Origin of the sequence: Mesorhizobium sp. AR07, assembly GCF_024746815.1 — a bacterium.
Lineage (GTDB): Bacteria > Pseudomonadota > Alphaproteobacteria > Rhizobiales > Rhizobiaceae > Mesorhizobium.
Window position 1 is genome coordinate 4402829 of sequence record NZ_CP080525.1, and the last position, 110801, is coordinate 4513629.

The 110801-nt window shown below is 64.0% G+C and carries 112 protein-coding genes, 1 tRNA gene and 4 pseudogenes (2 of these 117 running past the window's edge); 64 read left to right on the forward strand and 53 right to left on the reverse strand.

Translation table 11 applies throughout. The annotated features are described in order from the left end of the window. A protein-coding gene (locus BPNPMPFG_RS22325; protein WP_258590819.1) for a hypothetical protein crosses the window boundary here: on the reverse strand, positions 1-163 show its start. Its footprint begins 452 nt before the window's first position; 163 of the gene's 615 nt are visible here — the first part of the coding sequence; it begins with the start codon at positions 161-163; its stop codon lies beyond the left edge, outside the window. A 175-nt stretch (positions 164-338) separates the two neighbouring features. Here BPNPMPFG_RS22325 and BPNPMPFG_RS22330 point away from each other — a divergent pair, with 175 nt between their 5' ends. Both BPNPMPFG_RS22330 and BPNPMPFG_RS22335 read left to right on the forward strand, forming a co-directional pair. Next, positions 339-1487: an amidohydrolase gene (locus BPNPMPFG_RS22330; RefSeq protein ID WP_258590820.1), complete on the forward strand. Its 1149-nt coding sequence runs from the start codon at positions 339-341 to the stop codon at positions 1485-1487. 140 nt (positions 1488-1627) lie between these two features. Continuing rightward, complete coding sequence (locus BPNPMPFG_RS22335) at positions 1628-1993, forward strand: hypothetical protein (RefSeq protein WP_258590821.1); 366 nt, start codon at positions 1628-1630, stop codon at positions 1991-1993. A 57-nt stretch (positions 1994-2050) separates the two neighbouring features. Here BPNPMPFG_RS22335 and BPNPMPFG_RS22340 read toward each other — a convergent pair whose 3' ends face one another. The 7 genes from BPNPMPFG_RS22340 to BPNPMPFG_RS22370 all read right to left on the reverse strand — a co-directional run bounded on the left by BPNPMPFG_RS22340 (position 2051) and on the right by BPNPMPFG_RS22370 (position 5973). Beyond that, positions 2051-2977: a DMT family transporter gene (locus BPNPMPFG_RS22340; RefSeq protein ID WP_258590822.1), complete on the reverse strand. Its 927-nt coding sequence runs from the start codon at positions 2975-2977 to the stop codon at positions 2051-2053. 402 nt (positions 2978-3379) lie between these two features. Beyond that, positions 3380-4027 carry a DNA-3-methyladenine glycosylase gene (locus BPNPMPFG_RS22345; RefSeq protein ID WP_258590823.1) on the reverse strand — a complete coding sequence of 216 codons (648 nt, stop codon included), beginning with the start codon at positions 4025-4027 and terminating at the stop codon, positions 3380-3382. After that, a complete protein-coding gene (locus BPNPMPFG_RS22350; protein WP_258590824.1) occupies positions 4006-4386 on the reverse strand; it encodes a nuclear transport factor 2 family protein in 381 nt (126 codons plus the stop codon). The genes BPNPMPFG_RS22345 and BPNPMPFG_RS22350 overlap by 22 nt, the downstream gene beginning before the upstream one ends. A 113-nt stretch (positions 4387-4499) precedes the next feature. Continuing rightward, complete coding sequence (locus BPNPMPFG_RS22355; protein WP_258590825.1) at positions 4500-4958, reverse strand: hypothetical protein; 459 nt, start codon at positions 4956-4958, stop codon at positions 4500-4502. 1 nt (position 4959) lies between these two features. After that, positions 4960-5475: a hypothetical protein gene (locus tag BPNPMPFG_RS22360; RefSeq protein ID WP_258590826.1), complete on the reverse strand. Its 516-nt coding sequence runs from the start codon at positions 5473-5475 to the stop codon at positions 4960-4962. Beyond that, a complete protein-coding gene (locus BPNPMPFG_RS22365; protein ID WP_258590827.1) occupies positions 5385-5819 on the reverse strand; it encodes a hypothetical protein in 435 nt (144 codons plus the stop codon). The genes BPNPMPFG_RS22360 and BPNPMPFG_RS22365 overlap by 91 nt, the downstream gene beginning before the upstream one ends. A gap of 7 nt (positions 5820-5826) precedes the next feature. Beyond that, positions 5827-5973 (reverse strand): hypothetical protein, encoded by a 147-nt coding sequence (locus tag BPNPMPFG_RS22370; protein ID WP_258590828.1) that lies wholly within the window; start codon positions 5971-5973, stop codon positions 5827-5829. 147 nt (positions 5974-6120) lie between these two features. On the opposite strand from BPNPMPFG_RS22370, the gene BPNPMPFG_RS22375 reads away from it, so the two are divergent. After that, positions 6121-7122, forward strand: coding sequence for an AraC family transcriptional regulator (locus BPNPMPFG_RS22375; protein ID WP_258590829.1), 1002 nt, complete (start codon positions 6121-6123; stop codon positions 7120-7122). A gap of 28 nt (positions 7123-7150) precedes the next feature. Here the strand turns inward: BPNPMPFG_RS22375 and BPNPMPFG_RS22380 are convergent, their stop codons facing one another. From BPNPMPFG_RS22380 to BPNPMPFG_RS22390, 3 genes are all read right to left on the reverse strand, one after another. Continuing rightward, positions 7151-7957, reverse strand: coding sequence for a C40 family peptidase (locus tag BPNPMPFG_RS22380; protein WP_258590830.1), 807 nt, complete (start codon positions 7955-7957; stop codon positions 7151-7153). Positions 7958-8340: 383 nt separating this feature from the next. Then, a complete protein-coding gene (locus tag BPNPMPFG_RS22385) occupies positions 8341-9258 on the reverse strand; it encodes a CHAD domain-containing protein (protein WP_258590831.1) in 918 nt (305 codons plus the stop codon). Further along, positions 9255-9728, reverse strand: coding sequence for a CYTH domain-containing protein (locus BPNPMPFG_RS22390; protein ID WP_258590832.1), 474 nt, complete (start codon positions 9726-9728; stop codon positions 9255-9257). Before BPNPMPFG_RS22390 ends, BPNPMPFG_RS22385 begins: the two co-directional genes overlap by 4 nt. A gap of 90 nt (positions 9729-9818) precedes the next feature. On the opposite strand from BPNPMPFG_RS22390, the gene BPNPMPFG_RS22395 reads away from it, so the two are divergent. Genes BPNPMPFG_RS22395 through BPNPMPFG_RS22410 form a run of 4 tightly spaced genes read left to right on the forward strand, consistent with a single transcriptional unit; the run spans position 9819 to position 13514 of the window. Next, on the forward strand, positions 9819-10514 hold the full coding sequence (locus BPNPMPFG_RS22395; protein WP_258590833.1) for a CerR family C-terminal domain-containing protein: 696 nt from the start codon (positions 9819-9821) through the stop codon (positions 10512-10514). Next, positions 10511-11464: an HlyD family secretion protein gene (locus tag BPNPMPFG_RS22400; RefSeq protein WP_258590834.1), complete on the forward strand. Its 954-nt coding sequence runs from the start codon at positions 10511-10513 to the stop codon at positions 11462-11464. The genes BPNPMPFG_RS22395 and BPNPMPFG_RS22400 overlap by 4 nt, the downstream gene beginning before the upstream one ends. Further along, on the forward strand, positions 11461-12381 hold the full coding sequence (locus BPNPMPFG_RS22405; protein ID WP_258590835.1) for an ABC transporter ATP-binding protein: 921 nt from the start codon (positions 11461-11463) through the stop codon (positions 12379-12381). The genes BPNPMPFG_RS22400 and BPNPMPFG_RS22405 overlap by 4 nt, the downstream gene beginning before the upstream one ends. Continuing rightward, positions 12378-13514, forward strand: coding sequence for an ABC transporter permease (locus BPNPMPFG_RS22410; RefSeq protein WP_258590836.1), 1137 nt, complete (start codon positions 12378-12380; stop codon positions 13512-13514). Before BPNPMPFG_RS22405 ends, BPNPMPFG_RS22410 begins: the two co-directional genes overlap by 4 nt. 229 nt (positions 13515-13743) lie before the next feature. Here the strand turns inward: BPNPMPFG_RS22410 and BPNPMPFG_RS22415 are convergent, their stop codons facing one another. Beyond that, the gene (locus tag BPNPMPFG_RS22415) at positions 13744-14721 is read right to left on the reverse strand and encodes a threonine/serine dehydratase family protein (RefSeq protein ID WP_258596864.1); all 978 of its coding nucleotides are present in this window, start codon (positions 14719-14721) and stop codon (positions 13744-13746) included. A 341-nt stretch (positions 14722-15062) separates the two neighbouring features. Beyond that, the gene (locus BPNPMPFG_RS22420; RefSeq protein WP_258590837.1) at positions 15063-15386 is read right to left on the reverse strand and encodes a hypothetical protein; all 324 of its coding nucleotides are present in this window, start codon (positions 15384-15386) and stop codon (positions 15063-15065) included. A 175-nt stretch (positions 15387-15561) separates the two neighbouring features. Here BPNPMPFG_RS22420 and mbfA point away from each other — a divergent pair, with 175 nt between their 5' ends. After that, the gene (gene mbfA, locus BPNPMPFG_RS22425; RefSeq protein ID WP_258590838.1) at positions 15562-16545 is read left to right on the forward strand and encodes an iron exporter MbfA; all 984 of its coding nucleotides are present in this window, start codon (positions 15562-15564) and stop codon (positions 16543-16545) included. Between the two features lie 170 nt (positions 16546-16715). Here the strand turns inward: mbfA and BPNPMPFG_RS22430 are convergent, their stop codons facing one another. The 3 genes from BPNPMPFG_RS22430 to BPNPMPFG_RS22440 form a co-directional block, all read right to left on the reverse strand. Continuing rightward, positions 16716-17060, reverse strand: coding sequence for an antibiotic biosynthesis monooxygenase family protein (locus BPNPMPFG_RS22430; RefSeq protein ID WP_258590839.1), 345 nt, complete (start codon positions 17058-17060; stop codon positions 16716-16718). Beyond that, positions 17057-17389 carry an NIPSNAP family protein gene (locus BPNPMPFG_RS22435; RefSeq protein ID WP_258590840.1) on the reverse strand — a complete coding sequence of 111 codons (333 nt, stop codon included), beginning with the start codon at positions 17387-17389 and terminating at the stop codon, positions 17057-17059. Before BPNPMPFG_RS22435 ends, BPNPMPFG_RS22430 begins: the two co-directional genes overlap by 4 nt. 96 nt (positions 17390-17485) lie before the next feature. Further along, positions 17486-17695 (reverse strand): DUF1127 domain-containing protein, encoded by a 210-nt coding sequence (locus BPNPMPFG_RS22440; RefSeq protein ID WP_258590841.1) that lies wholly within the window; start codon positions 17693-17695, stop codon positions 17486-17488. Between the two features lie 67 nt (positions 17696-17762). Between BPNPMPFG_RS22440 and BPNPMPFG_RS22445 the strand changes: the two genes are divergently transcribed. After that, positions 17763-18437, forward strand: a complete 675-nt coding sequence (locus BPNPMPFG_RS22445; protein WP_258590842.1) for an ArsR/SmtB family transcription factor — start codon at positions 17763-17765, stop codon at positions 18435-18437. A 207-nt stretch (positions 18438-18644) separates the two neighbouring features. On the opposite strand, the gene ligD is transcribed toward BPNPMPFG_RS22445, so the two are convergent. After that, positions 18645-21197 carry a DNA ligase D gene (gene ligD, locus BPNPMPFG_RS22450; RefSeq protein WP_258590843.1) on the reverse strand — a complete coding sequence of 851 codons (2553 nt, stop codon included), beginning with the start codon at positions 21195-21197 and terminating at the stop codon, positions 18645-18647. Positions 21198-21209: 12 nt separating this feature from the next. Next, a complete protein-coding gene (ku, locus tag BPNPMPFG_RS22455) occupies positions 21210-22076 on the reverse strand; it encodes a non-homologous end joining protein Ku (protein WP_258590844.1) in 867 nt (288 codons plus the stop codon). Positions 22077-22453: 377 nt separating this feature from the next. On the opposite strand from ku, the gene BPNPMPFG_RS22460 reads away from it, so the two are divergent. Next, positions 22454-22600, forward strand: coding sequence for a hypothetical protein (locus BPNPMPFG_RS22460; RefSeq protein ID WP_111545360.1), 147 nt, complete (start codon positions 22454-22456; stop codon positions 22598-22600). A gap of 179 nt (positions 22601-22779) precedes the next feature. Beyond that, positions 22780-23253, forward strand: coding sequence for a thiol-disulfide oxidoreductase DCC family protein (locus tag BPNPMPFG_RS22465; protein ID WP_413776799.1), 474 nt, complete (start codon positions 22780-22782; stop codon positions 23251-23253). Between the two features lie 280 nt (positions 23254-23533). Here the strand turns inward: BPNPMPFG_RS22465 and BPNPMPFG_RS22470 are convergent. After that, a pseudogene (locus tag BPNPMPFG_RS22470) lies at positions 23534-23647 on the reverse strand (TAXI family TRAP transporter solute-binding subunit); the annotation flags it as partial. A 320-nt stretch (positions 23648-23967) separates the two neighbouring features. Between BPNPMPFG_RS22470 and BPNPMPFG_RS22475 the strand changes: the two are divergent. Next, positions 23968-24342, forward strand: a complete 375-nt coding sequence (locus tag BPNPMPFG_RS22475; protein WP_258590845.1) for a YciI family protein — start codon at positions 23968-23970, stop codon at positions 24340-24342. Continuing rightward, positions 24339-25586 carry an RNA polymerase sigma factor gene (locus BPNPMPFG_RS22480; protein WP_258590846.1) on the forward strand — a complete coding sequence of 416 codons (1248 nt, stop codon included), beginning with the start codon at positions 24339-24341 and terminating at the stop codon, positions 25584-25586. Before BPNPMPFG_RS22475 ends, BPNPMPFG_RS22480 begins: the two co-directional genes overlap by 4 nt. Positions 25587-25604: 18 nt before the next feature. On the opposite strand, the gene BPNPMPFG_RS22485 is transcribed toward BPNPMPFG_RS22480, so the two are convergent. From BPNPMPFG_RS22485 to hrcA, 6 genes are all read right to left on the reverse strand, one after another. Further along, complete coding sequence (locus BPNPMPFG_RS22485) at positions 25605-26231, reverse strand: glutathione S-transferase family protein (protein WP_258590847.1); 627 nt, start codon at positions 26229-26231, stop codon at positions 25605-25607. Positions 26232-26431: 200 nt separating this feature from the next. Further along, positions 26432-27412, reverse strand: coding sequence for a cysteine synthase A (gene cysK / locus BPNPMPFG_RS22490; RefSeq protein ID WP_258590848.1), 981 nt, complete (start codon positions 27410-27412; stop codon positions 26432-26434). A 197-nt stretch (positions 27413-27609) separates the two neighbouring features. Further along, positions 27610-28227 (reverse strand): LysE family translocator, encoded by a 618-nt coding sequence (locus BPNPMPFG_RS22495; RefSeq protein ID WP_258590849.1) that lies wholly within the window; start codon positions 28225-28227, stop codon positions 27610-27612. Between the two features lie 282 nt (positions 28228-28509). Further along, positions 28510-29874 carry a PQQ-dependent sugar dehydrogenase gene (locus BPNPMPFG_RS22500; protein ID WP_258590850.1) on the reverse strand — a complete coding sequence of 455 codons (1365 nt, stop codon included), beginning with the start codon at positions 29872-29874 and terminating at the stop codon, positions 28510-28512. 232 nt (positions 29875-30106) lie between these two features. Further along, a complete protein-coding gene (locus BPNPMPFG_RS22505) occupies positions 30107-30304 on the reverse strand; it encodes a hypothetical protein (RefSeq protein ID WP_013528634.1) in 198 nt (65 codons plus the stop codon). A gap of 74 nt (positions 30305-30378) precedes the next feature. After that, positions 30379-31464, reverse strand: coding sequence for a heat-inducible transcriptional repressor HrcA (gene hrcA / locus BPNPMPFG_RS22510; protein WP_258590851.1), 1086 nt, complete (start codon positions 31462-31464; stop codon positions 30379-30381). Between the two features lie 175 nt (positions 31465-31639). Here hrcA and rph point away from each other — a divergent pair, with 175 nt between their 5' ends. The 6 genes and pseudogenes from rph to BPNPMPFG_RS22540 all read left to right on the forward strand — a co-directional run. Beyond that, positions 31640-32356 (forward strand): ribonuclease PH, encoded by a 717-nt coding sequence (rph, locus tag BPNPMPFG_RS22515; RefSeq protein ID WP_258590852.1) that lies wholly within the window; start codon positions 31640-31642, stop codon positions 32354-32356. A 183-nt stretch (positions 32357-32539) separates the two neighbouring features. Beyond that, positions 32540-32950 carry a VOC family protein gene (locus BPNPMPFG_RS22520; RefSeq protein ID WP_258590853.1) on the forward strand — a complete coding sequence of 137 codons (411 nt, stop codon included), beginning with the start codon at positions 32540-32542 and terminating at the stop codon, positions 32948-32950. Further along, positions 32950-33627 (forward strand): RdgB/HAM1 family non-canonical purine NTP pyrophosphatase, encoded by a 678-nt coding sequence (rdgB, locus tag BPNPMPFG_RS22525; RefSeq protein ID WP_258590854.1) that lies wholly within the window; start codon positions 32950-32952, stop codon positions 33625-33627. Before BPNPMPFG_RS22520 ends, rdgB begins: the two co-directional genes overlap by 1 nt. Beyond that, positions 33624-34787 (forward strand): radical SAM family heme chaperone HemW, encoded by a 1164-nt coding sequence (gene hemW / locus BPNPMPFG_RS22530; protein ID WP_258590855.1) that lies wholly within the window; start codon positions 33624-33626, stop codon positions 34785-34787. Before rdgB ends, hemW begins: the two co-directional genes overlap by 4 nt. 80 nt (positions 34788-34867) lie before the next feature. After that, complete coding sequence (locus tag BPNPMPFG_RS22535; protein WP_258590856.1) at positions 34868-35191, forward strand: low molecular weight protein tyrosine phosphatase family protein; 324 nt, start codon at positions 34868-34870, stop codon at positions 35189-35191. Between the two features lie 214 nt (positions 35192-35405). Next, a pseudogene (locus tag BPNPMPFG_RS22540) lies at positions 35406-35525 on the forward strand (EamA family transporter); the annotation flags it as partial. 82 nt (positions 35526-35607) lie between these two features. Here BPNPMPFG_RS22540 and BPNPMPFG_RS22545 read toward each other — a convergent pair. Then, positions 35608-35787, reverse strand: coding sequence for a hypothetical protein (locus BPNPMPFG_RS22545; protein WP_258590857.1), 180 nt, complete (start codon positions 35785-35787; stop codon positions 35608-35610). A 149-nt stretch (positions 35788-35936) separates the two neighbouring features. Between BPNPMPFG_RS22545 and rsmI the strand changes: the two genes are divergently transcribed. Together rsmI and BPNPMPFG_RS22555 are read left to right on the forward strand one after the other, a co-directional pair. Continuing rightward, positions 35937-36863 (forward strand): 16S rRNA (cytidine(1402)-2'-O)-methyltransferase, encoded by a 927-nt coding sequence (gene rsmI / locus BPNPMPFG_RS22550; protein ID WP_258590858.1) that lies wholly within the window; start codon positions 35937-35939, stop codon positions 36861-36863. Next, a pseudogene (locus BPNPMPFG_RS22555) lies at positions 36856-37232 on the forward strand (YraN family protein). The gene rsmI and the pseudogene BPNPMPFG_RS22555 overlap by 8 nt, the downstream one beginning before the upstream one ends. A gap of 230 nt (positions 37233-37462) precedes the next feature. On the opposite strand, the gene BPNPMPFG_RS22560 reads toward BPNPMPFG_RS22555, so the two are convergent. Next, the gene (locus BPNPMPFG_RS22560; RefSeq protein WP_258590859.1) at positions 37463-38269 is read right to left on the reverse strand and encodes an undecaprenyl-diphosphate phosphatase; all 807 of its coding nucleotides are present in this window, start codon (positions 38267-38269) and stop codon (positions 37463-37465) included. Between the two features lie 160 nt (positions 38270-38429). Between BPNPMPFG_RS22560 and BPNPMPFG_RS22565 the strand changes: the two genes are divergently transcribed. From BPNPMPFG_RS22565 to BPNPMPFG_RS22605, 9 genes are all read left to right on the forward strand, one after another. Further along, entirely contained in the window at positions 38430-39122 is a 693-nt protein-coding gene (locus BPNPMPFG_RS22565) for a glutathione S-transferase family protein (protein WP_258590860.1), read from the forward strand. Next, positions 39103-40257, forward strand: coding sequence for a tRNA epoxyqueuosine(34) reductase QueG (gene queG / locus BPNPMPFG_RS22570; RefSeq protein ID WP_258590861.1), 1155 nt, complete (start codon positions 39103-39105; stop codon positions 40255-40257). The genes BPNPMPFG_RS22565 and queG overlap by 20 nt, the downstream gene beginning before the upstream one ends. After that, the gene (locus tag BPNPMPFG_RS22575; RefSeq protein WP_258590862.1) at positions 40254-41156 is read left to right on the forward strand and encodes an SDR family NAD(P)-dependent oxidoreductase; all 903 of its coding nucleotides are present in this window, start codon (positions 40254-40256) and stop codon (positions 41154-41156) included. The genes queG and BPNPMPFG_RS22575 overlap by 4 nt, the downstream gene beginning before the upstream one ends. Before the next feature lie 61 nt (positions 41157-41217). Next, the gene (gene mepA / locus BPNPMPFG_RS22580) at positions 41218-42309 is read left to right on the forward strand and encodes a penicillin-insensitive murein endopeptidase (RefSeq protein WP_258590863.1); all 1092 of its coding nucleotides are present in this window, start codon (positions 41218-41220) and stop codon (positions 42307-42309) included. A 186-nt stretch (positions 42310-42495) separates the two neighbouring features. Then, positions 42496-43542, forward strand: coding sequence for a glucokinase (locus tag BPNPMPFG_RS22585; protein ID WP_258596868.1), 1047 nt, complete (start codon positions 42496-42498; stop codon positions 43540-43542). A gap of 82 nt (positions 43543-43624) precedes the next feature. Next, on the forward strand, positions 43625-45496 hold the full coding sequence (locus BPNPMPFG_RS22590) for an ABC transporter ATP-binding protein (protein WP_258590864.1): 1872 nt from the start codon (positions 43625-43627) through the stop codon (positions 45494-45496). Beyond that, positions 45493-46335 carry a 4-hydroxy-tetrahydrodipicolinate reductase gene (gene dapB, locus BPNPMPFG_RS22595; RefSeq protein WP_258590865.1) on the forward strand — a complete coding sequence of 281 codons (843 nt, stop codon included), beginning with the start codon at positions 45493-45495 and terminating at the stop codon, positions 46333-46335. Before BPNPMPFG_RS22590 ends, dapB begins: the two co-directional genes overlap by 4 nt. A gap of 86 nt (positions 46336-46421) precedes the next feature. Further along, on the forward strand, positions 46422-47042 hold the full coding sequence (locus BPNPMPFG_RS22600) for a 2,3-bisphosphoglycerate-dependent phosphoglycerate mutase (RefSeq protein WP_258590866.1): 621 nt from the start codon (positions 46422-46424) through the stop codon (positions 47040-47042). A gap of 84 nt (positions 47043-47126) precedes the next feature. After that, a tRNA-Leu gene (locus BPNPMPFG_RS22605) sits at positions 47127-47211 on the forward strand. 85 nt (positions 47212-47296) lie between these two features. On the opposite strand, the pseudogene BPNPMPFG_RS22610 reads toward BPNPMPFG_RS22605, so the two are convergent. Further along, positions 47297-47833: pseudogene (locus tag BPNPMPFG_RS22610) on the reverse strand (DUF6428 family protein); the annotation flags it as partial. A gap of 42 nt (positions 47834-47875) precedes the next feature. On the opposite strand from BPNPMPFG_RS22610, the gene BPNPMPFG_RS22615 reads away from it, so the two are divergent. From BPNPMPFG_RS22615 to arsC, 3 genes are read left to right on the forward strand one after another with little or no spacing between them, the layout of a single operon-like run. Next, positions 47876-48232: an ArsR/SmtB family transcription factor gene (locus BPNPMPFG_RS22615; RefSeq protein WP_258590867.1), complete on the forward strand. Its 357-nt coding sequence runs from the start codon at positions 47876-47878 to the stop codon at positions 48230-48232. Then, positions 48225-48920, forward strand: a complete 696-nt coding sequence (locus BPNPMPFG_RS22620) for an aquaporin (protein WP_258590868.1) — start codon at positions 48225-48227, stop codon at positions 48918-48920. Before BPNPMPFG_RS22615 ends, BPNPMPFG_RS22620 begins: the two co-directional genes overlap by 8 nt. Continuing rightward, entirely contained in the window at positions 48917-49327 is a 411-nt protein-coding gene (gene arsC, locus BPNPMPFG_RS22625; RefSeq protein ID WP_258590869.1) for an arsenate reductase (glutaredoxin), read from the forward strand. Before BPNPMPFG_RS22620 ends, arsC begins: the two co-directional genes overlap by 4 nt. Here the strand turns inward: arsC and BPNPMPFG_RS22630 are convergent. Then, positions 49324-49842 carry a GNAT family N-acetyltransferase gene (locus tag BPNPMPFG_RS22630; RefSeq protein ID WP_258590870.1) on the reverse strand — a complete coding sequence of 173 codons (519 nt, stop codon included), beginning with the start codon at positions 49840-49842 and terminating at the stop codon, positions 49324-49326. The genes arsC and BPNPMPFG_RS22630 overlap by 4 nt on opposite strands. A 168-nt stretch (positions 49843-50010) precedes the next feature. On the opposite strand from BPNPMPFG_RS22630, the gene BPNPMPFG_RS22635 reads away from it, so the two are divergent. The 7 genes from BPNPMPFG_RS22635 to BPNPMPFG_RS22665 all read left to right on the forward strand — a co-directional run bounded on the left by BPNPMPFG_RS22635 (position 50011) and on the right by BPNPMPFG_RS22665 (position 56671). Further along, positions 50011-51159 (forward strand): MFS transporter, encoded by a 1149-nt coding sequence (locus BPNPMPFG_RS22635; RefSeq protein WP_258596870.1) that lies wholly within the window; start codon positions 50011-50013, stop codon positions 51157-51159. 112 nt (positions 51160-51271) lie between these two features. Next, positions 51272-52978, forward strand: a complete 1707-nt coding sequence (locus tag BPNPMPFG_RS22640) for an FAD-dependent oxidoreductase (RefSeq protein ID WP_258590871.1) — start codon at positions 51272-51274, stop codon at positions 52976-52978. Further along, a complete protein-coding gene (locus BPNPMPFG_RS22645) occupies positions 52978-53286 on the forward strand; it encodes a UBP-type zinc finger domain-containing protein (protein WP_258590872.1) in 309 nt (102 codons plus the stop codon). Before BPNPMPFG_RS22640 ends, BPNPMPFG_RS22645 begins: the two co-directional genes overlap by 1 nt. Before the next feature lie 403 nt (positions 53287-53689). Continuing rightward, positions 53690-54232, forward strand: a complete 543-nt coding sequence (locus BPNPMPFG_RS22650; RefSeq protein WP_258590873.1) for a cytochrome b — start codon at positions 53690-53692, stop codon at positions 54230-54232. 104 nt (positions 54233-54336) lie between these two features. Beyond that, complete coding sequence (locus BPNPMPFG_RS22655; RefSeq protein ID WP_258590874.1) at positions 54337-54663, forward strand: PepSY domain-containing protein; 327 nt, start codon at positions 54337-54339, stop codon at positions 54661-54663. Then, positions 54663-55328, forward strand: a complete 666-nt coding sequence (locus tag BPNPMPFG_RS22660; RefSeq protein ID WP_258590875.1) for a response regulator transcription factor — start codon at positions 54663-54665, stop codon at positions 55326-55328. The genes BPNPMPFG_RS22655 and BPNPMPFG_RS22660 overlap by 1 nt, the downstream gene beginning before the upstream one ends. Next, positions 55328-56671: a sensor histidine kinase gene (locus tag BPNPMPFG_RS22665; protein ID WP_258590876.1), complete on the forward strand. Its 1344-nt coding sequence runs from the start codon at positions 55328-55330 to the stop codon at positions 56669-56671. Before BPNPMPFG_RS22660 ends, BPNPMPFG_RS22665 begins: the two co-directional genes overlap by 1 nt. Positions 56672-56678: 7 nt before the next feature. Here the strand turns inward: BPNPMPFG_RS22665 and BPNPMPFG_RS22670 are convergent, their stop codons facing one another. The 9 genes from BPNPMPFG_RS22670 to BPNPMPFG_RS22710 form a co-directional block, all read right to left on the reverse strand. After that, complete coding sequence (locus BPNPMPFG_RS22670; RefSeq protein WP_258590877.1) at positions 56679-58190, reverse strand: RnfABCDGE type electron transport complex subunit D; 1512 nt, start codon at positions 58188-58190, stop codon at positions 56679-56681. Continuing rightward, positions 58187-58903, reverse strand: coding sequence for an FAD:protein FMN transferase (locus BPNPMPFG_RS22675; RefSeq protein ID WP_258590878.1), 717 nt, complete (start codon positions 58901-58903; stop codon positions 58187-58189). The genes BPNPMPFG_RS22670 and BPNPMPFG_RS22675 overlap by 4 nt, the downstream gene beginning before the upstream one ends. A gap of 31 nt (positions 58904-58934) precedes the next feature. Beyond that, positions 58935-59795 carry an FMN-binding protein gene (locus tag BPNPMPFG_RS22680; protein WP_258590879.1) on the reverse strand — a complete coding sequence of 287 codons (861 nt, stop codon included), beginning with the start codon at positions 59793-59795 and terminating at the stop codon, positions 58935-58937. Between the two features lie 258 nt (positions 59796-60053). After that, complete coding sequence (locus BPNPMPFG_RS22685; RefSeq protein WP_258590880.1) at positions 60054-60227, reverse strand: hypothetical protein; 174 nt, start codon at positions 60225-60227, stop codon at positions 60054-60056. 214 nt (positions 60228-60441) lie between these two features. Continuing rightward, positions 60442-60822: a YkvA family protein gene (locus tag BPNPMPFG_RS22690; RefSeq protein WP_258590881.1), complete on the reverse strand. Its 381-nt coding sequence runs from the start codon at positions 60820-60822 to the stop codon at positions 60442-60444. Positions 60823-60950: 128 nt separating this feature from the next. After that, positions 60951-61133, reverse strand: coding sequence for a hypothetical protein (locus BPNPMPFG_RS22695; RefSeq protein WP_258590882.1), 183 nt, complete (start codon positions 61131-61133; stop codon positions 60951-60953). A gap of 87 nt (positions 61134-61220) precedes the next feature. Next, the gene (gene mprF, locus BPNPMPFG_RS22700; protein ID WP_258590883.1) at positions 61221-63842 is read right to left on the reverse strand and encodes a bifunctional lysylphosphatidylglycerol flippase/synthetase MprF; all 2622 of its coding nucleotides are present in this window, start codon (positions 63840-63842) and stop codon (positions 61221-61223) included. Positions 63843-63917: 75 nt separating this feature from the next. After that, on the reverse strand, positions 63918-65294 hold the full coding sequence (locus tag BPNPMPFG_RS22705; protein ID WP_258590884.1) for an AcvB/VirJ family lysyl-phosphatidylglycerol hydrolase: 1377 nt from the start codon (positions 65292-65294) through the stop codon (positions 63918-63920). A 239-nt stretch (positions 65295-65533) separates the two neighbouring features. Then, a complete protein-coding gene (locus tag BPNPMPFG_RS22710; RefSeq protein ID WP_258596872.1) occupies positions 65534-67522 on the reverse strand; it encodes a transcriptional regulator in 1989 nt (662 codons plus the stop codon). Positions 67523-67771: 249 nt separating this feature from the next. Here BPNPMPFG_RS22710 and BPNPMPFG_RS22715 point away from each other — a divergent pair, with 249 nt between their 5' ends. From BPNPMPFG_RS22715 to BPNPMPFG_RS22750, 8 genes are all read left to right on the forward strand, one after another. Then, on the forward strand, positions 67772-68857 hold the full coding sequence (locus BPNPMPFG_RS22715; RefSeq protein ID WP_258590885.1) for a PLP-dependent cysteine synthase family protein: 1086 nt from the start codon (positions 67772-67774) through the stop codon (positions 68855-68857). Between the two features lie 13 nt (positions 68858-68870). Then, positions 68871-70376: a pyridoxal phosphate-dependent decarboxylase family protein gene (locus tag BPNPMPFG_RS22720; protein ID WP_258590886.1), complete on the forward strand. Its 1506-nt coding sequence runs from the start codon at positions 68871-68873 to the stop codon at positions 70374-70376. 48 nt (positions 70377-70424) lie between these two features. Beyond that, on the forward strand, positions 70425-70781 hold the full coding sequence (locus tag BPNPMPFG_RS22725; RefSeq protein WP_258590887.1) for a hypothetical protein: 357 nt from the start codon (positions 70425-70427) through the stop codon (positions 70779-70781). Positions 70782-70901: 120 nt separating this feature from the next. Next, a complete protein-coding gene (locus tag BPNPMPFG_RS22730) occupies positions 70902-71273 on the forward strand; it encodes a hypothetical protein (protein ID WP_258590888.1) in 372 nt (123 codons plus the stop codon). A 114-nt stretch (positions 71274-71387) separates the two neighbouring features. Next, positions 71388-72014 (forward strand): CDGSH iron-sulfur domain-containing protein, encoded by a 627-nt coding sequence (locus BPNPMPFG_RS22735; protein WP_258590889.1) that lies wholly within the window; start codon positions 71388-71390, stop codon positions 72012-72014. Positions 72015-72314: 300 nt separating this feature from the next. Continuing rightward, positions 72315-74357, forward strand: coding sequence for a hydantoinase/oxoprolinase family protein (locus BPNPMPFG_RS22740; RefSeq protein ID WP_258590890.1), 2043 nt, complete (start codon positions 72315-72317; stop codon positions 74355-74357). A 269-nt stretch (positions 74358-74626) separates the two neighbouring features. Then, positions 74627-76798, forward strand: a complete 2172-nt coding sequence (locus BPNPMPFG_RS22745; protein WP_258590891.1) for a malate synthase G — start codon at positions 74627-74629, stop codon at positions 76796-76798. Positions 76799-76846: 48 nt separating this feature from the next. Continuing rightward, the gene (locus tag BPNPMPFG_RS22750; protein ID WP_319945949.1) at positions 76847-77236 is read left to right on the forward strand and encodes a hypothetical protein; all 390 of its coding nucleotides are present in this window, start codon (positions 76847-76849) and stop codon (positions 77234-77236) included. A gap of 23 nt (positions 77237-77259) precedes the next feature. On the opposite strand, the gene BPNPMPFG_RS22755 is transcribed toward BPNPMPFG_RS22750, so the two are convergent. After that, a complete protein-coding gene (locus BPNPMPFG_RS22755) occupies positions 77260-78792 on the reverse strand; it encodes a YifB family Mg chelatase-like AAA ATPase (RefSeq protein ID WP_258590892.1) in 1533 nt (510 codons plus the stop codon). A gap of 146 nt (positions 78793-78938) precedes the next feature. Here BPNPMPFG_RS22755 and BPNPMPFG_RS22760 point away from each other — a divergent pair, with 146 nt between their 5' ends. Continuing rightward, a complete protein-coding gene (locus BPNPMPFG_RS22760) occupies positions 78939-79868 on the forward strand; it encodes a hypothetical protein (protein ID WP_258590893.1) in 930 nt (309 codons plus the stop codon). On the opposite strand, the gene BPNPMPFG_RS22765 is transcribed toward BPNPMPFG_RS22760, so the two are convergent. Further along, on the reverse strand, positions 79865-80059 hold the full coding sequence (locus tag BPNPMPFG_RS22765; RefSeq protein WP_258590894.1) for a hypothetical protein: 195 nt from the start codon (positions 80057-80059) through the stop codon (positions 79865-79867). The two genes, BPNPMPFG_RS22760 and BPNPMPFG_RS22765, sit on opposite strands and share 4 nt — an antisense overlap. 11 nt (positions 80060-80070) lie before the next feature. On the opposite strand from BPNPMPFG_RS22765, the gene BPNPMPFG_RS22770 reads away from it, so the two are divergent. Then, positions 80071-80727 (forward strand): DUF3800 domain-containing protein, encoded by a 657-nt coding sequence (locus BPNPMPFG_RS22770; RefSeq protein ID WP_258590895.1) that lies wholly within the window; start codon positions 80071-80073, stop codon positions 80725-80727. 292 nt (positions 80728-81019) lie between these two features. Here the strand turns inward: BPNPMPFG_RS22770 and BPNPMPFG_RS22775 are convergent, their stop codons facing one another. Then, positions 81020-81958: an IS1595 family transposase gene (locus BPNPMPFG_RS22775; RefSeq protein ID WP_258590896.1), complete on the reverse strand. Its 939-nt coding sequence runs from the start codon at positions 81956-81958 to the stop codon at positions 81020-81022. Positions 81959-82351: 393 nt separating this feature from the next. Between BPNPMPFG_RS22775 and BPNPMPFG_RS43210 the strand changes: the two genes are divergently transcribed. Beyond that, entirely contained in the window at positions 82352-82582 is a 231-nt protein-coding gene (locus BPNPMPFG_RS43210; RefSeq protein WP_413776883.1) for a DUF1496 domain-containing protein, read from the forward strand. Between the two features lie 287 nt (positions 82583-82869). On the opposite strand, the gene BPNPMPFG_RS22780 is transcribed toward BPNPMPFG_RS43210, so the two are convergent. The 3 genes from BPNPMPFG_RS22780 to gshB all read right to left on the reverse strand — a co-directional run bounded on the left by BPNPMPFG_RS22780 (position 82870) and on the right by gshB (position 84925). Beyond that, complete coding sequence (locus BPNPMPFG_RS22780) at positions 82870-83058, reverse strand: hypothetical protein (RefSeq protein ID WP_258590897.1); 189 nt, start codon at positions 83056-83058, stop codon at positions 82870-82872. 534 nt (positions 83059-83592) lie between these two features. Continuing rightward, a complete protein-coding gene (locus BPNPMPFG_RS22785; protein ID WP_258590898.1) occupies positions 83593-83796 on the reverse strand; it encodes a hypothetical protein in 204 nt (67 codons plus the stop codon). Positions 83797-83980: 184 nt separating this feature from the next. Then, complete coding sequence (gene gshB / locus BPNPMPFG_RS22790; protein WP_258590899.1) at positions 83981-84925, reverse strand: glutathione synthase; 945 nt, start codon at positions 84923-84925, stop codon at positions 83981-83983. Between the two features lie 250 nt (positions 84926-85175). On the opposite strand from gshB, the gene BPNPMPFG_RS22795 reads away from it, so the two are divergent. The 11 genes from BPNPMPFG_RS22795 to BPNPMPFG_RS22845 all read left to right on the forward strand — a co-directional run bounded on the left by BPNPMPFG_RS22795 (position 85176) and on the right by BPNPMPFG_RS22845 (position 97644). Then, the gene (locus BPNPMPFG_RS22795; protein WP_258590900.1) at positions 85176-86462 is read left to right on the forward strand and encodes a glycosyltransferase family 2 protein; all 1287 of its coding nucleotides are present in this window, start codon (positions 85176-85178) and stop codon (positions 86460-86462) included. Next, positions 86459-86857: a GtrA family protein gene (locus BPNPMPFG_RS22800; protein ID WP_258590901.1), complete on the forward strand. Its 399-nt coding sequence runs from the start codon at positions 86459-86461 to the stop codon at positions 86855-86857. Before BPNPMPFG_RS22795 ends, BPNPMPFG_RS22800 begins: the two co-directional genes overlap by 4 nt. Positions 86858-86998: 141 nt before the next feature. Continuing rightward, positions 86999-88828: a GtrA family protein gene (locus BPNPMPFG_RS22805; RefSeq protein ID WP_258590902.1), complete on the forward strand. Its 1830-nt coding sequence runs from the start codon at positions 86999-87001 to the stop codon at positions 88826-88828. Positions 88829-88981: 153 nt separating this feature from the next. Then, positions 88982-90331 carry a putative bifunctional diguanylate cyclase/phosphodiesterase gene (locus BPNPMPFG_RS22810; protein ID WP_258590903.1) on the forward strand — a complete coding sequence of 450 codons (1350 nt, stop codon included), beginning with the start codon at positions 88982-88984 and terminating at the stop codon, positions 90329-90331. A 165-nt stretch (positions 90332-90496) separates the two neighbouring features. Next, positions 90497-91264: an SDR family NAD(P)-dependent oxidoreductase gene (locus tag BPNPMPFG_RS22815; RefSeq protein WP_258590904.1), complete on the forward strand. Its 768-nt coding sequence runs from the start codon at positions 90497-90499 to the stop codon at positions 91262-91264. Then, positions 91261-92220, forward strand: a complete 960-nt coding sequence (locus tag BPNPMPFG_RS22820) for a 2-dehydro-3-deoxygalactonokinase (protein WP_258590905.1) — start codon at positions 91261-91263, stop codon at positions 92218-92220. Before BPNPMPFG_RS22815 ends, BPNPMPFG_RS22820 begins: the two co-directional genes overlap by 4 nt. Further along, a complete protein-coding gene (locus BPNPMPFG_RS22825; RefSeq protein ID WP_258590906.1) occupies positions 92217-92855 on the forward strand; it encodes a 2-dehydro-3-deoxy-6-phosphogalactonate aldolase in 639 nt (212 codons plus the stop codon). The genes BPNPMPFG_RS22820 and BPNPMPFG_RS22825 overlap by 4 nt, the downstream gene beginning before the upstream one ends. Further along, positions 92855-93736: an SMP-30/gluconolactonase/LRE family protein gene (locus BPNPMPFG_RS22830; protein WP_258590907.1), complete on the forward strand. Its 882-nt coding sequence runs from the start codon at positions 92855-92857 to the stop codon at positions 93734-93736. The genes BPNPMPFG_RS22825 and BPNPMPFG_RS22830 overlap by 1 nt, the downstream gene beginning before the upstream one ends. 115 nt (positions 93737-93851) lie before the next feature. Beyond that, the gene (locus tag BPNPMPFG_RS22835) at positions 93852-94925 is read left to right on the forward strand and encodes a D-alanine--D-alanine ligase family protein (protein ID WP_258590908.1); all 1074 of its coding nucleotides are present in this window, start codon (positions 93852-93854) and stop codon (positions 94923-94925) included. 250 nt (positions 94926-95175) lie between these two features. Then, a complete protein-coding gene (locus tag BPNPMPFG_RS22840) occupies positions 95176-96120 on the forward strand; it encodes an IS110 family RNA-guided transposase (RefSeq protein ID WP_258590634.1) in 945 nt (314 codons plus the stop codon). A gap of 255 nt (positions 96121-96375) precedes the next feature. Continuing rightward, positions 96376-97644 (forward strand): low temperature requirement protein A, encoded by a 1269-nt coding sequence (locus BPNPMPFG_RS22845; RefSeq protein WP_258590909.1) that lies wholly within the window; start codon positions 96376-96378, stop codon positions 97642-97644. Positions 97645-97670: 26 nt separating this feature from the next. Here the strand turns inward: BPNPMPFG_RS22845 and BPNPMPFG_RS22850 are convergent, their stop codons facing one another. From BPNPMPFG_RS22850 to dnaK, 9 genes are all read right to left on the reverse strand, one after another. Then, positions 97671-98087, reverse strand: a complete 417-nt coding sequence (locus BPNPMPFG_RS22850) for a GFA family protein (RefSeq protein WP_258590910.1) — start codon at positions 98085-98087, stop codon at positions 97671-97673. A gap of 43 nt (positions 98088-98130) precedes the next feature. Continuing rightward, positions 98131-98595, reverse strand: a complete 465-nt coding sequence (locus tag BPNPMPFG_RS22855; RefSeq protein WP_258590911.1) for an SRPBCC family protein — start codon at positions 98593-98595, stop codon at positions 98131-98133. Beyond that, entirely contained in the window at positions 98592-98912 is a 321-nt protein-coding gene (locus tag BPNPMPFG_RS22860; protein WP_258590912.1) for an ArsR/SmtB family transcription factor, read from the reverse strand. Before BPNPMPFG_RS22860 ends, BPNPMPFG_RS22855 begins: the two co-directional genes overlap by 4 nt. 238 nt (positions 98913-99150) lie before the next feature. Then, entirely contained in the window at positions 99151-99438 is a 288-nt protein-coding gene (locus BPNPMPFG_RS22865) for a DUF1330 domain-containing protein (protein ID WP_258590913.1), read from the reverse strand. A gap of 31 nt (positions 99439-99469) precedes the next feature. Continuing rightward, the gene (pyrF, locus tag BPNPMPFG_RS22870) at positions 99470-100186 is read right to left on the reverse strand and encodes an orotidine-5'-phosphate decarboxylase (protein ID WP_258596873.1); all 717 of its coding nucleotides are present in this window, start codon (positions 100184-100186) and stop codon (positions 99470-99472) included. Positions 100187-100197: 11 nt separating this feature from the next. After that, positions 100198-100794: an NADPH-dependent FMN reductase gene (locus BPNPMPFG_RS22875; protein ID WP_258590914.1), complete on the reverse strand. Its 597-nt coding sequence runs from the start codon at positions 100792-100794 to the stop codon at positions 100198-100200. 444 nt (positions 100795-101238) lie between these two features. Then, positions 101239-101844, reverse strand: a complete 606-nt coding sequence (gene pmtA / locus BPNPMPFG_RS22880; protein ID WP_258590915.1) for a phospholipid N-methyltransferase PmtA — start codon at positions 101842-101844, stop codon at positions 101239-101241. Between the two features lie 219 nt (positions 101845-102063). Continuing rightward, positions 102064-103194, reverse strand: a complete 1131-nt coding sequence (gene dnaJ, locus BPNPMPFG_RS22885) for a molecular chaperone DnaJ (RefSeq protein ID WP_258590916.1) — start codon at positions 103192-103194, stop codon at positions 102064-102066. A 212-nt stretch (positions 103195-103406) separates the two neighbouring features. After that, positions 103407-105323: a molecular chaperone DnaK gene (gene dnaK / locus BPNPMPFG_RS22890; RefSeq protein WP_258590917.1), complete on the reverse strand. Its 1917-nt coding sequence runs from the start codon at positions 105321-105323 to the stop codon at positions 103407-103409. Between the two features lie 487 nt (positions 105324-105810). On the opposite strand from dnaK, the gene BPNPMPFG_RS22895 reads away from it, so the two are divergent. Together BPNPMPFG_RS22895 and BPNPMPFG_RS22900 are read left to right on the forward strand one after the other, a co-directional pair. Beyond that, positions 105811-107775, forward strand: coding sequence for a hypothetical protein (locus tag BPNPMPFG_RS22895; protein WP_258590918.1), 1965 nt, complete (start codon positions 105811-105813; stop codon positions 107773-107775). Positions 107776-107785: 10 nt separating this feature from the next. Next, a protein-coding gene (locus BPNPMPFG_RS22900) for a DUF11 domain-containing protein (protein ID WP_258590919.1) crosses the window boundary here: on the forward strand, positions 107786-110801 show its 5' portion. Its footprint extends 860 nt past the window's final position; 3016 of the gene's 3876 nt are visible here — the first part of the coding sequence; its start codon is at positions 107786-107788; the stop codon falls past the right edge of the window.

Consider the following 110801-nt stretch of genomic DNA (forward strand, 5'->3'; position numbering starts at 1 on the left):
TACGCAATGCAATGTGCCCAGCCTCCGCCTTGACGCATTTGCTAGCAGCCCATGGCAGGCGCGCCCGTATTTCGCGTTCGATGCCCTTCGCACGCACCGACGAGCCAAGCGTCGCCGATGGCGGCAGCGGCCATTCGGCAATCAACAGCGGCGGTTTACTCATGCTTTGCCCGGACGTTACCCATCCAACCTACGATTCCGGATGCGGAATTCAACTCGGCCTAGGCTTTCCGGTTCCTCGATGTCGACTTCCGTTTCGAAAATGCGGCGCGTGTCGTCGAACTTTTGACGACGCTGGGAGAACTGATATGGAGAATTGAGCCTGAGCGGAGGAAAAATTGACCCTGACCAATCGAGATCTTGTCGAGCTTACGGCATGGCGGCGCAAGCTGCACCAGCATCCGGAAATCTCGAATGAAGAGGAGGAGACCGCGAGCGAGGTCGTCGACTTTCTCGCCGACACGGGGCCGGACGCGGTGCTGACCGGATTGGGCGGGCACGGCGTGGCGGCGATCTACGAAAGCGGCAAGGCGGGACCAACGGTGTTGGTCCGCTCGGAACTCGATGCGCTGCCGATCCACGAACTTTCGGGCGCGCCGCATTCGTCGCTGGTGCCAGGCAAGTCGCATATGTGCGGCCATGACGGACACACCGCGATCCTCGCGGCACTTGGCCGCCAACTTGGGCGCGAGAGGCCCGCTCGAGGACGCGTCGTGCTGATGTTCCAGCCGGCCGAAGAAACCGGCAACGGCGCGGCCGGTGTCGTCGCCGATCCGCGCTTCGGCGCGATCGCGCCGGATTTCGCGTTCTCCTTGCACAACCTGCCGGGCGTGCCCTTCGGCGAGGTTCGGCTCAAGACCGGCGTGGTGAACTGTGCCTCACGCGGCATGCGCATCGTGCTGGAAGGCAAGACCGCGCATTCGTCCATGCCCGAGACCGGCATTTCGCCGATGATGGCAATCAGCCAATTGATGCCGGCGCTGCCTGCGCTCGGACGCGGTACTTTTGCCGACGACGAATTCAGCATGCTGACCGTCACCCATGCCGAGATGGGCGAAGCCGTGTTCGGCATCGCGCCCGGCCGGGCGGAAGTCTGGGCGACGCTGCGCACCCGGCGCGACGACCGCATGGCCAGCCTGTGCGCCGCCGCTGAAGCTCTGGTCACAAAGATCGCTGCCGAGCATCGCCTTGCGGCTCGGTGGGACTATCACGAGATATTCGTTGCCAGCGTCAACGCATCGGAGGCGGTGGAGCATCTGCGGCGCGCTCTCGATGAAGAGGGCGTCCTGCACGACGAAGAAAACCTGCCGATGCGCGCCTCGGAAGATTTTGGCGTGTTCGGCCACGCAGCTTCATCGGCGATGTTCTTCCTGGGTGCGGGCGAGCGGCACCCGGCGCTGCACAATCCGGACTATGACTTTCCCGACGACCTGATCCCGATCGGCTCGAAGGTATTCATGCGCACGGTGCGCAACCTTCTGGGCTGATTTCTGCCAATGCAGGAAATGCCCGTCAGAGCTGGACAACGGCAATGAAAACCGGGTTTCCAGCGGCCTCATCGGAGCTCTCTTCTTGCTGGAAGACGAGTTCTGTGCACTCTCCACAATGCTTTGGGAAAGGCTTCGGGATGAGAATTGCAATGTTGGTCGCGTTGGCCGCGACTTTGACTGGATGCGTGACCTCTCCGGTCGATTATGGGGCGTCGCTTTCTAATCAAGACCCGAAATGGGTGTCGCCGGAATGCCAGCAAGCCCGCATGGCGGCTTCGGCCTACGACGCTCGCGAAAAAGAGCACCCGGGTTGGGGCTTCGGCGTCCTGCTTGGCCCGTACTCATTGGGGCTCGTGGCAGCCGTCAAGGAGCACGAGCAGAAGCAACGAAAATTGTTCGCCCGGGAGGTCCATTTGCGGTGCTCGAGTCTTCCATTGCCAAAAGAGTTGCAGATCGACCCAAGCCTGCAGGGCGCAGGTGCAAATCAGACGAAATATCCGTAGATGTGACGCCCCACACGTCCTGCAGTTCCAACCTTTCAGGCAGGAAGACAAGCTTCCTCAGACCGCCGCCTCGATTGGCTCGGCCAGCTTCGGGTTTGCGCGCGCCGCGATCAGGCAGCCGGCGACGATCAGGCATGCTCCTGTCAGCGTCGTCCAGGTGGCCGCCTCGCCGAAGAAGAACCAGCCGAGCGCGACCGCCCAGATGAAGGCCGAGTATTCCGTCGGGATCAGATATTGCGCTTCGGCGCGGGCATAGGACCAGCTCATCAGGAATTGCCCGGCTAGCGACAGCACCGTCACCCCGGCCAGGGGAAGCCAGAGATTGCTCGGCAGTGCGACGGCGAGCCACGGCGCGGCGAGACCCAGGATGATGGCAACGCAAAGGTTCTGGAAGAACATGATCTCGATCGGCTTGGCCAACTGCGCCTGTTGCCGGGCGAGGATCAGATTGTAGCCGTAGAACACCGTCGACAAGAGCACCGCCGCCGTGCCCAGCGTGGTATCTTGCGAGGTGCTTGCCTGGCCGAACTGGCCGGCCATTATGATCGCGACACCCGCGATGCCGGCCAGCGACGCCCAGATTGCCTGCCGGCGGATTCGTTCGCCCAGCAAGAGTGCTGCGAGGAAGAGGGCGAACAAGGGCGCGATGAAGCTGAGCCCGATCGCCTCCGCCAGCGGCAGCCTGGCGAGACCCCAAAAGAACAATATCAGAACGATGCCGACGACAGCGGCACGCAGCGCATGCAGCCGCAGCACCGCAAGGGTTGGCTTTGAGCGCGACCCTGCCGACCAGGCAGCACCCGCGACGACAGTCGCGACCATGCTGCGCCACAGCACCGTGTTGTAGACGCCCACGGCAATGACCAGGGTCTTCATCGCCGCATCCATCCCCGACAGCAGGAAGATCCCGAGCGCGCAGACGAGCACGGGGATCATCGGGGAAACGGCGCTGTTCAGGCTGGATGTCTTCACGGCTTCATTCATGTGCAGCCGGATATCCCGGAGCGAACGGCAGGACCAGATGGCAGCCCCGTCCATGTGGCGGTCCAATCCCGATTGGATGCAGCGCGCGATTTTGCGGGCCGGTGCGTTCGGGCAACAGCGCAAACGGAGCTTCAGTGCCGTTCAAGGGAAGACTATCGCATATGGAAATGTGAGATGTTTGCCCGGCACGTACCCCACCCCTAACCCCTCCCCACAAGGGGGAGGGAAACTTTGCGGCAGCGCCACCTGGCGCGAACTTCAACAATTTTGGTCGAAACAGTGGTGTCAACGTCTCCCTCCCCCTTGTGGGGAGGGGTTAGGGGTGGGGGTACTTCATAAAGCGAAAGCTTCAGGCGCCCGTATGCGATGCACTTTCTTTCAAGGAAGGAGGAGGGCGGCTACTTATTCGTTGAGTGATCTTGGACCGCTGACGAACGGGCTGCCCCGGACATAAAACCGCAGCGGGCGGTCCGCGTCCTTTGAAATGCCGATCCTGGTGCTCTGCCCGATTTCGCCAGGCCCGTGGTCATCGCAAGCGAGCCCGTGGTCGTCGCTCGTCAGCCATAGCGGGCCTTCCCGGCAAAGGTCGAGCCCATCGAGCGAACGATCAATCCGCAATGCCTGGGCCAGCCTTCCCGGTCCTCGTGCCAAATCGCGCAAGCGCTCGATGCCGCGATTGACCCGCATGATAGGGATGCCTTCGAGCGGCTCGAGCGCCCGGATCAGGACGCCGGTTCCGATCCCTTGCATCTCGCTCGAGACATTCAGCATGGTCGAGACACCGTAGGCGAGATAGACATAGGCGTGCCCGCGCTCGAGAAACAGCGAACGATTGCGCGGGGTCATCCCCCGGTAGCCATGTCCAGCAGCGTCGCCGACGACATAGGCCTCGGTCTCGACGATGCGGCCGCTGGCGACGCCTTCCGGCAACTTCCGCACCACGATCTTGCCGACGAGATAGCGGGCGAGAGCTGCCGTGTCCGCCGGCAGCTCCGCGCGGGCGAGCGGCGGATGATCATCCCTGCGGTTCACGGCATCCGCTCGACCCATTGCGCGCGCGAAGGTCCCGGCTCGAACGGATCGCCGAAATACTGGGTCTCGCGGGCCACCTTGCCATCGAGGAACTCCATGATGCTCACCGTGTAAGACGGCCGCCCGTCATAGGCCAGGACATATTCGGTGATCCAGAGGTCGCCGGCGCCGATGATCCGCCGCACCGTGAAGCGCTTCCGGTTCGGTTGCGCGGCGCGCGATGACTGAATGCTTCGCCGCCCGCGGATCCGCTCACCCGATTGCGGATAGTCGAGCACCGCGTCCTCTCGGTAAATCTCGTGCTCGCCCTCGAAATCGTTCGCATCGGAGGCAGCCCAGTGGCGATCCAGAGCCGCTCTTGTCTCCCGGTCTTCCATATCGACCTCCTTCACCGCCTGGGCCAGCCTACCATACGCCGGCCTGGAGCGGGCCTTCCAGGTGGCCGATCATAGCCGTCAGTCGCCGTGACCGGGCATCATGGCAATCGTTTTCAGCACGGTTGTATCTGGCTGACCCTGCCGCGTACGACACCGGCGGTGCCAACCGCCACGGCCTTCGCCGCTGCCTTGCCGCCGGAACCGGCCAGCCCGCCGGCGACGCTGACAGCCGTGCTGACGGCCCCCATCGCCTTCATCTGCCCGACGATCTCGTTGTTCCTGGCCTGGCATTCCTGCATCTGCCTGGCTGCCTCGACAGCGGCCAGGGCCTCGCCCAGGCCTTCCGGCGCATTTGGTCCCGCCGCCAGCGCGGCGAGCTTGGCATGCTGTTCTGCGGCAATCGGCGGGTTGACGGTCATCTGGCTGCAGCCGGATGCCAGGAGGCAGCCAAGCATCACGGCCGCCATGCCCGGTCCGATACGCCGCGTGGATGGAAACGCACGGCGTTCGTCCGTCTCGGGGCGATTGCGCCCAAAAGCCTTGCCCGCTGGCCAGGTTCGGTTGTGCGACATTCTATTGCCGCATCGCCGGGCCGAGGATGAGGCTGCGGATCTTTGGCGTCAGCGGCCTCACGGCGTCGGCGAAGGGGCCGCCTTCGGCCCGCAAAGCCATCAACCCTTTGACCTGTTCGTCGATGGCGTCGATGGTCTCGGTCTTCTGCGCCTCGGTCAGCTCCGCCATGCCCGATATGGCATCCCTCAGCTTGGCGAAGATGGCATCGAGTTCCGCGACCGGCATGGTCGCCAGGAACCCGCGCATCGTCTCGCCAAGCGCAACCTTCCAGCTGTCGGCGGTGAAGCCGGCGGTGCCGATCAGGCCCTTGTCGGCGGCATCGCGCTCATACCAGTCGGCGGCGATCTCATCGTCATAGGCGAACTGACCGAATTCGGGCTGCAAGGTCTCGATCAGGCCGACCACCGTCGACGCATCATGCGCCGTCAGCGCCAAGGCCTGCGAGCCGTCGAGGATGGCAACGGCAAGCGCGAGCGCGCCTGCCCTGCGGCGCATGGTTGCCAGGAGATCAGCCATAACAGGTCTCCGCGATGCCGGCAAGGGCGCTGCTGGTGGCCTGGGATTGCAGCACCGAGCCACCGATCGAGGCGGCCTGGCCGGCAATGACCCCACCATTGCCAGCCAGACCGCCAAGACCCCCCCGCCATCGACAGGACACCGCCGAGCAGAGCCGCGTTGGTCTGCGCCTGCGCCGCCTTTTGGGCAGCCTCGGCGCAGGCCGTTTCCGGCTTCGTCAGTTTGTTCTGGGTCTTCTTGCCACCGGCCGCACTGGCGACCGGTGACGAGCTGCCGTCGACCTGGCCGGTCTGGCAGCCAGGCAGGACGATGGCCAGCGTCAGCAGAAAAAGTCTCCTTTTCATGGTGTCCTCATCCACGGCCAGCGCGCGGTGGCTGCTTGGCTTCGCGGTGATCGGTCACCGCGTTGCCCAATGCGATCGACAGCAGGTAGACGCGCGGATTGAAGCCCGCCGAGGCGAGTGCCGACAGCGTCTTGGACAGTTGCAGATGAAACATCGAAGCCCCCTTAAATCTTTGCCTGTGCGGTTCCGGTTTCGGAATCGCGCCGCAAACTAGGTCGATCGAAAGGGGTCAGCTTGGACAGAAAGGCACTGAAAGCGGCCAGAACGGCCCTGTATTGACGTTTTGCAGGCTGCGGCGCATATGACCGCCCTCCTGGGCATGGGGGTGCCGATGACTGCGACGATGGGGCCGTCAGCCTCGTTTCGATTGACGACGGAGATGTTTCCCGAGCGTGATCGCGTCGAGATCACGCGCGAGGTCTATGGCCGCACGGTTCTCAAGGTCGACCTTGATCCGCTGGCGCCGGCGCAGATCGACATGCGGGTGCGCGCGCTGCCCGGCCTCGGTATCGCTACCGGCAGCAGTTCGGAGTTCCGGGTGCATCATACGGCGTCGCTGATCGACAGCGACGATCTCGTTCTCCTGGCGGCGCTCGACGGAACCAGCGTGATGAAGCATCGCGGCCGCGAGGAGGCGGTCGGCAACGGTCAGGCGCTGATCATGAGCGGCGAAGAGGTCGGTCTCAACCTGATTGGCCCCGGCGGGTTTCGCTTCGTCAACATGAGCTTTTCGCGCAACCAGCTTTCACCGCTGATCGGCGATCCGGCCACGGTTCTGATGCGGCCATTGCCGACCCAAAGCGGAGCGATGCGACTGCTGCTCGACTATGTCCAGTCGGTCCAGGAGGTCGGAGACGAGCTGACGGCCGAGGCATGGCACCTTGCCGCGACACATATCTTCGACCTTGCGGCACTCGCCATGGGCGCGACCAGGGATGCGGCCGAGATCGCGCGCGGCCGCGGCGTCGGCGTGGCCCGCTTGCGCGCCATCAAGGCGGATATCGTCGCCCATGGCGGCCATATCGATTTGTCGGCGCGGGACGTCGCCGCCCGCCATGGGCTGTCGGCCCGCTACGTGCGCAAGCTGTTCGAACGCGAAGGCACATCGCTGATTGATTTCATGATCGACCAGCGGCTGGTTCGCGCGCATCGCATGCTCAGCGATCCGCGTCATGCCGGGCGCAGCATTACAGAGATCGCCTACGAGGCCGGTTTCAACGATCTTTCCTATTTCAACCGGGCGTTCCGCCGCCGTTATGATGCGACACCCTCGGACGTGCGCGCTGCGGCTTCCAGGCACTGACGCCCAGGTCGGGCTTCTCCGATCGTGGTTACTCGGCGGCTCTCGCCCCACGATCGGCAACCTTGTCGTCCCAGGTCACCGAACGGTAGTCGAAACCATATTCCAGCGTCGGCTTGACGATGCGGAAAAAGGGCGACAGGTCGAAATCGCGCGGCGTGTATAGCGAGTGGTGGCGGATGTGCAGGATTTCCTTGCGCGAATAGTTCGACTGCGCCGATGCGCGGCCGGGCGCGCGGGTGATCTCGGGCAGGATCGGATAGCGGATCTGGCCATAGGCCTCGGCGATCAGCGACGAACAGATGGCGCGTGTCGGGTCGCCGGACCCGAACGCCAGCATGCGGCGCCGCCAGCGCACCGGCACCGGCGGCGTCGGCAGAAAATAGCGCAGCATGTCGAAAATGTTCTTGAGATCGTATTTCAGGCCGAGCTTGCCGATCATGAAGGCGACGACCCTGTCGCGGTCTTCCGGCGCCAGCCCGCTCGCCCGGCAGATGCGGGTGTTGTAGGTGCGATAGCGAGACAGCGGCACGGCGATGCAGCCCTCGCCCATCGTCACCTCGATCAGCCGCGGCCGCTCCGTTCCGTCCTGCGGCTCGGGCAACGCATCGCCGATGTAGAAAGCCGCATGCGACCAGGTCGACTGGGTCAGGTACTTGATCGCCGCCGAGATCTTCTGGTTGCCCTCGACCAGCAGGACGTCGCCGGGCTCGAGCGTGCGGCGCAGCGTCTCGGCATCGGAGGGCGTGTAGGGTTCGTAGCCGGAGGATTCTTCCTGCAGCCGGCCGGCGAGCCAGCGGCCAAGTCGATCCAGAAGCGTGTCGCCGGGCTCGGTCATGCCATATGGCGATTAGCATAGGCGAGTGATGTGGGCCAGCGCGGGAGAGGGTTGCGCCGACGTTGGCTTCCCCTTCTCCCCTTGTCGGCAGGGCAATCGCATATGGGTTCTTGCGAAGACGGACCCCCACCCTAACCAACCGGGGCGAGCCACGGGTCTCGCCCGTCCTTCGGACCCCCACAAGGGGGAGGGAATGCTGCCGCGCGCCCTATTCATCATACTCGGAGCCGAACTTGGCCAGTTTGCCGAGATCAGCGCCTACGAGAGTCTCCCTCCCCCTTGTGGGGAGGGGTTAGGGGTGGGGGTATTCGTAGGGCGAAAGCCTCGGCTTCCCATATGCGATTGCCCTGCCCTTGTGGGAGAAGGGAGAGCACGGTGCTCCGTCAACTGGCGGTTGCGGCCAGATCGTCGCGCGCCTTGCGGGCCAGTTTGCGTGTCGAGCGTTTGGGGCTGTCGCCGAACAACTCAGCCGCCTCGGCGAGACAGCTTTTCTTCAGCTGCTTCTCCGACCGCTTCAAAAGCTTGCCCAGAAGCTTGGTGTCCTCGGGCGGTCCGAGCGGCCGGTCGTCGGCCTCGAGCAGGTCGCGCATGACGAACACATCATGCAGGTCGCCCAGCCGCTCACCCAGTTCGTCGACCGCCTTGCGACGGGCCTTGATCGGCGTCGGCCACAGCCTGCCGAGCAGCGACAAATGCATGCCGTGCGTCTTGGCGGCCTTGCGCAGGTCGTGGAAATCATTGGCCGCGCCGCGCGATCCGGCCTTGTCCAGCGCCTTCCTGGCACGGCGCAAGGTGATGCGGGCACCTTCGGCAAGCACGTCGGCGGCTTGTTCCGGCTGGTCGGGCAAGGCAAGACTCTCGATCCGGTGCAGGCCTTCCTCGCAAGCGGCGGTCGCAGCGGCAATCGCCGCTTCGAGCCCGGTGCCTTCATGCAATTCATGCTGGCGGGCGATCAGCCTGTCGCGCGCCGGGCCTAGCCCGTCATCGGCACTCTCCTTGGGAAAGCTTGCCGCCAGCCGGTCGATGGTCTCGATCAGCGCCGTCGCCTCGCGTGGGCCGGCAAGCAGGCCCGCCACGTTGCGATAGCACTGGTTCTCCGTCTCGCAGAATGTTTCGTCACCGGAACGAACAAGGCGCAGCAACGCACGCGCGCTCTTCAGCCGCTTGCGGCATTTGTGCAGCGCCTGTTCCGGCCGGCTGCGCGCGGTGTCGAGATGGGCCAATGCCTTGCCGATTTCCTCGGCAAGGATACGCCTGACCTCGCCGGTCAGCGGCAGGCGCGGATCGATGCGAAAGCTCATGCGGCGATCTCCGGAATCCCCCCGAGGGCGAGCGACGCGTTGTAGAATTTCTGTTCGCCAGTGACTTCGCGACCGAGCCAGTCAGGCAGCATTTCGTCCGGCACGTCTTCCGGCGTCTCGAGTTCGGCGACCACAAGTCCCGCAAGCGGCCCGCCAAAGACATCGACCTCATAGAGATAGCCACGATGCCTAACATGGTGGCGTGTCTTCTCTATGACACGCCCAAGCGCGAAGGCCAGCATCTCCTTGGCCTCCGCCAGCGGGATCGGATACTCGAATTCATCGCGCTCGCGCGCCCTGTTGCCGAATTTGAGCGTCAGTCTGGCGGAGGCGTCATCGCTGATGCGGATGCGCAGGGTTCGACCCGGTGCCGCGGCGAGATAGAACTGGCGAATGCGGATATCCGCCTCGACCAGATCCCGCCATGCGGAGCTGGAGACCAGGAATTTCCGTTCGACTTCCTTGCCCATGGCCGCGCACTAAAGCGCTTACCGCCAGCGATGGCAAGACAGCCGCGCACACAGATTGACTTTAATCAATCGATTGATTAAATATCACTCATGGTCAAGTCGCCGGACACCAGGAGCCCCCGCCGCGAGACATCTGCCGCCGAGATGACGCGCGCGGCGCTTGTCCAGGCGGCGCTGAAACTGTTCGGCCGGCAGGGTTTCGATGGCACCTCGACGCGTCAGATCGCAGCGGAGGCGCAAGCCAATATCGGCTCGATCGCCTATCATTTCGGCGGCAAGGAGGGCCTTCGCACCGCCGCCGCCGACTTTATCGTCGAGACCATCCAGACGGTTGCCGGCCAGGCTTTCGGCAATGTGCGGGTACCCGCGCCGGGACCGGCCAATCCGGAGGCGGCGCAAGCGCTGCTCTTCGCGGCGCTGGAGCGGATGGTCGGCTTCGTCGTGGCAAGTCCGCAGGCCGGCGAGATCGTGCAGTTCGTGTTGCGCGAGCTTTCGCATCCGACGGCAGCCCTCGACCGCATCTATGACGGCGTCTTCGAGCCGACGCACCGCCGGCTGTGCCAGCTCTGGGAACAGGCGACGGGCGAGCCGGCCGAAAGCGAGGCCACAAGGCTCACCGTGTTCACGCTGATCGGCCAGGTCGTCTATTTCCGGATCGGCCGCGAGGCGGTGATGCGCCGCATGGGCTGGAAGGACATTGGCGCCGCTCAAGCCGCCAAGGTGGTGGCGGCCACTTCGAGCAATCTCAGCGCCATATTGGCCGCCCGGAAGGGATCAAAACGATGAGCTTCCTTTGCTCCTTGCCGCTCGCCGCGCAGCTTTTCAGCGCCTGCGCCCCGGCGGCACCTTTGGCCGTCGGCTATGTCGAGGGCGACTATGTGCTGCTGGCGCCGATCGAGGTGGCGCAGGTCGAGACGGTTACGGTCAAGCGTGGCGATCGCGTCACGCCCGGCACGACCGTGGTGACGCTGGAAAGCGCCGATGCCAAGATCGCGGTTGCCCAGGCCGAAGCCGGCCTTGCCCAGGCCCAGGCGCAGTTGGCCGACCTGCAGATCGGCAAGCGCCCGGAAGAGATCGCGGTGCTCAAGGCCGAGGTCGACATGGCCAGCGCGCAGGCCGCCGACGCCAAGCGCAAATACGACCGCGCCGCCGATCTGTTCAAGCGCGGCGCCGGCACGCAGGCCGATTTCGACACCGCATCGGCGACGCTGGAGACCGCCAACGCGCAGGTCGGCCAGGCCGACGCCAATCTCGCCGTCGGCGGCCTGCCGGCGCGCCCCGAGGCGATCAAGGCGGCAGACAATCAGGTCAAGCAGGCGCAGGCGATGCTGGAACAAGCGCGGTGGCGGCTGTCGAAACGGGTGCTGGCAGCACCCTCGCCCGGCCGCGTCAACGACGTCATCCGCAATCCGGGCGACACCGCGGGCCCGACCGCGCCGGTCATTTCGATCCTGCCCGACGGCGCGGTGAAGCTCAGCGTCTACATCCCGGAATCCGCCTTCTCCTCGGTCAAGGTCGGCACCTTGCTCGGCGTCCACTGCGACGGCTGCGGCCCGGACGTGAAGGCGCGAGTAAGCTACGTCTCGCCGGATCCCGAATTCACCCCGCCGGTTATCTACTCCCTGGAGAACCGGCAGAAGCTGGTCTATCTGGTCGAGGCACGGCCGGAGGGCAACGCCGGCCCGCTGCAGCCCGGCCAGATCGTCGACGTCGATTTGGCGGACGGCGCGAAATGAACGCCATCGACGTCCATGGCCTGGTCAAGCGCTTTGGCGACAAGACCGTTGTCGACCATGTGACGATGACGGTCGCCGAAGGCGAGATCGTCGGCTTCCTCGGGCCGAACGGCTCGGGCAAGACCACCACCATCCGCATCATGTGCGGCCTGCTGACGCCCGACGAGGGCGAAGGCACGGTGCTCGGCTTCAACATCCGCACCGACAGTCTGCGCATCAAGCGCGAAGTCGGCTACATGACGCAGAGATTCTCGTTCTACGAGGATCTGACGATCGGCGAGAATCTCGAATTCGTCGCACGGCTCTACCGGCTGAAGCCGCTCAACGAGTATGTTGCCAGAACGCTCGAGGAACTCGGCCTGACCTCGCGCCGCAACCAGCTGGCCGGCACCTTGTCCGGCGGCTGGAAGCAGCGGTTGGCGCTGGCCGCCTGCATCATGCACAAGCCGAAGCTGCTGTTGCTCGACGAGCCGACGGCGGGTGTCGATCCAAAGGCGCGGCGCGAGTTCTGGGACGAGATCCATCGCCTCGCCAGCGGCGGACTGACCGTGCTGGTCTCCACCCACTATATGGACGAGGCCGAGCGCTGCCACCGCATCAGCTACATCTCCTACGGCAAGATGCTGGCCACCGGCACTGTTGCCGAGGTGGTGAAGAATGCCGGGCTGACCACTTTTGTCGTGCAGGGTCCGCGTCTCGACCAGGTGGCTGAGGCGCTTCAAGGCCGCCCCGGCGTCGATCAGGTGGCGCCGTTCGGCGCCACGCTGCATGTCGTCGGCTCCAACGGCAAGATGCTGAAGGCAGCGCTCGCCGATGTCGAGAAAGAGCACAAGGGCGTGACGGTATCGCCTGGGAAAACCAGCCTCGAGGACGTCTTCATCCAGTTCATGTCCGGCTCGAAGGACAACATGGCATGAACAGCGTCTTTTCCTTCGCCCGGCTTGGCGCGCTGCTGATCAAGGAGTTCATCCAGATGCGGCGCGACCGCATCACCTTCGCCATGATGCTGGGCGTGCCGCTGATGCAGCTGGTGCTGTTCGGCTACGCCATCAACAACAACCCGAAAAGCCTGCCGGCGGCACTCGTGGCGACGAGCAGCGATCCCTACACCCGTGCCGTTGTCTCGGCGCTGCAGACCACCGGCTACTATCGTTTCGACCATGTCTCGCAAAGTGCGGCCGACGCGGAGTTCCTGATGTCGCGGGGCGATGTCGCCTTCGTCGTCACCATCCCCGCCGATTTCGCCCGCCGGGTCGAACGCGGCGACAGTCCACAGATCCTGATCGAGGCCGACGCCACCGACCCGGCCGTCGCCAGTGGTGCCATATCGACGCTCGGCACCGTCGCTAGCCAGGCGCTGCTCAGGGCGCAAGGCATGCAGGAGGCCGCGGCCGAGACCGCCAAGGGACAACTCGATGTGGTGGTGCACCAGCGCTACAATCCCGAAGGCATTTCGCAATACAACATCGTGCCCGGCCTGCTCGGCGTCATCCTGCAGATGACGATGGTGATGATGACCTCGATCGCGCTGACGCGCGAGACCGAGCGCGGCACCATGGAAAATCTCCTGGCGATGCCGTCCAGCCCGCTCGAGATCATGCTGGGCAAGGTGCTGCCCTATCTGGCGGTCGGCGGCGTGCAGGTGGTGGTGGTGCTGGTGGCGGCCAAGCTTTTGTTCGCAATCCCCTTCACCGGGTCGATGTCGCTGCTGCTCACCGCCGTGCTCATCTTCGTGCTGGCGCTGGTGCTGCTCGGCTACACGATTTCGACCATTGCCCGCACGCAGATGCAGGCGCTGCAGCTCACCTTCTTCTTCTTCCTGCCGTCGATCATGCTGTCCGGCTTCATGTTCCCCTATCGCGGCATGCCCGGCTGGGCACAGGCCTTCGGCGAGATCCTGCCGCTGACGCATTTCCTGCGCATCATCCGCGCGGTGATGCTGAAGGGCGCCGAACTGCCGGCGGTGGCAACGGAGATCGGCTGGCTGGTGGTGTTCGTGGCGCTGTTTGCCGGCGTGGCGCTGGTGCGGTTCAGGCGGACGCTGGACTAGGCGCCATGGCTATGGCGAGGCCGGCGGGACAGCGCCCCCCTCTGGCCTGACGGCCATCTCCCCCACTTGGGGGGAGATTGGCAGCTTTGGCGCCGGCCACCCCTTAGCAGCGTCGGAGATTGGCGACGACAGTGGTGACGGCCAATCTCCCCACCTGTGGGGGAGATGTCCGGCAGGACAGAGGGGGCGCGAAGGATCGCCACGGAACGACTTATTCTGCGCCGTGTTGTTAAGCCGCCGCCATGATCTCCGCGTAAGTTCCGAAATCGACATTGCCGCCGGACAGCACCACGGCGACGCATTTGCCTGACAGCTCGATCTCGCCCGACGACAGGGCCGCCAGCGCCACGCAGCCGCCGGGCTCGACCACCAGCTTGAGATAGGCCATGGCGTCCCGCATAGCCTGCGCCGTCGCCTTGTCGGAGACGGCGATGGCACCAGTGAGGTTCCTACGGTTGATCTCGAAGGTGATCACGCCGGGCTCGGCGGTCAGGATCGCGTCGCAGATCGAGGCATGGCCCGGCTCGTTCGAAACCCTGGCGCCGGCGGCCAGCGAACGGCGGGTGTCGTCGAAATGCTCGGGCTCCACCGCCCAGACCGCGGTGTCCGGTGAGGCATCCTTGACGGCAACGGAAATGCCGCTCGACAGGCCACCGCCACCGCAGGGAATGACCACCGCGTCGAGGCTGACGCCAAGCGCCTTTGCCTGGCGCATCAATTCGAGGCCGATCGTGCCCTGGCCGGCGATGATGGCCGGGTCGTCGAAGGGCGGCACCAGCACCATGCCTTTCTCTATGTAGGGGCGCACCACGCTCATGCGGTCGTCGCGGAAGCGGTCGAAGGGAACCACCTCCGCTCCCATCTTGCGGACATTGCCGATCTTCATCGCCGGCGCGTCAGCCGGCATGGCGATGACCGCCTTGACGCCGAACATCGCGGCCGACGCCGCGACCCCTTGCGCATGGTTGCCCGACGAGAAGGCGACGACGCCACGGCTACGCTCTTCTTCGCTGAGCGACGACAGCTTGTTGTAGGCGCCGCGGAACTTGAACGAGCCGGTGCGCTGCAGTGTCTCCGGCTTGAACAGGATGCGGGCGCCGAAACGCTTGTTCAGCTCCTGCGATTCGATCAAGGGGGTTTCGACGATCAGCCCGGCAAGCCTGGCTGCGGCGCGGTGGATGTCGGCAATGCCGGGAGGGATCGACAGCAATCATATGAGGTCCAGTGGAAGGCAAGGTGTCTTCCTATGATGCCCGCAAACAACTGTGGTGCGCCAACGAAAAAATGTGACCGCTACAAAATTACAAAATTTGGCGAGCAACAACTGGCGCTTGCGCTGCCCCTCACCTGCCTGCCGGCATCCTCTCCCCGTATAGTGACGGGGAGAGGGGGCTGGCCGTAAGGTCGGCGCTTTTCTTGCAACGCTGGTGATTGGCGAAATCCTCGGCGACAGCTTCTTTCTCCCCGTCACTATACGGGGAGAAATGCCCGGCAGGGCAATGAGGGGCGGCGCCGAGATCGGCAACTGGCCCTGCGGCCAATCACCGCCTATCCAAGCAAAGCCCTCTGCCTCTTGGTCCCACCCAGCTTGCGCCAGTTGTTGAAGCGGTGCGTGGCGGCGGCAAACGAGATCTTCATCTGCTGGGCGACCGAATAACGCGATTTGCCCTCGTCGAACATGCGGTAGCAGCACTCGACGCCCTCTTCGGTCAATTTGCCGTCCGGGGCCTTGTTGTGCGGGTTGGCGGGATCGAATTTCTCGACCTGCTGTTCGACGAGGCCTTTCAGGCGCTGCAAATCGGCCTCGATGCTGGCGATGAGGTCGAGAACGGGCTTCGGGTCATAGCTGTGCGGGGGATGTTTTGCCGTCATCTGCGGATTCCCTTTTTCTTGGCTCTGGTTCCATCATATAGGTGAACATTCGCTGATAATGAAGGGATGTTTCCGGGGTGGCTTCAACAATTCTTGACCGCGACCCAAGCGCGCAATTGACCTGGGGCACGTCAAACCCTAGTTTAGAACCATTCTAAACTAGGGTGAATTCCTCATGCTTTCCCGTGTTTTCGGCTTCGGCCGCCGCCCCTTCGAATCGCTCTCCGAACAAGAGATCCTGGCATTGGCCATTTCGTCCGAGGAAGATGACGGGCGCATCTACCGGTCCTACGCCGACGGGCTGGCGGAAAACTTTCCGCAATCGGCAAAGGTGTTCGAGGAGATGGCCGAGGAAGAGGACGGCCATCGCGACGCGCTGATCGAGCTTTTCCGCAAGCGTTTCGGCGAGCACATCCCGCTGATCCGGCGCGAGCATGTGAAGGGCTACTTCGAGCGCAAGCCCGACTGGCTGGTGAGACCGCTCGGCATCGAGCATGTGCGCAACCAGGCCGAGGCGATGGAACGGCGCGCCTATTTGTTCTACGTCGAGGCGGCCAAGCGCACCAGCGACGCCTCGACCCGCAAACTGCTCGACGATTTGGCTATTGCCGAGCAGGGCCATGAGACGCTGGCGCAGCGGCTGGAACAGAAACATGTGCCGGGCGCCGTCAAGGAAGAAGAAGCGAGCGCCGAGCAGCGCCAGTTCATCCTCACCTATGTGCAGCCGGGGCTTGCCGGGTTGATGGATGGATCGGTGTCGACGCTGGCGCCGATCTTCGCTGCCGCCTTTGCCACGCATGACACCTGGCAGACGCTTCTGGTCGGGCTTGCCGCCTCGATCGGCGCCGGCATTTCGATGGGTTTCACCGAAGTCGCGTCCGACGATGGCAAATTGTCGGGCCGCGGCTCGCCGATCAAGCGCGGGCTGACCGTCGGCATCATGACGACGCTCGGCGGCCTCGGCCACGCGCTGCCCTATCTCATCCCGCATTTCTGGACGGCGACGGCGGTTGCCGCGGTGGTGGTGTTCTTCGAATTGTGGGCCATCGCCTTCGTCCAGAACCGCTATATGCAGACACCCTTCCTGCGCGCGGCCTTCCAGGTGGTGCTGGGCGGCGCGCTGGTGTTCGCGGCGGGCGTGCTGATCGGGAATGCGTGAGCGCTCCTCTTCCTTCTCCCCTAGCGGGAGAAGGTGGATTGGCGCGCGGCGCCAAGACGGATGAGGGGTGTTGGACGGAGTGAGGCGTTAGTGCTTTCTGGAACATCTCATTCGTCGCCTTCGGCGACACCTTCTCCCACAAGGAGAGAAGGGAGAACCGCGCTAATTATTCACCCATTCACCATCAGGCTGTCCGCAGGCGCCTCGGTCCTCTCCGTCAGCCCATAATCGCGCACGACATGCGCGATGCGCAGTCGGTAGCCGGCAAAGATACCGCCACGGCCCGCCTTCTGCGCCTGCCGGTGCTCTTCGGTGTTGCGCCAGGCCTTGACCGCCTCTTCGTCGCGCCAGAACGACAGCGACAGGATGCGGTTCGGGTCGCCAAGACTCTGGAAGCGCTCGATCGAGACAAACCCATCGATGCCGTCGAGCAGCGGGCGCAAATCGGCGGCGATGCCGAGATAGGCATCGCGTCTGCCGGCCGCCGGCTCGACCTCGAAGATGACGGCGATCACGGCAACACCAGTTTCGCATGCGGTCCAGAGACGTGCTTCAGGAAGATGCGGTCCTCCTTGAGGATGAATCTTTCACGCTTGGCGAATTCATAGTTTGCCTTGCCGGCGGGATCGGCGGCAAGGCGCGCACGGTAGGCCTCGTAGGCCGCCAGACTGTCGATGTTGTAGGCGGCATAGGCCGTCGTGGCCGAGCCCTCATGCGGCGCGAAATAGCCGATCAGGTCGGCGCCGCAGCGCGGAATGGCCTGGCCCCAGTTGCGGGCATATTCCTCGAACGCCGCCTTGCCGAACGGGTCGATCTCATAGCGGATGAAGCAGGTGATTGTCATGGTCGTCTCCTTGGCGGGTTGATTTATCTTGCGTCGATAGTTCGAGCGGCGTCGAAGCATCCCCAGGATCGATGTGCTAGGCAATTCCCTCGGCGGTCATGCCTGCCAGAAGGACTTCGCGCATTCGCGGCGCACGTCTTCCCGGGTCAGGCCGAGGTCGCGCAGCAAATGATCGTCAATCTCGGCAAGGTCGAGACGCTGCAAATGGCGGTCATGCCACCGGGCCCTTGGCCGCGAGCGGAACCAGGCGACGAACGGGAACGATCGGCGGCTGGGGAACGGTGCGGAAGTGGTTGCGGTTGTCATCGTCGTCTCCTTGATCTGGTCGGAGAATAGTGCTTATCGACAAGAATGCTTCGATGAGAAACGAACTATGCGTGAAGGACCTGACATTGCCCGCATTGCCAGCCTGGTCGGGGACCCGGCGCGGGCAAACATGCTCAACGCGCTGATGGGCGGCACGGCATTGACGGCGAGCGAACTGGCGCTCGAGGCCGGCGTATCGCTGCCAACGGCCAGTTCGCATCTGGGCAAGCTGATGGAAGGTGGGTTGCTGACGCTGGCGAGCCAGGGCCGGCATCGCTACTACGGCCTTGCCGGCCCGCAGGTGGCGGGCATGATCGAAGCCATCACGGGTGTCGCGGAAGCCGTTGGCCCGAAACGCGTGCGGCCGGGCCCGCGCGACGGTGCCATGCGCGTGGCGCGCGTCTGCTACGACCACCTGGCCGGCGAGCAGGCCGTGGCGATGCTCGATCGTCTCGTCGAGAAGGAAATTCTGCTGCGCGACGACAAGGAGATCAGGCTCGGGCCATCGGCGGCATCGCATTTCGCGGCAATAGGCATCGATATCGATGCCAAGCCGCGCCGCCCGGTGTGCCGCGCCTGCCTCGACTGGAGCGTGCGGCGCTCGCATCTGGCCGGCACGCTGGGCGCAGCCATCCTCGACAAGATCCTTTTGGAAAAATGGGCGCGCCGTGAAAAGGACAGCCGCGCGGTGATTTTCTCGCCGCCGGGCAAGCAGGCGTTCGAGAGGGTGTTTCTGGGCTGAGATGGCGGCGGGACAGCGCCCCCCTCTGCCCTACCAGGCATCTCCCCCTCAAGGGGGGAGATTGGCGGCTTCGCTGTCCCGCTCACCTTGCAGCGTTGATGGTTGGCGAAAGCGGCCGAATGCATGATCTCCCCCCTTGAGGGGGAGATGGCCGGCAGGCCAGAGGGGGGCGCGAAGGATCACTACGCTTGCTAATGTGCGGATAAACTACCCCCGCTTCAGCACCTTCCCCTCCTTGAAAAAATCCACCCACGGATCGGCTTCCGCCTGCCGCTTCAAGGTCGTCTTGTCGCCGATCGGGAAAGCGTTCGGCGCTAGCCCGGCCTCGATCTCGGCCCATGTCACCGGCATCGATACGGTGGCGCCCTTCTTGGCACGCGACGAATAGGGCGCGACCGTGGTCGAGCCCCGGCCATTGCGTAGATAGTCGACGAAGATCTTTCCGGTGCGCGCCTTCTTCGACAGTGTCGCGGTGTAACGGCTGGGGGAGCCCTGCTCCAGCGCCTTGGCGAAATCATGGGCGAAGGTCTTCACCGCTTCCCAATCCGCCGATGGTTTCAACGGTACTAGGACATGGTAGCCTTTGCCGCCGGATGTCTTGACGAAGTTCGGCAGCGACAGCTCGTCGAGCTTGCCTCTGATATCGAGTGCCGCCTCGCGCACCGCCTTCACGTCGACGCCTTCATCGGGGTCGAGATCGAAGATGATCTGGTCCGGCTGTTCCAGCCGGTCGATCATGCAGCCCCAGATGTGGATCTCGACCACGCCATACTGGACAAGTGCGGCAACGCCGTCGAAATCGCGGATGAACAGGATCTCCTCGCCGTCCGTCGGGTCCTTCATCCGGGCGATCTTGTCGCTCATGCCGGCCGAGGCATGTTTCTGGAAGAAGCGCGGCCCGCCGACCCCATCCGGCGCCCGCACCAGGCTGAGCGGCCGGTTGACAATGAACTGTTCCATGCGCGGCCACACCGACGCGTAGTGGTCGAGCAGGCCTTGCTTGGATATTTTTTCGTCGGGCCACAGCAGCTTGTCGGGGTGAGAGAGTTTTACGCTGGTCGTCATCGCCCCGGCAGGGCTGGTGGCGCCGCTTGTTGCCGGCTTGGCCTTGGCCGGGCTCTTGCCTGGCGATGCCTTGCCCGTCGATGTCTTGCCTGTCGATGTCTTGCCTGTCGATGTCTGGGGCTTTTCCTGCACGACTTCCTCCGCCGGCTTGTCCTCGCGCAATCCCTGGAACGAGGCGTGGCGTATTATACGGTCTGAGGTCCAGCTGCGGAACTCCACTTCGCCGACAAGCTCCGGCTTCACCCAGACCAGGCCCTTGCCCTTCGGCACGGCCTTGTCGAAGGGCGAATCCTTCGCCTTCAGCGCATCGAGTTTTGTCTTCAAGTCGGTGGCGCCCTTGGCGGAGAAGCCGGTGCCGACGCGGCCGGCATAATGCAGTTTGCCGCCGTCAAAATAGCCGACCAGCAGTGAGCGCAGCCCGCGCCCGGTCTTTTCCGACGGCAGATAGCCGCCGATGACGAATTCCTGTCGCGCCGTGCATTTAGACTTCACCCAGGACGGGCCGCGCCCGCTGCGATAGGGCGCATCGGCGCGCTTTGAGACGACGCCTTCCAGTCCCATGCGGCAGGCATGCTCCAGCATGATCTTGCCGGGCTCGGCGAAATGGTCGCTGAAACGGACTGCCGAATTCTCGGGCCGCTTGCCCAGCAGGTCCTGCAAGGCCTGCTTGCGCTCGACCAGCGGCTCGCCGCGCAAATCCTCGCCGTCAAGCCGCATCAGGTCGAAGACATAGTAGATGAAGCGATCTGTCCGCTTCGCCGACAGATCCGCCTGCAGCAGCGCGAAGGACGAAACACCGCTGCCGGCCAGCACAACGATCTCGCCGTCGATGATGGCGTCGCTGCATTTCAAGCCGGCGAGTTCCGTGGCGATCGCATCGCCGAACTTTTCCGTCCAGTCGAGACCGGTGCGGGTGAGCAGCCGCACTTCGGTGCCGGCGATTTGCGCTTGCATCCGATAGCCGTCGAACTTCACCTCGTGCAGCCAGTCCTTGCCGGCGGGCGCATCCCGCTCCAGCGTGGCGAGCTGCGGCTCGACAAAGTCGAGGCGCTTGCCGGCCTTTGCCTTGCCGGCGGCCGGCTTGTTGGAATGCCAGACTTTCGGCCTCTCGCCCTTGGCAGCCTTGCCCTCGCCGACCTCCTCGATCGTCAGGCCGGACTTCACCGATTCCGGTGCCTCCTTCAGAATATCCTCGCCGGGTCGCGCAGCGGCGTCGTCCGACTTGATCAGCAGCCAGTTGTCCCGCTTTTCGCCCGCGCGCGGCTTCAGCCGCACGAGATGCCAAAGCCCATGCAATTTGTGGCCGTTGAGTTCGAAGCTGATATGGCCTTTTTTCATCGCCTTGGCCGGGTCGATCTCGGGAACCCAGGTGCCCTCGTCCCAGACGATGACCGAGCCGCCGCCATATTCGCCCTTGGGAATGGTGCCCTCGAACGGCGCGTAGTCGATCGGATGATCCTCGACATGCACGGCCAGCCGCTTCTCATGCGGGTCGAGGCTCGGGCCGCGTGTGACGGCCCAGCTCCACAGCACGCCGTCATGCTCCAGCCGAAGGTCGTAATGCAGCCTTGTCGCGGCGTGCTTGTGGGTGACGAAGATGCCGCCCGCCTCGCTCTTTCTGCGCGCGACCTTGCCGGCCGGCTCGGCGGTCTTCTTGAAATCGCGCTTGGAGTGGTACTGTTCGAGGCTGGCCATGGCTTGATATCCTCAGGCCGATTTGCGCTTGGGCGCGCCCGGCTTGATGCGTTTGGCCGCCGGTTGGGCTTTCGCCGACGTGGAACCCTTCGATGAACCGCCATCCGACGACAGGCTCTTCTTCAGCGCGTCGAACAGGTTGACGACATTGGAGGGCTTGGGAGCGGCCTTCGCCTTCGGCGCCTTCTTGCCGGCTTTCTTGGCGCGGATCAGCTCGAGCAGTGCGTCCTCGTATTTGTCGTCGAATTTCGAGGGATCGAACTTGGCTTTCTTCTTGTCGATGATCAGCTCGGCCAACTCGGTCATTTCCTGGTCGGTCTTGACCGACTGGATGTCACCGAAGACGGTGTCCGGCTGCCGCACCGTGTTGTCGTAGCGCAGCGTCGTCAGCACCATGCCCTTGCCCAGCGGTTCGATCACCACCGGGCGCTCGCGCTGATAGAGCACGATGCGCGCCAGCCCGGCCATCTTCTTGCCCGCCATGGCGTCACGGATGACTGCGAATGCCTCCTCCGACACCTTGTCGGCCGGCGCGACATAATAGGGCGTGTCGAGATAGATCTGCTCGATCGAGGATTTGTCGACGAAGCCATCGAGCGCCATCGTGTGCGAGGACTCGATCTGCACCCCCTCGATCTCGTCTTCCTCGATGTGGACGAAATCACCGTCGTCGACTTCGTAGCCCTTGATCTCGTCGCCGTCGCCAAGCGGCTTGTCGGTTTCGGCATCGACATAGATGCGCTTCACCGTGTTGCCGGTCTTGCGGTTCAGCACCCGGAACGAGACTTTCTCGGTGTGGGTGACGACATTGGTCAGCTCGACGGCACAGGTGACCAGCGACAGCTTCAGATAGCCCTTCCAGGCTGGACGCGGCGCCATGATATCTTCCCTTCAACAACCAGATGAAGGTGAGAACGGACAGACCCCGCTCCAGTTCCGCCAAGCCCGACGATCTGGATGCCAAGGTGCGCCTGAGGCGCCGTGGCGGCCAGCATGGAAATTTCGCAAACGCGGCAAAAATTGAAACAGAACCGCGCGCGGGCGACATTCAAACGAAACATATGTGATGCAAAAGTCACATTGGCCGGAATGCCGACGAACCACACGGAAAGACCCCGAATCAGCCGCATTCCGGCCACGAACCAAGGCCTTTTCGACCAGATATTAACATCGTGTTCACCGACTATTCACGCCTCGACGCTATGATGCCCGCAAATCGGAAGGGACATCCGAAAATCGGGACAGGGACAGGTACAATGAACTTCCTCACGCACCTCATCGGCTATGCCGCCGCCATTCGCGAATTCGTCGCGCCGACCTATCGGCCCGAGCGCTACTACATGCGCGGCCCCGGCCCGGCCTGTGCGCGTCGCGGCAACTCGCTCGGCGTCAGCGCGCACTGATCATGACCTTCGAGAGCCGCCACGACAGCCGGATCTGCAGGCCGGCCGCCTCTACCCGCGCCACCACCTATCGTGCCGAGCGTCCCGCTCTCTCCGACAGGCGGCGTGCGACATCGCCACGGCTTTGATGCCGCCCGCGGCTGGCTTAGTGTCGTCGGACACAAGCAGCCGAGGCCCGCGTGACCGATTTTCCCCATTCAGGTCGGCCCCATTCAAGTCGACCCAAGTCAGGCCGTCCCTCTGAACCCTTCGTTGCAAGCCATCCGCTGATCGTCTTCGACGGCGTCTGCGTGCTGTGCTCCAGCTTCGTGCGCATGGTGGTCAGGCTCGACCGTCAAAGCCGCTTCCGCTTCGCCACCGCGCAGTCACCCTTCGGCGAAGCGCTGTTCAAAAAGCACGGGCTGCGCACGGACTCCTACGAAACCAATCTCGTCTTGGTCGGCGGCCTCGCCTTCACGCAGCTCGACAGCTTGGTCGCCGTCATGGCGGAGCTTGGCTGGCCATGGCGGGCAGCCAAGCTGCTGTTGCTGCTGCCGCGCCCGCTGCGCAATTGGCTTTACGACCGCATCGCCAAGAATCGCTACGCCCTGTTCGGCAGGAAGGACAGTTGCGACATTCCGTCGGCAGAGCTGCGGGAGCGGTTCCTGGACTAGAAAGAGTGGCTCTGGGGGAGCGCTGGATGAAACTTCTCATTGTCGGCGGCTACGGCACTTTTGGCGGCCGCATCATCCAATTTCACATCCGCTCACCGGATTGATCGTGCGCTATCGCGGCTGGCTCGAGCCATCTCTTTCTGTTTGGCCATGATCTTTGCCGAAAACCGGATTCCACTTTTCGGGATCATGGTCTGGCGTACACGGCTCCAGCACAATCGTGCCGCCAGCCGCCTTGCCGAGTCCCGGCAACGCTGAACCGTGCACAGCGTCCAGCTGTGAGGTTTTCGACCGAAGCCTTGGTCGCCTGCACCTGGGTGCGGGCGCCCTCGATGCCCTTGCCGTAGATTTCCGACAGCGCGACGCCGAGCGGATAGTAGACGCCGGAGTCGCCGCACCCGCCCCCCAATGCATGTCGAGCAAAAGTGGCTCCGGTTTTGCGAGAACGACATGCATGGAGCTAAAGCGCGTCGCCTGAATCCGCTCAAATGCGACGCGCTTTGGATGCGAACCGGGGCGAGTTTAGACAGTGATCCGCAACCCGCGATTGTGCTGGTTAGACGAACGGTTGAGGGACCAGGAAAACAGATGGCGGCTTGCACAAAAAGCGATCGGAGCCGAAAGTTTTTTATGCAGCCTGTCGAAATCGGGCACTGCCGCGCGACATACGTCCGGCTCGCAACGACGCGGCCATGAATAACACGGGAGATGACCATGCAGTATCTGCTTCTTATCTATTCCAGCGAAGCCGGAATGGCAGCCGCGCCCAAGGAGGCGCTCACCCAGATGAGCGTCGCCTATGGCGCTTATACCGAAGCGATGAAGAAGGCCGGTGTGTTCTTGGCCGGTGAGCGATTGAAACCGACGAAGATAGCAACCACCGTACGGGTGGCCGGCGGCAAGACCAATGTGATTGACGGCCCCTATGCCGATACCAAGGAGCAACTCGGCGGCTACTATTTGATCGAGGCGCCCGACATGGACGCGGCGATTTCGTGGGCGGCGCGCTGTCCCGGTGCCAGCGCCGGCACCATGGAAGTGCGGCCGATCTGGCCGATGGCAGAATACATGAAAGATTACGCGGCGTGACAGCCGTCGGGCCAGACACTGCGCGGGCGGCAGCAGAGGCCGCCGCCCGGCAGAGCTACGGCAAGCTGATCGCCTATCTCTCCGCCCGGTCCCGCGACGTGGCCGGCGCCGAAGACGCGCTGGCCGATGCCTTTGCCGCGGCGCTCGAACACTGGCCGCGAACCGGCGTGCCCGACAAGCCGGAAGCCTGGTTGCTGGCGGTGGCGCGGCGCCGGCGCGTCGATGCGGTTAGGCGGCGGCTGACCAGCGAGGCCGGCCGCGATCACCTCAAGCTGATCGCGCAGGAGATGGAGGCGCGCATGACCGACGAAGACCTGCCCGACGAACGGTTGCGGCTGATGTTTGCCTGCGCTCATCCGGCCATCGAAGCCGGCGTGCGCTCGCCGCTGATCCTGCAGACCGTCCTGGGGTTCGACGCGGCCACGATCGCTTCTGCCTTCCTTGTCTCGCCGGCAACCATGGGCCAGCGCCTGGTGCGCGCCAAGACCCGCATCCGGGAAACCGGTATTCCGTTCCGCATACCGGAGCGGGCCGAACTCGGCGAACGGCTGGACGCGGTGCTGGAAGCCATCTACGCCGCCTTCGCGGAAGGCTGGTCCGACCCGGCCGGCACCGAGACGCGAGGGCGCAACCTGGCGACCGAAGGCATCTGGCTCGGCCGGCTGGTCGCGTCGCTGATGCCGGAGGAGCCTGAGGCGCTTGGCCTGCTGTCGCTGATGCTGTTTGCCGAGGCGCGCCGCCCGGCACGGCGTGATGCGGCTGGAGATTATGTGCCGCTCGCCGAGCAGAAATGCGCGAAATGGGACGCCGCCTTGATCGACGAGGCGGAATCCCTGCTCCGCCGCGCCGCCACCATGGGTGTCATCGGCCGTTATCAGCTCGAAGCCGCCGTGCAGTCCGCACATGCGGCGCGACGGCTGACGGGCCGCACCGACTGGGTGGCAATCCGCGAGCTCTATGACGCGCTGCTTTCGATCGTTGGATCGCCGGTGGTGGCGATCAACCGCGCGGTGGCGATCGCCGAGGTTGAAGGCGCCGTGGCGGGGCTGGCGGCCCTTTACGTGCTGGGTGACGACGAGCGGCTTGCCGACTATCAACCCTATTGGGCGGCGCGTGCCGGTCTTTTGGCTCGGCTCGGGCAGGTACCGCAGGCTTCCGAGGCCTATGATCGCGCGATCGGCCTCGAACGCGACGCGGCGGTGCGCCGCTTCCTGCAAGGAAAACGGGCAGCGCTCAGAAATTAAGCTTCGTCGGTAATCCGGTCACGCGGGCCACATCTCATGCGACATGTTGAGCGTTTTCATCAGCGGATGCGCCCGCAACGCGGACCATAGCCGTTCAATGTTCGGCCAGGCCGTTCGCGCTCTGTCGACGTCGGGATACCAGGCCACCAGCATGACGAGGTAGATGTCGGCCAGCGACATCAGGTCGCCGACCAGCCAGTCGCGGTCCTCGAGAGCGGCATCGACAACGGCGAAGCCGCGGTCCATCTCGGCGACGGCCGCCTGCTTGACCGCCTTCGTGCCGTCGGCATCGGTCGTGTAGCGGTAGGCGTAGTAGAAACGCAGCACCGCCGGATAGAGCACCGACGACATGAAGGCCATCCAGCGCAGGAAGTCGGCGCGCGCCGGCGCCTCGGCCGCCGGCGCCAGGCCGGCGTCGGGATGACGCTCGGCAAGCAGGATGCAGATCGCCGCCGATTCAGTGATCGAGCGACCATCCGGCAAGGTCAGCACCGGCACCTGGTTCAACGGACTGATGCCGAGGAACGCCGGGTCGGCCCGGTCCGTCTTCGGCACGTCTATGTGCTCGAACGGCGCGTTCGCCAGCGCCAGCGCTGCCTCGACGACGAAGCCGCCGCTGCCCGGACGTGTGTAGAGCTTGTACATGAAATCCTCCCCCGGCCCGCGCAGGGCGAGCCTGGGGCGATATGAACCGGAAGCAGGGTTCCGCTCAAGCAGGCAGTGACCGCCACGGGTGGATTTTCAGCGGGCCAGATTGCAGCGTTGGCGGGACAGCGCCCCCTCTGTCCTGCCGGGCAGAGGGGGGCGCGAAGGATCGCGGCGTTTCCCTGTGTGCGTGTCGAGACCTACGCCCCCAACCCCTCAAACAGAATCGTCGACAGATAGCGCTCGGCGAAGGACGGGATGATCACCACCAGGTTCTTGCCCTTGTTCTCCGGCCGCGAGCCGACGACGATTGCCGCCTGCAGGGCGGCGCCCGACGAGATGCCGACCGGCACGCCTTCGAGGCGGGCGACGAGGCGGGCATTGGCGACCGAATCCTCGTTCGAGACCTTGACGATCTCGTCATAGATCGTGGTGTCGAGGATTTTTGGCGCAAAGCCGGCGCCGATGCCCTGGATCTTGTGCGGGCCGGGCTGGCCACCCGACAGCACCGGCGAGGATTCCGGCTCGACGGCGACGACATGCACCGAGGGCTTGCGCTTCTTCAGCACCTGGCCGACGCCGGTGATGGTGCCGCCGGTGCCGATGCCGGCGACGAAGATATCGACCTCGCCATGCGTATCGTTCCAGATCTCCTCGGCCGTGGTCGTGCGGTGGATTTCCGGATTGGCGGGGTTTTCGAACTGCTGCGGGATGACCGCGTTGGGGATCGTCGCCGCCAGTTCGTCGGCCTTGGCGATGGCGCCCTTCATGCCTTTCGGGCCTTCGGTCAGCACCAGTTCGGCGCCGAGCAGCGCCAGCATCTTTCGGCGCTCGATCGACATCGTTTCCGGCATCGTCAGGATCAGCTTGTAGCCCTTGGCTGCAGCGGCGAAGGCGAGCGCGATGCCGGTGTTGCCGGATGTCGGTTCGACCAGCGTCGTCTTGCCGGGGGAAATCTTGCCGGCCGCCTCCAGCGCTTCGATCATTGCCACGCCGATGCGGTCCTTGACCGAGGCGATCGGATTGAAGAATTCGAGCTTGGCAATGAGATTGGCGACGATGCCCTTTTCCTTGGCGAACTTGTCGAGCCGCACCAGCGGCGTGTCGCCGATCGTGTCGGTGATGGAATCGTAGACGCGGCCGCGGCCGGGCACACGGGCTGATGTGACGGGCTTGTTCATTGGTTTCGCTCCCAGAATTTCAGGCAAGTGAGAATTTCAGGCAAATGGCATTCCAGCCGCCAAGATAAGGCTTTCAGCGGCGCAACATAGACTGTCGGCCGAAAATATCCGAGTGGGCCCCGTGTCTAAAACAGCTCTGCCCCGGAAAAGCGTTTCCCGCAAAAGCCCGTCGTTGGAATGTTTTGGCCGAAAGGCCTCTATTGGCGGGCGGCAATCGCCGCTGCCGCGCCGACCATGAAGCCGGCGGCGGTGCGGTTCAGGGCTTTCAGCGCGCGCGGCGATTTCAGGAACCAGCGCGCCTTGGCCGCCAGCGCCAGATAGGGCACCAGCACCACCAGCAGCACGACGATCGTCAGCGCGACGAGAATGCCGTAATCGGCCAGCGTGATGGTCTTCAGATCGACGATGGTCGGCGTGATCGCCAAGTAGAAGATCATCGTCTTCGGATTGCCGAGCGTGACGGTGAGGCCGGCGATGAAGCTCGAAACCAGCCCGCCCTTGCCCTTCCTGGCCTCGACCGTCTCCGGCGTGATGCCGCTGGTCCAGAAGCGCCAGCCAAGGTAGGCGAGGTAGGCGACACCAAGCCATTTGATGGCCAGGAAAACCATGCCGAAGCTCTGCGCGACGAAGGCGAGACCGAGCACCACGGCGGTCAGGTAGGTGAGGTCGCCAAGCATCAGGCCAAAGGACATCGCCAGCGACGAACGGAAGCCGGAGCCGAGCGCGCGGGCGACAAGCGCGGTGATGCCGGGGCCGGGAATGGCCGCGGCGATGCCGAGAGCGGCACTGTAGGCGAGGAAGCCGGTGAGGGTCATGGCATTGGTCCCGGGTCAGAAATGCCTTGTCGCATGGAACGGACCAGAATTGAATTCCCTGGGGGCCGGATTCCATTGCACCAGGTATCGCTGCAACACGCGAAGAAGGCCCCCTCATCCGGCCGCTTCGCGGCCACCTTCTCCCCGTGGGGGAGAAGAGAAAAGAGCCGGCGCTAGTAAGCTCCTCTCCCCTCGGGGAGAGGTCGGATTGCCCCGAATTGCCCTTTTGCAATTCGGTTTCGGCAATCCGGGTGAGGGGGCCTGCGCCCCTCAGGCAGATTCTCAGGACCGACCTTGGCCATAGGTGACGCGCCAGATGGTGCCGTTGCCGTCCTCGGTCACGATCAGCGCGCCATCCCGGGCCACCGCCACCCCGACCGGCCGACCCCAGACCTCGCCGTTGGAGACGACGAAACCGATCATGAAGTCCTCGTACGCGCCGGTCGGCTTGCCGTCCCTGAACAGCAATCTCACCACCTTGTACCCGGTCCTGTTGCCGCGGTTCCATGAACCGTGCAGGGCGACAAAGGCGTCGCCTTTGTATTCGGCCGGAAAGCCGGAACCGGGGCCAAAGTCCTTTCCGTCGTAGAAGGCGATGTTGAGCGGCGCCGAATGCGCCTGTACCAGCACATCGGGAATATCCGCCTTGCCGGCGAGGTCGGGGCGTTCGCCCTTGTGGCGCGGATCTTCATTGTTGCCGACATAATACCAGGGCCAGCCGTAGAAAGCGCCGTCCTTGACGGCCGTTGCGTAATCGAACGGCACATTGTCGCCCAGCGCATCGCGCTCGTTGACGACGCACCAGAGCGCGCCGGTCGCCGGCTGGACGGTCATGCCCGAGCAGTTGCGCAGGCCGGTGGCGACGATGCGTTCGTTCTTGCCGTCGGGGTCGAAGGCCAGCACGTCGGCGCGGCCGTCTTCGGACCCCCATGTGGCGCCGAGCGGCTTCGACTTCGCCCAGGCGTCGAGCCCGCCCTCCGGCTCCTTTGCCATATCCTCGGCGACGTTCGAACCCGAGCCGACCGACAGATAGAGCGTCTTGCCGTCCGGCGAGAACGCGATGTCCCGGGTCCAGTGATGATTGGCAGGAATGTTGTCGACGATCGTCTCCGGCTCGCCGGCGGCTTTCAGGTCGCCGTTGCGGTAGGCAAAGCGCACGATGCTGTCGCTGTTGGCGACATAGACCCATTGCGGGTCATTGCCCGGCGGGTAGAAAGCAATGCCGTAGGGCTGGTTGAGATTGCCGGCAAAGACGCCGTCCTTCGCTGGCTTCGCGCTGCCCTCGGTCAGGCGATAGACGCGGATCTGGTTGGCCTCGCTGTCGGCGACGAACAGGTCGCCGTTCGGCGCGATGCGCACGACGCGCGGATTGTCGATGCCCGACGCGATCAGCTCGGCCGAAAAGCCCGCCGGCAGTTTAGGCTTGGCACTTGCCGGCCTGTCGACCAGGCCGGCGCTGTTCGAGGCGGATTTGGTGGCGTAGGGTCTTGGCAGGTCTTCCGGCTTGATCAGGCGGCGCACGCCTGGCCTGTCGGCACGCCAGTCGCCGAAGGCAGCCGCACCCTTCAGCACCGGCTGGTCCGCTTGCTGGGCGAATGCCGCGGCTGTGAGAAACAATGCGGCGGGAATCGCCAGCAATCGGATCATTCTGTCCTCCGAACCCTGGTCACAGAGACAGGATGCGAAGAGGACGAACGGGCGGTTTCGCCGATCGTTCCGCTGCACACGAGGAGTTGAAGCGAAACGGCGGGTTCCAGCCTTAAGAACAATCCCAGGAAAAGTGTGAAACGGTTTTCCCAGGAAAAGCGCGTAGCGCTTTCCCCTGGGGAATTGCGTCAAAACAAAGCGATAGAGCGGTTCCGTGAAACGATGAATCGCTCTAAGTGCCGGCGGCGTAGAAATCGTCGTCGAGGCGTTTTTCCAGTTCGACGAGATCGGCCGGCAGCGGCAGGCCCATGGCGCGCATCTCCCGCAGTTTCTCGCGCAGCTGCTCCTGGATTTCGTGCTGGTCTTCCGGCTGGTTGACCATCTCTTCGAGCAGCAGGCTGATCCGGGCCTTGAATTCTTCGAGCGCCATTGTTTTCTCCTCGGAAGTCTGGAAGCGCAGGAAGCCGCCATTTGCAGGCCGGCCTCACCTGAATATCGATACACCTAACGCAGCATGCGGGAAATCAGCTGCGCCGTATAGTCGACCATCGGCACGATGCGGGCATAGTTGAGCCGGGTCGGGCCGATGACGCCGAGTGCGCCGACGACGCGGGCATCCTTGTCGCGATAGGGTGCGACCACCAGCGACGAGCCCGACAGCGAAAACAGCTTGTTTTCCGAGCCGATGAAGATGCGCACGCCCGATCCCTCCTCGGCAAGGTCGAGCAGCTGGATCAGCCCATCCTGTGTCTCCATGTCCTCGAACAGGTGGCGCAACAATTCGATATCGGCCTGGGCGGTGACGTTTTCGAGCAGATTGGCGCGGCCGCGCACGATGAGCCGCGCCGGCAGGCCGCTGTCGGCGCCGGCCCACACCGCCAGCCCCTTCTCGACGAGGTCCTGCGACAGCGTGTCGAGCGCGGCCCTTGTCTCTTCCTTGATGCGGGCGATCTCGACCCGCGCTTCGGCCAGCGTGCGGCCGCGGATATGGGCGTTGAGGAAATTCGAGGCTTCGTGCAGTTGCGAGATGGTGATGCCCGCCGGCAGGTCGACGACGCGGTTTTCGACATCGCCGTTTTGCGACACCAGCACCGCCAATGCCTTGGTCGGCTCCAGCTGGATAAATTCGATATGCTTGAGCGCCACCTCGTTCTTGGCGGCGAGCACCAGGCCGGCGCCGCGCGACATGCCCGACAGCATCTGGCTGGCTTCGGTCAGCATATGTTCCAGCGTCGCACCCGAGCCGGACGCCCGCACCTGCGCCTCGATGGTGCGGCGCTCCTCGTCGGAGAGGTCGCCAAGCTCCATGAAGGCATCGACGAAGAAACGCAGGCCAGCCTGCGTCGGCAGCCGGCCGGCCGAGATGTGCGGCGCGTAGATCAGGCCGAGATGCTCGAGATCGCTCATCACGTTGCGGATGGTGGCCGGCGACAGCGAGGACGGCAGGATGCGCGACAGGCTGCGTGATCCCACCGGTTCGCCGCCCTTCAGGTAGGAATCGACGATGCGCCGAAAGATGTCGCGCGAACGCATGTCGAGCGACTGCAGCGCGGGCGACAGCGGACTGGGTTCGGCAACTGCCTTGGTCATTGCGCCAAAAACCTCCGGCCCAAGGATATAGACTTCACTAGGGCCCGCGCAACCGGTGTCTGTCAGATCACCCTGGTGTCTGAGTCAGATCACCGGCCATTTTCCTTTGCGCCGCGCGCGCCATGTGGTTACAAGCCGGCCAAGAATCCTAAAAATGACTAAGAAAGAAGCCTGAATGCGCCCCTCCAAACGCCAATTCGACGAAATGCGCGCCATCTCCTTCGAGCGCGGCGTCTCCAAGCATGCCGAAGGCTCGTGCCTGGTGAAGTTCGGCGACACGCACGTCCTGTGCACCGCCAGCCTCGAGGAGAAGGTGCCGGGCTGGATGCGCAATTCCGGCAAGGGCTGGGTGACGGCGGAATACGGCATGCTGCCGCGCTCGACCGGCGAGCGCATGCGCCGCGAGGCTTCCGCCGGCAAGCAGGGTGGCCGCACGCTGGAAATCCAGCGGCTGATCGGCCGCTCGCTGCGCGCCGTGGTCGACCTGCAGGCGCTGGGCGAGCAGCAGATCACCGTCGACTGCGACGTCATCCAGGCCGATGGCGGCACCCGCACCGCCTCGATCACCGGCGGCTGGGTGGCGCTGTACGATTGCCTGCGCTGGATGGAAGCCCGCCAGATGGCCAGCGTCGCCAAGGTGCTGAAGGACCATGTCGCGGCGATTTCCTGCGGCATCCATGACGGCCAGCCGGTCATCGACCTCGATTATGTCGAGGATTCCTCGGCCGGTACCGACGCCAATTTCGTCATGACCGGCAAGGGTGGCATCGTCGAGATTCAGGGCACCGCCGAGGGCGAGCCTTTCTCCGAGGATCAATTCGCGTCCCTGATGGGCCTGGCCAAGAAAGGCATCCAGCGCCTGGTCAGCCTGCAGCAGATGGCGGTGGCTTAGGTTTCAAATGCCGAGCTTGAGCGCCCCCCTCTGGCCTGCCGGCCATCTCCCCCTCCAGGGGGGAGATCAGCTGTCCGACCGGCTTTCGCCAACTGTGGGCGGTGCGAGATGTGCGGAGGCGCTGAAGCTGCCAATCTCCCCACTTGAGGGGGAGATGGCCGGCAGGCCAGAGGGGGGCACCTCGTGACTCCCTCCGCAATCCTGGAGTCCGCCCTCTACGTCACCGACCTCCCGGCCGCCGAAGCCTTCTACACCGATGTCCTCGGCCTCGACCTGCTCGGCAAGGTCGACGGCCGGCACCTCTTCTTCCGCTGCGGCCCAGGCGTGCTGCTCATCTTCAACGCTGAGGCGACGAAGGTCCCGCCCGCGCCTGACGCCAGACTGAAAGTGCCGCCGCATGGCACGGTCGGCGAAGGTCATCTCTGCTTGGCGGCCAGCGCCAATGAAATCGCGGCTTGGAAAGCGCATCTCGCGGCGAAGAAGATCGCCATCGAAAGCGAATTCGAATGGCCGCAAGGCGGCCGTTCGATCTATATACGCGACCCCTCGGGCAATTCGATCGAATTCGCCGAGCCACGAATCTGGGGCATGTGATGCATTCGCCAACTGTTCATTCGCTTGACGGAAAGAAAATCGTCGTCGCCAGCCACAATGCCGGCAAGCTGCGCGAATTCGCCGATCTGATGGGGCCTTTCGGCTTCGAAGCGAAATCGGCCAAGGATTATGGCCTGCCGGAGCCGGACGAGACCGGCACCACCTTCGAGGAGAACGCCTACATCAAGGCGCTGGCCGCCGCCCAGGCGACGGGCCTGCCGGCGCTGTCGGATGATTCCGGCCTCTGCGTCGACGCGCTCGACGGCGCGCCCGGCGTCTACACCGCCAACTGGGCCGAAACCCCGGAAGGATCGCGCGATTTCGGCATGGCCATGCAGCGCACCGAAGTGGCGCTGCAGGAAGTTGGCGCTGCCTTGCCGGAACAGCGCAAAGGGCGCTTTGTCGCCGTCATTTGCCTGGCCTTTCCCGATGGCGAGGCCGAATATTATCGCGGCGAGGTCGAAGGCACGCTGGTCTGGCCGCCGCGCGGCGAACTCGGCTTCGGCTACGACCCGGTGTTCTTGCCCGATGGCTTCGACAAGACTTTTGGCGAGATGACGGCGCAAGAAAAACACGGCTGGAAGCCCGGCCAGTCGACCGCATTGTCGCATCGCGCCCGGGCTTTCCAGAAGTTCGCCCAAGCGCGATTGGATCTGGCGAGATTGGGCTCGGCATGAGCATGCTGCTCGACCGGGCGCCCGGCTTCGGCGTCTACATCCATTGGCCGTTTTGCGCGGCCAAATGCCCCTATTGCGACTTCAACAGCCATGTCCGCCACCAGCCGGTCGACCAGGATCGTTTTGCGAGTGCTTTCGAGGCCGAGCTGGCGACGATGCGCCAGCGCACCGGGCCGCGCGAGGTGACCAGCATTTTTCTCGGCGGCGGCACGCCGTCGCTGATGAAGCCGGAAACCGTGGCCAGGGTTCTGGACGCCGTGGCGAAGCACTGGACCGTGCCCGCCGGCATCGAGGTCACGCTGGAGGCCAATCCGTCCTCGGTCGAGGCAGAGCGTTTTCGCGGCTACCGGGCAGCAGGTGTCAATCGCGTGTCGCTCGGCGTGCAGGCGCTGAACGACAAGGATTTGCGCTTCCTTGGCCGGCTGCACAATGTCGATGAAGCGCTTCATGCCATCGGGCTCGCGCGCGAAATATTCCCAAGGCTGTCCTTCGATCTGATCTATGCGCGGCCTGGGCAGACACCGGACGCCTGGCAGGCCGAGCTCGAACAGGCGATCGGCCACGCAGCCGACCATCTGTCGCTCTACCAGCTGACCATCGAGGAAGGCACACCCTTCCACGCCCTGCATGCGGCCAAGAAATTCGTCATTCCCGACAATGACCACGCCGCCGATCTCTATGCGCTGACGCAGGAGATCACCACCGCGCATGGCCTGCCGGCCTATGAGATTTCCAACCACGCCCGGCCGGGCGCCGAGAGCCGGCACAATCTGACCTATTGGCGCTATGGCGAATATGTCGGCGTCGGGCCCGGCGCGCATGGCCGCTTCGTCGAAAACGGCCGCCGCACGGTCACGATCGCCGAACGGATGCCGGAAACCTGGGCCAATCTGGTCGAGGCCAAGGGCCATGGCGTCACCGGCGGCGAGATCCTGACGCGCTCGGAAGAGGCCGACGAGTTCCTGCTGATGGGCCTGCGGCTGGCCGAAGGCATCGACCTCTCCCGCTACGAAGCGTTTTCCGGGCGCGGCCTGTCGAGCGCGCGGCTTTCGGTGCTGCAGGGCGAGGGGCTGGTGGCGCCGATCGGCAATGCCCGCCTGCGCGCCACGCCGGCCGGCATGATCGTGCTCGACGCCGTGGTGGCGGATCTCGCGCGCTGAAGCATGATCCCGAACCGAAGGTCAGCGAACGCAAAAAGTGGGCACTGGTTTTCGGACAAGATCATGCCCGGGCATTGTCCATGAAAAAAATCCTCTTCGTCTGCAGCCAGAACCGCTTGCGCAGCCCGACCGCCGAGCAGCTGTTTTCCAAGCGCCGGGATATCGAGGTCGCCTCGGCGGGAACAAACCATGATGCCGATACGCCGCTGACGCATGAGCTCGTTACCTGGGCCGACATCATCTTCATCATGGAAAAGGCGCATCGCGCCAAATTGCAGAAGAAATTCAAGGCAAGCTTGAAAAAGGCCCGGGTGATCTGCCTCGATATACCGGACGACTATGAATTCATGGATCCGGAATTGGTCAGGCTTCTGGAGGTGCGCGTTTCGCGGTATCTGGGTTGAATGATGTGGCCGGGCGTCCGCTACCGCGCTTTCGTCATCCTCGGGCTTGACCCGAGGATCCATGCCGCGACCCTTGCCGGGGAATGCGGCGGTAGAATTCTGAACCGTTGAAACGCTTTGATGTCACGGCATGGATCCTGGGGTCTGCGCCGCGTCGCTTCGCTCCTTGCTACGCCCCAGGATGACGAAGTGAGAGCCGTCGTTGCTTAATCCGGACGGGTCAGGCGTCGTGCTTGTGGCGGTGTTTGGCGCGGTCTTTCTCGGCGAGCTGCTCTCCGGAGCGAACCGGCTTGGCGTCGCCCTTGTCGCGGCGGGCGCGGTGCTGGTCGTCTAATGGGGGTAGCGGCACGCCGTTGCGGGCGTTCTTTGTTTCAAGACGGGTGATGAAGATATCGAAGCGATTGGGCATCGTTCGGTCAGTGCTCCGTCGTGCTGTCTGGTTTGTTGTCGGAAAGCCTGACATTCGTCGGCAAGGCGCTTGTGGCCCGCTCCTGGGTCCGGCTGATCTTGGCAGGCAATCGCTTGTCCCTGGTGGCACCGCGGTTGCGGCCGGCATAGTAGGGCTCGAAAGCGTCCTGTATCTTCAGGCTGTCCATCCTGTCCTCCTTGGGAATCAGGGGCTAAATCCGCCAATGCCGGTTTCGTTCCCTACTGTGGCGAAGGAATGGCGATGACTTTACATCGACGTAAGCTTTTGCAAGCCCGCGCCAGCCATGCCAAACAGGGCTGAACGGAGAAGGCATCGGTGACCGGCGAGACGGGCAAGCGCAGCTATGTGGTCGGCCAGACCGAGATCGCGGCCCGGCCGCTCGAACCGGCGCTCTATCTGGTGGCGACGCCGATCGGCAATCTCGCCGACATCACGCTGCGCGCGCTGGAGACGCTGGCCGCCGCCGACATCGTCGCCTGCGAGGACACGCGGGTATCGCGCGTGCTGCTCGACCGCTACGGCATCCGCCGCCGCACCACGGCCTATCATGAACACAATGCCGGCGAGGCCGGGCCGAAGCTGATCGCAGCCCTTCAGGCTGGGCAGAGCGTGGCGCTGATTTCCGACGCCGGCACGCCGCTTGTCTCCGATCCCGGCTACCGGCTGGTCGGCGAGGCGCTCGACCACGGCATTCGCGTCGTGCCGATCCCCGGCCCGTCGGCACCGCTGGCCGCGCTGACGGCGTCTGGCCTGCCCTCCGACGCTTTCCTGTTCGCCGGCTTCCTGCCGGTCAAGGCCGGGCAGCGGCTGACGCGGCTGGAAGCGCTGAAAGCCGTGCCGGCGACGCTGATCTTCTTCGAATCGCCGCGCCGGCTGGCCGAGTCCCTCGGCGCCATGGTCGAAGCGCTCGGCGGCGAGCGAAAGGCCGCCATCGGTAGGGAATTGACCAAGACCTTCGAGGAAATGCGCACCGGCACGCTGCAAGTGTTGGCCGACCACTATGCGGCGGCCGATACGCCAAAGGGCGAGATCGTCGTCTGCGTCGGTCCCGCCGAGGCCAAGGCCGACGAGCCAGCCGATATCGATCGCCTGCTGTTGTCGCTCGCCGCCGAAATGCCGGCCTCCAAGGCGGCGGCGGAAGCCGCGAAAATGACCGGCGGCCAGAAACAGGCGCTCTATCGGCGGCTGCTGGAGCTCAGGGATGCCGCCGAGGGCGCTATCACGGAAAGCGGCGGTGGCTGAGCGGCCGAGCGCCAGCCGCCAGAAGGCCTATCGGCGCGGCCATCGCGGCGAATGGCTGGCGGCGGCAGCGCTGATGCTGAAGGGCTACCGCATTCTCGCGCGCCGCCATCGCACCCGCTTTGGCGGATCGACCTGATCGCCCGGCGCGGCGATCTGGTGTTGTTCGTCGAGGTCAAGGCGCGCCGCACGCTGATGGAAGCGATGGAGGCGATCGGCCACGAATCGGAGCGCCGCATCGAGGCGGCCGCCGACATCTGGCTGTCGCGCCAGTCGGACTACGGCAAGCTGTCGATGCGCTTCGACATGGTCGCGGTGCTGCCGTGGCGCTGGCCGGTGCATGTCGAGAATGCGTTTTATGGAAGGAATTGAGGGGAGGCTGTCGCTCGGCCGAATCTTGCGAAACGTCGGCGGGGACAGCGCCCCCCTCTGGCCTGCCGGCCATCTCCCCCACATGGGGGGAGATCAGATGTCGCGAGCGCTTTCGCTAATTTTCAACGTTGAAAAGAAAGGCGCCTGAGCCGAAGCTGCCAATCTCCCCCCTCGTGGGGGAGATGTCCGGCAGGACAGAGGGGGCGCTAAGAAACTCGACGGAGGCCTCCTCACCCCCAGATCATCAACGCCACCAGCCCGACGCCACCCACCACCAGCCGCCACCAGCCGAACAGCGAGTACCCCTTGCGCGAGACGTAATCGAGCAGGTAGCGCACGACGATGAGCGCCGTCACGAAGGCGGCGACGAAGCCGACGGCGATGATCGGCAGGTCGGCGGATGTCAGCACGTTGCGGTTCTTGAACAGGTCGAAGGCAAAGGCGCCGACCATCGTCGGCATGGCGAGGAAGAAGGAGAATTCCGCCGCAGCCCGCTTGTCGACGCCCAGCAGCAGCGCGCCGACGATCGTCGATCCCGAGCGCGATGTGCCGGGGATCAGCGACAGGCACTGGAAAAGGCCGATCTGCAGGTAAAGCCGGGTCGGAAACCGCTCGACGTCGCGGTAGACCGGCTTGAGGTTCATGCGGTCCACCGCCAGCAGGACGACGCCGCCGATGATCAGCATGATGCAGATCAGCCTTGGCGATTCGAACAGCACCGTCTTGATGAAATCATGCGCCAGCGCGCCAATGATGGCCGCCGGCAGGAAGGCGATGAGGATGCCGATGACGAAATGTCGCGTCAGCCGGTCATGCGGCAGGTCGAGCAGCATTTGCCACAAACGCCGGAAATAGACGCTCAGAATCGCCAGGATGGCGCCGAGCTGGATCAGGATCTCGAAGGCCTTGCCGGTCGACTGGAAGCCGAGGAAATGGCCGGCGAGCAGGATATGGCCGGTCGACGACACCGGGATGAACTCGGTCAGCCCCTCCAGCAGGCCGAGCAGCAGGGCTTCGACGATGGTCTGGCTTTCCATGGCTACCTCGGCATTCGCATGACGGCTAAAGGAACGGCTTGCTTGTCATGGCCTGCAAGTCCCCCTATAGGTCGCAACACCCTGACGGCCCGCTAACCGGGCGGCCAAGACTTACCGGTGCGCCCGGCGATTCGCCAGTGCGCTTTATCATCGCGGAACCATGCTGACGCTTTTCCATCACCCCATGTTCGCCACCTGCCGCTTCGTCCGCCTCGCTTTCGGCGAATATGGCGAGGAGCTGGCCCTGATCGAGGAAAAGCCGTGGACGCGGCGCAAGGAGTTCCTGGCGCTGAACCCGGCCGGCACGCTGCCGATCCTGCTGGCCGAAGGCGACGTGCCGATCATCGGCGCAACCGTCATCGCCGAGTATCTCGATGAGACGCGCGGCGTCCTGAAGCGCGACAAGCGGCTGTTCGCCGAAGACCCGATGCAGCGCGCCGAAATCCGCCGGCTGATCGACTGGTATCTCAACAAGGCCGAAAGCGAGGTCACCCGCCATCTGGTGCGCGAACGCGTGCTGAAGCCGGTGATGCCGGAAACGGCGGGCGGCGGCTCGCCCGATTCTGGAGCGATCCGCGCCGCGCGCGCCAACATCCGCCAGCACATGAAATACACCAACTGGCTGGCCGGCACCCGCCACTGGCTGGCCGGCAGCAGGGTCACCTATGCCGATCTCGCGGCCGCGGCGACGCTGTCGGTGCTCGACTATCTCGGCGAGATCGACTGGCGCGAGCACCCTGCCGCGCGCGAATGGTACACGCGGGTGAAGTCGCGGCCCTCCTTCCGGCCGCTTTTGACCGATCGGGTGCGCGGCCTGTCGCCCGTGTCGCATTATGCGGACCTCGACTTCTGACGCCGCAAAACTGCGCGCGCTGATCGACGCAGAGGCGCGTCGCGCCGGCTTCGATGCCGTCGCCGTCACCACCCCCGATGCGATCCCGCTGGCGCCGGCCCGACTGGCCGAATTCGTCGCCGACGGCTTTCACGGCTCGATGGACTGGATCGCCGAGACGCTGGAACGCCGCGGCGCGCCGACCACGCTCTGGCCGCAAGTGCGCTCGATCGTCGTGCTGGCGATGAATTACGGCCCCGACCATGATCCGCGCGGCGTGCTGGCCAAGCGCGACCGTGGCGCGATCTCCGTCTATGCCCAGAACCGCGACTATCACGAGGTGATGAAGGGGCGGTTGAAGGAAATCGCCGGCAAGATCGTGGCGCGCGCCGGCGGCGACGTAAAAGTGTTCGTCGACACGGCTCCGGTGATGGAAAAGCCGCTGGCCGAGGCCGCCGGGCTCGGCTGGCAAGGCAAGCACACCAATCTGGTCAGCCGCGAGCACGGCTCCTGGCTGTTCCTCGGCACCATCTTCACCACCGCCGAGCTGGTGCCCGACCGGGCCGAGATCGACCATTGCGGTTCCTGTCGCGCCTGCCTCGACGCGTGCCCGACCGATGCCTTCCCGGCGCCCTACCGGCTCGATGCGCGGCGCTGCATCTCCTACCTCACCATCGAGAACAAGGGACCGATCCCGCATGAGTTCCGCGAGAAGATCGGCAACCGCATCTATGGCTGTGACGATTGCCTCGCCGCTTGCCCGTGGAACAAGTTCGCCCGGGCTGCCTCCGAGGCAAAGCTTGCCGCGCGCGACGATTTGCGCGAGCCGCCGCTTGGCCAGCTGCTGGCTCTCGACGACGCCGGCTTCCGCGCCTTCTTCTCCGGGTCGCCGATAAAGCGCATCGGCCGCGACCGTTTTGTCCGCAACGTGCTGATCGCCGCCGGCAATTCCGGCGATTCAGCGCTTGCCGGCGCCGCCTGTGCCTTGCTGGACGACGCCTCGCCGCTGGTGCGCGGCGCGGCAATATGGGCGCTGGCGCGGCTCGTGCCTGATGCCGAATATTCCGAACGGGCAGCTATCGGCCTGAAAACCGAGAGCGACGACGCCGTGCGCGACGAATGGCGCCTGGCGCATCCAACCAGGGCGCATGCATGAGCGAAAAGCAGATCTTCATCTTCGGCGCCGGCTATTCCGGCAAGGCTTTTGCACGCGCCAACAAAGGTGCCGCCACGATCCTTGGGACAACGCGTTCGCCAGAAAAATTCGAGGCGCTGCGGCAGGCCGGCATCGCGCCGCTGCTGTTTGACGGCGCGCTGACCGACGAAATCGGCGAAGGCTTGAGAAAAACAACGCATCTGGTGATTTCGGTCGGCCCGGAAGAGGCCGGCGATCCCGTGCTGAATGCGGCCCGTTCGGCGATTGCGGCCCGGATGCCGGCACTCGCATGGATGGGCTATCTCTCCACGGTCGGCGTCTACGGCAATCATGACGGCGCCTGGGTCGATGAAACGGCTGAGTGCCGGCCGGTGTCGAAACGCTCGGTGATGCGGGTGGCGGCCGAGCAGGGCTGGCTGGAATTGGGCCGGGAGATCGGCCGGCCGGCGGCGATCCTGCGGCTTTCCGGCATTTACGGGCCGGGCCGCAACGCGCTGGTCAATCTAGAAAACGGCACCGCGCGGCGGTTGGTCAAGCCCGACCAGGTGTTCAACCGCATCCATTGCGACGATATCGCAGGCTCCCTGTGGCAGCTGATCGACGGCAATACCGGCGGCATCTTCAACGTCACCGACGATTTGCCGGCGCCGCCGCAGGATGTCGTCGCCTATGCCGCATCGCTGATGGGCGTCACACCGCCCCCCGAGCTTCCCTTCGACGCCGCCCAACTTTCGCCCATGGCGCGGTCCTTCTATGGCGAGAACAAGCGTGTCGCCAACGCGGCGATCAAGGCGGCGGGCTATCGCTTTCGCTTTCCGGACTACCGCGCCGCCCTTGACCATCTGTGGGCAAGCGGCGACTGGCGCGGCGGCGAGCCGCGCAGCCCGATGAAGCGCTAGCGATCGAAGCCGCGCGGCCGGCGTGGTATGATTCGGTCCAAGGTGTGAAGGGGTGGGGTTCATGAAGGCATCGATGCCATCGTCTCGGGGCGGAAAGCCGGCTCTTGCGGCCGCGCTCGGTCTGCTTGCCCTGGCCAGCCTCGCCGTGCAGCCGGCGGCGGCCGAGGAGCGGGCAAAAGACCTGTTCGGGGCCAAGAAACTGCCGGCGGCGACGTCGGCGCAGTCGATCGGCTTCTATTCCAAGGGCTGTTTTGCCGGCGGCGTCGCCATTCCGATGGATGGCCCGACCTGGGAGGTGATGCGGCCGTCGCGCAACCGCCGCTGGGGCCACCCGGCGATGATCGCGCTGATCGAGAAATTGTCGCGCGATGCGGCGGCCGATGGTTGGCCCGGCTTGCTGATCGGCGACATTTCTCAGCCGCGCGGCGGCCCGATGATGACAGGCCATGCCTCGCACCAGATCGGCCTCGACGCCGACATCTGGCTGACGCCGATGCCCAGCGCCCCGCTGTCGATGGCGCAACGCGAAACCAAGAGCGCCACCTTGATGGTCGACGAGAAGACCCATCTGGTGAAGGACGCGCTGTGGACGCCGCAGCATACGCAGCTTCTGAAGCGGGCGGCGAGTTATCCGGAGGTCGAACGCATCCTGGTCAATCCGGGCATCAAGAAAAAGCTCTGCGACACCGTCAAGGGCGACCGCGACTGGCTGCGCAAGATCAGGCCGTTCTGGGGCCACGACTATCATTTCCACATGCGCATCGGCTGCCAGCCGGGCTCGCCCAACTGCAAAGGGCAGGAAGCGACCCCGGCCGACGACGGTTGCGGCAAGCCGCTCGCCTGGTGGTTTACCGATGAACCGTGGCGGCCCAACAAGAATCCGGATGCGCCGAAGGCCCGCGACCTGATGACGATGGCGAACCTGCCCAAGGAATGCCGCGCCGTGCTCGACGCGCCGGGGCCGGTGTCAGTCGGGGCCGCGACCTATCATGGCGGCGGCGTGCCGATAGCCGCCGCTGCACCCGAGCCCGCAGCGCCACCCGAGCCGGCAGCCGCCGCCGGCTCTGCGCCCGCTCTGCCGGCCTCGGTGAACGCATTCACCGCGACCCCCGAGATCGGCATCCCGCTGCCGCGGCCACGGCCGGGAAACTGAGCGCCGCGGCGTCCATCAAACGTTAAACCGGTTTAGCGTGCCGTTTTCGCGAAATAGTGGCCGTTTGGCCGCAGAACCGGCCTCTGCGCGCCGCTGGTCTCGAAAACCGATTTCCCTTTTCAAACTCATGCGCTAGTCAACGGGAGAACGGCGATGCGCCGTCGGGCGCCGGGGACGGACGAGAGCATGCCAAGCATGGGCGATGACGATACTTTGTTGCGGTTTCCGATCCTGATCGGCGACATTGGCGGCACCAATGCGCGCTTCTCGATCGTGCTCGACGCCAATTCCGAGGCCGGCGAGCCGACCATCGTCCAGACCGCCAACTACAACACCATCGACGAGGCGATCCAGGCGGCCGTGCTCGACCGCTCGTCGGTTCGCCCCAATTCGGCGGTGCTGGCGGTGGCCGGCCCGGTCGATGGCGACGAGATCGAGCTCACCAATTGCCCGTGGATCGTCAAGCCCAGGCAGATGTTCGCCAACCTCGGCTTGAGCGACATCGTCGTGCTCAATGATTTCGAGGCGCAGGCGCTGGCCGTCGTCGCGCTCGGCGAGGAGCACATGGAAAAAATCGGCGGCGGCACGCCGGAGCCCAATGCCGGGCGCGTGGTGCTGGGTCCCGGAACCGGACTCGGCGTCGCCGGGCTGGTCCATGCGCTTGCCCACTGGATCCCGGTGCCCGGCGAAGGCGGCCATATGGATATCGGCCCGCGCACACCGCGCGATTTCGAGGTTTTCCCGCATATCGAGAAGCTCGAGGGCCGTATTTCCGGCGAGCAGATCCTGTGCGGGCGCGGCCTCGTCAACGTCTACCGGGCGGTGGCCAAAACCGACGGCAAGCCGTCGCCCTTCACCACGCCGGCCGAGGTCACCGCCGCGGCGCTGGCCAAGACCGATTCGGTAGCCGAAGAGGCGCTGGAGATTTTCGTCACCTGCCTTGGGCGAACCGCCGGCGATCTTGCCCTGGTGTTCATGAGCCGTGGCGGCGTGTTCCTCACCGGCGGCATCGCGCAGAAGATCGTGCCGGCGCTGAAGGCCGGCAATTTCCGTGCCGCCTTCGAGGACAAGGCGCCGCACAGCGCGCTGATGCGCACCATGCCTGTCTATGTGATCACCCACCCGCTGGCGGCGCTTCTGGGGCTTGCCGCCTATGCCCGCAACCCCTCGCTGTTCGGCGTCCAGACGGCGGGCCGGCGTTGGCGCGACGAAGTTAGTCACCCCAAGGCATAGGCAAGCAGGCCCCATGGCGCTAAGAGGGGTGCCGAATTGCGACCCCGGCCGCGGGAAGCAGAAACCGACGAAGCGCTCCGATTTGACATTTCAAACACCAAACAAGCACAAAGCCACCCCCGGCGAGGTTACAGCGGTGCTCCGCCGCATTATCGCGGAGAACGGCCGCGAATACCGCTGGTCATACGTTTTTGCCACTGTCTGCCTGTTGGCGGTGTCCGGCACGACCGCCTTCACCGCCTGGGTCATGAGCCCGGTCGTCAACCAGATATTCTATGAACGGCGCGGCGATCTGATCGTATGGATCTGCGCCGCCATCATGGCGGCCTTCGTCGTGCGCGGTTTCGCCGGCTACGGCCAGGCGGTGACGCTGGCCAAGATCGGCAACAATCTGGTGGCGCGCTACCAGAAACGCCTCTTCGACCATCTGATGAGACTTGGCGTCGGCTTTTTCAGCGAAACGCGTTCGGGCCGCCTGGCCGCTCAGATGAACGAGAATGTCAATGGCATCCGCGACCTCCTGTCGATGACGCTGACGTCGATCGCGCGCGACGGCGTGACGCTGCTCGGCCTGCTTGGTGTCATGATCTACCAGGATCCCGTTCTCTCCTTGAGTTCGCTTTTGATCGGGCCGCCGCTGATCTGGACCGTCACCTATCTGATGCGCCGGCTGCGCCGCATCACCCGCGAATCGGTGCAGATCAACTCCCGGCTGATCGGCGCCGTGCAGGAGGCCACGCAAGGCGTTGCCATCGTCAAGGCCTTCACCATGGAAGAGGAGCTGTCGCGCCGCATCGGCGCGCTCGCCGACAGCGCCGAGCAGCGTGGAAACAAGATCGCCCGCGTCTCGGAACGGCTTGCGCCGATCTCCGACATGCTGGCCGGCCTCGCCGTCACCGGCGTCATCGCCTATTCCGGCTATCGGGCTATCGTTCTCGGACAGCCGCCGGGCGCGGTCTTTTCCTTCATCACCGCGCTGCTGCTGGCCTATGATCCGGCACGGCGGCTGGCCCGCATGCAGGTCGGCATGGAGCGCGCGCTGGTCAATGCCCGCATGATCTACGAACTTCTCGATCTCGAGCCGCAGCAGGGCGATACGCCTGATGCCACCGAGGCCAGGTTCACCACGGGCGAGGTGCGCTTCAACAACGTGTCCTTCCGCTATGTCGAGGAGGCGCCGGTCCTGCAGAAGCTCAGCTTCGTCGCCGCGGCCGGCAAGATGACCGCCATCGTCGGCGCCTCCGGCGCCGGCAAGACGACGCTGGTTGCGCTGCTGCAGCGCTTCTACGACGTCGAGGCGGGTACGATCGAGATCGACGGCCAGGACATTTCCAAGATCACCAAGCAGTCGTTGCGCGGCTCCATCGCCTATGTGTCGCAGCAGCCCTATCTGTTCGAAGGCACCATCCGCGACAACATCCGCTATGGCCGCTTGAACGCCACCGACGCCGAGATCGAACAGGCCGCGCGGCAGGCCGAGGCCGACGGCTTCATCCGCCAGCAGCCGCAGGGTTACGACACGCCCGTCGGCGAAGGCGGCGCGACCCTGTCGGGCGGCCAGCGCCAGCGCGTGTCGATCGCCCGCGCCATCGTGCGGCAGGCGCCGATCCTGCTGCTCGACGAGGCGACCTCGGCGCTCGACAACGAGGCCGAGGCGCGGGTCCAGGAAGCGCTGGTCCAGGTCATGGAAGGGCGCACCACCATCGTCATCGCCCACCGGCTGTCGACGGTGGTCAATGCCGACCACATCATCGTGCTGGAACAGGGCCAACTGGTCGAACAGGGCACGCATGCCTCGCTGATGGCCGATCCGCACAGCGTCTATGCCCGTTTCCACCGGGTGCAGGGCAAGAAGGGACTGGGGCTTGTCGACGACAACGCGCCGCTCCAGCCCCCGGCTCAAGGCCCGGTACAAGGCATCGAGACGGAAAGCATAGCCGAGAGCACGACATGAGCGAGACGCCCGCGACCGGCAAGCCGGCAAGCGATATGGGCCTGGTGGTGGTCGGCGCGGCCGGCCGCATGGGCCAGACGCTGATCCGCGCCATCCACGCCATACCCGGCGCGCGGGTCATCGGCGCCGTCGAGCGCGCGGGGTCGCCCTATCTGGGCAAGGATGCCGGTGAGCTCGCCGGTGTCGGCCGCATCGACGTGCGGATCGGTGACGATCCGCTGCCGGTCTTCGCCAAAGCCGACGGCGTGCTCGATTTCACCACGCCGGCCTCGACCGTCGAGTTCGCCGGCTACGCGGCGCAGGCGCGCATCGTCCATGTCATCGGCACGACCGGCTGCTCGGCGCACGACAATGCGAAGATCGCGGCGGCGGCGCGCCACGCTGCCATCGTCAAGTCGGGCAATATGAGCCTCGGCGTCAATCTGCTGGCGGTGCTGGTCGAACAGGCGGCACGCGCGCTCGACGCCGACGATTTCGACATCGAGATCCTCGAAATGCACCACCGGCACAAGGTCGACGCGCCGTCGGGCACGGCGCTGCTGCTCGGCGAGGCCGCCGCCGCCGGGCGCGGCATCGCGCTGGCCGGCAACGACGTGCGCGTCCGCGACGGCCACACCGGCGTGCGCAAGACGGGCTCGATCGGCTTTGCCGCGCTGCGCGGCGGCTCGGTGGTCGGCGATCACAGCGTGATGCTGGCCGGCACCGGCGAGCGCATCACGCTGTCCCACCATGCCGAGGACCGCGCCATCTTCGCCCGCGGCGCCGTCAAGGCGGCGCTGTGGGCACGCGGCCGCAAGCCGGGACTGTATTCGATGCGCGACGTGCTCGGCCTCGGCTGAGCGGCCAATCCACACCTTGTTTAACGCAATTCCGGACGGAAAACCGCTTCACACTTTTCCTGGAATTGCTCTTGAAGGGAGCAAAAATGTCGAGAACCCTCGTGCTCGTGCGCCACGGCCAGAGCGAATGGAACCTGAAGAACCTGTTCACCGGCTGGCGCGACGTCGACTTGACCGAGCAGGGTCACGCAGAAGCCAAGGCCGCCGGCCAAAAACTCAAGGCGCGCGGCCTGAAGTTCGACATCGCCTTCACCTCGGCGCTGATCCGGGCGCAGAAAACCTGCCAGCATATTCTCGACGCCGTCGGCCAGAGCGACCTGAAGACTATCCGCGACCAGGCGCTCAACGAGCGCGACTATGGCGACCTCTCCGGCCTCAACAAGGACGACGCCCGCAAGAAGTGGGGCGAGGACCAGGTGCATGTCTGGCGCCGCTCCTACGACGTGCCGCCGCCGGCCGGCGAAAGCCTGAAGGACACCGGCGCCCGCGTCTGGCCCTACTATTTGCACGATCTGCAGCCGCACGTGCTGCGCGGCGGCACCGTGCTGGTCGCAGCCCACGGCAATTCGCTGCGCGCCCTGATCATGGCGCTGGACGGCAAGTCGGGCGAGGAGATCGTCAAGCTGGAACTCGGCACAGGCGTGCCGGTCATCTACCAGCTCAACGCCGATTCCACCGTGGCTTCCAAGGAAGTTCTGGAGCACTGACGATCCATGAGCCGGCAAGCGGCAACGGCTTTGAAAAAAGCGCGTTGACACACATCGCTTGCCCGCTTACATGAGCCCGCACCAGCCCAGATGGCGGAATTGGTAGACGCGCACGGTTCAGGTCCGTGTTCCGCAAGGAGTGGAGGTTCGAGTCCTCTTCTGGGCACCAAATTCCCGTTCCGAACCGTTCGATGGTTCAGACGCCTAACAAAAAAGCCCGGTTTTTCCGGGCTTTTTTGTTGCTCGTGGTTCTCAGCGCAGCATGGCTTGCCGCCACTTGCCGGTCCGCCGCATGAAGCGTCGACCTTATTTTGTTCCTCAAGCCATCGGTCGCGCGGCTTGCAGCTCGCCGGTCGTGGTGACAGCTCGACATGCACGGCGCCCGCGACAATTTCGGGAAGGGCCGCGCGATAGAGCTGCATGGGCCGCCCGCCGTCGCTGACTTCGAAGGTGAGTTTGGCCGCATGATCGAGGCCGACATGCTCGGTCACTTTGCGGATGATGGCTGAGAACTTGGCCGCCGGCATATGTGTGCGATCCGCGTTCACATCCCACAGCTGCACGAAAACCTCGGACCAGGATTCAGGGTTGGCGCCGCAGTCGAGGGCGGCGAACTGGCCGGCCTTCACTTCGGTGACGTGATAGCCAGGCTGCACGGCGCGACCGTCATAGGAAAACACCAGCGGCTTTTCCTTGTGGGCCGCCAGGAATCCAAGCAGGCCGTCAATGGTGATGTCGGTCGGGTCTGAGATCGCGGCAGGGTCAAATTCGCTGTTGTCAGGGGCAAGCATCTGCGGTAATCCTCGTTTCAACACTTTTAGGATTATTGAAATATGGATGAACGTCAAGCCCTTTCCGCCTTCGGGGCGCTGTCACAGGAAACGCGCCTGAGGCTCCTGCGGCTGCTGGTTATCGCAGGTCCCGACGGCATTGCCGCTGGCGCCCTGGCCGAACAGGTGGAGGTCTCGGCCTCCAATGTCAGCTTTCACCTGAAGGAACTTGAACGCGCCGGCCTGGTCGCCGCGCGGCGGGATTCCCGCTCGATTGTCTACAGCGCCGAATATGACGCGCTGACCGGGCTGATCCGGTTCTTGATGGAGGATTGCTGCTCCGGCCGGCCGGAAATCTGTTCGCCGGCGCTCAGTCCCGCATGCTGCTTGCCGGCCGATGAAGGCCGCATTGATGGCTGACTACAGCGTGCCACGCCGCCTGGCGGCCGAAGCGCTGGGGACAGCCTTCCTGGTCGCCACCGTGGTCGGCTCGGGCATCATGGCCGAGACGCTGACGCCAGATAAAGCCGTAGCGCTGCTTGGCAACACGCTGCCGACGGGCGCAATTCTCGTGGTGCTGATTACGGTCCTGGCGCCCGTCTCCGGCGCCCATTTCAATCCCGCCGTCACGCTTGTCTTCACGGCATCGCGACAGCTGTCCGTGCGCTTGGCCGGGTTCTACATCGCGGCGCAAATCCTGGGCGGCATCGTCGGCACGATCACGGCGCACGCCATGTTCGGTCAGGCCCTTGTCCAGGCTTCGGTGCATATCCGCACGGGCGCCGCCCAATGGCTCTCCGAAGGCGTCGCGACCTTCGGCCTGGTCGCCGTCATCCTGGCAGGCGCGCGGTTCGAGCGCAAAGCCGTTCCCTGGCTGGTCGGCCTTTACATCACGGCCGCGTACTGGTTCACGGCATCGACTTCATTTGCCAATCCGGCGGTTGCCGTGGCGCGTTCGCTGACCAACAGCTTTTCCGGCATTCGAGCGGCCGACCTTCCCGGCTTTGTCGCGGCTGAAATGGCTGGTGCATTTATCGCTGCCGCCGTCATGAGCTGGCTGCTCACGCCGGCGACCACCATCGCGCAAACCGAAAGGGCAAGGTCTTGACCGTCACCATCTATCACAACCCCGACTGCGGCACGTCGCGCAATACACTTGCAATGATACGCGCCAGCGGGGAAACGCCTGATGTCATCGAATACCTGAAAAATCCACCCTCGCGCGAACGCCTGGTTGGTCTTCTCAAGGCCATGGATATGCCGGCGCGGGCGCTGCTGCGCGAGAAGGGTACGCCCTACACCGAGTTGGGTCTGGCCGACGCGAAATGGAGCGAGGACGAATTGATCGACCAGATGCTGGTCCACCCCATTCTGATCAATCGGCCGATCGTCGAAACACCCAAAGGCACGCGCCTTTGCCGGCCTTCCGAAGCAGTGCTGCCTCTCCTCGACACCCCCGTGCGGGACTTCGTGAAGGAAGACGGCGAGAAAATCGCCTGCACGCCACCGGCCTAAAGCGGCAAATGTTTCATGAAATAGATCGAGACTTTCGGCTGGCCATGCGGGTCGACAAAGTGATGCGGGACAGAGCCGACTTCGTGCCAGTTCAGCCGCCTGTAAAGTCGCTCGCTTGCTCCCCCCTCGGCCGTATCGAGGAGAAGCAAGGACCGTTTTCTGTTCGTCGCCTCACGCTCGACAAATTGCATCAGCGCGAACCCGATGCCTTGCCGCTGAAAGTCCCGATGAACGAGGAGCTTGTAGACTTCGGCCCGATGCGGCGCGTTCGGCTCCGGCGACAGATAGAGTTGGACCGTGCCGACGACACGCCCGTCGATATCGGCGCAGATGAGGAGCAGTTCGCCATCCCTGACCGAGCGGAAAATACCCTCCCAATATCTCAGCGCTTGCTCCCTATCGAAGGGCAGCACGAAGCCAACGAGCGCGCCGTCCTCAACGCTCTGGGTCAGCAGCTCGGCAAGAGCGTCCAGGTGAAGTCTTGCCTCATTCTCGTCAATCACTGCGATACGCATGAATTGTCCCCTTCTGGGAGGCTAGAAATAACTGGCTTTGCGCAGCCCGTGAAGATAGCGCCGATGGTCGGCCCACTCTCTTCTCGGGAGCAAACCTGAGTGGAACCGTTCGTGCCTGTAACCCCCAGTCGCGGCATCATCGTCACAGCGCTCGGTTTCACGCAAATCATGGCGTGGGGTTCCTCCTATTATCTGCCGGCAGTCATTGCGCCGGCGGTGGCGGGCGATACCGGCTGGCCGTTTGCCTGGGTGATCGGCAGCTTGTCGCTCGGGCTGCTGGTCGCGGGGCTGATATCGCCGCATGTCGGGGCGGCTATCGAGCGGCATGGCGGGCGCATGACGCTCGCCTTCAGCGCCGGTTGCCTCGGGGTTGGCCAGGCGATGCTTGCCGCCTCGCCGAACCTAGTCGTCTTTGTTGCTGGCTGGCTCATCATGGGCCTTGGCATGGGCGCCGGCCTTTACGATGCGGCCTTTGGCACGCTCGGACGACTATATGGGCGCAGCGCTCGCGCGACCATCACCAGCCTGACGCTGTTTGGCGGCTTCGCCAGCACAGTGTGCTGGCCGATTTCGGCGTTTCTGCTCGATGCGTTCGGCTGGCGCGGCGTGTGCCTGGTGTACGCTACAATCCAGCTCTTGGTCGCATTGCCGGTCTATCTGCTCATCCTGCCGCGAGACGTTCCGGCCGAAAGTCCGTTGGCGCAGGCCGCTGGACCTGAAACCGGCCTGTCGCCGCGCAGCCTACCTTTCATGGCCACACTGGCGGCAAGCATTACGCTGGCGGCGGCCATATCGTCGACCTTGTCGGTGCATCTGCTGACGGTGCTGCAATCGACTGGCATTGCGCTCGGCGCCGCGGTTGGCCTCGGTGCTCTGGTCGGTCCTTCCCAGGTCGGCGCTCGGGCAGTCGAGATGGCCATTGCCCGCTATCATCATCCGATATGGACCAAATTGGCCTCCGTGACATTCGTGGTCCTGGGCGTTGCGGCGCTATGGACCGGCCTGCCCGCTCTGCCCATCGCCCTGGCGCTCTACGGTGCTGGCATAGGCTTGGAATCCATCGCGCGCGGCACGTTGCCTCTGGCGCTGTTCGGCGCTCGAGGCTACGCGAAATTGATGGGCCGGCTGGCGATGCCAAGCCTGATTGCCCAGGCCGCGGCGCCGTCGGCCGGCGCTCTGCTGCTGGAGCATGTTGGTGCGCCGGGATTGCTGTCGGTGCTGCTTGGGCTCGCACTTGTCAATGTCGCTCTGGTCGCAGCCCTGTTTGCCTTTCAACGCTGCTCCTTGCGGCCTGTCCGCACGATTGCCCCGTCGTAAGTGCGGCCGGAGAAGCCCAATTCGTCCGGGCTTTTGCCCCAAACCTCCCCTCCCGGCTAGGCGCTGAACAAACCGCTTCAAACCTGTCGACAGCTTCGCTACGCTGAAAGCCATGTCGCAAACCGTCAATCCGATCTTCGGCGCCCGTCGCGATCAGGCGTTCCCCACTCTGGCCGAGGCGGACATCGATCGCATGCGCCGGTTTGGCGAGGCCAGCGCCTATGCCGCCGGCGAGCAGATCATCACGGCCGGCGATGTGGCGCCGGGCCTGATCGTCGTCCTGTCGGGCAGGGTGGACATCACCCAGGATGGCGGGCTCGGCCGGCGTGACACGATCGTCACGCACGGTCCGGGCAGTTTTGTTGGCGAGCTGGCCCAGCTTTCGGCCCGCCCCTCGCTGGTCAATGCCGAGGCCGCCGAGCCGGTCGAGGCGTTCGTCATCCCCTCGCAGAGGCTGCGCGACCTGATGGTACAGGAGGCCAATCTCGGCGAGCGCATCATGCGGGCGCTGATCCTGCGCCGTGTCGGGCTGCTGGAAAGCGCCACCAGCGGGCCGATCATCATCGGGCCTGCTGACAATGCCGACGTCTTGCGGCTGCAGGGGTTTCTGGCCCGCAGCGGCCAGCCGCACCGCGTGCTTGATTCCGGCAGCGATCCTTGCGCCAAAACCCTGGTCGAGCGCTTCAACGTCGATCCTCACCATCTGCCGGTCGTGCTGTGTCCGAACGGCCGCCTGCTGCTCAACCCCGGCGAGAAGGACCTCGCCCGCTGCATCGGCCTGCTGCGGCCGATCGATGCCGACAAATTATACGACGTCGCCATCGTCGGCGCCGGCCCGGCGGGGCTGGCGGCTGCCGTTTACGCGGCGTCCGAAGGCCTGTCGACCATCGTGCTCGATTGCCGTGCCTTCGGCGGACAGGCGGGCGCCTCCTCGCGCATCGAGAATTATCTCGGCTTTCCGACCGGCATTTCGGGCATGGCGCTGATGGCGCGCGCCTACAACCAGGCGCAGAAATTCGGCGTCGAAATGGTGATACCGGACGAGGCGAAGTTGCTGAGCGCCGCGACCGACGGCGCCCGTTACACGCTCGATGTCGGCGATGGCGAGACCGTACGGACGCGCACCGTGGTGATCGCCAGCGGCGCGCGCTACCGCCGCCTCGATATCGCCAATCTGGCGCGGTTCGAGGGAACGTGCGTGCATTATTGGGCCTCGCCGATCGAAGCACGGCTTTGCCAGGGCCAGGAAGTGGCACTGGTCGGCGCCGGCAATTCGGCCGGACAGGCGGCTGTCTACCTGGCCAGCCATGCGCGCAAGGTGGCGCTGCTGGCGCGCGGCGGCAGCCTCGATGCCAGCATGTCGCGCTATCTGGTCGAGCGCATCAGGGCACAGCCCAACATCGAGGTGCTGACCGGGACCGAGGTCGAGGCGCTGGAAGGCGACGAGGGCAGTCTTGGCGCCGTGCGTTGGCGCAACCGCGCCAGCGGCGCGGCAACGACGCGCCCGATCCGCCATCTCTTCCTGTTCATCGGTGCCGATCCGAATACGGACTGGCTGGTGCAATGCAACGTGGCGCTGGATGCCAAGGGTTTCGTCCGCACCGGATCCGACCTGGGATCGGCGCATGGCGTGATGGAGACGAGCCGTAGCGGGGTGTTCGCCATCGGCGATGTCCGCGCCGGCTCGGTCAAACGCGTCGCGGCGGCTGTCGGCGAAGGCGCCCAGGTGGTGGCGGCATTGCATGCCTATCTCGCGCAGGACGGCAGCCGCGCCGTCGCGCCTCAACAGGTCGGGCCAGAACGGATAGGGAGGGTGTGATGGCGGATGAATGCAGACATGCGGCTGACATCAAGGATGTGACGCCGAGCGCGCTCGGCTGCGAGGAATGCCTGAAGAGTGGCTCGGAATGGGTGCATCTGCGGCTTTGCCGCACCTGCGGCCATGTCGGCTGCTGCGACGACTCGCCCAACCGCCACGCGACAAAACATTTTCACGCGACCCGCCATCCGATCATCGAGGGCTACGATCCGCCGGAAGGCTGGGGCTGGTGCTACGTCGACGAGGTCTTTCTCGACCTCGGCGACCGCGTTACGCCGCAGAACGGCCCGATCCCGCGCTTTTATTGAGGCCGCGCCCGGCCGAGCTGGTCAGGTCCGCATTCCGCCCGGAGCAGAGGTTCGAGCCTTCCGGTCGCGCCGGTGTGCGTCAATCACAATCAATCGAGGCTTGGCGTACAGCCAGCCTGTTTGTGGCAACGTCGCTCCGAAGGCTGAAACCGGCAGCGCCTGATGGACATATCGGCATCGCATCCGAAGTCTGAAACCGCGGGTAGGGATGCCATAGGTCTGCCCATTTGTCAGCGAACTGTCAGGTTCCCTGATGCAGGGTCCGCCAAATCGCGGCCACCGAGCTCGGTTCCGGGACGCTCTCATCGCGTGCACTGATTGTGGTCGGGTGGGATCGCTGCCCCGGCAAAGCTTTTGCCACGATCGCGGCTAGTTTAGAAGAATTCAAGACAGGAATGCTCGGATGACCCCCACCTATGCCAGCTCCCAGAAGGCCATTCATTGGGCCGTGTTTCTGCTGGTCATCGGCCTTTACGGCCTGACTTACGTGGTCGATCTCTTTCCGCGTGGCGATCCCGGCCAAGCGCTCGTTTGGTGGTTTCATATTTCGTTTGGGATGCTGCTGTTCGCGCTGGTTGTCGGCCGCGTCGGCCTGCGCCTGATACTGGGAACGCCAGGGCTGCCGTCGGAAATGTCAGAGCTTGAACGATGGGCGGCAAAGATCGCTCACCTGCTGCTTTACGCGCTGCTCATGGCCATTCCGGTTCTTGGCATCCTGCTGACCTGGTACAGGGGCGAGGCCTTGAGTTTCTTCGGTCTTTTCACCATCCCGGCTCCGGTTTCTCCGGACCGCGCCACCGCCGGTTTCATCAAGCAGCTGCACAGCCTCTGCGCCAATCTGATCCTTGTCCTTGCCGGACTGCATGCGGCTGCCGCCCTCTGGCATCATTATGTCCGCAAGGACGACGTGCTCAAGCGAATGCTGCCGGGGACAAGTGGCTCCTGATCGCGGTTGGGACTACACCGGTCAAACGCAACTGAGCCGCCTGGTGCTACACTGGCCGGATGACGAGCCGGACTGAAACGTAAGGTCTATCACATGGCCCTTGGATGAAATCGACACTGAAGTGCCTGGCGATGGTGAGTCTGTATGGGCTCGTTGTAGCCTGGCCCCTCGCCGCGCGCGCGGAAGTGGATGATGACGGCGATCATGATCGGGCGCGCGACCTTTACGACCGTGGAGAGATAAAGGGCCTGTCCAACATCCTGGGCGTGGTTCGCGCCGAGGCTCCCGGCGATATCGTGGCCGTCGATTTCATCCGGATAGGCAACAGATGGGTCTACCGGTTCCAGATCGTTGCCGCCGATGGCCGCCGCCGGATCGTCGACGTGGACGCCGGCACCGGAGTCCTCATGCGCGGCGAGGGCGGCGACTGATGAGGATACTGCTCGCCGAGGATGAACCCCGCATCGCCTCCGACATCATGGCGGTCCTCAAGGCGGCTGGAATGGCGGTCGATATCGTGCGCGACGGCGAAGCGGCCTGGTTCGCCGGGGACGTCGAGAATTACGACGCGGCGATTCTCGATCTCGGATTGCCAAAGCTCGATGGCCTCTCGGTGCTGAAGCGCTGGCGGGCCAATTCGCGTCGCTTTCCTGTCCTGATCCTGACAGCGAGAGGTCTTTGGACAGAGCGCGTCGAAGGTATCAATGCTGGCGCCGACGACTACCTGCCGAAGCCGTTTGAGATGGAGGAGCTGCTGGCGCGGCTGCGCGCGATCCTGCGCCGTTCGACCGGCCAGGCGGCGCCCGTGCTGAAATCAGGCCCGCTGCTGCTGGACACGCTCCAGATGCGCATCTCGCTGCGCGGCGTTCCCGTCGCGCTGTCGCCGCTCGAATACCGGCTGATGGCGTTCCTGATGCATCACGCCGGGCGCGTGGTGGCTCCGACGGAGCTTGCCGAACACCTTTACGATTCCGGCAATGACCGCGATCCCAACGCGGTCGAAGTCATCGTCGCGCGCCTGCGCCGCAAGCTCGGCAACGATGTTATCGAAACCCGGCGCGGGTTCGGCTATTTCGTGCCCGACGGACCGTCCTGATGGGCAACTCGATCCGCTTCAGGCTCTGGTCGGCGGCAACAATCTCGATCCTCGTCGCACTTGCCATCGCCGGAGTGGGACTGCGCTATCTGTTCGAGAAGAATGTCGAGCGGCGTATCGTCAGTGAACTGACTGTCGATCTCAACGAACTGATCGGAGCAACCAGCTTCGCGGCCGACGGCCGGCTGTCGGTCGCACCGGATCTGACCGACCCGCGCTTCATCAATCCGCTATCCGGTCACTACTGGCAGGTGGAAGATCCGGCCAGCCACAGCCTGGTGCGCTCGCGTTCCTTGTGGGACGCAACGCTTGCTTTGCCGGTGTTGGGCGCCGACGGCGAATTGAGGAAGATCGAGGAGCTCAAGGGACCCGGCGGCGAACTGACCATTGCCGTCGAGCGCACCATCACCGATGCCGATGGCCGGTCCTTTCGCGCCGTCGTGGCGGAGGACCATCGCAGTGTCGAAGTGTCGGTGCGCGAATATGTCCGCGACCTCGCGCCAGCGCTCATCGTGCTCGCCGTCGCGCTGATGGCGGCCTTCTTCATCCAGATCACCGTCGGCCTTGCGCCGCTGGAGAACCTGAGGGTCGCCGTTCGGAACGTGGTCACGCAGCGAACGGCGCGGCTTGACGTGGCGGCGCCGAGCGAGGTGCAGCCTCTCGCCAACGAGATCAATCGCCTCCTCGACGCGCAGGAGAAAGCCCTCGCACGCGCCCGGTCGCGCGCCACCGACCTGGCGCACGGCCTGAAGACGCCGCTGCAGGTGCTGTCGGCCGACATCCGCGCCTTGCGCAAGAAGGGCGAGACCGAGCTCGCCGACGAAATCGAGAAGAGCGCCGGAGCGATCCGCCGCCATGTCGAACGGGAACTGGCGCGCGCCAGGCTCGCGCCAGGCGTATCGAGCAAGGCATCGTGCCGGGTCGGGGAGGCCGCGGCCGGCGTCATCGCGGTCGTCAAGCGCACGCCAAGCGGCAAGCAGCTCTCATTCGTGATCGACGTCACGGACGAATTCAGGGCGCCGGTCGATGAAGGCGACCTTTCGGAGATCCTGGGCAACCTGGTGGAGAACGCGGCTCGCTTCGCAAGATCCTCGGTCCACGTCGGCGCATTCGCAACCGCCGGCGAGGTCATCGTCACGGTCGCCGATGACGGCCCGGGCATTCCCGATGCGGACCGGGAATCCGCGCTGTCCCGCGGCATCCAGCTGGACAGCAAGGGCGGCAGCAGCGGGCTGGGACTTGCGATTGTTTCAGACATCGTCGAAGCCTATGATGGCCGCCTTACGATGGCCAATGCCGATCCCGGACTGGTAGTGACGATCGCCTTGCCCCGGCACGGCTGACCGGCATTCAGGCAAAGCCGGGGAAGTAGTCGACCTTTATCCTTGAGCGGCGAACGCCCATGGCCAGCAGCTTCCCGCGCAGCGCCTTGACCATGGCCTGCGGGCCGGAAATGTAAAAAATCCGTTCCATGTAGTCCGGCATGGCGAGACGGACCAGACGCTCGTCGATATAGCCGGAATACTGGCCGCGCTCGGCGCCCTGGGCCACGGCAATCGTCGCCCTGATGCCCAGTTCCCGCTTGGCGGTGCCGAGCACATCGCGATAGGCGATGTCCTGCTGGGTTTCTGCTCCATAGAGGACGACGATCGGCCGCCTTTCATGCCTGTCGATGAGATATTGCAGCATCGAGCGGAATGGCGTGATGCCGATGCCGCCGGCAAGGAAGGCGATCTTGGTGTCTGGATCGGCTGGCAGGGTGAAGTCACCGGCGAGCTGAGAGGCGTGGATCGTGCTGCCCGGTTTCATCGCGCCCAGCGCCTGCTTGAAGGCGCTGGATTGCGGATAGAATTTGACACCAAGCCGTAAGGATTGCTCGGTCGGCGCCGATGCAACCGTGAAATAGCGACGGTTGCCGCGATTGTCCGATCGGTCGAGACCAAGCGTCCATTCCAGATACTGGCCGGCCTGGAACGCGAGCTTTCGCGGTGACCTGAAGATGAAATCGTAACTGTCGACGGCCGATTGCTCGATGCGCTCCAGCGTCAGTACGAAGCGCCCCTTCGGGCTCACCGCGTAGGCAAAGAGATTGCCCGCCAGAAGCGCCAGCTCCGGTGTGAAATAGAAAGAGCCGACATGGATGTTGGGCGCGAACAGGAAGCCGACGATGGCCGCGAAGGCAATGCGCGGCCACCGTGCCGCCGGCGCCGTCAACGGCTCGGTCAGCATCACGAAGGCGAAGAACAGCAGCGGCGACGAACCCAGCGTCTCCGTCAGCGCGGCGGCGACTTGCGACGGCTCGGTGGTTGCCAGGATCGTCGCCAGCGCGACGGCAACGAAGGTGGCGACCAGATCGAGCCGGCGCAGCTTTCGCACGATGAGGAGGCCGCCGGCCAGCACGACCGGAAGCAATGGCAAATTGCCTCCGACCCACCATGTGGCCGGCTGCTCGAGCAGCAGCGCGGTCAGTGCCACGCCCAGCGCCGCGGGGTTGAACAGGTGCTTCCTGCCGATAGCGAGGATGAACTTGGATGACATCGCCCAGACGCAGGCGAACACCACCGCGACGATCCCCTTGAAGTCCGTGGCAATCACCGGATCGAGGATCAGCGCCAGGATGAGGGCGGTGATGTAGACGGATTCGCTGTTGGCCGGAACGTGGAAGACAACGGCAAAAATCCTGTTGGTGATCCAGCAGGCGGCCAGCATCAATCCCGTCGTGAAGGCGAGCGCGAGCGGATCATGCGGCACAAGCTTGAAGAAGCCGAGCACAAGGGCCGTGCCCAGCAGCGCCATGAGATAATAGAGCACCAGGCGGTACATGGTCTGATGGTCGAGGAGCCGGTCCATGGCCTTGATCATGGCTGACAAAAAGCTCCGAAACCGCTTGTCGGCGTGGCGCGGCCGTTGCTGCCGACGAGGTAGCCCTCGAGGCCCGGCGTCTGCTCGAGAAAGAGAATGCCATCCCGGCCCATGGCGAAGGCGGCGGTAGCGAAACGGTCGGCCTCGAACACATCCGCGCCGATCACGGTCAGGCTGACGATATCGGTGATTGGATCGCCCGCCGCGCGGGGATTGTAGATGTGCTGCCCGCGTACATAGGTGCCGGAAGTGGCGACGCCGTGCTCGCGCGGATAGACGATCTTGATGACTTCATCGGCGTTGAAGGGATTGCGAATGCCGACGCTCCAGTCGAGGCCCGCCGCATTCCGGCCGCAGGACTGGATGTCGCCGCCCGCCTCGATGAAGAAATCGCCGACACCGGCCCGGCGAACGATCCCGGCGGCATTGCGGATGGCCCAGCCCTTGACGATGCCGGACGGGTCCAGCGAGCCGCCGGGTTGGCGGATGTCGAAATATCCGTCCGTCTCGTTTTTCGTCTGTTCGGCGAACGCCATCACTTCCATCATCTCGCCGCTCCAGTCGCGGACCGGAAGATTGCCACGGTTGATGGCCGAAATCTCGCTGTCGGCCCTGTAGGTGCTGAACCTTTGGTCGACCTGCTGGAAATGGTCGAAGACGGTGTCGACAAGCACCGCCGCCGCGGTGCCGCCGATGTCGACGGTGATGGGCATGCCCATCAGAATCCGGGTCTCGCGCATGGAACTAGGACGACGCCTTCTTCAATGCGCCGCCGAGCGATCGGATGAAGGCCTTGCTGGTCAGCGTTGCCCCCGAAATGATGTCGACATCAGCGCTTTGCGCGCTGATCGCCTCATCACGCAGCATGGGCAGCGCCTGCCTGTTGATGTTGATGGAGGTGCGGCGGTCGGAGGGGTACTTCAACACTTTGAGTGCCGTGAGACGGCCGCCCTGGATGGAGGCCTGGATCTGGATCAGGCCGTAATAGGCATCCGTGACCGGGCCGGTATAGGTGCCGTCGGCAAAGCCGTGCGCGGCCGTCTTCGTGCCGGTACCCGCGGTAAGCTTCATGGCGGCTTTGATCACCCGGGCCGGTGCTTGCGGATGGTCGGGCCTCGGCTGGGGAATGGGGATGTAGACGGCTGGGGTGATGGTGAAGGCCGCCGTCGGCGGCGCGGCATCTGCGACGCGTTGAGCCGGCGCTTCTTCCGGCAGCGACGAGGATGCCTGGGAAAGCCGCGGCTGGGCGACAGCAAACGACGGCTTCTCGGCCATTGGCGGCTCTTGGGCGGGAGCAGCAATCGCCGCCGTGGTTTCGCCGTCAATCGTGGGCGGCGTGGTCGCCGGAGGCTTGAGACCCACACTCGGTTGCGGGGTACCAGGCGATGGCGGAGCAGACGCCGGAACGGAACCAGTTGCAACAGGGCGGGCGGGAGCAGGGGGGAGCATCATGCTCTTCTCGCCGGCACCGGCGGGTCCCACGGTGTCGATACTGGCGGGTCCCGCGGTGTCGATCACGTCGCCGATGGGACCCTTGCCCGCTTGATCCCAGACATAGGCGCCTGAGGACGCGATCACGAAAAGCGAGAGGGCAATCTTTTTCATGGGGCTGCGTTCCACATTGAATCCTGCGCCGGCGAATCGGCTTTGCGGCAATTCGGAAACAATGTCTCACGACGGAGCTGACAATTGGCTGTCAGCGCTCGTGACCGTCGACGGCACCAATCTTTGCAGCCACTGTCTGGGACCAAGCTGGTCTTGGCGGCACCGGCGGCGGTGTGCTGGCATCATGTCCGCGGGGAAGACGTACTCAGCCGATGCTGCCGGAAACCATCGGCTCCTAGACCACAGCCACCGCTTCGATCAGTCTCGCTTTGGCGATGCAGGCGCGGGCTCTTGGTTGTCCAAGCTGTTCTCATTCACCTGGAAGGCTATGCCTTCAACCTTCTTTTTCTTCAGGTCGTCGCCGGTCTCTTGCTGCGGCGCCCGCTTCGGATTTTGCTCGGTGTTGTCGTTCACGTCGAGGGCTCTCGTCATCACGTCCTCCGGTTGCTGTCCTGCAACACAATGTCCGACGGTGCACGGGGTTCGAGCCAAAAAGGCGCACCTCGCTCGCGCCAGGCAGGCTGGCTTACCGCGAGAACTCCCGGCTGGACAAACTGGTGACCAAAATTCTTTAGCTTGGCGCTGCTCGAAGACGTGTTCGGAAACGCAATCGAGCTGTTTCCACACCACGGGCACGACTTAAAAATCAGCCCGCGAAGTATCGATACCCCAGCCATCCCGTCAGCGCGATCGAAGCGGCCCAGATACAAGCGATGATGACCGCCGCACTGCGGCTCACTGGCCTGTCAACGGCAAGGGCGGCGGCCTCTCTGTGTTCTGCCATGACCTCGGGCGGTATCATCTTGACCACGGCAAGGACGCCCAAGGGGACCAGGATCGCATCGTCGAGGTAGCCAATCACAGGGATGAAATCGGGAATTAGGTCGATTGGGGACAAGGCGTAGCCTGCGACACACACAGCAAGCGCCTTGGCGCACCACGGCGTTCGGGGATCGCGCGCGGCGAGGTGGAGCGCATGCACGTCGCGCTTGATCGTTCGTGCCCATTCGTTCAGTGTCGTAGCCATGGGATGACTTTAGCGCCAAATGGTGACGCGCTGATAGCGCACGCCAAGCGCCTAGCCCCCTTCCTCCTTAGCGGGAGCGGCCGGTTCGAAGCTTCCTGGCAGGCGTTCGCTGCCGACTGCTATGCCGGTTATCGCACGGAGCCTGTGACGGTCGGGTCGATCGCGCTGGGAACGGATTTGCGCTCGTTGCCGGCAAGTGCGGCTATGACCAGCAGGCTGGCAACAACCGGCACGAACAGGATGGCAATGCGGGCTTGCACGTAAAAGATGGCGCGCCATTCGCTGCGCTTGTCGGGGCTGTTGCTCATCATGCTCACTTTGTCAGACCCCCAGGGGCGTGACATAGCCGCGAACGGTTAAGCAAACCTTCCCAATTTGCCGCTTGCGACCTCCAGGCGTCACGCCGCCTTGGACTTTTGTCTCGGCACCCTGTTGTTGTTGGCGCTGATAAGTCTTCCGAAGCCGCCTGAGATAAGGAAATTGATGTCGAGCAGCACTTGGGGAATCTGAAAACCGCCGGGACAGGCCAGATAATGAGGCGTCCAGACAGGTGAGAACTTCTGCTTAAAGGCGCGCAGGCCGCCGAAATTGTAAAATTCATCGCCGTAGCGGAAGGCAAGCCGGGCGACATGGCTCCAGCGCGACGCGAGAGTATGGTTGGGAATTCCAGACAGTGGTGCGGCGCCCAGGTTGAACCATTTGTAGCCCTGTTCCTTGCCATAGAGGAATAGCCGGACGAAAAGAGCATCCATCAGCACGTTCGAAACACCAGACTTGTAGCGCATCAGGTCGACCGACAACTCCACATCGCCTCCGCGCCAGATGTTACCGAAAGCTACAATGCGCCCGTGCTGCTTCATGACCGCGCAATCGAACCGGGCCAGATAGTCCGGGTCGAAATGGCCAAGCGAGAAGCCCTTCTCGGAACCGTTCTTCTCCTTGAGCCAGGTGTCGGAGACCTCACGCAGTTCCGACATGATGGACGGAACCTGCACGGCCGGAATGATTTCGAAGACGATTTCCTCGCGAGTGGCCCGACGGTCTGCGTAGCGGAATTCCTGGCTCTTATTGCCGTCGAGATCGAACGTCTGGAGATTGACCCTGGCAACCTCTCCAAGTTTCAAAAGGGAATAGCCCATATCCAGGTAGAGCGGTAGGTTCTCCGGCTGAACTCCGTAGAAAACAGCACGTTTGGCCTGCTTGTCGGCTGTTTCACGCAACCGCCAAACAAGCTCGCTGGCCTCCTCCGGATTGCCGATCGGATCGCCCATGCTTACCAGCGAATTGCCGGCATGACCGTACATGATGAAAGTCGTCTTGCTTGGCGACAGAAGAAATTCCTTGTCGCCGAGCAGGGCGATATTGGCTTGAGTGTCGTGTGACAACGTCACGATTTCGGCGATCTCGGCCTGCACCTCGGTCTTGGTCCGCCTCTTGCCGCCGCCGGACTGGTGGATCGCGCGATACATGGCGAGGAAGAAAACGACGATAGCCAGACCGATCGTGGCACGCAGAAAGCGTGTCGCGTCGCCGCTCCACTCGAATTGCCAGAACAGCTCGTCCGAATACTTTACGTCGCGGTAGAAGAAAAAGCCGAGCCACGTCGTGGCGGCGACGACCACACCGGTCAGGCCGAGCCAGCGCCATGACACCCTGGACACGTCCAGTGGCGCCCGGCGATAAAATGCGTCGCGGCACATAAGCAGGAACAGCGACGTGGCGCCAAGCACCAGCGCCTCCTCCCAATCGATACCTTTGACCAGCGAGGCAAACGCGCCGAGCACGAGCAGGACCATGGAGGTTGCCCAGGCGTAGAACAGGCGCCGGCGCAGGCCGTAGGCCACGATCAGCAGCGCGAGGCCGAGCAGGCTGCCGAGAAAATGCAATGATTCAACCAGCGAGAGCGGCAGGATATCCTCCAGCGTCTCGAGGCGCGCGGGAATGCCTGGCGTGGCGCCGGACAGCAGGAGCACGACGCCCGACATGAAAACGACCGCGGACGTGACCAGGGGCATCATGGTCTTCAAGCTGCGTATAGGGGCTGAGAGTTTCGCCGGCAGGTGGGACATGAAATAGCGGGATTCGAACAAGGCAAGCAGGACAGCTGCCAGGGCAAAGGGCAACACGTAGTAGATCACCCGGTATACGACGAGAGCGGCAAGGACATCCGCCCTGCCCGCCAGGCCGAGGCCCGCTATGATTGTTGCTTCGAAAACGCCAACGCCGCCGGGGACGTGGCTGATCGCGCCCACGACCAGCGCGGTCGCATACACCGTAAGGAACAAGGCGGGTCCGATCGACACATCAGTCGGAAGCAGCACGTAGAGCGTTGCCGCCGAAGCAGCTATGTCGAATGTCCCGATCAGCAGCTGAAGCAGGATCATGTTTCTCTGCGGCAGCGGGATCGTCCAGCCGAACAGGCTGATCGCACTGGCATGGCTGCGCGCACGTATGAAGGCCAGGACGAGGCAGAGCAGGATTGCCACACCCAGCAGGCGATCAGCGGCGGGATGGATCAGGTCCATCAGCGGAATGCCCGCCGGGTCGAAGATCAGCGCCATGGAGACCACCACGGCGAAGGCCAGCCAGATCGCGAACCATGTGAGAAGCACGATCTGGCCGATTTCACCGGCATCGAGGCCACTGCGCGAATAGGTGCGGAAGCGGATGGCGCCGCCTGTCAGCAGATGAAAACCAAGCAGGTTGGAGAAGGCGTAGCCGGCCATGCCGGACAAGGCAGCGGTCGGCCAAGCCACGCGGCCGGGCGCGATCGAACGGCTGGCGACGACATCGTAAAGGCCCAGCGCCACGAAACTGGCTACCGTTGCAAGGATGGCCAGAAAGATGGCATGCGGGCTGAGCATGAGCGCCTGCCGTCTGATGTCGGACAGGTCGACTCCAGAAGTCATCCGATGAAGCGTCACAAGCGCCGTCGCGGCCATGGCGACGGCCAGCACGATGCTGGCATAGGAGCGCAGCCATTTCGGGCTTGCAGCCACGGCGTCGTCTCTATTCGACATTCCGACCTTCGTCTTTCTTGTGAGATTCCGCGGGGCAATCGAGTCTTACGTCTCGATTTGATAATGATGCCCAGATCAAGGGACAGGCTGTGCTGCCAGCCTCCGGTGCAGTCCGTCAATGATGGTCTGTGTCAAACCGTTGTAGTCGCCATCGAAATGATGTCCGCCGGTGGTCTTGATCGTCTGGGTCCGAGTGCCCACGAGTTGCGGACAAGCGGTATCGTCCTCGTCCTCGCCGTAGAAGCATTGGACCATCGCGAGATCGATCTTTCGAAGTTCGGGCAGGGTCGGCGTTTCGCCGCTACTGCTGGAGCCAAGCCAGCCCTCGACGGAAATCTCGAAGGACGCACCTGCGGAAAAGCCCAGCAGCGAAATCTGCACGACGTCGTCAGCCGTCGCCTTGTCCAGCACATTGTAGACAGAGGGTAAAACGTCTGCCCCGAAAGAATAGCCGACCAGCAGGACGTGCTTCACATGCCAACGGTTCTTATAGGTCGCAATCACATTTTCCAGGTCGGTGGCGATGGCTTGCGGTGTCTTGGCGGACCAAAAATAGCGAAGTGAATCGATCCCGATCGTCGGAATCCCTTTGCTTTGAAGGATGGTCGCGATCGATTTGTCGATATCGCGCCAGCCGCCGTCGCCTGAATACACGATGGCCAGCGTGTCTTCGGTCGGTGTTGCCGGCAGTTCGACGATGGGCAGATCGGAAATGGAACCCGCGCCCTGGGCAATCAAGATATCCACAGCTGATTCGAGCGCGTCCGCAGCTGCGTTGGTACTCTGCGTCAGGTTGATCGCGTGGCCTTGTTTGATCAGTTTGTCGATATGGCTGCGCTGCTCGGGCGAACCGCTTGGCGTGAACACGACATCCAGCTTTTCCGGAAGTTGCCCAGGCAGCAGGTCGTAGACAATACCGTTCGCGGTGTCTTTCCGGGGTGCACCGCTGCATAGCATGCGCGTCGAAGGAAATGTCTCGGTTGGGTCCACCGCAACGCTTCCGCCTATGGTTGCCGGCGGTGTCTGCGCGGCGATGCCCATCACCAAGCCGCCAGCCGTGCCGAATCCGGCCAGGATTGGCGGCTGATACACAGAAGCCTTGCCGGAGCGCATCACCTCGTGGCTCAGCGTTTCGATGTCTGATACCAGGTAGACGCAGTCGCCGCCGGCCTTGTCAATGGAAGCGAGATAGCGCGGCATGTCGATACCGACAACGGCCGCGCCCCTTTCCACCAAGCGCTTCGAAAGGTCCTCGTCCGCCGGTGACCAGCCGTCGAGAGCGGAGAAGAGAAAGACCACTAGCTTCGGTGGCTGCGCCGGCAACGCGATGCGATCGGTCGGGACCATGCCGGCGTTGAATTCCGCTGCCGGGCCGGGTGATGAAATAGAAGCAACGGCCACAAACAAAAATGCGGCTAACGGCTTGAGGCGCTTTGATGATGAAAGAGGCAAGGTCGTCTATCTCGACATTCCGGTCGGTATCTCTGTAGGCGGGGTGTGAGGCACATAGTAGCAATTTGCCCCCGCATATTCTTGATTTGTCACCGAAATGCGACGCAAGGAAATTTTCAACACAATGTTCAGCGTCGGGGAGTCTTGTCATCTTTCGAAACTCTTCGCCGCAATCGGTGAGAGGCCGGATGGATGGCGCTGCTCGCAGGTCTGCGGCTGGACGATCCCTTGCGCCGGCTTCAGCCCAGCCCGATGCGCCTGGCGCCCTGGCGGAACAACGCCACGGCGTCCGGCTCGAAGCGGAAGGTGCCGATGAAATCGTCGACGCCGTAGTTTGGCAACGTCTTGCGGATGGCGGCGGCAAAGCCGCGCGCCTCGTCGAGGCGTCCCGCCAGCGCCAGGCAGTGTGCTGCGATCGCCAGGATGATGGCGTGGGCGTTGGGCCGCGCCGCCGCCTTAAGCGCCCATTCGGCCGCTTCCTCGAACTGGCCGAGCCGGACATGCGCCATCGCCCGCGCTCCCAGCATGCCGAACAGCAGTGGGTCGAAGGGGCTCAGATGGCGCGAATGGTCGGAAGAGCCGATCGCCGCTCGCGGGTCGCCCGACTGCGATTGGACGAAGGACAGCGCGTAGTGGCCAAGCGCGAAGTTGGGGCTGAGGTCCACCGCCCGCTCCAGCTCGAGCAGCGAGCCGTCCTGCTCGCCGCGCAGCCACAGCGCCCGGCCCATCGCCCAGTGCGCGGCCGGATTGTGGTCGTCGACCAGCAGGCTCTGGCCGGCGCTCTCGAACGCCAGCGCGCTTTCCCGGTCGCGGTCGCCCCAGCGCTGGAAGGCGTTCTGCCAATGGGTGAAGGACAGGCCGGCATAGGCACGGGCAAAGGTCGGGTCGAGCCGCAAGGCCATGGCAAAGAAATGCCGCGCCTGCTCGTTCTCGGCCTGGGTGAAGCGATACATGTGCCAGAGGCCGCGGTGATAGGCCTCCCAGGCGTTGAGCGAGCTTGGCGCCTTGAGCATGGCGCGGTTGCGCTCGACCGTTTCGATCTCCGCCGAGATCGACGAGACGATGCTGTTGCCGATATCGTCGAGCACGGCGAAGATGTCGTCGGGCCGACGCTCGAAGGTTTCGGCCCAGACGATCCTGGCGGTGCGCACCTCGACCAGTTCGACGCTGACAATGAGGCGACCGGCCGGGCCGCGCACCGTCCCGGTGGCGACATAGTCGACATTCAACCGGCGGCCGGCATCCTCGGGCGCGATGTTCTTCTCGGCCAGCGCAAACACCGAGCCGCGCGCGATGACAAAGAAATCCCTAAGCTTCGCGAGACGGGTGATGATGTCGTGGGTGAAACCGTCGGCCAGCCCGCCGCGCGCGCCAGTTTTCTCGACAAACGGCATCACCGCCAGCGAAGCGTGGCTCGGCTCGACCGGGCCGGCATCGCTGGGCGCGGCGACCAGGCGCGATACCGCGGACAGGCAGGCCGGCTGCGCCCGGAGCGAGGCAGCTGGCCGGTGCTCACGCATCGCCTGCCAGGCGATTTGAACCGGCCCGAAATCGAGCGCCTCCGACTGGAACAGCCGTGCCGCCGACGCGAGATGCTGCTCGGCGGCGCCGATGGCGCGGCGCTGCGCCAGATTGGATAGCAACGCCAGATGCGCGCGCGTGTCGAATGGCGCCAGCTCGACCCATTTGTCGAGATGCGCGGACACATCGGGTGTGTCAGCCGGATGGTTTGCGGCAAGCTGCTCCAGCACGGCGGCGTGGCATGAATGAAAACGGCGGCGCTGCGCGACCAGCCAGCTGTTGAAAAGCGGGCTGCGCTCAAGTTCCAGCCCGTCGAGGAAATCGCCGGCAAACAGCTTGGCCTGCGTCTGCAGCCGCTCCATGTCAAGGGAGCCGATCCCTTGCGCGAAGGCGCGGGCGACCTCCAGCGCATCGACCGGGCAATCGCTCAGATCAAGCGCGACCGTGTCGCCTTGTGTGGAGACCCGGCGCCGGTCCGGCTCGTCGAGAACGCCGCGCAGTTTGCTGAGGCACCAGCGCAACTCGCCACGGGGGTCGTTGGGCACATCCCACAACAGCTCGCACAGGCGACTGCGGCCGACGGCGTGCGGCGCCAGCGCCAGATAGGCAAGCAGTGCGCGCAGCTTGCGTGAAGCCGGCAGCGCCACCGGAACGCCGTTGCGCAGGATCGCCAGCGGGCCGAGCAGGCGCACGGAGAGACCCGGCATCTCGCCGTCCGGCCTCGATCGGGCGGTTTCCACGTGCGTTTCCACGCCTGCTCCCACGCTGGCCTGTCGGCCTCTCCTGTACCACTGAACACGACACGGCGCATCCGGCAGCGAATTTCGCCGCATCGCCGACAATCGAAACTATCGCGGCAAGGTCTCAAAACCTCGCCGCCCAATCCACGGGTCTGTAACCGGCCCGTGATGGCAAAACACGATGACAAGACACGACGACAACCGAGGAGATCAAAGATGTTGCATCAGCAGAAAATCAGGACCACGGCCGGGCGCGGCCGCCTGTTCGACAGCATTCTCGACACCGTCGGCGACACGCCGGCGATCCGCGTCAACAATCTGGGACCGGCCCATGCGACGATCTACGTCAAGGCCGAGTTCTTCAATCCTGGCGCCTCGGTGAAGGACCGGCTGGCGCTCAACATCATCGAGGAAGGCGAGCGCAGCGGCGCGCTGAAGCCCGGCCAGACGGTGGTCGAGGCGACCAGCGGCAACACCGGCATCGGACTGGCCATGGTCTGCGCGCAGAAGGGCTATCCGCTGGTTGTCACCATGGCCGACAGCTTTTCCATCGAGCGCCGCAAGCTGATGCGCATGCTGGGCGCCAAGGTGGTGCTGACGCCGCGCGCCGAAAAGGGCTTTGGCATGTACAAGAAGGCGGTTGAGCTGGCTGGGGCCAATGGCTGGTTCCTCGCCCGCCAGTTCGAAACGGCGGCCAATGCCGCCATCCACGAGGCGACCACGGCGCGCGAGATCATCAATGATTTCGCCGGTTCGCGGCTCGACTGCTTCGTCACCGGCTATGGCACCGGCGGCACGGTCGTCGGCGTCGCCCGCGTGCTGCGGCGGGAACGGCCGGACACCCGCATCGTGCTCTCCGAGCCGGCCAACGCGCAGCTCATCGGCAGCGGCAAGGCACAGCAGCGCGGTGCCGACGGCGCTCCCGCCGCCACCCACCCGGCCTTCGAGCCGCATCCGATCCAGGGCTGGACGCCGGACTTCATCCCCAATGTGCTGCAGGAAGCCATCGACGCCAGCCTCTATGACGAGGTGATGCCGGTTGCCGGGCCGGAGGGCATCAAATGGGCCAAGGCGCTGGCGCGCCAGGAAGGCATCTTCACCGGCATTTCCGGCGGCGCCACCTTCGCGGTGGCGCGGCAGGTCGCCGAACAGGCGCCGGCCGGCGCGGTGATCCTGTGCATGCTGCCCGACACCGGCGAACGCTACATGTCGACGCCGCTGTTCGATGGCATCGAGGCCGAGATGGACGCCGACGAGATCGCCCTGTCGCGCTCGACGCCCGGTTGCCAGTTCCCGGCGTAACGGGAGACACGTCATGGACGCCGCGCAAGAAACCCCTGGCATGATGGCCGAGGAAACGCTTGACCCCTCGGACTGGGCCGATGTGCAGGCTCTGTCGCACCGGATCGTCGACGATGCCGTCGGCTATCTGAGCGATGTCAGGGATCGTCCGGTGTGGCGGGAGATGCCTGGCGAGGTGCGGGAATTCTTTACCGCGCCCTTGCCGCGATCGCCTTCACCGCTTGCCGCTGTCTACGGCGACGTCGCGCGCAATTTGATGTCCTATCCGATGGGCAACACCCATCCGCGCTTCTGGTCCTGGTATATGGGATCGAGCAACTTCACCGGCGCGCTCGGCGATTTCCTGGCGGCGATCCAGGGCTCCAATCTCGGCGGCGGCAACCATGCCGCCGGGCTGATGGACAGCCAGGTGGTCGACTGGTGCAAGCAGATGCTGGGCTTTCCCGCTTCGGCCAGCGGTACGCTGGTCAGCGGCGGTTCGATGGCCAACATCATCGGGCTGACGGTGGCGCGCAACGTCAAGGCTGATATCGACGTGCGCGAGCACGGCGTTGCCGCCATCGAAAAACCACTGCGCTTCTATGGTTCGGACCAGCTCCACGCCTGCCATCGCAAGGCGATGGAAGCGCTTGGCCTCGGCAACCGGGCGCTGTGCCGCATCCCGACCGATGCCGGCCTGCGCATCGACCTCGATGCCTTGCGGGCGGCGATTGCCGAGGACCGCGCGGCCGGACTCAAGCCGGCCTGCATCATCGGCACGGCCGGCACGGTCAACACCGGGGCCATCGATGACCTGCGGGCGCTTGCCAAGCTGGCACATGAGGAAAACCTCTGGTTCCATGTCGACGGCTGCATCGGCGCGCTGATCGCCATCGCGCCGCAAAATGCCCACCGCGTCGCCGGCATCGAATGGGCTGATTCGGTCGCGCTCGATCCGCACAAATGGCTGCACGCGCCATTCGAGGTCGGCTGCGCCCTGGTCAGGGATGGCGCTGCGCATCGCAAGACCTTCGCGGTAACGCCGGAATATCTGGAATCGACGCCGCGCGGCCTTGCGTCCGGGCAATGGCTGCATGACTACGGCTTGCAGACGACGCGCGGTTTTCGCGCGCTCAAGGTGTGGATGGCGCTGAAGGAGCATGGCGTCGAAAAATTCGGTCGCCTGATCGACCAGAACATTGCGCAGGCGGGCTATCTCACCGGGTTGATCGAGGCCGAGCCGCGGCTGGAGCTGGCAGCATTGCCGACCATCAACATCGTCTGCTTCCGCTATCAGCCGGGCCTCGCCGGCGAGGCGCTGAAGGCGCTCAACACCGAAATCATGCTGCGGTTGCAGGAACAGGGCATAGCAGCACTCTCCGACACCACGGTGCATGGCGAGCACTGGCTGCGCATGGCGATCACCAATCACCGCACCCGGCGCGGGGATATCGACCTTCTGGTGCGTGAAACGGTGCGGCTGGGATGTGAGATCGCGGCGGAGGGCCTGGCATCTTCCTCGGGACCCGCGCCTTCCTAGTTCCCGGCAGGCATGCGATTCTGCCGCCATGATTCGGGAGGTCCGACCGTGACGCTGTTTCGCATGGCAGCCCTTGCTGCCTTGGTCTTCACCACCTCGGCCGAGGCCGCCGAGATGGCCTTCTTCGTCAAGAACCTGCGCAAGGAAGCGGTTGCGGTCGAGCTGTTCAGCCGCGACCGCGAGACGGTCTGGCCGGGCAATGACCAGGTGTTCCTGATCGACCCGGCCTCGCAGAAATCGGTGCCGCTTTCGTGCAATCAGGGCGAACGCATCTGCTACGGCGCCTGGGTCAATGGCAACGACAGCATCTCCGCCGGCGTCGGGCCGGACAATGACCAGCCCTGCGACACCTGCTGCTTCATCTGCGTGGAGCATTCGACCGAGACGATCGATCTGGTGCCTTAAATTAAGGCATCGGACCCAAATTAAGTCAGGCATCGTTTCGGCCGGCCACTTCCGCGATTCACTACAGCGTGCAATGGTCGCCCGGCGGCCGGGTAGGCCGTTTGTTTCAGGGGGTTACCTATGTTTTATGCCTATGCGCGCCGGACGCTGGCCGCGCTCTCTCTCGTCATGCTGGTAGCGCCGTCGGCGCATGCCGCCGACATCACGTTCGCCATCAAGAACAGCCATCCCAATGCCATGCGCCTCGAGCTTTACAGCCAGGATCGCGACTATGTCTGGCCGGGCAACAACCAGGATTTCTACCTCAATGACGGCGAGACCAAGTCGTTGCCGGTATCCTGCGACAGCGGGGAATCGATCTGTTACGGCGCCTGGGTCGACGGCGACGAAAGCACCTATTGGGGCGTCGGCCCCGGCAACAAGGAAAAATGCGAGGATTGCTGCTATACCTGCAACGGCGGCGAGACCGAGGAAATCAACCTGGTTCCCTGACCGGTTTGCCAGCTTGACGGCTTTCCTGTTGGGGCCATAGCCTGCACAAATACCAAAAGCGCGCCGCGTCTGTCCGTTTGGACGCGACGTGCTTCAGGCAACAGGAGCACGGCAATGGCCGACATGGTCGAAAGCGACAAGATCGATGTCGGGTTTTCCGGCAAGCGCTGCATCCATTCGCGCAATTGCGTGCTCGGCGATCCGCACGTCTTCGTGCCCAACGCCCCGGGACAATGGATCCATCCCGATGCGGCCAGCGTCGAGAAGATCGTCGCCATCGCCGAAAGCTGCCCCTCGGGCGCCATCACCTACATCAGAAAGGATGGCGGGCCGCAGGAACAGCCGCCGGCGGTCAACACCGTGCGGCTGCGGGAAAACGGCCCGCTCGCCGTGCACGCCGAGATCGTGCTGGCCGGCGAGACTTTTTACCGCGCCACGCTCTGCCGCTGCGGCGCGTCGGAAAACAAGCCGTTCTGTGACGGCAGCCACACCAAGGCCGGCTTCACCGCCACCGGCGAACCGGCGCTGAAGGACACGCCGGCGCTCGACGCGCGGGATGGACCGCTCACCATCACGCCGACGAAGAACGGCTCGCTCAAGCTCGAGGGCAATCTCGAAATCGTCACCGGCACCGGCCACACGGTGGATCGGACGACAGTCGCCTTCCTGTGCCGCTGCGGCCATTCCGCCAACAAGCCGTTTTGCGATGGCACGCACAAGAAGGTGGGGTTTGTGGGGTAGGCTGGGCGGCCGAAGCTGCCAATCTCCCCCCTCGTGGGGGAGATGTCCGGCAGGACAGAGGGGGGCGCCGTAGAGTGCCAGCTTCATCCCAGCTTGGGTTCCTCGCCCCCACGAAGGTGGGGGAGAGGTGGCTCGGCGAAGAAAGGCCGGAGGGACAGCGCCCCCCCTCTGGCCTGCTGGCCATCTCCCCCACAAGGGGGAGATCACGCCTCGTGGCCCAGCGCTCGCGGCTTTATCGGCCGGCCGCTATCGGCTAAGGGCAGGGGCAGACAAATTAGCCAGCCGGACCCACCATCAGACATGACCACCAAGACCAAGCCAAAGCCGCTGTTCCTCGGGATCGATACCGGCGGTACCTATACCGATGCCGTGCTGTGGTCTGAAACGGAAGGCAAGCAAGAGGGGCCGAACAAGGGCAAGGTTCTGGCCAAGGCCAAGGCGCTGACCACGCGGCATGACCTTGCCGTCGGCATTTCCGGCGCCGTCGACGCGGTGCTGCGGAAGGCCGGCACCGATCCGGCCGCCATCAAACTGGTCTCGATGTCGACGACGCTTGCTACCAACGCGCTGGTCGAAGGCCAGGGCGGTCGCGTGGCGCTTGTGATGATCGGCTTTTCCGAGGCCGACCTCGCCCGCGACGGACTGAAGGCAGCACTTGGCACCGACCCGGTGGTTTTTTGTCCAGGCGGCCACGACGTTCATGGCAATGCCGCGAAACTGGATCTGTCAGGGCTGGAGGCAGCCTTGCCGGAACTCGGCGCATCCGTGTCCGGCTTTGCCGTCTGCGCCTATTTCGCCACCCGCAATCCGGCGCATGAGATCGCCGCCCGCGAGCTGATCCGCGAAAGGACCGGCCTGCCGGTCACATCAAGCCACGAACTGTCGGCCAAGCTCGGCGGCCCGCGCCGGGCGCTGACGACGCTGCTCAACGCCAGGCTGATCTCGATGATCGACCGGCTGGTGGCGGCGACCGAAGGCTTTCTCGAGGCGCGCAACATCGCCGCACCCCTGATGGTGGTGCGCGGCGACGGCGCGCTGGTGTCGGCGGCGTTTGCCCGCCAGCGGCCGATCGAGACCATCCTGTCCGGGCCGGCCGCCAGCCTGGTCGGCGCTCGCCACATGACCGGGCTCGACAATGCCATGGTCTCCGACATCGGCGGCACCACCACCGACGTCGCCGTGCTCGACAAGGGCCGGCCGCGGCTCGATCCGGAAGGCGCCACCGTCGGCGGCTTCCGCACCATGGTCGAGGCGGTGGCCATGCGCACCTTCGGCCTCGGCGGCGATTCCGAAGTGGCGCTGGAGGATGGTTCGCTCAACCCGAAGATCCTGCTCGGACCGCGCCGCCTGGTGCCGCTGGCGCTGGCCGGCATGGCGCATGGCGACGCCGTCACGTCGGAGCTCGAACGGCAATTGCGGGCGCCCAATGCCGGCCGCATGGACGGCCGCTTCGCGGTGCGCACCGGTGTGCCGGACCGGCTCGCCGCCGGATTGACCGGCGCAGAAGCCCGGCTCTACGAGGCGATCGGCGCCGTACCGCTGGCCGTCGACAGGCTTTTGACCTCGAATGCGCAGAACGCGACGCTGAACCGGCTGGTGTCGCGCGGGCTGGTGCATGTCGCCGGCTTTACCCCGTCGGACGCTGCCCATGTGCTGGGCAAGCAGGCGAACTGGGATCCCGTCGCCGCTCGCCTCGGCGCCGAACTGTTCGCGCGCAAGCGCGACGGCCGCGGCCAGCCGATAGCAGCCTCGCCGGAGGTGATCTCGGAGCGGGTTCTGGTGACGCTGACGCGCTGGTCGGCCGAGTACATTCTCGAGACAGCCTTTGCCGAGGATGGGCTCGATGGCGCGTCGACGGTGGCGCACGCGCTGGTGCAGCGCGCGGTCGACTCGCATCCCGGCATCGCCCGGCTGAGCGTCGCGCTCGACCGCCCGGTCATCGGCCTTGGCGCCTCGGCGCCGCTGCACTATGCCGGCCTGCCGCCTTTGATCGGCAATGAGTGCGTGGTGCCTGAAGACACCGATGTCGCCAACGCGCTCGGCGCCGTCGTCGGCCAGGTCAGGGTTTCGGCCGAAGCACGGGTCAGCCAGCCCAGGGAAGGTCTGTTTCGTCTTGCCTCGGGTGAAACCGTGCGCGATTTTCTTGACGAGGCGGCGGCGATCGCGGCGGCGCAAGCCGACGTCCGAGCCATCGTCGCCGAGCGCGCCAGGGATGCCGGCACCGACAGCGCCGAGATCGAGGTCGCGACCGAATTCCGCGTCTCGACCGTAGAAGCCCAGCGCATGTTCATCGAGGCGCATGTCGTGGCCGTGGCCTCGGGAAGGCCAAGGATTGCGGTGTAGCCCCTTCTCCCCGTTTACGGAGAGAAGGTCCGGCAGGGGGATGAGGGCAGCGCCGACGAATCGTGCAAGAGGCATGTGGCGCCATCTTTGTAGAACCTGGGGCCGCCTTCATCTGGCTGCCGCCATCTTCTCCCCGTAAACGGGGAGAAGGACGCTCTCATCGCCGGCGTAGCCAACCTTGCCTAAATGTTCCCTCCACCTTAAGCCGAATTGACCCTTGAACCCTGACATGCCAAAGGCCCGCAAAGCCTTTCATCTGGAGAAGCCTGATGACCGATCGCATCGAGATCGCCGGATTGCGGATTGCCCGCGAGCTGCATGATTTTGTGGCCGGCGAGGCGTTGCCCGGCACCGGCATCGAAGCGGCGGACTTCTGGAACGGCTTCTCGGCCATCGTCCATGACCTCAGTGCCAAGAACCGGGCGCTGCTGGCAAAACGCGATGCCATGCAGGAAAAGCTCGACGGCTGGTATCGCGACCATGGCGCGCCCGTCGATATGGAGGTCTACAAGGCTTTTCTGAAGGAGATCGGCTATCTCGTCCCCGAGGGACCGGCCTTCAGCGTCTCGACCGAAAACGTCGATCCCGAGATCGCAATCGTTGCAGGTCCGCAGCTGGTCGTGCCGGTGATGAACGCCCGCTATGCGCTCAACGCCGCCAATGCGCGCTGGGGTTCGCTCTACGATGCGCTCTACGGCACCGACGCCATCCCCGAAACCGGTGGCGCCGAGAAGGGCGGAAGATTCAACCCGGCGCGTGGCGCCAAGGTCGTGGCCTGGACGAAGACCTTTCTCGATGAGGTTGCCCCGCTCACCTTGGGCAAATGGGCAGGGGTCAACGGCCTGTCGCTGGCGCATGGCGCCTTGCGGCTGAGTGCCGGCGCAGGCTCCACCACGCTGGCTAACCCGAAACAATTCGTCGGCTATCGCGGCGACGCCGCCAACCCGCAAGCCGTGCTGCTGGTCAGGAACGGCCTGCACATCGAAATCTCAATCGACCGCGACAATCAGATTGGCCGCACCGATCCGGCAGGGATCGCCGATGTCATCCTGGAATCGGCCTTGACCACCATCCAGGACTGCGAGGATTCGGTCGCGGCGGTGGATGCGCAAGACAAGGTCGTCGTCTACCGCAACTGGCTCGGCCTGATGAAGGGCGACCTGGCGGAAGAGATCACCAAGGGCGGCAAGAGCTTTGTCCGCAGGCTCAACCCCGACCGCTCCTGGACCGCGCCCGCCGGCGGCACGCTGACGGTGCCCGGCCGCTCGCTGATGCTGGTGCGCAATGTCGGTCACCTGATGACCAATCCGGCGATCCTCGACCGCGACGGCAACGAGGTTCCCGAAGGCATCATGGACGCGGCGCTGACGGCGCTGATCGCCTTGCACGATGTCGGGCCCCAGGGCCGCCGCGCCAATTCCCGCGCTGGCTCGATGTATGTCGTAAAGCCAAAAATGCACGGGCCGGAGGAAGTCGCGTTCGCCGTCGAGATCTTCGACCGTGTCGAAGCCCTGCTCGGCATGGCGAAGAACACCATCAAGATGGGCATCATGGACGAGGAGCGGCGCACCACCGTCAACCTCAAGGAGGCGATCCGGGCGGCAAAAGAACGCGTCGTGTTCATCAACACCGGTTTCCTCGACCGCACCGGCGACGAGATCCACACCTCGATGGAAGCCGGCCCGATGATCCGCAAGGGCGACATGAAGCAGGCCGCCTGGATTTCCGCCTACGAGGCCTGGAATGTCGACACCGGGCTCGAATGCGGGCTGGCCGGCCATGCCCAGATCGGCAAGGGCATGTGGGCGATGCCCGATTTGATGGCGGCGATGCTGGTCGAGAAGATCGCCCACCCCAAGGCCGGCGCCAACACCGCCTGGGTGCCGTCGCCGACGGCGGCGACACTGCATGCCACGCACTACCACAAGGTCGATGTCCATGCCGTGCAGGCTGCGCTGAAGAGCCGACCCAAGGCCAAGCTCGACGACATATTGTCGGTGCCGGTCGCGGTGCGGCCGAACTGGACTCCCGACGAAATCCAGCGCGAGCTCGACAACAACGCGCAGGGCATTCTGGGCTACGTCGTGCGCTGGATCGACCAGGGCGTCGGCTGTTCGAAAGTCCCTGACATCAACGATGTCGGGCTGATGGAAGACCGCGCCACGCTGCGCATCTCCTCGCAGCACATCGCCAACTGGCTGCACCACGATGTCTGCTCGCGCATCCAGGTGATGGATTCCCTGCGGCGCATGGCGGCCACCGTCGACCTGCAGAATGTCGGCGACCCGCTCTACCGGCCGATGGCGGCCGACTTCGACAACTCGATCGCCTTCCTCGCCGCCTGCGACCTGGTCTTCAAGGGCCGTGTCCAGCCCAATGGCTACACCGAGCCGGTGCTGCACGCGCGGCGGCTGGAGCTGAAGGCGAAAGCGACGGCCTGAACCAAAGGTTCATAAAAGAGCGCCGGCGCCGCTTGCGCCCCGCTCTCAATGCATGTCACCCAACAGCGCGTCGCGTTTGAACGGGTTCAGGCGCTCAACGCTTCGACCAATGTCGACCGCGTCACCGATTTCTCCGTGGTCGACGACACCATCCAGCTCGACAACGCGATCTTCGCGGCACTTGGCGGCAACGGTACGCTCAGCGCCAACCAGTTCGTCGCCAACGCGTCGGGCACCGCCACCAATGCCAGCCAGCACATCACCTACGAGACCGACACCGGCTGGCTCTATTATGACAGCAACGGCAATGCAGCGGGTGGCTCGGTCCATTTTCGCCACGCTTGCCGCCAATTTGGCGCTGACCAACGCCGATTTCGTCGTGGTGTGAAGGGAAGCAAAAAAGCCACCCCAGCCGAGGCAGCGAGGAGTGTCGAATGACGCGCCTCACCCTCAAGGCGAGGCTAAGCCGCCTGCGCCACGCGCTCCGAGCTCATGCGGTAGGAGATCGCTTCGGCGAGATGGATGCGGCCGACAGTCTCGCTGGCGTCGAGATCGGCCAGTGTCCGCGCCACCTTCAGCACGCGGTGATAGGCCCGCGCGGAAAAGCCGAGCTTTTCGCTGGCGTCCTTGAGCAGCGACAGGCCGGCGGCGTCCGGCATGGCGATCTCCTCGATGACACCAGGCGCGCAATGCGCGTTGGTGGTGGCGCTGGTGACGCCGAGCCGTTCGAAACGCTCGCGCTGGATGGTGCGGGCGCGTGCCACGCGCAGCGCCACGGCTGCACTCTTCTCGGCGCGGTCGGGCCGGATCAGGTCGCTGGCCGAGACCGCCGGCACTTCGATCCTGAGATCGATGCGGTCGAGCAGCGGGCCGGAAATGCGCGCCTGGTAATCGGTGCGGCAGCGCTCGCCGCGCAGGCAGCGATAGCCCGGCTCGCCGGCCATGCCGCAGCGGCACGGGTTCATCGCCGCGACCAGCTGGATGCGCGCCGGATAGGTGACGCGATGGTTGGCGCGCGCGATCATGCAGTCGCCGGTCTCCAGCGGCTGGCGCAGCGCATCGAGCGTCTGCGGCGTGAATTCAGGAAACTCGTCGAGGAACAGCACGCCATGATGGGCAAGCGACACCTCGCCCGGCCGCGCGCGGATGCCGCCGCCGACCATCGCCGCCATCGAGGCCGAATGGTGCGGCGCGCGGAACGGCCGCCGGTCGGTCAGCTTGCCTTCGCCGAGTTCGCCCGCCACCGAGGCGATCATCGAGACTTCGAGCAATTCCTTCGGCGCCAGCGGCGGCAGGATCGACGGCAGCCGCTGCGCCAGCATCGACTTGCCCGATCCTGGCGGCCCGACCATCCTCAAATTGTGCCCACCGGCCGCCGCCACTTCCAGCGCCCGCTTGGCGGTCTCCTGGCCCTTGATGTCGGCAAGGTCGGGCAGGTCGCGCGCCGAGGCGTGGATGCCGGCTTCCGGTCGCGACAGCACTTGCGTGCCGCGAAAATGGTTGGCGATGGCGATCAGGCTGCGTGGCGCCAATATGTCGAAATCGGCGCCCGCCCAGGCCGCTTCCGGCCCGCAGGCGAACGGACAGATCAGGCCCTTGCCCTCGGCGTTGGCGCCGATCGCTGCCGGCAAGGCACCAGCGACAGCGGCAATCGTGCCGTCGAGCGACAATTCGCCGAGCACGACATAGCCGGCCAGCATGTCGCCCGGAATGGCGCCCAATGCCGCCATCAGGCCAAGCGCGATCGGCAAATCGTAGTGGCTGCCCTCCTTGGGCAGGTCGGCCGGCGCCAGATTGACCGTGACCTTCTTCGACGGCATCGACAGGCCCGACGCATGCAGTGCCGCCTGCACCCGCTCGCGGCTTTCGGCCACTGCCTTGTCGGCGAGGCCGACGATATGCATGTTGACCTTGCCCGGCGCGATCATCACTTGGACATCGACCGGCACGGCCTCGATGCCCTGGAAAGCGACCGTGCGAACCCGCGCCACCATTTCTTTGCCCCCGATATGGGCTGGCCCAGCCCCGTGCGGAGCCAGGAAAGGCCCCTTCGGGAGACAATCACAATTCCCCGGTCAAAGGCGATTATATCGTTGACAAACCAAGTGACGAATCGGGAGCGGACTGATATGAGTCGCGCATGTGGAAATGGCTTGGAAAGTCGGCGCTTTCGAGCGCCGGAGTGCTCATAATGTTCGGCGCACAGATTGGGCCGGATGATGCAGAACTGAACCTATGTAAATGGGCACGTCTTGCGCTGCCCGATACGCCGCAACATTGCTTAGCTGGCGTGAACAGCCTTCAAATTGAGGCATTCGGAGCGGTTCTGCTTGTTGCTGGTATTGCTTGGTTTATACGAGATTTTATCGTCAAACGCCGACCTAGGGATTTGGCCCAAGGGAAGCTAGGTCCCAACTGGCCTATCCGCGATTTGTTCCTACACATCGATCCTTCCATAACGAAGAATCCCTACCGCGACCCAGAGACGGAAGTCGCCAGAAACATCCTCGATTATCTGGCAACCGGTCGGCTTCATTCATGGGGTCGCTTCACCGGAAGCAATGGCGCGCTTGTCCCGATACCGGAAGATTTCTGGAAGGAAGCCGAATGGGTAATGATGTTCTTTGACCCAGACGACGCAGAGCAAATCCATGCTCGGTATCCGGCGAGCAATAAGGGATATCGAGACGTTCAATTCAACAAGGCTGAGGCGCTAGCCATCTGGCCGAAATCGATAACGACGATTTGGCCCGATTTTGCCAAATGGGATAAGATCGACCCTCTAGAGGCGTACCAAGCCGCCTGCCTTTGGGCGGATGAGGAGCCAAGGCTTCCATGGCCATCATGGGGTGCGGAAAAGGTCTATCGCAAACTAAACGACGCAGCTTTGGCGCACGATCTCATCGTGGTCAGCGGCGACACTACTCGGAAAGCAACCTTGGACGCGATAGAGACGGTCACGTCCAAGGTGATCAATCCTCACGGCGAGGTGTGGCGTGAGGACATGAGAAAGCTTGCTGAAAAGTGGGGCGAGAAACCGAAGTTTCTATATCCGCGTAGCCGCGTCTAGCCTGCCTTTTTTGGCTTATCGTCGCGTGGCGCAGCCTTCACCACTTTCTTTAGTACGCGGTCAAAGTTCTCTTCGGACTCGTCGGTTTCAAGTTCGCGCGCCTTCGCTACAAACTTCTGGTACTGCCTATCCTTGGCGGATAGATTGGTTTTCATCTCTTTTTGTGATTTATCATCGGCAAGTTTTGCCATGAGTCACCTATATGCCGGACAGATTCATTTTCACTGACGAAGCAGGCTGCTTTACGTTTAACAAAGGTCAGAACGTAAGTCGCTATTTCATTCTCTGTACCGTCCTGATGGACGATTACGAAATAGCCGCCGATTTGCTGGCATTGCGGCGGCAACTGGCTTGGGACGGCTTCGAACTAGGCGATGGCTTCCATGCTTCGGAGGATAAACAGGCGGTGCGGGATCGTGTCTATGAAACTATCCTGAAGCGTCCATTTTCGGTGCAAGCTACCATCATGGAAAAATCAAAGGCGCAACCGCAAACGCGGACAGACAAGCCCAGGTTCTATCAGTATGGCTATTTCTACCACTTCAAGCACGGCGTCACCAAGTTCCTCGGAGCGGACTCGGAGGTTCTGGTCACAACCGCTTCGTTGGGCACTCGCAAAGAGAGGTTAGCCTTCGAAAACGCCGTTGGTGACGTGATGCGTCAAACCAAGAAGTCGAAGGCTTGGAAAGCCGACTTTATGCCGTCTGCCTCCGACCCATGCTTACAGGTCGCCGACTACTGCGCTTGGGCGGTAATGAAAAAATGGGAACGCGGCGATCTGCGATCTTACGATCTGATACGTGATCGCATCACATACGAATATGACCTCCTCAGCGCTGGCGCTCATCACTACTACTGAAGAGGGAAAAGTGTGACCCGCGTAATCCGCGATCTTGGCTATCCTTTCGGAAGTGCCCGGGGGCCCTTCTCACCAAGCAAGGGTCACGAGAGTTAAAATATGCGATTCGCATCAAATTTCAAGGTAAAAGATTCCAAAAGAGTCAAGCGCCTGTGGAGAAATATCAACGGGAATCTTCGTTTCGTAACCGGAACAGCATGCTATTTTTCAACGTTTCTTTCGCCGTTTAATTTTCGTTTTCCACAGCGGAAGTGTCAGTTGCACCGGCTTCCGATAGTGCTCATGCCTAGCGTTAACGAGGTCCATGATAGGTCAGCCGCTTGCCGGCGGCACCCTTCAAGGCAATGAGCGAACGAACGTTGTCCTCAACGCCTATGGCCGAACGGTTCGAATAGCGGAAGTCAAATTCAGCAAGGTAGCGGTGCAGGTGGTGTTCGGCGCAATGCTGGTAAACGCCCTTCATGCCGCGCTTAAAGATGCTGTAGAAGCCTTCCACGGTGTTGGTGTGGACCTTGCCGCGAACGTATTCGCCAGCACCATGCTCGACCGTGCCATGAGCAGCAAAGTCAGGGCCGAAGTTCTGGTAGACGCGCGCCTCGTCCGACATGAGAACGCTTTCCTTGTGAATGTTGGCGTTCACGATAGGCAGGACGCGGGCAACCGTGGCGCTGTCGATATGGAACGAACGGGCAACGCCGCCGCGCTCGACAAGGGTAAGCACAACGTTCTTGTGAGCGCCGCTAGGAGCCTTCGGAACGCCCTTCAAACGACCGATGTAAGTTTCGTCTACCTCAACGAATTTGCCGGCGCCGCCCATGGGCGTGAAGTCATCCGAGCGCATGGCCTCGCGGATGCGGTGCGCCAGAAACCAAGCCGCCTTGTAGCCGATTTCCAAGGTGCGATGCAGCTGATGGGCGCTGATGCCTTTCTTGGACGAACACATGAGATGGATAGCCTGAAGCCAGATGGTCAGCGGCAGGTGGCTTTCTTCCAAGACCGTGCCCATGCGGACGGTGAACTGGCCCTTGCAGTCGCGGCACTTATAGAGGCCGTAGCGCTCGATACCATTCGGGTTTTTCTTCGAAGGCTTGCTGCGGACGCCTACCAACTTGTAGGGCTTTTCCATCGAACCGCAGTGATGGCAGACCGGACCATAGGGCCAAAGCATGCCCTCTACATGCTCGAAAGCTGCGGCTTCGTCGCGGAAGTGAGGGCAGGTAAGGACGGACACGGCGAAAGTTCCTAAGTTGTTGGAATCTTTCTATCTCTCCCGTCTTGGTTTGTCAACGATATAATCGCCCGGTCAAATCAAGAACATTAAGGGAACACGTAATCGCTGAGGTTGTGCCGGGATTGTGCCCGGTTGCAAAAACGGAACATGGTTAAGACAAAATGAAAACGGGTTACGTCCGCCTTTTGTCCTCGACTGCGTCCCAGAACAGGCTGGCGATGTCCGCGCCGCCGAAGCGCTTCAATATGGGGCCTTCCATGACCACTGCCTCCTCACCGGAGGCGGCGTTTTCATCTGTTCGGCCGATGACCGCAAGTTGTGTCCATTGTTTGATGGTAGCCAGATGAATGGGAGGACATCATGAAAAGGGTGGTGCTTGCAGCATGTATCGCCATGACGGCCCTTGGAGGGCAAGCCTGTAAGCCAACACAAAACCAGCCGTTCACGGTCCCTGATGACAAATTGATAACTTATTGCATATATAACAATAGAATATACACTGCAGGTGCAGTAATTTGTGAAACACATCACCATCTTGAGTGTACGAATACCAGTGGTAATCTGGCTACTTGGGCGCTAGGTGCCGCTGATTGCACGGAAGACAGCCCGCCATCCCCGAGCTAATCGCTGCGACTCGCACGGGAGAGGTTAGCGAGGAATTTTTTCCGTGGAGCTGTCGGTGGCCTAGTCACGCAACAGAGGCCCGCATCAAGCGCCTGGTGCTGGTCTGCTGAATTGGATGGCTCCGTGACGATCGGTTGTGCAGACGATATTTCCATGAGGTTCCTCGTTCAAACGTTAGGTTCAAACGTTAGGGTGAACAATCCTGTCAATGCTGCCCGTGAGGCGTACCTGCGGCCCGGTAGGCAGAGAATAGGTCGCTTGCGGAGATCGGCCACCCCGAAGAAGCACTAGTTTCCCCCTGCTTGGCTGAAAACAACGGTGCCGTCGTCCTTTCGAACTTCCACCGCGACAATGCCATCACGCAGCTTTCGATCGGCAAATGTCTCCAGTGCGTGTTCCCGCGCGGCTTTCTCCGCATCGAAGGACGTCTTTTCAAAGATACCCTGTTTCCCATACCAGATCACGGTGTAGGCCATCGTTGCGACGCTCCGGCAGCGGCTTCTTGCGCGAACTATGCGCCCTGGCGCGGTGTGGGTCTACAGCTGCGAGACAATCTAAGGTGTGTTGATATTCAGGTGATGCAAACGACGGCTTTCTGCGCTTCCGGGGTTCACGGACCCGAATGTCCGCTCCGCTCCGGTTCTCGAAAGCCATCGTTTTCGACTCGGCCTGACCTGAATCTCAACACACCTTAACAGCGCGTCGCGTTCGAACGGATTCAGGCGCCGCGCTTTAGGTCTTTGTTTTCATGCATGTCGTTCTCCCGAAACCGGGCCACTTTTGGGCGACATGCATTGGTCTGAGCAAAACTTGGCCGGCGCCAGTTGGGAGCGGGGTGGCTTTGGAAGGCGCCGGCCAGACGAACCATCAGGTCCGCCGCCCTGCACACATGGCCGATTCGTGGCGGTCGGGTTATGGCGCGATCGCGGAAGGACAGAAGCGAACCTGAGATCGGCGACACCTGTCGACCACCGGATTACGACTGGTCCCACACGGCTCCAATGGCGAAGCTACTCGGCAGAGCCATTGTCGGCGAAGGGCGAGGCGCTCGGCACGCACTGCACCGACCACCCTGCCGGCGTCGGCTGCTTTTGGTATTCGGTGATGGCGGCGGCGCATTGTTCGCGCTTGTCGAACGTGCTCGGCAACACCACCATGCCACCTTGCGGGCCGGCGATTACCAGATACCAGACCAACACTGCGGTAGAAGCCATGGGTATTCCTTATTGTGCCGCTCGGGGCTCGCTGTGGCGCGAGCGAAGTCAATAAACGTTGTGTGGGTGGCGAAAGAAAGGCCGGCGCCTGACAAATGGGAGGGAAGGCGCTGCGCCGGCCGGCCGGAACAGGTCCGCCGCGCGTTCGCCCTCCTTGGGCAGGTATGGGCTGGCCCAGCCCGGGCTACGGCCGCCTTTTGTCCTCGACCGCGTCCCAGAACAGGCTGGCGATGTCGGCGCCGCCAAAACGCCTGACTTCGCGCACGCCGGTCGGCGACGTCACGTTGATCTCGGTCATGTAGTCGCCGATGACGTCGATGCCGACGAGGATGAAGCCGCGCTCTTTCAGCGCCGGCCCGATGCGGGCGCAGATTTCGCGCTCGCGCTCCGTCAGCTCGGTCTTTTCGGCGCGGCCGCCGACATGCATGTTGGAGCGGGAATCATGCTCGGCCGGCACCCGGTTGATGGCGCCGACCGGCTCGCCGTCGATCAGGATGATGCGCTTGTCGCCCTTGCGCACATCCTTCAGGTAACGCTGCACGATATAGGGCTCGCGGAACATCTGGCCGAACATTTCCAGGAGCGAGGCAAGGTTGCGGTCGCCCTCCAGCAGATGGAAGACGCCGGCGCCGCCATTGCCGTAGAGCGGCTTGATGATGATGTCGCCGAACTCCTTGCGGAAGGCGGCGACTTCGAGCGGATCCTTGGTGATCAGCGTGTCCGGCATCAGGTCGGAAAACTCGGTGACGAAGATCTTTTCGGGGCTGTTGCGCACCCAGGCCGGATCGTTGACCACCAGCGTCTTCGGGTGGATGCGCTCGAGGATGTGCGTCGTGGTGATGTAATTCATGTCGAAGGGCGGATCCTGGCGCAGCAGGACGACATCCATCTCCGCGAGATCGGTGCGCACCTTTTCGCCGAGCGAGTAATGGCTGCCCTTTTCGTCGCGCACCTGCATCTCCTCGACGCGGGCAAACACCTTGCCGTCGCGCAGCGACAGCCGGTCGGGCGTATAGTGGAACAGCTGATGGCCGCGCCGTTGCGCTTCCAGCGACAGCGCGAACGAGGTGTCGCCGGCGATCGACACGGTGGCGATATGGTCCATCTGGACGGCGATTTTCAGCTTCATGGCGGGCTCCGGCAGGTCGGTCGGCAACAGCCTTTGCCTGTACAGGCTCGCTGCCCGTCTGCCAATCGCGACATTTTGAAGATTGGCATCAGCAAGTCACAAAGCTCGGCCAGACCCTGGCGTTGCCGGTCATTTGGAGACAAGGCGAGGCTGCGCGTCATCGCTTTCTTAAGCCTTGCCGTGCAACGGTAAGCCCCGAATGCACCTGGCCGAACCGACGCAGCGCCGGGCACTCGATGGAACAACGACCATGAACGCCGTCACCGCCATCCGCGCCGCCGCGACCAGACAGCTCGAACTCACCATCCTCATGCCGTGCCTCAACGAGGCCGAGACGCTGGCCGTCTGCATCGGCAAGGCCAAAGCCTTCCTCGACACAGCGGGCATCTCCGGCGAGGTGCTGATATCAGACAATGGCAGCACCGACGGATCGCAGGCGATTGCCGCGGGCAGCGGCGCCCGTGTCGTGCCGGTGGCCCAGAAGGGTTATGGCGCGGCCCTGCTCGGCGGCATCGCCGCCGCCAAGGGCCGTTTCATCATCATGGGCGATGCCGACGACAGCTATGATTTCGGCGCGCTGGAAGCCTTCGTCGCGCGGCTGCGCGACGGCGCCGATCTGGTCATGGGCAATCGGTTCCAGGGCGGCATCGAGGCCGGCGCCATGCCGCCGCTGCACCGCTACCTCGGCAACCCGGTGCTCAGCTTCGTCGGCCGCCTGTTCTTCCGCATCAAGACCGGCGATTTCCACTGCGGCCTGCGCGGCTTCAACGCCGAAAGCATCAGGAAGCTCGATTTGCAGACGACCGGCATGGAATTCGCCAGCGAGATGGTGGTGCGCGGCGCCCTTGCCGGCCTGCGCATCGAGGAAGTGCCGACCACGCTCAAGCCCGACGGCCGCAGCCGGCCGCCGCATCTCAGGACCTGGCGTGACGGCTGGCGGCACCTGAAGTTCCTGCTGGTCTACAACCCGCGCTGGATGTTCTTCATCCCGGGCACGGTGCTCGCCAGCCTTGGCCTGTTGTTCGCGGCACTGCTGGTGTTCGGGCCGCTGCGCGTCATCGACAATCTTTCGCTCGACCTCAACACCTTCGTCGCCGCCTGCTTCATGATCGTCACCGGCGTCCAGCTCATCACTTTCGGCGCCATTTCGCGCTACTATGCCGAGATAACCGGCATCCTGCCGCCAAGCCGCCGTTCCGACTGGCTGACCAGGACCATCAGCACGGACCGGCTCGCCGCCAATGCCGGCATCTGCTTTGCTGGCGGCGTGCTGTTCTTCGGCTATGCCGTGGCGCGCTGGGCGCATCTCGGCTTCGGCCCGCTCAACGACTCCGAAATCCCGCGCATCGTCGTGCTGGGCCTGAGCTTGATCGTCATCTCATTCCAGGCCTTTTTCTCGGCCTTTCTGCTCGGTGTCCTGGAAATACCGGTCAAGCGGCTGAAATCCGGCCAGGCCGGGCAATTCAATGAGCCGCAGGCCAATGAACCGCCAGGCAATGAATCGCCGGCTAAGCAATTGCCGACGTGCGGCGCATGAGCGAAATAGTGCCGGCCTTTGTCCAGACGCGCCTGTTCCGGTTCCTGACGGTCGGCGTCGGCGCCGCATTGCTGTTCTTCGTTCTGTCGTGGCTCCTGGTGTCGCTGGGCGTTTCGCCCTTCATCGGCAGTGTCGTCGCCTATGCGATCGCCTTCGTTGCTGCCTACAGCGCGCAGCGCGGCTGGACATTCGGCGGCCAGCACGATCATGCCAGGGTCTTGCCGCGCTATCTCGTGCTGCAGCTCGGATGCGCGCTGTTTTCGGGCTTGGTGTCGCATGTGGCGGTCGCGCGTTTCGGCATGTCGGCGCTTGCCATGTCGGCGCTGGCGACGGTTGCCACGAGCGCGGTGAGCTACGTTCTGTCGTCGCTGTGGGTGTTTCGGGCGTGCGATTGATGCATGTCGCCCAAAAGTGGCTCCGGTTTTGGGAGAACGACATCCACAAAAACAAAGCTCGATTTTTGCGCGCCGCTTTACGTTTTATGAAGTGACTGGCGCTAGCCTGCGCCGGTCGACACAGGCTGAAAGCCCATCCCCATGACCACTGCCCATGCCGCGCGGCTGTCCGAAAATGGGGCAAGGGCCTCCTGGCGAGCGGACCTCATGCTGGCGCTGCTTGCCACGCTGGGCATGCTGGCCGTCAACGCTTTCGCCGGCTTCCCGGCGCTGACCGATGCCGGCGGCGACAACGACAATCTGCTGCGGCTGGTCGAGGTGCGCGACCTTCTGGCCGGCCAGGGTTGGTTCGACCTGCATCAGTACCGGATGGGTCCGGAAGGCGGCTTCGTCATGCACTGGTCGCGGCTGGTCGATGCGCCGATCGCCGCCATTGTGCTGGCCGTATCCAGCCTGACCGGCAGCACGACCCTTGCCGAGAACGTCGCGCAAGTGGCGTGGCCGGCACTGCTGTTTTGCCTGACCATGATCTTCGTCATTCGCACCGCGCGCCGCTTCGGCGATGATGGCGCTGTGTTGCCCGCCACCGTCGTCGGCACGGCCGCACTGTATTTCATCGGCATCTTCGCGCCGGGCGCGCTCGACCATCACAATATCCAGCTGATGCTGACCATCGCCAGCCTGAGTTTCCTGCTCGACGCACGGGAGCATCGGCCGGCGGCCCTGCTTTCAGGCCTTTGCGCCGCGCTGACACTGGCCGTCGGCATGGAAACCGCGCCCTATGTCGCCACCATAGGCGTCTGCGTGGCGATGCTGTTTGCCTTTGACGTATCGGGCGAAAGGCTGATCGCCAGGGACTTCGGACTTGGCTTTGCCGGCGTCTCGGCGCTTGTCTTCATCGCCACCGTCCCGGTCTCGGCCTGGGGCCAGGCGCAATGCGATGCCTTCTCGACGGTGCAGTTTGTCATCGCCGCCCTTGCCGGAACCGGCCTTGCCGCCATCGCCTCGATCGAAGCGACAAGCCGCACGCGTGGCCGGCGCCTGATCTCGCTTGGCCTGCTCGGCGTCGTGCTCGGCGCGGTCCTGCTGCTGCTGTTCCCGCAATGCCTGGCCTCTCCCTATGCTGAGCTCGATCCGCGCCTGAAGACGCTGTTGCTCGACAATATCGACGAGGCGCAATCGCTGTTCCGGCTGGCCACCCGGGATCCGTCCGAGCTGGCGGCGCGCTATGCCACGCCGCTGGTGGCGATCGTGCTGCTGGCGCTGCGCCTCCACCGCGGCGGCTGGCGGCGCCAGGACAGCCTGGTCGCCGTGCTGCTTGTCATGGCGTTCCTGGTCAGCGTCTGGCAAGTGCGTGGCTCGACATTCTCGATTGCCTTGGCGGTGATCCCGCTTTCGGCCTGGATCGCCAAATGGCGGCGACGCGCCGAAACCAGCCCGTCGCGCGGCTCCGTGCTGCGGATGGCCGCCGCCTGGCTGATCTCGGTGAACTCGATCTGGTCAGGCGCCGCCGGGGCGGCATCGGCGGCGCTGGAAACCGGTGCGAAAATCACCAGGGACGCCGGGAACGCTGGCGCCGACCCGTCCTGCGAGGCCAAGGCCACATTTGCGGCGCTCGCTCGCCTGCAAGACACCACCGTGCTCGCCATTTCCAATCTTGGATCGCCGATCCTGGCGTATTCTGGACATCGCGTGTTTGCCGGACCCTACCACCGTAACAACGAGGGGAATCTGCTCGCGTTCGACGCCTTACTCGGTTCCGAGGCGCAAGCCAGGTCGATCGCCAGGGATCATCGCGTCGGCCTCGTCGCACTGTGCCGCGGCAACCCCGAAAGCCAGCTTTTCGCCTTCACCGCGCCGGACGGCTTTCTCGCCGAATTGATGCGCGGCGGCGTGCCGGTTTGGCTGGAGCCAATCGCTGACACCAAGGGTGCTTCGCTCGAACTCTATCGTGTCCGGCCCGACGGCTGAAGCTTGGCGTGAAAACAAGGGCTTATGCACCTCGCGTCAACCCTCTTGAACATGACCCCACTTAGCCGCGAAAAATCGATGTCGCGATACGTTTCCTAAAGGGTTTGCTGCCAGTCTAAAAATAAATTCCGACGTCACAAAACAGGGACACCGATGCAAACTTCGTTTGGCACCGGTCAGGCAAACAGGGAGAGCACGGATCTGGCGTTCACCGATCCGTTGACCGGGCTTGGCAACCATCGCCGCTTTTTCGACAAGGTCGACCGCCTGATCAGCGACCGTGCCGAAGACCCGGCGCCGTTCACCGTCGGCATCCTCGACCTGGACGGCTTCAAGCCGATCAACGATTTGTTCGGCCACAAGGCCGGCGACGACATCCTGATCCAGGTCGCCATGCGGCTGCGCGCCTCGATGGACGGCTACTCCACGGTCTGCCGCATCGGCGCCGATGAATACGCCTTCCTCTACCCGATGGTGTTCAGCGAGGAGGCGGCCGCCGAAAAATCCCGCATGCTGATCGAAATTCTCTCGGCGCCCTACGACGTCGGTGAACGCACCGCCAGGCTTTCGGCCTCGGTCGGCTGCTCGCTGTTCTATTCGGGCGACGAGACCACCGAAATTCTCATCAACAAGGCCGAAACGGCACTTTACCACGCCAAGCGCTCCGGTCGTGGCCGCGTCGTCGTCTACACCCGCGAGATGGAAGAAGCAGCCAAGCGCGTCACCCGCATCGAACAGGCGCTGCGTCGTGCCGTCTCGGCCGGCGAGGTGGAGCCGCATTTCCAGCCCATCGTCGATCTCAACACGCGCCGCACCGTCGGCTTCGAGACGCTGGCGCGCTGGACCGATCGCGACCTCGGCGCGGTGCCGCCAACGGTATTCATCCCCATCGCCGAGGAACGCGGCATCATCGGCCCGCTGTCGCAGCTGGTGCTGCGCAAGGCGACCGAGGCGGCCAGAAGCTGGCCCAAGGACCTGTTCCTGTCGTTCAACCTGTCGCCCTCGCAGCTCGTCGACCAGAACACCGGCCTTCACATACTGGCGATCCTCGACCGCACCGGCTTCGATCCGCGCCGGCTGGAGATCGAGATCACCGAGACCGGCCTGATGAACGATCCTGCCTCGGCCGAGAAGATCGTCGAGGATCTGCGCCGTGTCGGCATCCGCGTCTCGCTTGACGATTTCGGCACTGGCCAGTCCTCGCTCGGCCGCTTGCGTGAATTCCATTTCGACAAGCTGAAGATCGATCGCGCCTTCGTCTCCTCCATTCTCGACGACCGTCCGTCGGAACACATCATCCGCGCCATTCTCGCCATGTGCGAGGGGCTCGGCATGGACGTGGTCGCCGAAGGCATCGAGCAGGAGGCGCAGGCCGACCGCCTCGTCCAGTTCGGCTGCGCCGGCGGGCAGGGCTATCTGTTCGGCAAGCCGGTCGATGCCGACGCCACGCTCGGCTACCTCCGCGATTCCTTCCGCGGCGCCTTGCGCGCCAAGGCGATCTGACCGGCGATCTCGACGCTGCCCACAATGCCGATGCGGCAGCTGCGCGCAACCGGTGCGACGCATTGTCGTTTTGTCTGACATAAGCCCGCAAATCCGCCTTTTCGCCCTTGCCCGCACGACGTGTCTGGCTAGGATGCGCGCCGGTCACGCTGGGAGAGAACAGATATGATGCCATCGGCGCTTTTTGCCGACCTCGAAGGAGCCTCGGTGCTGATCACCGGCGGCGGCTCCGGAATTGGCGCGGCACTGACCGAGGGCTTTGTGCGCCAGGGCGCCAATGTCGCCTTCATCGACATCGCCGATGGCCCGAGCATTGCCCTTGCCGACCGCATCGAGAAGGCGTCCGGCCGCCGGCCGCTGTATCTCAAGACCGACCTGCGCGACGTCGAAGCCCTGCGTGCGTCCGCCGCGAGCGCGGCGCAGGCGCATGGCGATGTCACCGTGCTGGTCAACAATGCGGCCCTCGATGAGCGCCACGCCGTCGAAGACGTGACGGTGGAATTCTGGGACAACAACCAGGCGATCAACCTGCGGCCGCATTTCTTCACCGCGCAAGCGGTGGCGCCCGGCATGAAGCGGGCCGGCGGCGGCTCGATCATCAACTTCACCTCGACATCCTATCTGATCAATCACCCCGACATGCCGGCCTACACAGCCGCCAAGGCCGGCATCCTCGGTCTCACCAAGGGGCTGGCCGGCAAGCTCGGCGTCGACGGCATCCGCGTCAATGCCGTCGCGCCCGGCTGGGTGATCACCGAGCGGCAGAAAGAGCTCTGGGTGACCGAACAGGCGCTGGCCGCCCATGTCGCCAAACAGTGCATCAAGCAGGTGATGCAGCCCGATGACATCGTCGGCACCGTGCTGTTCCTGGCCTCGGACGCCTCGCGCATGCTGACCGCGCAGATGCTGATCGTCGATGGAGGTTTCCTGTGAGCCCAGGGTTTGCCAGCAACGCGCCGGCGGTAGCCGCCGTCGACTGGGGCACGACCCGCATGCGGGTCTGGCTAATCGGCAGGGACGGCAAGGTTCTCGCCGAACGGCGTGGCGATGACGGCCTGATCACCGCGCAGCAAAAGGGCTTTTCCACCATTCTCGAAGGACATCTGGCGGCCATGGCCGCGCCGGAGGCACTGCCCGTCATCATCTGTGGCATGGCCGGCTCGCGCCAGGGCTGGCTCGAGGCGCCCTATGTCGCCGTTCCGGCGCAGATCGGTGCCATCCTGGCAGGTGCAGCGCGGGTACCCGGCCAGCACCGCGACATCCGCATCGTGCCCGGCCTTGCCCAACGCCTGACTGAGGCGCCCGACGTGATGCGCGGCGAGGAAACGCAGCTTGCCGGCGCCGGCCTGCCGGCCAAGGGACGCCAGCTGGTCTGCATGCCCGGCACCCATTCGAAATGGGTGCCGGTCGAGGACGGCACTGTCACCGGCTTCGGCACCTGGCCGACCGGCGAACTGTTCTCGGTGCTGGCCGCGCACTCGATCCTGCGCCATTCGCTCGGCGAACACCCCAAGCCGGTCACCTCGGACAATCCATTCTTCCGCCGCTGGTGCGAAAACGCATTGACCGAGGGCGGCGATGTCACCTCGCGGCTGTTTTCCATCCGCGCCGCCGGCCTGTTGCAGGACCTGAAGCCCGACGATGCCGCCGCCTGCCTGTCGGGCCTGCTGATCGGTGGCGAGATCGCCTCGGCCAGCCGTCGTCATGGCGCCGGTGCGGAGCCCGTGGTGCTGGTGGCGTCCGGCGCGCTGGGGACGCTTTACAGTGCGGCGCTCGGCTTTGCCGGGCTGAAGGTCCGCACCGTCGATGCCGACGAGGCGGTGCGTGCCGGTCTCGTCGAGGCGGCGCGCGAGAACGGCATGATCGCCATGTCAGGAGTTGCCCGATGAACCAGACCGCATCTTTTCCGAAGCTCAAGCGCGGCCTGGTCGCCATCCTGCGTGGCCTGAAGTCCACTGAGGCGATCGCCATCGGCCAGGCGGTGTTCGACGCCGGCATCGAGGCGATCGAAGTGCCGCTCAATTCCCCGGAGCCGTTTTCGTCGATCGCCCGGATCGTCGAAGTGCTTCCGAAAACGGCACTGGTCGGCGCCGGCACCGTGCTGTCGGTGGCCGATGTCGATGGCTTGCACAAGGCCGGCGGGCGGCTGCTGGTCAGCCCCAACATCGATGCCGACGTGATGGCGCGTGCGATGCACTACGGCATGGTGACGATGCCCGGCGTGTTCACACCCACCGAAGCCTTCCAGGCGATCCGGCTCGGCGCTTCGGCACTGAAATTCTTTCCGGCCAGCGTGCTCGGCGCGGCAGGCATTTCCGCGATCCGGGCGGTGCTGCCGGCGCAGACACCGGTCGGCGCGGTCGGCGGCGTTTCGGAAAAGGACTTTGCCGGCTACAAGGCGGTGGGGGTGACGGTGTTCGGTCTCGGCTCCAGCCTGTTCAAGCCGGGCATGAGCGTCGACGAGGTGGCGGTGCGCGCGCATGCCGCCGTCGCGGCCTGGGATGCAGCGTTCGGAGAAGCATGATGAGTGAAGCGATCGTTTCGGTTTTTTCCGATCACATCTGCCAGCTCGGCGAAGGGCCGAGCTACGATCCCGCCACCGATGCGCTGTTCTGGTTCGACATCGTCAACGGTCAGCTTCTCGAAAAGCCCGTGGCCGGTGGCGCGCTGAAAATCCACGAACTTGGCCAGATGGCAAGCGCCATCGCCATCATCGACGACAGGCGCCAGCTGATCGCCACCGAGACCGGCCTTCATGTCCGCGATGTCGCGACCGGCACCATGACACTGCACACGCCCATCGAGGCCGACAATCCGGCCACTCGCTCCGATGATTCCCGCGTCCATCCCTGTGGTGCCCTGTGGATGGGCACGATGGGCAAGACGGAGCAAAAGGGCGCCGGTTCCATCTACTGGTTCTTCAAGGGCGAGCTTCGCCGCCTGTTTTCGGACATCACCGTGTCGAACTCGATCTGTTTTTCCGAGGACGGCGCGCTCGCCTACTACACCGACACCTCGACTGGACTGTTGATGCGGGTCGACTGCGACCCGGCGACCGGCCTGCCCGCCGGCGAACCGAAAGTCTTCGTCGATCATCGTTCGGCCAAGGGTTTTGTCGACGGCTCGATCGTCGACCGTGACGGTGTGCTGTGGAATGCCGTCTGGGGCGGCAAAACGGTCAAGGCCTATTCACCCGACGGCACGCTGCTGCGGTCCGTCGCCATGCCGGTAATGCAGCCATCCTGTCCGGCCTTTCTCGGCAAGAACGCCGACCGGCTGGCAGTGACGTCCGCCTGGCATGGCAAGGACGAGAAGCAGCGCCAGCTCGATCCGCAGGCTGGCATGACCTTTCTGATCGACATCAAGGTCAACGGCCGTTTCGAGCCGCGCGTGCTGATCGCCTGATCGAACAACGGTCGGCGGCTGCGTTGTCACGCAACCGTCCGACCCGGTCGGTTTCGCGGCAGCCGATTGCTTTCACCGTGCGATGGTAGGCGATCGTACCGCCGGGAATCATCTCATGACGAGCCAAAAACCAAAACTGATCCTCGTACATGAGCCGGAAAAGGCCTGCTTCGACCGTCTGGTCGCCGACGGCTTTGCGGCCGCGCGCGCCACGGAAATCTCGTCCTATCTGGCGCAGTCAACCGATCTCGCTTCCGAGTTTGACGCCCTTGCCGCCGCATGTGAACGGCGCGGCCTAGCCTTCCTGCCGGTCGAGCTGGATAATGCGGCGGCCGCGCTTGCCAAAGCCGATCCTGCGGCCACGCTGGTCTGGACGCTGACCGACGGCATCGCCTATTTCCGGGGTGGTGCCGCACCCGCTTTGGCGAGACTGGGCGGGCTGAACGCGATCGGCGCCGACGATTCGCTGTTCGCGCTCTGCCAGGACAAGTTCCGCTCCGGCGCCGTGCTTGGCGCGCTCGGCCTGCCGGTGCCGCAGGCCGGTCTTGCACGGGACGGCCAATGGCTGGTCGAGCCGCCGGCGTCGCCCGCCGGCTGGTTCGTCAAGCCCAACCGACTCGGCGCCAAGATTGGCATCTGGGCGGATTCGCGCACCGGCGACCTCGGTCATGCACTGGAGCTTAGCCGGCGCGTGTTTTCGGCCTATCGCGATGATGTCGTCGTCCAGCCCTATGTCGCCGGCCGCAACGTGCGTGCCAGTTTTCTTGGCCTGATGCCGGGTGCCGGGGTCGAAGCGCTTGGCGTGGCCTTTGTCGATTCGGGCGCCGATTTCCAGACCATGGCGGACAGCCTGGCGCTCTACGGCGACACCGGCGAGGCAGCGAGGGCGGCAGGACATTATGCCGAACCGGAGCTTGTTGCGGTCGCCGACAGCCAGCCGGCCGCCGACGCCAGGATTCGCGTGATCGCCGAGCGGCTGATGAGCGGTCTTGGCCTGCGCGACGTGTTTTCCATCGATCTCAGGGTCGAGGCCGACGACACGGTCCATCTCATCGAGTTCGAGGTCTGCCCCGGCCTGCCTTGCTTCGACTTCCGCGCCTATTGCCGCCAGCAATGGGGCCTCGAGCTTGCCGACGCCATGGCCGAGACCGCCGCGAGCCGGCTGGTCGGCCAGGACCATCGCGTTTAAGCGGGAATCATCGCGCTTGGCGACATGTGGCTCCGGCTTTCCGGGCGCTGGCGCTGCCCCTTGTGTGTTTGGAATATGCATAATGGAGGGTGCCACGAACCGGTGGATGTTCCGGTTCGTGGCGGCGGTCGAGAGCCCGTCGCCCCTCAGGTGGCCTAAACCGTAGGTGAGCTGGGGCCCGACCGCCTTCTTTGTGAACCCGAACAGTTGCAAGGGGCAAGCCCCCGCACACAAGGAAGGGATTGAGGAGATGGCTGAAGAGACGGTTCAGGACGTCGGTATTGACGTCGCCAAGTGGTGGCTCGATGTGTCGGTGTTTCAGACGCTAGAACGAGCCCGTTTCGACAACGACAAGGACGGCTGGGCCGAGCTGATCAAGTGGCTGACGGGTCGCAATGTGCGCGCCATCGGCATGGAGCCGAGCGGCGGCTATGAGCGCGGTGTGGCCAAGGCGCTGCGCAAGGCGAACCTGCCGGCCAGGAACGTCAATCCGCACAAGCTGCGCCACTATGCCCGCGCCCTTGGCCGGCTGGCCAAGAACGATCGCATCGATGCGCTGCTGATTGCGCGCTACACCGCCGAACTGCCGACCCGGCCGGTGCGCTGTGACCCAATCGCCGAGCAACTCGCCGATCTGGTCGTTGCCCGCAGGCAGCTCAGCGACGACAAGGTCAGCCTCGCCAACCAGCTCGAGCAGATACGCGAGCCGACGGTCAAGCGCATGTTCACCCGGCGGCTGCGGCGCATCGAGCTCGATATCGCTCTGCTTGCCAAACGGATGGCCGAACTCGTCGCCAGCCAGCCAGCGCTCGCGGCCAGGGATCGCCTGATCCAGTCCTTCTGCGGTGCCGGCCCAGTGTTCAGCCACACCGTGCTTGCTCTGGCTCCCGAGATTGGTGAGGCCTCGCGACGAGAGATCGCAGCCCTTGCCGGCCTCGCGCCCTACGACTTCGACACCGGCACTTTCCGAGGCAAGCGCAGCATCTGGGGTGGCCGTCATGACGTGCGCAGGGTGGTCTACATGGCAGCACTCACCGCCAGTCGCTCCAATCCTGTGCTCAAGGCTTTCCATCAGCGCCTCATTGCAAACGGCAAGGCGCCGAAAGTCGCTCTCATCGCCGTCGCGCGAAAGATACTGACCATCCTCAGTGCCATGATCCGAAACAACGAACCGTGGAACCCAGCCCGACCCTGACAAACACAGTTGCTCACCTGCCTGCCGGCATCCTCTCCCCGTAAACGGGGCGAGGGACACTGTCGCCAACGATTTCGCCAATCACTACTGCAAGAAGGGTGCCGGCGTTACGGCCAGCTTCTTTCTCCCCGTCACTATACGGGGAGAAATGCCCGGCAGGGCAATGAGGGGCGGCGCCGACTTCCCCGGCTCCGCGCCTTGACGCATTCCGCTCTGCCTTTACTGTCGGTCGGCAACCCTTGGTAAGATCGCACGATGACCACCACGCCCGTCGATCCCGAAACCCTCCACCATCATGTCAGACGCATGGGGGGACGCGATCCGCATGAGGCGCACCGTACCGCGACGCCGCTCGAGCTTCTGTTCGACCTGACCTTCGTAACCGCGTTCAGCTTTGCTTCGTCCCAGCTCGCCCATGCATTGGCCGATGGCCACTATACCGCAGCCCTGCTCGGCTTCGCTTTCGCCAGCTTCGCCATCTGCTGGGCCTGGATCAATTTCTCCTGGTTCTCCTCTGCCTATGACACCGACGACTGGATTTTCCGCCTCGTCACCATGGTGCAGATGATCGGCGTGCTGGTGCTGGCAATCGGCCTGCCGCGCATGTTCGCCTCCATCGAGCACGGCGAGCACCTCAACAATTCGGTGATGGTGCTGGGCTATGTCATCATGCGGGTGGCGATGATCTTCCAATGGCTGCGCGCTGCCCGGCAGGACCCCGTCCGGCGCCGCGCCTGCCTGACCTACGCCACCGCCATCGCGATCGCCCAGATCGGCTGGGTGGTGCAGATCGTCGTGGATTTCCCGGTCGGCACCAGCATCATCCTTGCCGGCATTCTCGGGCTCATCGAACTGGCGGGGCCGCTGGTCGCCGAACGCAAGGATGGTGGCACGCCCTGGCATGCACATCATATGGCCGAGCGCTACAGCCTGTTCGCCATCATTGCGCTGGGCGAAGGGGTCGTCGGCACGCTGGCGACCCTGTCCGCCGTGGTCGAGGAGCAGGGCTGGACCGTCGATGCGGCGCTGGTCTGCATCGCCGGCACCGGGCTCACCTTCGGCATGTGGTGGGTCTACTACATGCTGCCCTCCGCGCCGATATTGCACGCGCACCGCAATCGCGCATTCATCTGGGGCTATGGGCAGATGCTGATTGTCGCGGCAATTGTCGCGACCGGCGCCGGGCTGCATGTCGCGGCCTATTTCATCGAGCACAAGGCGCATATCGGCGCGCTTGAAACGCTGCTTGCAACCGCCGTTCCCGTCGCCATTTTCCTGGGCACGGTCTATGCGCTTTACACCTATCTCGTTCAGCGTTTCGACCCGTTCCACATCTGGCTGCTGCTCGCCACCGCTGCGGTGGTGGCGCTTGCCATCCTCGCGGCACTTGCCGGCGTCGACATGGCCATTTGTCTGATCATCCTGATGCTGGCGCCGGCCGTCACCATCGTCGGCTACGAAATGCTCGGGCACAGCCACCAGGCAGAAGCGCTCGCCAGCGACGAGCACTCGACATCACATTAGCCGGTTTCGGGTTGCCCAGCGGAACCCTATCCGTGCGGCATTCGCTCGAATGCCTGCAACGACGGATCCATCGTGTCCCAGGCATGGCCGCGGATCGCGTAAGTGACCACCTGTGGATCGAAATCGCCGGGGTCGTCGAGGCTGGTCGCGTGGACTGCTATCAGCTCCGGCATGGCGACGAATGTCAGGAACACCGGCGTTCCGCAGGTCGGGCAGAAGGCGTGGACCTTCTCGTTGCCGCTGTCGCCTTTCATCCGCCAGGTGCTCACCTCGCCGGTGATGGCCATATCGGCGCGCCGGCCGAAGGTCAGATAGGATCCGTGGCCCGTGCCTGCGCGCTTCTGGCAATCGAGGCATTGGCAGTGGTTCTGGAAGATAGGCTCGCCGCTCGTTTCATAGCGGATCGCGCCGCATGCGCAGCCGCCGCTGTATCGCTTGGTCATTGTCGTTCTCCACTGGCCTGGCTCTGCATGATATCGCAGGGCATCAGGCTGATTTCGGCTTGGCGGAAATGTCGATGCCGCTGCCGGTTTCGAGGAAGGATTTCAAGCTGGACAGCACCGCCGGCCATCCCTGGCTGATGCCCTTCGCCATGCCGCTGCCGGCTTCGAGTTCGTCATGGGTGACGGTCAGCCGCACCATTGTGTCGTATTCCTCGATCGCGAACGTCACCCGGCTGTATTGCGACGGATCGTTGGCCTGCGAAGCGTTCGCCCAGGTCATGACGAGACGGGTCGGCGGCGAAATCTCGACGACCTTGCCGACGAGTTCGACGGTCCGCTCGTCATTGTCGCGGATATGTTCCCACTTCGATCCCGGCTTCCAGTCGGAGACGTTCTCGTGGCCCCAGTAGCGCTTTGCGATATCGGGCCTGGTTATGGCCTCGAACACCTTTTGCGGCGTCGAGCGGATATAGGTGACGTAGACAAAGCTGGTCGTCTCTCTGGTCATTGGTCCTCTCCTTCGAGTTCTTGCTTCAGGTCGTGCAGCAGGCTGAGCCGCTGACGTTCGAATTTCCGCACCCACCGCTCGTAGACTTCGTGCAGCGGCACGGGGTTGATGAAATGCAGTTTTTCCCGGCCGCGCTTGACCGTGCTCACCAGATTGGCCTCTTCCAGCAGGTCGAGGTGCTGGGTGGCGGATTGCCTCGCCATGTCCAGGTTTTCGCAAAGCTGGCCGAGCGTCTGCCCGTTCTTCTCGCACAGAAGGTCGAGCAGCCTTCTGCGTGTCGGGTCGCCCAGTGCCTTGAAAACCTTGTCGGCGTCCATCGGCCTCACTCGTTCGTTGTGAAGTCATAATATGCAGGTAAATGCCTGCATGTCAACTGGCAACAAAGCCCGCCGCAATCGCTTGGGCGAAGGTTATTCAGGGCTTGGCAGTCGATTGCTGAATGGGCCGTGCGCCGGCCGTCGTCTAACGGCTCCCTGCCTGGCAGGGCGAAGCCACGGAAGGGAAGAGAACCGCCAGGACTTCGTCCGAGCCTCGGATCGACGATCTCGATGGACGTCAGATGCCTTCGACCAGCACGATCTCGCCGTCGGCGACCTTCTGGCGGATGGCGACCGCGCGCTGGTATTCCGGCGAGTGGTAGCAGTCATGCGCCGTGGCAAGCGATTCGAACTCGATAATGACGTTGCGCGCGCGCCCGACACCCTCGGCCATTTCATGCGCACCGCCGCGCGCCAGGAATTTCGCGCCGAAGCGGTCGAAGGCCAGTTTCGAGGCGGCGACATACTCCTTGTAGCCTTCGGCGTCGCGCACATCGACGCGGGCGATCCAGTATCCCTTGGGCATTTCTTTCCTCCGAACTTGTTCTTGAAAAACCTCAGGCAGAGCGCATTTCGGTCAGGATCGCTTCGGCCGCTTCTCGTTTGTTGGCCGCGGCAATGATCGGCCGGCCAACGACGAGATGGCTGGCGCCGTTGCGGATCGCTTGTGCCGGCGTCACCACGCGCTTCTGGTCGCCATGGTCGCTGCCCGCCGGCCGGATGCCTGGCGTCACCACCGCCATGTCGGGCCCGACGATGCGGCGCACCGCTTCGGCTTCCGCGGCCGAGCAGACGATGCCGCCCATGCCGGCATGCAGCGCCTGTTCCGAGCGCCGCAGCACCAGCGTATGCGGGTCATACTCATAGCCGACGTCAATCATGTCCTGCTCGTCCATCGAGGTCAGCACACTGACGGCAAGCAGGCAAAGCTCGCTGCCCCTGGCCGCTTCCACCGCCGCCCGCATCGCCTTGGGATAGGCATGGATGGTCAGCATGGTCACGCCCATCTTGACGATGTTCTCGACGCCCTTGGCCACCGTGTGGTCGATATCGAGCAGCTTCATGTCAAGGAAGATCTTTGTCCCGCCGCCGCTGGCCAGTTCCCTGGCGAAGTCCAATCCCCCGGCGAAGGCCAGCTGATAGCCGATCTTGTAGAAGGAGACGACGCCGTCGAGTTCGCGCACCGCCTGCTCGGCTTCCCGCACGGTCGGCACGTCGAGGCCGACGATCAGTCTTTCCTGCATCGATTTGGCCTGCATCGATTGGACCTGCATGGTTCCGGCAATCACATCTCGATCCGGGTCGACAGCATGCGCGAGGTTTCGATCAGCGTTCGGCATAGGTGCTCCATCGATTTGTGCAGTCTTTCGTCACGGAAATTGCCGGCCTCGTCGAAGGCGTTGCCGCCCTCGGGCACCGAACATTCCGGCGTCACCACCTCCATCTGGCAACGCACCAGCACGGCGCGCAGATGGTTGATGCAGCGGATGCCGGCAAAGTGCCCGTTGGAGGACGAGCAGAGCCCAACGACCTTGCCGGCAAGCGGCCGGACCGGCCTGCTGCCATCCTTGCGTACCCGGCTCACCCAGTCGATCGTGTTCTTGAGCAGTGGCGGAATGGAGCCGTTATACTCGGGCGTGGCGATCAGCAGTCCGTCATGGGCAATGATCAGGCGGCCGAGTTTGAGGGCGTGTTCGGGAACGCCCCTTTCCTTTTCCAGGTCCTCGTCGAGGATCGGCAGGGGATAATCGGCAAGCGAGATGCGGGTCACCTCGGCGCCTTGCATGGCAAGTTCCTTTTGCGCCACGTCGGCGGTCCTGCCGCTATAGGCGCCACTGCGCACCGAGCCGGCGAAGACGAGGATTTTCGGGATCACTGCCATTGGCCACCCTTGTTCCCGGACAGGTACAGCCAGAGGCCGCTCAAATCAACGCACCGGCCCAAAAATCGAAACCGATTTCTGGAAGGCATAGGAGTAGCGCTGTAAAGAGGTTGACGACCCGTCGGCAGCCAGGATTTCAAACGTCCTTGGGTGGACCGTTCCGGGATTGGCCGGGGCCTCCCAACTTCGTCATCCCAGGGCGAAGCAGGAGCGAAGCTCCGTCGCGGAGACCCTGGGATCCATGCCGCACCCCGATCGAGTAGCAGCGAAGCAGAACTTCTGCACCGCAGCGGCGCCCGGAAGCCGCGGCATGGATCCTCGGGTCTGCGCTGCGTCGCTACACTCCTTGCTTCGCCCGTGGATGACGAAGCGGCGGACGTTTTCGCTATTCGTCAAGGTATACGGTCAACGCTAGCGATCCGCGAACATTTCTGCGCGGAGGAACTAATGTGCTTCGCGCCGGTAGATCCACAGCTGCGTCGGCGGGATGTTGCGCAAGATGAAATCGAAATGCTTGACCGTGTAGTCGCCACGGCCCGGCGGGATCGGCGACATCGGCCCATAGGTCAGCTGCACGATCGGCCGTCCGGCCGGGATGCGGTCGAGGAGGCTCTCGATGTAGGCGATGCGCTGGGCGACCGGAAAATTGAGCAGCGGCACGCCGGAAACGACGGAATCGAAGATCATGCCGCGCTTCTCGCCAAGCGTGGCGTTGAGGTTGAAGGCATCGCCTTCGATGACGTTGACACCGGGATAAAGCTGCCGCAGGTGGCGGACGAAATCGGTGTTGTATTCGACCGCGTAGAGGTTTTCGGGCCGCACGCCCAGCGCCAGGATGGCGCGCGTGATGACGCCGGTGCCGGGACCGACTTCGAGCACCGGCAGGCCGGATTTCGGATTGACGATCGAGGCCATCTTGCGGGCGGTGATCGAACTGGTCGGCACGATCGAGCCGACGGTCTTCGGCTTGTCGATCCAGCCCTTGAAGAATTTGAGCTCGTCGTCGAACTTTTCGGCAAGCGCCTTCCGCAGTCCGGGACCACGTGTCATGCAAGCTCTCCTCAGTGCTCTCCGCAAGTTACTTAACACCTAAGCGGCGCAAGGCAAGGCGCGGCCAGACGCATGTCGTGGATAAGATAAGTTTCGTCGCGTCTCAAGGCGCGGCGCGTTTCACGGATTCGCGCCGCATGCCTAGGATTTTGGTCCATGCATGTCTGGTCTATGCATGTCGTTGTCCCAAAACCGGTTCCCACTTTTGGGCGACATGCATCAACGCTCGCCGAAGGATTCGAAGAAATCCTTCATGCGGGAGAAAAAGCCGCTCGACTGGGGCGAATTGTCCTGCGAGGAGAGCTGTTCGAACTCCTCCAGCAGCTCGCGCTGGCGGCGGGTGAGGTTCTGCGGCGTCTCGACAGCGGTCTGGATGTAGAGATCGCCGACATTGGGCTGGCGCAGCACCGGCATGCCCTTGCCCTTGAGGCGGAACTGACGGCCGTTCTGGGTGCCTTCGGTCACCTTCACCTTGGTCTGCGTGCCATCCAGCGTCGTCACCTCGAAGGAGCCGCCAAGGGCGGCCGTCGTCATCGAGATCGGCACCTTGCAGTAGAGGTCGGCGCCGTCGCGCTGGAAGAACTCGTGCGGCTTCACCGCCAGGAAAATATAGAGGTCGCCGGACGGCCCGCCGCGCAGGCCTGCCTCGCCTTCATTGGCAAGGCGGATGCGGGTGCCGTCCTCGATGCCGGCCGGGATGTTGACCGACAGCGACCGCTCTTCGGTGACGCGGCCCTGGCCGGCGCATTTCGGGCACGGGTCCTTGATGGTCTGGCCGCGCCCCTGGCATTGCGGGCAGGTCCGCTCGATCGAGAAGAAGCCTTGCGTGGCACGCACCTTGCCGTGGCCGTTGCACATCGAGCAGGTGGCAGGCTGGGTGCCGGGCTTGGCGCCGCTGCCCGAGCATTCCGAGCAGGAGATCGACGCCGGCACGCGGATCTGCGCGGTCTTGCCGGCAAAGGCCTCTTCCAGCGAGATTTCCATATTGTAGCGCAGGTCGGCGCCGCGCTCGCGGCCGCCCGACGAGCGGCGCTGGCGCCCGCCCATCATGTCGCCGAAAATGTCCTCGAATATGTCGGCAAACCCGCCGGCGCCAAAGCCTTGCGCGCCGCCATTCATGCCGCCCTGTTCGAAGGCCGCGTGACCGAAGCGGTCATAGGCCGCGCGCTTCTGCGGGTCCTTCAGCGTCTCGTAGGCTTCGTTGATTTCCTTGAACTTGTGCTCGCAGGAATGATCGCCGGGATTGCGGTCGGGATGGAACTGCATGGCAAGCTTGCGGAAAGCGCTCTTGAGCTCCTTCTCGTCGGCGCCTTTCTGGACGCCCAGCGTTTCGTAGAAATCAGCTTTCATTTTTTCCCGCTGTCCGATGCTCAACGTCTTCATGCATTGTTGCGTCTTTTGCCGGCACTGACGTTTCGATTTAGGTGCGATGGAACCGCGATGCCAGTGTCGACGCGGGTTTGCCCGCATTTTTTTGGCGAGGTCCGCGCTTTTTTCCGCAAGGGGTTGCAAAAAAGCCCGGCCTTCGCCGGGCTTTTCGCTTTATCTTGCCGTCAAATGGTTCAGGCCGACTTCTTCTTGTCGTCGTCCTCGTCGATTTCCTCGAAATCGGCGTCGACCACGTCGCTATCCTTGGCGGCGTGCGCCTTGGCGTCGGCTTCCGCGGTTTCCTTCTGCGAGGCCTCGTACATGGCCTGGCCAAGCTTCATCGAAGCCTCTGCGAGCGCCTGCGACTTGGCCTCGATGGCGGCCGCGTCGTCGCCCTCGGCCGCGGCCTTCAGCGCCGTGATCGCATCTGATATCGCCGTGCGCTCGGCTTCCGAGACCTTGTCGCCATACTCCTTCAGCGACTTCTCGGAAGAATGCACCAAGGCTTCGGCCTGGTTGCGGGCCTCGACCAGCGCACGCCGCTTCTTGTCGCTCTCGGCATTGGCCTCGGCGTCCTTGACCATCTTCTCGATGTCGGCGTCCGAAAGACCACCCGATGCCTGGATGCGGATCTGGTGTTCCTTGCCGGTGCCCTTGTCCTTGGCCGAAACGTTGACGATGCCGTTGGCGTCGATGTCGAAGGTGACTTCGATCTGCGGCACGCCGCGCGGCGCCGGCGGGATGCCGACCAGGTCGAACTGGCCGAGCGCCTTGTTGTCGGCGGCCATTTCGCGCTCGCCCTGGAAGACGCGGATGGTCACCGCCGACTGACTGTCCTCGGCCGTCGAGAACACCTGGCTCTTCTTGGTCGGGATCGTCGTGTTGCGCTCGATCAGCCGCGTGAACACGCCACCCAGCGTCTCGATGCCGAGCGACAGCGGCGTCACGTCGAGCAAAAGCACGTCCTTGACGTCGCCCTGCAGCACGCCGGCCTGGATGGCGGCGCCGAGAGCGACGACCTCATCCGGGTTGACGCCCTTGTGCGGCTCCTTGCCGAAGAACTGCTTCACGATCTCCTGGATCTTGGGCATGCGGGTCATGCCGCCGACCAGGACCACTTCGTCGATTTCGCCAGCCTTCAGGCCGGCATCCTTGAGCGCCGCCTTGCAAGGGTCGATGGTGCGCTGGACGAGGTCGTCGACCAGCTGCTCGAACTTGGCGCGGGTCAGCTTCAGCGTCAGGTGCTTCGGCCCGGTCGCATCGGCGGTGATGAAGGGCAGGTTGATTTCGGTCTGCGTCGTCGACGACAGCTCGATCTTGGCCTTTTCGGCTGCCTCCTTGAGGCGCTGCAGGGCCAGCTTGTCGTTCTTCAGGTCGATGCCCTGTTCCTTCTTGAACTCGGCCGCCAGGTACTCGACCAGGCGCATGTCGAAGTCCTCGCCGCCGAGGAAGGTGTCACCATTGGTCGACTTCACCTCGAACACGCCGTCGCCGATCTCGAGCACCGAAATGTCGAACGTGCCGCCGCCAAGGTCATAGACGGCAATGGTCTTGCCTTCCTTCTTGTCGAGGCCATAGGCAAGGGCCGCCGCTGTCGGCTCGTTGATGATGCGCAGCACTTCCAGCCCGGCGATCTTGCCGGCGTCCTTGGTTGCCTGGCGCTGGGCGTCGTTGAAATAGGCCGGAACGGTGATGACCGCCTTTTCGACCTTCTCGCCGAGATAGGCTTCCGCCGTTTCCTTCATCTTCTGCAGGATCATGGCCGAGATCTGGCTGGGCGACTGTTTCCGGCCGCCGGCCTCTACCCAGGCATCGCCATTGTCGCCGTTGACGATCTTGTAGGGGACAAGCTTCTTGTCCTTCTCCGTGACCGGATCGTCATAGCGGCGGCCGATCAGGCGCTTGACCGCGAAGATGGTGTTTTCAGGATTGGTGACCGCCTGGCGCTTGGCCGGCTGGCCGACGAGACGTTCGCCGTCGCCGCTGATGGCGACGATGGAAGGCGTCGTGCGCGCGCCTTCCGCATTCTCGATCACCTTGGGCTCCTTGCCATCCATGATGGCGATACAGGAGTTGGTTGTGCCGAGATCGATACCGATTACTTTTGCCATTTTTCTAGTCTCTCCGCTAAGCAGGCTCTCAGGACCCGTACAGGCGTTCCAACGAAAGCCCCTGTTCACAAGAAATCCCGTCCGGCAACCGGTGTTCCGGCGCCGCACGGCTTGGCGCGTATATAAGAACAGGCGGCATCGCGCGCAAGCATTCTGCGCAAGGCTTCCATGAACCTTTCCGTCTCCCCCTGCGACTGATGTCCAGACGCCGCATGGTGCGGCCCGGAAAGGAAGCCCCATGACCAGTAACCCAGAGGCTCCGCGGTCTCCGGGACCAACAGGAACTCAGCGCGACCACCGCCTTCGGGATGGGGTCGATGCGCTGGGCTTTCCGCTGATTCCGTTGACCCTGCGGAAGAGCAGGCGTATCGTAAAAATGAGGAAAGCAGACAATTCGATCAGGGACGAACGTGCCGGAACGCCGCGCCTTGCCCTGATTTGCGCGGCAACGCCGGGTGTTTCTCCCGTGGCAAACGGGGGTGGCTTCATGTCTCGCGTCCGCGGCACGTTCGTATCGTCTCTCGACGGCCGTTTGCGCCGGGCCGTGCATCCAGGCGGATTGCTGGCGCTGGCGCTCACCGCCGGCCTGTGGCTTGGTGGCGCGGCACTGGCCCAGGATACCCAGACCCAGATCATCTATCCCGGCTCGATGGCGGTGACCGGATTTTCCGGCACCACCATTCCCAACTTCGACCAGGGCCTGCCGCCCGGCGTCGATCCGGTCGACGAAACCTTCATCGACACCACGCGCGCCACTTTGCGCGTCTTCGACGTCTCGCACCTCGGCGGGCCGGCCGCGGGCCAGCTCGTCTTCACGCCGCCACCCTTCGAGGTGACGGCCGGCCAGATCGGCCAGGTGTTCGGCGTCACCTATGATGACGGCGTGCGTGATGGCGTCCCCTCCGGCGTTCCCAACCTCTATGCCGGCGCCACCTCGCTGCACGGCATCCGCATCGTCACCCCGGATGTGGACCACGATGGAAGGCCCGAGCGGCAGCGCCGCGGCACGGCCGGCGCCACCTTCATGGACGGCCAGTTCGGCACCGAAAACGGTGGCGGGCCTGGCACCATATGGAAGATCGACGGCATCACCGGCCAGGTTTCCAAGTTCGCCGACATCGACACCAACAGCGGTCCTGGCATCGGCAATCTCACCTTCGATCCCAGCCACCGCCAGTTCTTCGCCTCCGATCTCGACACCGGCCTCATCCATCGCATCGGCGCCGACGGCAAGCTGATCGACAGCTTCGACCATGGCGTTGCCGGGCGTCCGGCGCATGGGCTGGCTCCGGTCGCCGATGATGGTTCGGTGATGGACATCCGGGGCGCGGTCTTCGATAGCGAAGATCCCGATACCTGGGGCTATACGCAGGACGAGCGCCGCGTCTGGGCGGTCTCCTATCATGGCGGCCGGCTCTATTATTCGGTCGGCGAAAAGTCGGAAATCTGGTCGGTGGGCATTGCCCGCGACGGCACCTTTGCCGGCGATCCGCGCTGGGAACTGACGGTCAAGGCCGATAAGGACTACGCCGTCACCGACATCGCCTTCGACAACAGCGGCTTCATGTACCTGGCCCAGCGTGGCCCGGTCGAAAACCGCTACGACTACAGCCGGTTCGCCGATTCCGGCAAGGGCGAGGTCATCCGCTACTGGCGCGAGAACCCGGACGATCCGGCGACGGAATCGGTCTGGGTGGAAGTGCCGCAGGAATATGCCGTCGGCTTCCCGCAGGGCAACCGGCAGTCGGCCGGTGGGCTCGACCTGCAATATGGCTACGACGCCGACGGCAATCTCGACACCTCGGTCTGCACGCAGACGCTGGTCAACACCGGCGACAAGCTGCGCGACAATCCGGCTCTTGCCGAGCGGCTCGCCGCCGGCGGCCCGCTCGCCGTGCATGGCGTGCAGATCACGCCCAAGGACCTGGTCAAGCCGGCCAACGTGCCGCCCTTCGGCTCCTGGTTTGTCGATTTCGACGGCTATTTCGAAGACCCCGAAGTGGAAGGCCATGTCGGCGACGTCGCCATCTGGCATCCCTGTGAAGGCCGTGCCGGCTACTACGAGGAAATCCCGGGCGGCTATCTGCCACCCTTCTACCCGCCGGACTTCCCACCGCCCGGCAATTTGCCTCCCTGTCTCGATGTCGAGGCCGTCCAGTATTACTGCACGCCTTCGGGGCTCGAGGCCGATCTCTATCTCCATGACCATGCCGGCTTCGGCGGCGATTCGATCAAGGCCCAGTCCAGGACGCCAGGCGTCGGGGTGACCTCACCCATGTCGCATGCACCCGGCAAGCCCTACACGATCGACATCACTGGCCACTCTCCGGGCGACACAGTCGATGTCGGACTCTGCTTCTACAGGAAGTCCGACAAGGACAAGGGTGGCTACTATCCTTGCTGCAAGATGACTTTGCCGCTCAGAACCCCAGCCGTCAGCTGCGAACGTTGAGGAGGGAAAGATGAACATTCTTGCACCCTCCCCGCTCGCGACAAACAACCAGTCAACCGTCATGGAGACGATCATGAAACCCCTGTCATATGCCAGGCGCGGCGCGCGCTGGCTGATGGCGGCCGGTATCGCGGTCGCCACCCTGACCCCGCTGCAAAGCCACGCGGAAGACGCCGCTCCGATCACCCCGGAACTGAGGCTCGACCTCGAAGGTTCGAGTATCGTCAATCCGAGGCCGGAACGGGTCGTACCGTTCTTCACCAAGACAGGCACTCAGAGAGGCTGCGACTATGTCGTCTATTCCCTGAGCTTCGGCCTGCGCGGCGACCCGGAAGGCTTTGCCGATCCAGGCCTCGAAGCCCTGCTGAAAAAGCTCAAGATCGAGTTCAAGGACCAGCTCCCGCACGGCCTTGCCATCGTCAACGCCCAAGTGTCGGGCGACGGCACGGACGCGTCTGGCGGGCCGCTGCCTGGCGTTTCGATCAGCACGTCGGCAAACCCGAACGACACCGCGACGGTGTCCGATTTCCGGATGTCGGCGTCCGACCTCGACGGCGTCGGCGCTCCCAACGAGCGTGTCATCACCTTCCAGATCACGGCCAAGATCGACCATGCGGCGTTTCCTTCGCCGACCATCGTCGACAACCAGGGCATGATCAAGGTCAGCAATGGAACCGGCACGGGGACCATCATCCCGTCGCAGGATCCGAGCAAGCCCGACGACGGCGATTACAAGACCGGCGAAAAGACCTCGATCAGGATCGATGTCACCAAATGCAACCCGCCGCCGCCACCTCCCGGCAAGGAGTGCTTCAAGGTGGAACGCGGCACGGTTGATTGCGTGCCCGGTGGCGGCGCCTTCATCTATCATATGCCGGTCGGCCCCGACATGGGCGGCAAGTGGGTGCAGGTTTCGACGACGACCCCCGGCATCACCATCATCCCCGACACGCAATTGGTGCCGGCGGGCGGCGGCGTGCTCAACTGGAAGATCGTCGGCGCGTCACCCGGCGAAGTCATCCACCTCATCGTCACCGGCATCGAAACCTATGCCGGCCCGAAGGAGGGCTGGGGCCTGTGCTGTACGCAGACCATCGACATCGTCATCCCGCCTGATCTCAGATGTCCGCCCAAGGACAAGGAACCGGACCTCAAGGTTGAAAAGCGCGCCGATGTCACACGTTGCACGATGGGCGGCGGCTGCGACTTCACCATCACGGTCACCAATGTCGGCACCGGTGCCTACCACGGCAAGATCGTGCTCGACGAGGTGACGCTGCCGGCCGGCTCGACGCTGGATTCAGGGCCTAATCCGCCTTGGGTCTGCGCACCCGGCACCACCCCGATGACGTGTACCTTTCCGGTGACGACGCTCAATCCGGGCGCCTCTGTCGACCTCAAGCTCGGCTTCAAGCCGGCCGGGGGCTGGCAAGGCAGCGTCTTGCGCAACTGCGCGACCTACGATTATGCCGCCAGCGGCAAGCCGCTGTTCGGCAGCCAGTCGAACGATCGCGGCTGCGCCTCGATCCCGATCTGCCGGCGTGGCGATCGTGACCGCGACTGCCAGCCACCGGTCGAGAAGAAGGTCGACCTGATCCTCAAGAAGCGTGCCCGCACCGAAATCTGCACGGCCGACGGCGTTTGCACCTTCGTGATCGACATCATCAACAACGGCACATCAACCTATAACGGGCCGCTGACGGTGGTCGACAACTATCCCGGCGGCGCGCCGACCTCCTCGACCTTCGGCCCGATCCCGCCATGGACCTGCGGACCGACCGGCCCCGGCCAGTTCCGCTGCGACACTGCGGGCATCTCGCTCGCACCGGGCGCCTCGACGCCGATCTTCGTCAAGGCGGTCATGCCGGCCGGCTACCAGTCGGACACGGTGGAGAACTGCGCCGAAGTGAAGGCCATCCCTGGTGAAAACGATCTCACCAACAACAAGGCCTGCGCCACGGAACGCATTCGTCACCCCAATGGCGGCAAGCCTGGCCTGCGTATCACCAAGGTGTGCGACGGCTCGCTGGCCGGTGCCGCGGTTGTTTCTTGCCGCATCACCGTGGTCAATGCCGGCACGGCTGCCCCCACCGGTCCGGTGCGGGTCGACGATGCCGCCACGCTGGTATCGGGCGGCGCGCCCGTCCAGATCCAGACCGTCACCCCCGACGGCGGGGAATGGGCGTGCGGACCGGTTCCGGCCAATGCGTTGTCGTGCCAGATTCCCGGTGCCGTCATGACACCTGGAACCAGCCGCCACTTCGATGTGACGGTTTCGGCGAATGGCGCGTTCGAGAACTGCGCGCGCGGCTCCTACGGGCCGGCGCAAGGGGACGACGGCGTCTATCCGATCGGCCAGGCTTGCGCCAAGGGCGGCGGCTCTTCGACCATCCGCGTCGAAAAGACCGGCGACCGCGAATGCAAGCTCGGCCAACCCTGCTCGTTCGAGATCACCATCACGAACGACGGCGCAAGCCCCTTCTCCGGGCCGGTTCGCATCGGTGATGCGATCGGCGTGGAGGGCCTCGGCAGGCTGGACGGCGTTGCGATCACCTCGATCGATCCGCCCTTCGGCTGCTCGCCGGAGCCGGCAACCTTGCCGGCGTCCTGCATCGCCAAGCTGACGCTCGGCGCCGGCGAAAGCCAGGTGCACCATGTCACCGTGGTCATTCCCGACGACGGCCGCCTGGCCAATCTGCAGGGCAACGTCAACGGCCAGAACTGCGTCGGCGTCCTGTCTCCCGACACACGGGTGCAAGGCGGCGGCGACGTGCTCCCCGGCGACCAGGGCAATGTGCAGGGCGATCGCGGCAAGGCCTATGCCTGCCACCCCTTCATCATCACGCATGAGGTGAAGAACGAGTGCTCGCCAGGCTTCGTCATGAACGACGCCGGCCGCTGCGTCTGCCCGCAAGGCACCACCTTCCGCAACGGTCAGTGCACCGGCGGCGGCACAAACCTTCTGCCGCTGCCAGTGCCACCGCCACCGCGCTGCGTGCTGCTCGAAGGTCAGATCCGCACCGAGG

Bases quoted from the DNA above. Each gene is read 5' to 3' on its own strand.
- mbfA (WP_258590838.1), top strand. From the start codon at position 15,562: ATGCTTTCCCGTGTTTTCGGCTTCGGCCGCCGCCCCTTCGAATCGCTC.
- BPNPMPFG_RS22765 (WP_258590894.1), bottom strand. From the start codon at position 80,059: ATGGCAAAACTTGCCGATGATAAATCACAAAAAGAGATGAAAACCAAT.
- BPNPMPFG_RS22335 (WP_258590821.1), top strand. From the start codon at position 1,628: ATGAGAATTGCAATGTTGGTCGCGTTGGCCGCGACTTTGACTGGATGC.
- BPNPMPFG_RS22635 (WP_258596870.1), top strand. From the start codon at position 50,011: ATGGCGTGGGGTTCCTCCTATTATCTGCCGGCAGTCATTGCGCCGGCG.
- BPNPMPFG_RS22650 (WP_258590873.1), top strand. From the start codon at position 53,690: ATGACCCCCACCTATGCCAGCTCCCAGAAGGCCATTCATTGGGCCGTG.
- BPNPMPFG_RS22730 (WP_258590888.1), top strand. From the start codon at position 70,902: ATGTTTTATGCCTATGCGCGCCGGACGCTGGCCGCGCTCTCTCTCGTC.
- BPNPMPFG_RS22375 (WP_258590829.1), top strand. From the start codon at position 6,121: ATGACCGCCCTCCTGGGCATGGGGGTGCCGATGACTGCGACGATGGGG.
- BPNPMPFG_RS22440 (WP_258590841.1), bottom strand. From the start codon at position 17,695: ATGACAACCGCAACCACTTCCGCACCGTTCCCCAGCCGCCGATCGTTC.
- BPNPMPFG_RS22720 (WP_258590886.1), top strand. From the start codon at position 68,871: ATGGACGCCGCGCAAGAAACCCCTGGCATGATGGCCGAGGAAACGCTT.
- BPNPMPFG_RS22365 (WP_258590827.1), bottom strand. From the start codon at position 5,819: ATGAAAAGGAGACTTTTTCTGCTGACGCTGGCCATCGTCCTGCCTGGC.
- ligD (WP_258590843.1), bottom strand. From the start codon at position 21,197: ATGGCCAGCCTCGAACAGTACCACTCCAAGCGCGATTTCAAGAAGACC.
- BPNPMPFG_RS22840 (WP_258590634.1), top strand. From the start codon at position 95,176: ATGGCTGAAGAGACGGTTCAGGACGTCGGTATTGACGTCGCCAAGTGG.
- BPNPMPFG_RS22845 (WP_258590909.1), top strand. From the start codon at position 96,376: ATGACCACCACGCCCGTCGATCCCGAAACCCTCCACCATCATGTCAGA.
- BPNPMPFG_RS22445 (WP_258590842.1), top strand. From the start codon at position 17,763: ATGCGTGAAGGACCTGACATTGCCCGCATTGCCAGCCTGGTCGGGGAC.
- BPNPMPFG_RS22655 (WP_258590874.1), top strand. From the start codon at position 54,337: ATGAAATCGACACTGAAGTGCCTGGCGATGGTGAGTCTGTATGGGCTC.
- BPNPMPFG_RS22670 (WP_258590877.1), bottom strand. From the start codon at position 58,190: ATGATCAAGGCCATGGACCGGCTCCTCGACCATCAGACCATGTACCGC.
- BPNPMPFG_RS22380 (WP_258590830.1), bottom strand. From the start codon at position 7,957: ATGACCGAGCCCGGCGACACGCTTCTGGATCGACTTGGCCGCTGGCTC.
- dnaK (WP_258590917.1), bottom strand. From the start codon at position 105,323: ATGGCAAAAGTAATCGGTATCGATCTCGGCACAACCAACTCCTGTATC.
- pyrF (WP_258596873.1), bottom strand. From the start codon at position 100,186: ATGCAGGTCCAATCGATGCAGGCCAAATCGATGCAGGAAAGACTGATC.
- BPNPMPFG_RS22710 (WP_258596872.1), bottom strand. From the start codon at position 67,522: ATGCCGGGTCTCTCCGTGCGCCTGCTCGGCCCGCTGGCGATCCTGCGC.
- BPNPMPFG_RS22735 (WP_258590889.1), top strand. From the start codon at position 71,388: ATGGCCGACATGGTCGAAAGCGACAAGATCGATGTCGGGTTTTCCGGC.
- BPNPMPFG_RS22475 (WP_258590845.1), top strand. From the start codon at position 23,968: ATGCAGTATCTGCTTCTTATCTATTCCAGCGAAGCCGGAATGGCAGCC.
- BPNPMPFG_RS22830 (WP_258590907.1), top strand. From the start codon at position 92,855: ATGAGTGAAGCGATCGTTTCGGTTTTTTCCGATCACATCTGCCAGCTC.
- BPNPMPFG_RS22760 (WP_258590893.1), top strand. From the start codon at position 78,939: ATGTGGAAATGGCTTGGAAAGTCGGCGCTTTCGAGCGCCGGAGTGCTC.
- BPNPMPFG_RS22800 (WP_258590901.1), top strand. From the start codon at position 86,459: ATGAGCGAAATAGTGCCGGCCTTTGTCCAGACGCGCCTGTTCCGGTTC.
- BPNPMPFG_RS22865 (WP_258590913.1), bottom strand. From the start codon at position 99,438: ATGCCCAAGGGATACTGGATCGCCCGCGTCGATGTGCGCGACGCCGAA.
- BPNPMPFG_RS22565 (WP_258590860.1), top strand. From the start codon at position 38,430: ATGCTGACGCTTTTCCATCACCCCATGTTCGCCACCTGCCGCTTCGTC.
- BPNPMPFG_RS22860 (WP_258590912.1), bottom strand. From the start codon at position 98,912: ATGGACGCCGACAAGGTTTTCAAGGCACTGGGCGACCCGACACGCAGA.
- BPNPMPFG_RS22675 (WP_258590878.1), bottom strand. From the start codon at position 58,903: ATGCCCATCACCGTCGACATCGGCGGCACCGCGGCGGCGGTGCTTGTC.
- BPNPMPFG_RS22410 (WP_258590836.1), top strand. From the start codon at position 12,378: ATGAACAGCGTCTTTTCCTTCGCCCGGCTTGGCGCGCTGCTGATCAAG.
- ku (WP_258590844.1), bottom strand. From the start codon at position 22,076: ATGGCGCCGCGTCCAGCCTGGAAGGGCTATCTGAAGCTGTCGCTGGTC.
- BPNPMPFG_RS22370 (WP_258590828.1), bottom strand. From the start codon at position 5,973: ATGTTTCATCTGCAACTGTCCAAGACGCTGTCGGCACTCGCCTCGGCG.
- BPNPMPFG_RS22685 (WP_258590880.1), bottom strand. From the start codon at position 60,227: ATGACGAGAGCCCTCGACGTGAACGACAACACCGAGCAAAATCCGAAG.
- BPNPMPFG_RS43210 (WP_413776883.1), top strand. From the start codon at position 82,352: ATGACGGCCCTTGGAGGGCAAGCCTGTAAGCCAACACAAAACCAGCCG.
- dapB (WP_258590865.1), top strand. From the start codon at position 45,493: ATGAGCGAGACGCCCGCGACCGGCAAGCCGGCAAGCGATATGGGCCTG.
- rdgB (WP_258590854.1), top strand. From the start codon at position 32,950: ATGCATTCGCCAACTGTTCATTCGCTTGACGGAAAGAAAATCGTCGTC.
- BPNPMPFG_RS22875 (WP_258590914.1), bottom strand. From the start codon at position 100,794: ATGGCAGTGATCCCGAAAATCCTCGTCTTCGCCGGCTCGGTGCGCAGT.
- BPNPMPFG_RS22645 (WP_258590872.1), top strand. From the start codon at position 52,978: ATGGCGGATGAATGCAGACATGCGGCTGACATCAAGGATGTGACGCCG.
- BPNPMPFG_RS22640 (WP_258590871.1), top strand. From the start codon at position 51,272: ATGTCGCAAACCGTCAATCCGATCTTCGGCGCCCGTCGCGATCAGGCG.
- cysK (WP_258590848.1), bottom strand. From the start codon at position 27,412: ATGAACAAGCCCGTCACATCAGCCCGTGTGCCCGGCCGCGGCCGCGTC.
- mprF (WP_258590883.1), bottom strand. From the start codon at position 63,842: ATGTCGAATAGAGACGACGCCGTGGCTGCAAGCCCGAAATGGCTGCGC.
- gshB (WP_258590899.1), bottom strand. From the start codon at position 84,925: ATGAAGCTGAAAATCGCCGTCCAGATGGACCATATCGCCACCGTGTCG.
- BPNPMPFG_RS22785 (WP_258590898.1), bottom strand. From the start codon at position 83,796: ATGGCTTCTACCGCAGTGTTGGTCTGGTATCTGGTAATCGCCGGCCCG.
- hemW (WP_258590855.1), top strand. From the start codon at position 33,624: ATGAGCATGCTGCTCGACCGGGCGCCCGGCTTCGGCGTCTACATCCAT.
- BPNPMPFG_RS22740 (WP_258590890.1), top strand. From the start codon at position 72,315: ATGACCACCAAGACCAAGCCAAAGCCGCTGTTCCTCGGGATCGATACC.
- BPNPMPFG_RS22420 (WP_258590837.1), bottom strand. From the start codon at position 15,386: ATGACGGCAAAACATCCCCCGCACAGCTATGACCCGAAGCCCGTTCTC.
- BPNPMPFG_RS22815 (WP_258590904.1), top strand. From the start codon at position 90,497: ATGATGCCATCGGCGCTTTTTGCCGACCTCGAAGGAGCCTCGGTGCTG.
- BPNPMPFG_RS22895 (WP_258590918.1), top strand. From the start codon at position 105,811: ATGTCTCGCGTCCGCGGCACGTTCGTATCGTCTCTCGACGGCCGTTTG.
- BPNPMPFG_RS22385 (WP_258590831.1), bottom strand. From the start codon at position 9,258: ATGAGCTTTCGCATCGATCCGCGCCTGCCGCTGACCGGCGAGGTCAGG.
- BPNPMPFG_RS22695 (WP_258590882.1), bottom strand. From the start codon at position 61,133: ATGATGAGCAACAGCCCCGACAAGCGCAGCGAATGGCGCGCCATCTTT.
- BPNPMPFG_RS22390 (WP_258590832.1), bottom strand. From the start codon at position 9,728: ATGGGCAAGGAAGTCGAACGGAAATTCCTGGTCTCCAGCTCCGCATGG.
- BPNPMPFG_RS22755 (WP_258590892.1), bottom strand. From the start codon at position 78,792: ATGGTGGCGCGGGTTCGCACGGTCGCTTTCCAGGGCATCGAGGCCGTG.
- BPNPMPFG_RS22355 (WP_258590825.1), bottom strand. From the start codon at position 4,958: ATGTCGCACAACCGAACCTGGCCAGCGGGCAAGGCTTTTGGGCGCAAT.
- BPNPMPFG_RS22825 (WP_258590906.1), top strand. From the start codon at position 92,217: ATGAACCAGACCGCATCTTTTCCGAAGCTCAAGCGCGGCCTGGTCGCC.
- BPNPMPFG_RS22395 (WP_258590833.1), top strand. From the start codon at position 9,819: ATGGTCAAGTCGCCGGACACCAGGAGCCCCCGCCGCGAGACATCTGCC.
- BPNPMPFG_RS22600 (WP_258590866.1), top strand. From the start codon at position 46,422: ATGTCGAGAACCCTCGTGCTCGTGCGCCACGGCCAGAGCGAATGGAAC.
- BPNPMPFG_RS22770 (WP_258590895.1), top strand. From the start codon at position 80,071: ATGCCGGACAGATTCATTTTCACTGACGAAGCAGGCTGCTTTACGTTT.
- BPNPMPFG_RS22460 (WP_111545360.1), top strand. From the start codon at position 22,454: ATGAACTTCCTCACGCACCTCATCGGCTATGCCGCCGCCATTCGCGAA.
- BPNPMPFG_RS22620 (WP_258590868.1), top strand. From the start codon at position 48,225: ATGGCTGACTACAGCGTGCCACGCCGCCTGGCGGCCGAAGCGCTGGGG.
- BPNPMPFG_RS22345 (WP_258590823.1), bottom strand. From the start codon at position 4,027: ATGGGTCGAGCGGATGCCGTGAACCGCAGGGATGATCATCCGCCGCTC.
- BPNPMPFG_RS22535 (WP_258590856.1), top strand. From the start codon at position 34,868: ATGAAAAAAATCCTCTTCGTCTGCAGCCAGAACCGCTTGCGCAGCCCG.
- rph (WP_258590852.1), top strand. From the start codon at position 31,640: ATGCGCCCCTCCAAACGCCAATTCGACGAAATGCGCGCCATCTCCTTC.
- BPNPMPFG_RS22575 (WP_258590862.1), top strand. From the start codon at position 40,254: ATGAGCGAAAAGCAGATCTTCATCTTCGGCGCCGGCTATTCCGGCAAG.
- BPNPMPFG_RS22495 (WP_258590849.1), bottom strand. From the start codon at position 28,227: ATGACCCTCACCGGCTTCCTCGCCTACAGTGCCGCTCTCGGCATCGCC.
- BPNPMPFG_RS22750 (WP_319945949.1), top strand. From the start codon at position 76,847: ATGCATGTCACCCAACAGCGCGTCGCGTTTGAACGGGTTCAGGCGCTC.
- BPNPMPFG_RS22360 (WP_258590826.1), bottom strand. From the start codon at position 5,475: ATGGCTGATCTCCTGGCAACCATGCGCCGCAGGGCAGGCGCGCTCGCG.
- queG (WP_258590861.1), top strand. From the start codon at position 39,103: ATGCGGACCTCGACTTCTGACGCCGCAAAACTGCGCGCGCTGATCGAC.
- hrcA (WP_258590851.1), bottom strand. From the start codon at position 31,464: ATGACCAAGGCAGTTGCCGAACCCAGTCCGCTGTCGCCCGCGCTGCAG.
- BPNPMPFG_RS22805 (WP_258590902.1), top strand. From the start codon at position 86,999: ATGACCACTGCCCATGCCGCGCGGCTGTCCGAAAATGGGGCAAGGGCC.
- BPNPMPFG_RS22500 (WP_258590850.1), bottom strand. From the start codon at position 29,874: ATGATCCGATTGCTGGCGATTCCCGCCGCATTGTTTCTCACAGCCGCG.
- BPNPMPFG_RS22690 (WP_258590881.1), bottom strand. From the start codon at position 60,822: ATGGCTACGACACTGAACGAATGGGCACGAACGATCAAGCGCGACGTG.
- BPNPMPFG_RS22585 (WP_258596868.1), top strand. From the start codon at position 42,496: ATGCCAAGCATGGGCGATGACGATACTTTGTTGCGGTTTCCGATCCTG.
- BPNPMPFG_RS22715 (WP_258590885.1), top strand. From the start codon at position 67,772: ATGTTGCATCAGCAGAAAATCAGGACCACGGCCGGGCGCGGCCGCCTG.
- BPNPMPFG_RS22630 (WP_258590870.1), bottom strand. From the start codon at position 49,842: ATGCGTATCGCAGTGATTGACGAGAATGAGGCAAGACTTCACCTGGAC.
- BPNPMPFG_RS22780 (WP_258590897.1), bottom strand. From the start codon at position 83,058: ATGGCCTACACCGTGATCTGGTATGGGAAACAGGGTATCTTTGAAAAG.
- BPNPMPFG_RS22340 (WP_258590822.1), bottom strand. From the start codon at position 2,977: ATGAATGAAGCCGTGAAGACATCCAGCCTGAACAGCGCCGTTTCCCCG.
- BPNPMPFG_RS22400 (WP_258590834.1), top strand. From the start codon at position 10,511: ATGAGCTTCCTTTGCTCCTTGCCGCTCGCCGCGCAGCTTTTCAGCGCC.
- dnaJ (WP_258590916.1), bottom strand. From the start codon at position 103,194: ATGAAAGCTGATTTCTACGAAACGCTGGGCGTCCAGAAAGGCGCCGAC.
- BPNPMPFG_RS22855 (WP_258590911.1), bottom strand. From the start codon at position 98,595: ATGACCAGAGAGACGACCAGCTTTGTCTACGTCACCTATATCCGCTCG.
- BPNPMPFG_RS22435 (WP_258590840.1), bottom strand. From the start codon at position 17,389: ATGACAATCACCTGCTTCATCCGCTATGAGATCGACCCGTTCGGCAAG.
- BPNPMPFG_RS22405 (WP_258590835.1), top strand. From the start codon at position 11,461: ATGAACGCCATCGACGTCCATGGCCTGGTCAAGCGCTTTGGCGACAAG.
- BPNPMPFG_RS22560 (WP_258590859.1), bottom strand. From the start codon at position 38,269: ATGGAAAGCCAGACCATCGTCGAAGCCCTGCTGCTCGGCCTGCTGGAG.
- BPNPMPFG_RS22680 (WP_258590879.1), bottom strand. From the start codon at position 59,795: ATGAAAAAGATTGCCCTCTCGCTTTTCGTGATCGCGTCCTCAGGCGCC.
- BPNPMPFG_RS22350 (WP_258590824.1), bottom strand. From the start codon at position 4,386: ATGGAAGACCGGGAGACAAGAGCGGCTCTGGATCGCCACTGGGCTGCC.
- BPNPMPFG_RS22505 (WP_013528634.1), bottom strand. From the start codon at position 30,304: ATGGCGCTCGAAGAATTCAAGGCCCGGATCAGCCTGCTGCTCGAAGAG.
- BPNPMPFG_RS22545 (WP_258590857.1), bottom strand. From the start codon at position 35,787: ATGGACAGCCTGAAGATACAGGACGCTTTCGAGCCCTACTATGCCGGC.
- BPNPMPFG_RS22850 (WP_258590910.1), bottom strand. From the start codon at position 98,087: ATGACCAAGCGATACAGCGGCGGCTGCGCATGCGGCGCGATCCGCTAT.
- BPNPMPFG_RS22745 (WP_258590891.1), top strand. From the start codon at position 74,627: ATGACCGATCGCATCGAGATCGCCGGATTGCGGATTGCCCGCGAGCTG.
- pmtA (WP_258590915.1), bottom strand. From the start codon at position 101,844: ATGACACGTGGTCCCGGACTGCGGAAGGCGCTTGCCGAAAAGTTCGAC.
- BPNPMPFG_RS22485 (WP_258590847.1), bottom strand. From the start codon at position 26,231: ATGTACAAGCTCTACACACGTCCGGGCAGCGGCGGCTTCGTCGTCGAG.
- BPNPMPFG_RS22665 (WP_258590876.1), top strand. From the start codon at position 55,328: ATGGGCAACTCGATCCGCTTCAGGCTCTGGTCGGCGGCAACAATCTCG.
- BPNPMPFG_RS22810 (WP_258590903.1), top strand. From the start codon at position 88,982: ATGCAAACTTCGTTTGGCACCGGTCAGGCAAACAGGGAGAGCACGGAT.
- BPNPMPFG_RS22835 (WP_258590908.1), top strand. From the start codon at position 93,852: ATGACGAGCCAAAAACCAAAACTGATCCTCGTACATGAGCCGGAAAAG.
- BPNPMPFG_RS22795 (WP_258590900.1), top strand. From the start codon at position 85,176: ATGAACGCCGTCACCGCCATCCGCGCCGCCGCGACCAGACAGCTCGAA.
- mepA (WP_258590863.1), top strand. From the start codon at position 41,218: ATGAAGGCATCGATGCCATCGTCTCGGGGCGGAAAGCCGGCTCTTGCG.
- BPNPMPFG_RS22660 (WP_258590875.1), top strand. From the start codon at position 54,663: ATGAGGATACTGCTCGCCGAGGATGAACCCCGCATCGCCTCCGACATC.
- BPNPMPFG_RS22615 (WP_258590867.1), top strand. From the start codon at position 47,876: ATGGATGAACGTCAAGCCCTTTCCGCCTTCGGGGCGCTGTCACAGGAA.